This is a genomic window from Achromobacter sp. 1011811831 (genome assembly GCF_059760905.1).
Map to the genome: position 1 here is coordinate 1 of NZ_JCBANG010000012.1, position 104,326 is coordinate 104,326.

At 68.3% G+C, this 104,326-nt stretch carries 92 protein-coding genes and 1 pseudogene; 43 read left to right on the top strand and 50 right to left on the bottom strand.

Annotated elements, in window-relative coordinates; genetic code table 11:
* From AC6LJ9_RS06885 to AC6LJ9_RS06895, 3 genes are all read right to left on the bottom strand, one after another.
* Positions 1 to 957, bottom strand: a 957-nt coding sequence (locus AC6LJ9_RS06885) for a histidine kinase dimerization/phospho-acceptor domain-containing protein (protein WP_498146962.1), incomplete at its 3' end; no start/stop codon positions are given.
* An 86-nt stretch (positions 958 to 1,043) separates the two neighbouring features.
* Positions 1,044 to 2,186, bottom strand: a complete 1,143-nt coding sequence (locus tag AC6LJ9_RS06890; RefSeq protein WP_212321781.1) for an HPP family protein — start codon at positions 2,184 to 2,186, stop codon at positions 1,044 to 1,046.
* Between the two features lie 78 nt (positions 2,187 to 2,264).
* Positions 2,265 to 3,161: a LysR family transcriptional regulator gene (locus AC6LJ9_RS06895; protein ID WP_498146963.1), complete on the bottom strand. Its 897-nt coding sequence runs from the start codon at positions 3,159 to 3,161 to the stop codon at positions 2,265 to 2,267.
* Between the two features lie 177 nt (positions 3,162 to 3,338).
* On the opposite strand from AC6LJ9_RS06895, the gene argC reads away from it, so the two are divergent.
* Together argC and AC6LJ9_RS06905 are read left to right on the top strand one after the other, a co-directional pair.
* Entirely contained in the window at positions 3,339 to 4,268 is a 930-nt protein-coding gene (gene argC / locus AC6LJ9_RS06900) for an N-acetyl-gamma-glutamyl-phosphate reductase (RefSeq protein ID WP_498146964.1), read from the top strand.
* Positions 4,269 to 4,401: 133 nt separating this feature from the next.
* Positions 4,402 to 4,746 carry a helix-turn-helix domain-containing transcriptional regulator gene (locus tag AC6LJ9_RS06905; protein WP_498146965.1) on the top strand — a complete coding sequence of 115 codons (345 nt, stop codon included), beginning with the start codon at positions 4,402 to 4,404 and terminating at the stop codon, positions 4,744 to 4,746.
* A gap of 180 nt (positions 4,747 to 4,926) precedes the next feature.
* Here AC6LJ9_RS06905 and AC6LJ9_RS06910 read toward each other — a convergent pair whose 3' ends face one another.
* Positions 4,927 to 5,829 carry an MBL fold metallo-hydrolase gene (locus AC6LJ9_RS06910; protein WP_498146966.1) on the bottom strand — a complete coding sequence of 301 codons (903 nt, stop codon included), beginning with the start codon at positions 5,827 to 5,829 and terminating at the stop codon, positions 4,927 to 4,929.
* Between the two features lie 101 nt (positions 5,830 to 5,930).
* On the bottom strand, positions 5,931 to 6,851 hold the full coding sequence (locus AC6LJ9_RS06915) for a LysR family transcriptional regulator (RefSeq protein ID WP_498146967.1): 921 nt from the start codon (positions 6,849 to 6,851) through the stop codon (positions 5,931 to 5,933).
* Between the two features lie 136 nt (positions 6,852 to 6,987).
* Here AC6LJ9_RS06915 and AC6LJ9_RS06920 point away from each other — a divergent pair, with 136 nt between their 5' ends.
* The 5 genes from AC6LJ9_RS06920 (at position 6,988) to AC6LJ9_RS06940 (ending at position 12,880) form a co-directional block, all read left to right on the top strand.
* Positions 6,988 to 8,562, top strand: coding sequence for an ATP-dependent acyl-CoA ligase (locus tag AC6LJ9_RS06920; RefSeq protein ID WP_498146968.1), 1,575 nt, complete (start codon positions 6,988 to 6,990; stop codon positions 8,560 to 8,562).
* 45 nt (positions 8,563 to 8,607) lie between these two features.
* Complete coding sequence (locus AC6LJ9_RS06925; protein WP_498146969.1) at positions 8,608 to 9,918, top strand: MFS transporter; 1,311 nt, start codon at positions 8,608 to 8,610, stop codon at positions 9,916 to 9,918.
* Between the two features lie 59 nt (positions 9,919 to 9,977).
* On the top strand, positions 9,978 to 11,078 hold the full coding sequence (locus tag AC6LJ9_RS06930) for a thiolase family protein (RefSeq protein WP_498147039.1): 1,101 nt from the start codon (positions 9,978 to 9,980) through the stop codon (positions 11,076 to 11,078).
* Positions 11,075 to 11,389: a PhlB family protein gene (locus AC6LJ9_RS06935; RefSeq protein WP_498146970.1), complete on the top strand. Its 315-nt coding sequence runs from the start codon at positions 11,075 to 11,077 to the stop codon at positions 11,387 to 11,389. The genes AC6LJ9_RS06930 and AC6LJ9_RS06935 overlap by 4 nt, the downstream gene beginning before the upstream one ends.
* 63 nt (positions 11,390 to 11,452) lie before the next feature.
* Complete coding sequence (locus AC6LJ9_RS06940; protein WP_498146971.1) at positions 11,453 to 12,880, top strand: DUF6138 family protein; 1,428 nt, start codon at positions 11,453 to 11,455, stop codon at positions 12,878 to 12,880.
* Between the two features lie 108 nt (positions 12,881 to 12,988).
* Here AC6LJ9_RS06940 and AC6LJ9_RS06945 read toward each other — a convergent pair whose 3' ends face one another.
* Positions 12,989 to 13,849, bottom strand: coding sequence for a TlpA family protein disulfide reductase (locus tag AC6LJ9_RS06945; RefSeq protein ID WP_498146972.1), 861 nt, complete (start codon positions 13,847 to 13,849; stop codon positions 12,989 to 12,991).
* A 122-nt stretch (positions 13,850 to 13,971) separates the two neighbouring features.
* On the opposite strand from AC6LJ9_RS06945, the gene AC6LJ9_RS06950 reads away from it, so the two are divergent.
* The gene (locus AC6LJ9_RS06950; RefSeq protein WP_498146973.1) at positions 13,972 to 14,502 is read left to right on the top strand and encodes a CbrC family protein; all 531 of its coding nucleotides are present in this window, start codon (positions 13,972 to 13,974) and stop codon (positions 14,500 to 14,502) included.
* A 27-nt stretch (positions 14,503 to 14,529) separates the two neighbouring features.
* Here the strand turns inward: AC6LJ9_RS06950 and AC6LJ9_RS06955 are convergent, their stop codons facing one another.
* Both AC6LJ9_RS06955 and AC6LJ9_RS06960 read right to left on the bottom strand, forming a co-directional pair.
* Positions 14,530 to 15,543: a hypothetical protein gene (locus AC6LJ9_RS06955; protein ID WP_498146974.1), complete on the bottom strand. Its 1,014-nt coding sequence runs from the start codon at positions 15,541 to 15,543 to the stop codon at positions 14,530 to 14,532.
* Positions 15,544 to 15,687: 144 nt separating this feature from the next.
* The gene (locus AC6LJ9_RS06960) at positions 15,688 to 16,542 is read right to left on the bottom strand and encodes a LysR family transcriptional regulator (RefSeq protein WP_498146975.1); all 855 of its coding nucleotides are present in this window, start codon (positions 16,540 to 16,542) and stop codon (positions 15,688 to 15,690) included.
* A gap of 114 nt (positions 16,543 to 16,656) precedes the next feature.
* Between AC6LJ9_RS06960 and AC6LJ9_RS06965 the strand changes: the two genes are divergently transcribed.
* The 12 genes from AC6LJ9_RS06965 (at position 16,657) to AC6LJ9_RS07020 (ending at position 29,435) form a co-directional block, all read left to right on the top strand.
* Positions 16,657 to 18,087 carry a KamA family radical SAM protein gene (locus AC6LJ9_RS06965; protein ID WP_498146976.1) on the top strand — a complete coding sequence of 477 codons (1,431 nt, stop codon included), beginning with the start codon at positions 16,657 to 16,659 and terminating at the stop codon, positions 18,085 to 18,087.
* Positions 18,084 to 18,977, top strand: a complete 894-nt coding sequence (locus AC6LJ9_RS06970; protein WP_498146977.1) for an N-acyl homoserine lactonase family protein — start codon at positions 18,084 to 18,086, stop codon at positions 18,975 to 18,977. The genes AC6LJ9_RS06965 and AC6LJ9_RS06970 overlap by 4 nt, the downstream gene beginning before the upstream one ends.
* Positions 18,977 to 20,872 carry an FAD/NAD(P)-binding protein gene (locus AC6LJ9_RS06975; RefSeq protein WP_498146978.1) on the top strand — a complete coding sequence of 632 codons (1,896 nt, stop codon included), beginning with the start codon at positions 18,977 to 18,979 and terminating at the stop codon, positions 20,870 to 20,872. Before AC6LJ9_RS06970 ends, AC6LJ9_RS06975 begins: the two co-directional genes overlap by 1 nt.
* Before the next feature lie 34 nt (positions 20,873 to 20,906).
* Positions 20,907 to 21,587: a maleylacetoacetate isomerase gene (maiA, locus tag AC6LJ9_RS06980; RefSeq protein ID WP_498147040.1), complete on the top strand. Its 681-nt coding sequence runs from the start codon at positions 20,907 to 20,909 to the stop codon at positions 21,585 to 21,587.
* A complete protein-coding gene (locus AC6LJ9_RS06985) occupies positions 21,568 to 22,104 on the top strand; it encodes a cupin domain-containing protein (RefSeq protein WP_498146979.1) in 537 nt (178 codons plus the stop codon). The genes maiA and AC6LJ9_RS06985 overlap by 20 nt, the downstream gene beginning before the upstream one ends.
* A gap of 10 nt (positions 22,105 to 22,114) precedes the next feature.
* Entirely contained in the window at positions 22,115 to 23,635 is a 1,521-nt protein-coding gene (locus AC6LJ9_RS06990; protein ID WP_498146980.1) for an MDR family MFS transporter, read from the top strand.
* Positions 23,636 to 23,808: 173 nt separating this feature from the next.
* Positions 23,809 to 24,417, top strand: a complete 609-nt coding sequence (locus AC6LJ9_RS06995; protein ID WP_498146981.1) for a TetR/AcrR family transcriptional regulator — start codon at positions 23,809 to 23,811, stop codon at positions 24,415 to 24,417.
* Positions 24,414 to 25,634: a multidrug effflux MFS transporter gene (locus AC6LJ9_RS07000; protein WP_498146982.1), complete on the top strand. Its 1,221-nt coding sequence runs from the start codon at positions 24,414 to 24,416 to the stop codon at positions 25,632 to 25,634. Before AC6LJ9_RS06995 ends, AC6LJ9_RS07000 begins: the two co-directional genes overlap by 4 nt.
* 208 nt (positions 25,635 to 25,842) lie before the next feature.
* Positions 25,843 to 26,910, top strand: coding sequence for an NAD(P)H-dependent flavin oxidoreductase (locus AC6LJ9_RS07005; RefSeq protein WP_498146983.1), 1,068 nt, complete (start codon positions 25,843 to 25,845; stop codon positions 26,908 to 26,910).
* A 195-nt stretch (positions 26,911 to 27,105) separates the two neighbouring features.
* The gene (locus AC6LJ9_RS07010; RefSeq protein ID WP_212315990.1) at positions 27,106 to 27,897 is read left to right on the top strand and encodes an amino acid ABC transporter substrate-binding protein; all 792 of its coding nucleotides are present in this window, start codon (positions 27,106 to 27,108) and stop codon (positions 27,895 to 27,897) included.
* 112 nt (positions 27,898 to 28,009) lie between these two features.
* On the top strand, positions 28,010 to 28,663 hold the full coding sequence (locus AC6LJ9_RS07015) for an amino acid ABC transporter permease (protein WP_103274346.1): 654 nt from the start codon (positions 28,010 to 28,012) through the stop codon (positions 28,661 to 28,663).
* A 19-nt stretch (positions 28,664 to 28,682) separates the two neighbouring features.
* The gene (locus AC6LJ9_RS07020) at positions 28,683 to 29,435 is read left to right on the top strand and encodes an amino acid ABC transporter ATP-binding protein (protein ID WP_498147041.1); all 753 of its coding nucleotides are present in this window, start codon (positions 28,683 to 28,685) and stop codon (positions 29,433 to 29,435) included.
* A 13-nt stretch (positions 29,436 to 29,448) separates the two neighbouring features.
* On the opposite strand, the gene AC6LJ9_RS07025 is transcribed toward AC6LJ9_RS07020, so the two are convergent.
* The 4 genes from AC6LJ9_RS07025 to AC6LJ9_RS07040 all read right to left on the bottom strand — a co-directional run bounded on the left by AC6LJ9_RS07025 (position 29,449) and on the right by AC6LJ9_RS07040 (position 32,333).
* A complete protein-coding gene (locus AC6LJ9_RS07025) occupies positions 29,449 to 29,985 on the bottom strand; it encodes a hypothetical protein (protein ID WP_498146984.1) in 537 nt (178 codons plus the stop codon).
* Between the two features lies 1 nt (position 29,986).
* The gene (locus AC6LJ9_RS07030; protein ID WP_498146985.1) at positions 29,987 to 30,469 is read right to left on the bottom strand and encodes a hypothetical protein; all 483 of its coding nucleotides are present in this window, start codon (positions 30,467 to 30,469) and stop codon (positions 29,987 to 29,989) included.
* Between the two features lie 72 nt (positions 30,470 to 30,541).
* Positions 30,542 to 31,603: a hypothetical protein gene (locus tag AC6LJ9_RS07035; RefSeq protein ID WP_498146986.1), complete on the bottom strand. Its 1,062-nt coding sequence runs from the start codon at positions 31,601 to 31,603 to the stop codon at positions 30,542 to 30,544.
* 82 nt (positions 31,604 to 31,685) lie between these two features.
* Positions 31,686 to 32,333: an IclR family transcriptional regulator gene (locus AC6LJ9_RS07040; protein ID WP_498146987.1), complete on the bottom strand. Its 648-nt coding sequence runs from the start codon at positions 32,331 to 32,333 to the stop codon at positions 31,686 to 31,688.
* Positions 32,334 to 32,553: 220 nt separating this feature from the next.
* On the opposite strand from AC6LJ9_RS07040, the pseudogene AC6LJ9_RS07045 reads away from it, so the two are divergent.
* The 4 genes and pseudogenes from AC6LJ9_RS07045 to AC6LJ9_RS07060 all read left to right on the top strand — a co-directional run.
* Positions 32,554 to 32,808 (top strand): annotated as a pseudogene (locus AC6LJ9_RS07045) (Bug family tripartite tricarboxylate transporter substrate binding protein); the annotation flags it as partial.
* A 94-nt stretch (positions 32,809 to 32,902) separates the two neighbouring features.
* Complete coding sequence (locus AC6LJ9_RS07050) at positions 32,903 to 33,385, top strand: tripartite tricarboxylate transporter substrate-binding protein (protein ID WP_498147042.1); 483 nt, start codon at positions 32,903 to 32,905, stop codon at positions 33,383 to 33,385.
* A gap of 17 nt (positions 33,386 to 33,402) precedes the next feature.
* Positions 33,403 to 34,287 (top strand): TauD/TfdA dioxygenase family protein, encoded by an 885-nt coding sequence (locus tag AC6LJ9_RS07055; RefSeq protein WP_498147043.1) that lies wholly within the window; start codon positions 33,403 to 33,405, stop codon positions 34,285 to 34,287.
* A gap of 196 nt (positions 34,288 to 34,483) precedes the next feature.
* The gene (locus AC6LJ9_RS07060) at positions 34,484 to 34,816 is read left to right on the top strand and encodes a hypothetical protein (RefSeq protein ID WP_498146988.1); all 333 of its coding nucleotides are present in this window, start codon (positions 34,484 to 34,486) and stop codon (positions 34,814 to 34,816) included.
* A 1-nt stretch (position 34,817) separates the two neighbouring features.
* Here AC6LJ9_RS07060 and AC6LJ9_RS07065 read toward each other — a convergent pair whose 3' ends face one another.
* The 14 genes from AC6LJ9_RS07065 to AC6LJ9_RS07130 form a co-directional block, all read right to left on the bottom strand.
* Entirely contained in the window at positions 34,818 to 35,672 is an 855-nt protein-coding gene (locus tag AC6LJ9_RS07065; protein WP_498146989.1) for an ABC transporter ATP-binding protein, read from the bottom strand.
* On the bottom strand, positions 35,669 to 36,748 hold the full coding sequence (locus tag AC6LJ9_RS07070; RefSeq protein WP_498146990.1) for a FecCD family ABC transporter permease: 1,080 nt from the start codon (positions 36,746 to 36,748) through the stop codon (positions 35,669 to 35,671). The genes AC6LJ9_RS07065 and AC6LJ9_RS07070 overlap by 4 nt, the downstream gene beginning before the upstream one ends.
* Positions 36,745 to 37,734: a FecCD family ABC transporter permease gene (locus tag AC6LJ9_RS07075; protein WP_498146991.1), complete on the bottom strand. Its 990-nt coding sequence runs from the start codon at positions 37,732 to 37,734 to the stop codon at positions 36,745 to 36,747. Before AC6LJ9_RS07075 ends, AC6LJ9_RS07070 begins: the two co-directional genes overlap by 4 nt.
* 79 nt (positions 37,735 to 37,813) lie before the next feature.
* Positions 37,814 to 38,917 (bottom strand): ABC transporter substrate-binding protein, encoded by a 1,104-nt coding sequence (locus AC6LJ9_RS07080; RefSeq protein WP_498146992.1) that lies wholly within the window; start codon positions 38,915 to 38,917, stop codon positions 37,814 to 37,816.
* Between the two features lie 21 nt (positions 38,918 to 38,938).
* A complete protein-coding gene (gene fauA / locus AC6LJ9_RS07085; RefSeq protein ID WP_498146993.1) occupies positions 38,939 to 41,161 on the bottom strand; it encodes a TonB-dependent alcaligin siderophore receptor FauA in 2,223 nt (740 codons plus the stop codon).
* 194 nt (positions 41,162 to 41,355) lie between these two features.
* On the bottom strand, positions 41,356 to 42,543 hold the full coding sequence (locus AC6LJ9_RS07090; protein ID WP_498147044.1) for a multidrug effflux MFS transporter: 1,188 nt from the start codon (positions 42,541 to 42,543) through the stop codon (positions 41,356 to 41,358).
* A gap of 219 nt (positions 42,544 to 42,762) precedes the next feature.
* The gene (locus tag AC6LJ9_RS07095; RefSeq protein ID WP_498146994.1) at positions 42,763 to 43,740 is read right to left on the bottom strand and encodes a helix-turn-helix transcriptional regulator; all 978 of its coding nucleotides are present in this window, start codon (positions 43,738 to 43,740) and stop codon (positions 42,763 to 42,765) included.
* Between the two features lie 207 nt (positions 43,741 to 43,947).
* On the bottom strand, positions 43,948 to 44,397 hold the full coding sequence (locus tag AC6LJ9_RS07100) for a lysozyme inhibitor LprI family protein (protein ID WP_498146995.1): 450 nt from the start codon (positions 44,395 to 44,397) through the stop codon (positions 43,948 to 43,950).
* 127 nt (positions 44,398 to 44,524) lie between these two features.
* Positions 44,525 to 45,655, bottom strand: a complete 1,131-nt coding sequence (locus AC6LJ9_RS07105; RefSeq protein WP_498146996.1) for a WD40 repeat domain-containing protein — start codon at positions 45,653 to 45,655, stop codon at positions 44,525 to 44,527.
* A gap of 161 nt (positions 45,656 to 45,816) precedes the next feature.
* Positions 45,817 to 46,980, bottom strand: coding sequence for an aromatic ring-hydroxylating oxygenase subunit alpha (locus tag AC6LJ9_RS07110; RefSeq protein ID WP_212312670.1), 1,164 nt, complete (start codon positions 46,978 to 46,980; stop codon positions 45,817 to 45,819).
* 32 nt (positions 46,981 to 47,012) lie between these two features.
* Positions 47,013 to 47,807, bottom strand: a complete 795-nt coding sequence (locus AC6LJ9_RS07115; RefSeq protein ID WP_498146997.1) for a siderophore ferric iron reductase — start codon at positions 47,805 to 47,807, stop codon at positions 47,013 to 47,015.
* A gap of 10 nt (positions 47,808 to 47,817) precedes the next feature.
* Positions 47,818 to 49,674 carry an IucA/IucC family protein gene (locus AC6LJ9_RS07120; protein WP_498146998.1) on the bottom strand — a complete coding sequence of 619 codons (1,857 nt, stop codon included), beginning with the start codon at positions 49,672 to 49,674 and terminating at the stop codon, positions 47,818 to 47,820.
* Positions 49,671 to 50,276, bottom strand: coding sequence for a GNAT family N-acetyltransferase (locus tag AC6LJ9_RS07125; RefSeq protein WP_498146999.1), 606 nt, complete (start codon positions 50,274 to 50,276; stop codon positions 49,671 to 49,673). Before AC6LJ9_RS07125 ends, AC6LJ9_RS07120 begins: the two co-directional genes overlap by 4 nt.
* A 17-nt stretch (positions 50,277 to 50,293) precedes the next feature.
* Positions 50,294 to 51,694 (bottom strand): lysine N(6)-hydroxylase/L-ornithine N(5)-oxygenase family protein, encoded by a 1,401-nt coding sequence (locus tag AC6LJ9_RS07130; protein ID WP_498147000.1) that lies wholly within the window; start codon positions 51,692 to 51,694, stop codon positions 50,294 to 50,296.
* Positions 51,695 to 52,167: 473 nt separating this feature from the next.
* On the opposite strand from AC6LJ9_RS07130, the gene AC6LJ9_RS07135 reads away from it, so the two are divergent.
* The 3 genes from AC6LJ9_RS07135 (at position 52,168) to AC6LJ9_RS07145 (ending at position 54,524) form a co-directional block, all read left to right on the top strand.
* Positions 52,168 to 52,782, top strand: a complete 615-nt coding sequence (locus AC6LJ9_RS07135; RefSeq protein WP_498147001.1) for an ABC transporter ATP-binding protein — start codon at positions 52,168 to 52,170, stop codon at positions 52,780 to 52,782.
* Positions 52,773 to 53,573 (top strand): ABC transporter permease, encoded by an 801-nt coding sequence (locus tag AC6LJ9_RS07140; protein ID WP_498147002.1) that lies wholly within the window; start codon positions 52,773 to 52,775, stop codon positions 53,571 to 53,573. The genes AC6LJ9_RS07135 and AC6LJ9_RS07140 overlap by 10 nt, the downstream gene beginning before the upstream one ends.
* A gap of 315 nt (positions 53,574 to 53,888) precedes the next feature.
* A complete protein-coding gene (locus tag AC6LJ9_RS07145; RefSeq protein ID WP_103274367.1) occupies positions 53,889 to 54,524 on the top strand; it encodes a VTT domain-containing protein in 636 nt (211 codons plus the stop codon).
* A gap of 29 nt (positions 54,525 to 54,553) precedes the next feature.
* On the opposite strand, the gene AC6LJ9_RS07150 is transcribed toward AC6LJ9_RS07145, so the two are convergent.
* Positions 54,554 to 55,927 carry an MATE family efflux transporter gene (locus AC6LJ9_RS07150; protein WP_498147003.1) on the bottom strand — a complete coding sequence of 458 codons (1,374 nt, stop codon included), beginning with the start codon at positions 55,925 to 55,927 and terminating at the stop codon, positions 54,554 to 54,556.
* 351 nt (positions 55,928 to 56,278) lie between these two features.
* Positions 56,279 to 58,507 carry an NADP-dependent isocitrate dehydrogenase gene (locus AC6LJ9_RS07155; protein ID WP_498147004.1) on the bottom strand — a complete coding sequence of 743 codons (2,229 nt, stop codon included), beginning with the start codon at positions 58,505 to 58,507 and terminating at the stop codon, positions 56,279 to 56,281.
* A gap of 406 nt (positions 58,508 to 58,913) precedes the next feature.
* On the opposite strand from AC6LJ9_RS07155, the gene ilvA reads away from it, so the two are divergent.
* Complete coding sequence (ilvA, locus tag AC6LJ9_RS07160) at positions 58,914 to 60,536, top strand: threonine ammonia-lyase, biosynthetic (protein ID WP_498147005.1); 1,623 nt, start codon at positions 58,914 to 58,916, stop codon at positions 60,534 to 60,536.
* Between the two features lie 56 nt (positions 60,537 to 60,592).
* On the opposite strand, the gene AC6LJ9_RS07165 is transcribed toward ilvA, so the two are convergent.
* Entirely contained in the window at positions 60,593 to 61,663 is a 1,071-nt protein-coding gene (locus tag AC6LJ9_RS07165) for an MBL fold metallo-hydrolase (RefSeq protein WP_498147006.1), read from the bottom strand.
* Positions 61,664 to 61,816: 153 nt separating this feature from the next.
* Here AC6LJ9_RS07165 and AC6LJ9_RS07170 point away from each other — a divergent pair, with 153 nt between their 5' ends.
* Positions 61,817 to 62,749, top strand: a complete 933-nt coding sequence (locus tag AC6LJ9_RS07170; RefSeq protein WP_498147007.1) for an AraC family transcriptional regulator — start codon at positions 61,817 to 61,819, stop codon at positions 62,747 to 62,749.
* A 239-nt stretch (positions 62,750 to 62,988) separates the two neighbouring features.
* Positions 62,989 to 64,020: a UDP-glucose 4-epimerase GalE gene (galE, locus tag AC6LJ9_RS07175; RefSeq protein ID WP_498147008.1), complete on the top strand. Its 1,032-nt coding sequence runs from the start codon at positions 62,989 to 62,991 to the stop codon at positions 64,018 to 64,020.
* A 30-nt stretch (positions 64,021 to 64,050) separates the two neighbouring features.
* On the opposite strand, the gene AC6LJ9_RS07180 is transcribed toward galE, so the two are convergent.
* Entirely contained in the window at positions 64,051 to 64,782 is a 732-nt protein-coding gene (locus AC6LJ9_RS07180) for a GntR family transcriptional regulator (RefSeq protein WP_498147009.1), read from the bottom strand.
* A gap of 210 nt (positions 64,783 to 64,992) precedes the next feature.
* Between AC6LJ9_RS07180 and AC6LJ9_RS07185 the strand changes: the two genes are divergently transcribed.
* From AC6LJ9_RS07185 to AC6LJ9_RS07230, 10 genes are all read left to right on the top strand, one after another.
* Positions 64,993 to 65,868: a fumarylacetoacetate hydrolase family protein gene (locus tag AC6LJ9_RS07185; protein ID WP_498147010.1), complete on the top strand. Its 876-nt coding sequence runs from the start codon at positions 64,993 to 64,995 to the stop codon at positions 65,866 to 65,868.
* Positions 65,861 to 66,859: an ornithine cyclodeaminase family protein gene (locus AC6LJ9_RS07190; protein WP_498147011.1), complete on the top strand. Its 999-nt coding sequence runs from the start codon at positions 65,861 to 65,863 to the stop codon at positions 66,857 to 66,859. The genes AC6LJ9_RS07185 and AC6LJ9_RS07190 overlap by 8 nt, the downstream gene beginning before the upstream one ends.
* 55 nt (positions 66,860 to 66,914) lie before the next feature.
* A complete protein-coding gene (locus tag AC6LJ9_RS07195) occupies positions 66,915 to 68,015 on the top strand; it encodes a cupin domain-containing protein (RefSeq protein ID WP_212319543.1) in 1,101 nt (366 codons plus the stop codon).
* Positions 68,016 to 68,055: 40 nt separating this feature from the next.
* Positions 68,056 to 68,547, top strand: coding sequence for an aromatic-ring-hydroxylating dioxygenase subunit beta (locus AC6LJ9_RS07200; RefSeq protein WP_103274376.1), 492 nt, complete (start codon positions 68,056 to 68,058; stop codon positions 68,545 to 68,547).
* Between the two features lie 22 nt (positions 68,548 to 68,569).
* Positions 68,570 to 69,841: an aromatic ring-hydroxylating dioxygenase subunit alpha gene (locus tag AC6LJ9_RS07205; protein ID WP_498147012.1), complete on the top strand. Its 1,272-nt coding sequence runs from the start codon at positions 68,570 to 68,572 to the stop codon at positions 69,839 to 69,841.
* Between the two features lie 2 nt (positions 69,842 to 69,843).
* The gene (locus AC6LJ9_RS07210) at positions 69,844 to 70,164 is read left to right on the top strand and encodes a non-heme iron oxygenase ferredoxin subunit (RefSeq protein WP_103274378.1); all 321 of its coding nucleotides are present in this window, start codon (positions 69,844 to 69,846) and stop codon (positions 70,162 to 70,164) included.
* The gene (locus AC6LJ9_RS07215) at positions 70,161 to 71,387 is read left to right on the top strand and encodes an NAD(P)/FAD-dependent oxidoreductase (RefSeq protein ID WP_498147013.1); all 1,227 of its coding nucleotides are present in this window, start codon (positions 70,161 to 70,163) and stop codon (positions 71,385 to 71,387) included. Before AC6LJ9_RS07210 ends, AC6LJ9_RS07215 begins: the two co-directional genes overlap by 4 nt.
* Positions 71,388 to 71,419: 32 nt before the next feature.
* Positions 71,420 to 71,833 carry a nuclear transport factor 2 family protein gene (locus AC6LJ9_RS07220; RefSeq protein WP_498147014.1) on the top strand — a complete coding sequence of 138 codons (414 nt, stop codon included), beginning with the start codon at positions 71,420 to 71,422 and terminating at the stop codon, positions 71,831 to 71,833.
* Positions 71,834 to 71,901: 68 nt separating this feature from the next.
* Entirely contained in the window at positions 71,902 to 72,702 is an 801-nt protein-coding gene (gene hpaH / locus AC6LJ9_RS07225; protein WP_392410315.1) for a 2-oxo-hept-4-ene-1,7-dioate hydratase, read from the top strand.
* Positions 72,703 to 72,791: 89 nt separating this feature from the next.
* Positions 72,792 to 73,772, top strand: a complete 981-nt coding sequence (locus AC6LJ9_RS07230; protein ID WP_498147015.1) for a Bug family tripartite tricarboxylate transporter substrate binding protein — start codon at positions 72,792 to 72,794, stop codon at positions 73,770 to 73,772.
* A 56-nt stretch (positions 73,773 to 73,828) separates the two neighbouring features.
* Here the strand turns inward: AC6LJ9_RS07230 and AC6LJ9_RS07235 are convergent, their stop codons facing one another.
* A complete protein-coding gene (locus AC6LJ9_RS07235; protein ID WP_498147016.1) occupies positions 73,829 to 74,866 on the bottom strand; it encodes a transketolase-like TK C-terminal-containing protein in 1,038 nt (345 codons plus the stop codon).
* Between the two features lie 105 nt (positions 74,867 to 74,971).
* Here AC6LJ9_RS07235 and AC6LJ9_RS07240 point away from each other — a divergent pair, with 105 nt between their 5' ends.
* Positions 74,972 to 75,607, top strand: coding sequence for a glutathione S-transferase family protein (locus tag AC6LJ9_RS07240; RefSeq protein ID WP_498147017.1), 636 nt, complete (start codon positions 74,972 to 74,974; stop codon positions 75,605 to 75,607).
* Positions 75,608 to 75,806: 199 nt separating this feature from the next.
* Here AC6LJ9_RS07240 and AC6LJ9_RS07245 read toward each other — a convergent pair whose 3' ends face one another.
* Positions 75,807 to 77,084, bottom strand: a complete 1,278-nt coding sequence (locus tag AC6LJ9_RS07245; RefSeq protein WP_498147018.1) for a PI-PLC domain-containing protein — start codon at positions 77,082 to 77,084, stop codon at positions 75,807 to 75,809.
* Between the two features lie 591 nt (positions 77,085 to 77,675).
* Between AC6LJ9_RS07245 and AC6LJ9_RS07250 the strand changes: the two genes are divergently transcribed.
* Complete coding sequence (locus tag AC6LJ9_RS07250; protein ID WP_498147019.1) at positions 77,676 to 78,035, top strand: antibiotic biosynthesis monooxygenase; 360 nt, start codon at positions 77,676 to 77,678, stop codon at positions 78,033 to 78,035.
* Between the two features lie 36 nt (positions 78,036 to 78,071).
* Here the strand turns inward: AC6LJ9_RS07250 and AC6LJ9_RS07255 are convergent, their stop codons facing one another.
* The 15 genes from AC6LJ9_RS07255 to AC6LJ9_RS07325 are packed head-to-tail and all read right to left on the bottom strand — an operon-like array spanning position 78,072 to position 99,538.
* Positions 78,072 to 78,581: a hypothetical protein gene (locus AC6LJ9_RS07255; RefSeq protein ID WP_498147020.1), complete on the bottom strand. Its 510-nt coding sequence runs from the start codon at positions 78,579 to 78,581 to the stop codon at positions 78,072 to 78,074.
* Positions 78,581 to 79,582: an ATP-grasp domain-containing protein gene (locus tag AC6LJ9_RS07260; protein ID WP_498147021.1), complete on the bottom strand. Its 1,002-nt coding sequence runs from the start codon at positions 79,580 to 79,582 to the stop codon at positions 78,581 to 78,583. The genes AC6LJ9_RS07255 and AC6LJ9_RS07260 overlap by 1 nt, the downstream gene beginning before the upstream one ends.
* A complete protein-coding gene (locus tag AC6LJ9_RS07265) occupies positions 79,579 to 80,787 on the bottom strand; it encodes a cytochrome P450 (protein WP_498147022.1) in 1,209 nt (402 codons plus the stop codon). The genes AC6LJ9_RS07260 and AC6LJ9_RS07265 overlap by 4 nt, the downstream gene beginning before the upstream one ends.
* Positions 80,784 to 81,308, bottom strand: coding sequence for a hypothetical protein (locus AC6LJ9_RS07270; protein WP_498147023.1), 525 nt, complete (start codon positions 81,306 to 81,308; stop codon positions 80,784 to 80,786). Before AC6LJ9_RS07270 ends, AC6LJ9_RS07265 begins: the two co-directional genes overlap by 4 nt.
* A complete protein-coding gene (locus AC6LJ9_RS07275; protein WP_498147024.1) occupies positions 81,305 to 81,982 on the bottom strand; it encodes a glycosyltransferase family 25 protein in 678 nt (225 codons plus the stop codon). The genes AC6LJ9_RS07270 and AC6LJ9_RS07275 overlap by 4 nt, the downstream gene beginning before the upstream one ends.
* A complete protein-coding gene (locus tag AC6LJ9_RS07280; protein ID WP_498147025.1) occupies positions 81,979 to 83,817 on the bottom strand; it encodes a carbamoyltransferase family protein in 1,839 nt (612 codons plus the stop codon). Before AC6LJ9_RS07280 ends, AC6LJ9_RS07275 begins: the two co-directional genes overlap by 4 nt.
* The gene (locus tag AC6LJ9_RS07285; protein ID WP_498147026.1) at positions 83,804 to 87,004 is read right to left on the bottom strand and encodes an outer membrane protein assembly factor BamB family protein; all 3,201 of its coding nucleotides are present in this window, start codon (positions 87,002 to 87,004) and stop codon (positions 83,804 to 83,806) included. The genes AC6LJ9_RS07280 and AC6LJ9_RS07285 overlap by 14 nt, the downstream gene beginning before the upstream one ends.
* A gap of 24 nt (positions 87,005 to 87,028) precedes the next feature.
* Positions 87,029 to 89,836 (bottom strand): phospholipase D-like domain-containing protein, encoded by a 2,808-nt coding sequence (locus AC6LJ9_RS07290; RefSeq protein WP_498147027.1) that lies wholly within the window; start codon positions 89,834 to 89,836, stop codon positions 87,029 to 87,031.
* Positions 89,833 to 91,863 carry an AMP-binding protein gene (locus AC6LJ9_RS07295; RefSeq protein WP_498147028.1) on the bottom strand — a complete coding sequence of 677 codons (2,031 nt, stop codon included), beginning with the start codon at positions 91,861 to 91,863 and terminating at the stop codon, positions 89,833 to 89,835. Before AC6LJ9_RS07295 ends, AC6LJ9_RS07290 begins: the two co-directional genes overlap by 4 nt.
* Complete coding sequence (locus AC6LJ9_RS07300; RefSeq protein WP_498147029.1) at positions 91,860 to 92,663, bottom strand: cupin-like domain-containing protein; 804 nt, start codon at positions 92,661 to 92,663, stop codon at positions 91,860 to 91,862. The genes AC6LJ9_RS07295 and AC6LJ9_RS07300 overlap by 4 nt, the downstream gene beginning before the upstream one ends.
* Positions 92,660 to 92,983 carry a hypothetical protein gene (locus tag AC6LJ9_RS07305; RefSeq protein WP_498147030.1) on the bottom strand — a complete coding sequence of 108 codons (324 nt, stop codon included), beginning with the start codon at positions 92,981 to 92,983 and terminating at the stop codon, positions 92,660 to 92,662. Before AC6LJ9_RS07305 ends, AC6LJ9_RS07300 begins: the two co-directional genes overlap by 4 nt.
* Positions 92,984 to 93,025: 42 nt before the next feature.
* Positions 93,026 to 96,175 carry an SAM-dependent methyltransferase gene (locus AC6LJ9_RS07310; protein WP_498147031.1) on the bottom strand — a complete coding sequence of 1,050 codons (3,150 nt, stop codon included), beginning with the start codon at positions 96,173 to 96,175 and terminating at the stop codon, positions 93,026 to 93,028.
* Positions 96,176 to 96,190: 15 nt separating this feature from the next.
* A complete protein-coding gene (locus AC6LJ9_RS07315; RefSeq protein WP_498147032.1) occupies positions 96,191 to 97,147 on the bottom strand; it encodes a class 1 isoprenoid biosynthesis enzyme in 957 nt (318 codons plus the stop codon).
* Positions 97,128 to 98,816, bottom strand: coding sequence for a hypothetical protein (locus tag AC6LJ9_RS07320; protein ID WP_498147033.1), 1,689 nt, complete (start codon positions 98,814 to 98,816; stop codon positions 97,128 to 97,130). The genes AC6LJ9_RS07315 and AC6LJ9_RS07320 overlap by 20 nt, the downstream gene beginning before the upstream one ends.
* Before the next feature lie 5 nt (positions 98,817 to 98,821).
* On the bottom strand, positions 98,822 to 99,538 hold the full coding sequence (locus AC6LJ9_RS07325; RefSeq protein ID WP_498147034.1) for a hypothetical protein: 717 nt from the start codon (positions 99,536 to 99,538) through the stop codon (positions 98,822 to 98,824).
* A 738-nt stretch (positions 99,539 to 100,276) separates the two neighbouring features.
* Here AC6LJ9_RS07325 and AC6LJ9_RS07330 point away from each other — a divergent pair.
* Positions 100,277 to 100,888, top strand: a complete 612-nt coding sequence (locus AC6LJ9_RS07330) for a glutathione S-transferase (protein ID WP_498147035.1) — start codon at positions 100,277 to 100,279, stop codon at positions 100,886 to 100,888.
* A 40-nt stretch (positions 100,889 to 100,928) separates the two neighbouring features.
* Here AC6LJ9_RS07330 and AC6LJ9_RS07335 read toward each other — a convergent pair whose 3' ends face one another.
* From AC6LJ9_RS07335 to AC6LJ9_RS07345, 3 genes are all read right to left on the bottom strand, one after another.
* On the bottom strand, positions 100,929 to 101,282 hold the full coding sequence (locus AC6LJ9_RS07335; protein WP_498147036.1) for a hypothetical protein: 354 nt from the start codon (positions 101,280 to 101,282) through the stop codon (positions 100,929 to 100,931).
* Positions 101,283 to 101,284: 2 nt separating this feature from the next.
* Entirely contained in the window at positions 101,285 to 101,593 is a 309-nt protein-coding gene (locus AC6LJ9_RS07340) for a helix-turn-helix domain-containing protein (RefSeq protein WP_498147037.1), read from the bottom strand.
* A partial coding sequence (locus AC6LJ9_RS07345) for a YadA family autotransporter adhesin (protein ID WP_498147038.1) occupies positions 101,515 to 104,326 on the bottom strand: 2,812 nt, incomplete at its 5' end. The genes AC6LJ9_RS07340 and AC6LJ9_RS07345, both read right to left, overlap by 79 nt.

Here is a 104,326-nt window from a genome sequence, read left to right on the forward strand (position 1 = left end):
GCGCACCAGCGCGCGCATGCGGGCGATGATGTCGGCGGCGCGGCGGGCCTGGCCGGCGCTGGCCCGCAAGGCCTCGCGCACGGCGGGCCGTTCGTCCTCGTCGTCCAGCATGCGTTCGGCGGCGCGGGTCTGCGCCAGGATGGCGGTCAATGGCTGGTTCAGCTCGTGGGCGATGCCGGCGGCCATCTCGCCCAGCGTGCCCAGCCGTTCCATGGCCGCCACGCGCGCCTGCTCGCGCTGGCGCAGGGCCTCGGCGCGGCTGCGACGCCAGGCGGCGGCGCCGGCGACCAGCAACGCGCTGGCGGCGGCCCAGGCCAGCCATTGCGCCCAGGGCCAGGAGGCGGGCGTCAGCACGCGCTCGCTGCGCAGGGCGAAGGGCTGGCTGGCGGCGCCCAGCGGCTTCTGCAGCGACAGCGTCCAGCCGTGCGCGGCGGCGTCCTGGCGCGCCAGCAGGCGCAGCGGCTCGGGGCCGATGGACAGGCTCAGGTTGGCCAGCGCGTCGGGGAAGTCGCCGTCCTGCAGCAGCTGGCGCGCGTCCAGCAGCAGGCTCCAGCTGGACGGAGCCACCAGCCAGTAGCGCGCCGCGTCCACCGGCAGCGTGACGGGGCGGCCCAGCGTGCGCGCCTGCGTCACGGCGGCATCCAGGCCGGTAGGCGGCGGCAGGCTGCCGGTCCAGGCCCCGTCGCGCAGCTGGCCCAGCCCCAGCAACTGCGGCAGCGACGGGCGCAGGCTGGGATACAGGCGCTCGGGCGCGGGCGGATGCGACAGGGCGGCCAGCGTGGCCAGCACGGCCTCGTGCTGCACGGTCTTCTGGCTGAGCATGCGCTGGGCGATGCTGGTGCCCTGGAAAAAGGCGTCGTACTGGCGCAGATAGTCCTGCCGCCCGATCCAGGCGGCGCCCAGGCCGAACAGCAGCAACCAGCAGAGCAATGCGCCGTAGCGCGCAGGGAATTTCACCGGGGCATTATGCCTCGCGGCGCGGGCGGGCCGGCATCCGTAGGGCTACGGAGGCGCCGTGCCCGCGCCGCTCGCCGGGCAGGCGCTCAGGCGGCCAGCCGCCCCGGCTGGATGGCGCCGGCCGGCGCCGTCACGGTCATCTGGTACAGCGCAGCGACCAGGTCGGACTGCGTCACCAGGCCGCGCAGCACGCCGTCCTCGTCCAGCACCGGCACGCAATGCAGGCCGTCCGCCATGGGACGGGCAAGCTCCACGGCCGGCAGTTCCGGCGTGGCGAAAGGCCCTTCCGAGCGCATGCAGTCCGAGACCAGCAGGTCCGGGCCCTCATGCGCCGGCGCGAGCCTGGCCTTGCGCGCCAGCACGTCGGCCTGGTCGATCATGCCGGCATAGCGTCCGGCGGAGTCGAGCACGGGCAGCGTCTGCAGCCGGTGCTTGCCGTACAGGCGGATGGCGTAGTCCAGCGGATCGTTCTGCTGCACCGAGACGAGGTCGCGCGACATGATGTCGGCGCAGCGCACATCGCCAAAGCGGCGCACGCTGGCGCGTAGCTCGGCTTCCATCACGATTTCTTCCAGGTCTTCCTTGCTGATGTCCAGCAGCTCGCCGCGCTGGCTCAGCGCCTGGTCCAGGTCGGCGCGGGAAAAACCCAGGCGCGCGCTGGGCGCGGGGTCGCGCGTCAGATGCGAGGCGGCCGGCTCGGCGTGGCGGCGCGGATAGTTGCGGCGCAGCGCGCCGTTGAAGGCGACGGCGATGGACAGCAGGATCACGGAGTTCAGCGCCACCGGCCACAGCACGAAGCCGTAGCCCAGGCTGGCCACGGCCGGGCCGCCCAGGACGGCGGTCAGCGCCACCGCGCCGCTGGGCGGATGCAGGCAGCGCAGCGTGAACATGGCGGCGATGGCCAGCGAGCCGGCCGCCGCCGCGGCCAGGCCCGGGTCCGCAATGGCATGGGCGCAGGCCACGCCGATCAGCGCGGACACCAGATTGCCGGCCATGATCGACCAGGGCTGGGCCAGCGGGCTGGCGGGCGCGGCGAACAGCAGCACGGCGGACGCGCCCATCGGCGCGATGAACCAGGGATTGGCCTCGCCCAGCGCGTGGCGGCCGACCCATTCGGTGCAAAACAGGCCGATCAGCGCGCCCAGCGCGCCATAGATCTTTTCGCGGGCGCTCGCGCCCACGGGCGCCGGGGCGAACGATGCCAGCCAGCGCTTGAATGCAACATCCAACTTTCTCTCCTCGCGGCCCGCAGGGCGGGGTCGCGGGGCAAAAATTTAGCACGGCCGCCATAACGGGCGGTCATGAGCTTATGCCGGAGTCGCGGCGGCGCGCAGCGCCCACAGCACGTCCAGCACGTGGCGGGTGGCCAGTTCGATATCGCCGGCGCGGTGGGCGATGCCCAGCGGACGCCACAGCGCGGGACGCAGCGGCCGCATGGCGATGCGCGGGTCGGGCTGCGGCGCGGTGGCTTCATGGGGCAGCAGCGTCGCGCCGTAGCCGGCGGCCACCAGGCTCTTGATGGCGTCGTTGTAATTGAGCTGGATGCGCGCGCGTGGGTTCAGGCCGGCGGCGGCGAACCATTCGGCGGTGAGGCGCGACAGCCGCGTGCTGGCGTCGTTCAGGATCAGCGGGCGCTCGGCCAGCCAGGCGGGCGTGAGCCGGGCCGGCGCCTGCCAGGACGCGGGCAGGAAGGCCAGCACCGGATCGCGCCGCCAGGGCCGCAGCACCAGGCCGTCCGTGGGCGACTGGGGCAGCGCCACCAGGCCCAGGTCCAGCGTGCCGTCGGCCAGCCGCAGCAAGGTTTCCTGCGAGGTCAGCACGGCCACCTGCACGTCGATGCGCGGGTGATCGCGCGCCAGCGTCTCCAGCGCCTGCGGCAGCAGGTGGGCGATGGCGCCCGTGGACGCGCCCAGCCGCACGCGGCCCTCCAGCCCCTGGACCTGGCGCTGCACGTCGTCCAGCGCCTGGCTGGCGTCGGCCAGCAGGCGGCGGGCGCGGGCCAGCAGGGTCTCGCCGATGGCGGTGGGGCGCACCTGCCCGCGCGTGCGCGTGAGCAGCGCCGCGCCCACCTGCGCCTCCAGGTCGGCCACGTGCAGGCTGATGGTGGGCGGCGCCAGGTGCAGGGCGCGCGCGGCATTGGCGAAGGAGCCCAGGTCGGCGATGGCGACCAGGGTGCGCAGCCGGTCCAGGCTGATTTCCCGCATGACGGATCCTTATTCAGAAAAACTGAATCAGGTAGTCATGATATTCGACTTTGATAATCGTGGGGCCTGGCCGAAGATGGATGCCATCACGCCGACCCAGGGATGACGGAGCGCAGCAAGCATCCGAGATCCGGGCGGCCCGTCCACCGCAATCCCATCACCAGGAAGCATCGCACCATGACGCAACCCCTCGTATTCATCGACGGCGACCAGGGCACCACCGGCCTGCAGATCCATGAACGGCTCCAGGGCCGCGACGACCTGCGCCTGCTGACGTTGCCGGCGGCCGAGCGCAAGGACGCCGCGCGCCGCGCCGAGGCCATCAACGCCTGCGACATCGCCATTCTGTGCCTGCCGGACGAGCCGGCGCGGCAGGCGGTGGCGTCCATCCGCAATCCCAAGGTGCAGGTGATCGACGCCAGTTCCGCGCATCGCACCACCGAGGGCTGGGTCTACGGCTTTCCAGAGATGGCGCCGGGCCAGGACGACCGCATCGCCGGCGCGCCACGGGTGAGCAACCCCGGCTGCTACCCGACCGGCGCCATCGCCTTGTTGCGCCCGCTGGTCGAGGCCGGCCTGCTGCCGGCGGACTACCCGCTGGCCGTGCAGGCGGTGTCGGGCTATTCGGGTGGCGGCCGCGCCAGCGTGGATGCCTACGAAGGGCCGGACGCGGCGGCGCAGCCGCCGTTCCAGGTCTACGGACTCGGCCTCGCGCACAAGCACACGCCGGAAATCCAGCGCTACGCGGGACTGACGCAGCGGCCCGTGTTCCTGCCTTCGTATGGGGCGTTCCGCCAGGGCATCGTGCTGACCGTGCCGCTGCAACTGCGGCTGCTGCCGGCCGGCGCGGATCTCGTCGCCCTGCAAGCCTGCCTGGCCGAGCGCTATGCCGGGTCGCGCCACGTGCAGGTCGCGTCGCTGGAGGAATCGGCGGCGCAGGCGCGGCTGGAGCCGCAGGCGCTGAACGGCACCAACGACCTGCGCCTGTCGGTGCATGGCAACGCCGCCGAGGGACAGGCGCTGCTCGCCGCCGTGTTCGACAACCTGGGCAAGGGCGCGTCGGGCGCGGCGGTGCAGAACCTGGATCTGATGCTGGCGCGGCACTGAAGACGTAAGACTCGTCCGATGTTGAGGGGCGGACGGCCCGGGCAGGGGGCGGGCGGGCTAAGCTCTGAACTTGCGCCCGCCGCGCCGCTGTGCGACGGGCTGTCCGGCAATCGACACGGAAGGACCTTGCATCATGTTTGGCCAGTCTCCCGATGAGTACATGTCCGAGCGTTACCGCCGCCAGCCCTCGCAGGCGCTGGCAGCCATCAACACCCATATCGCCTCTGGCGACCTTGCCAGCGCGCTGGAAATCCTGCGCCAGCTGGCCATGGCGCGTGGCGGCATGCAGATCGTGGCCGAGCGCGCCAAGCTCAACTCGACCCAGATCTATCGCATGCTGTCGCGCAAGGGCAATCCCACCCTGAGCGGTCTGACCGCCATCCTGCAGGCCCTGGACCTGGGCATATCCGTGCACGCGCTGCCCGCCGAAACGCCCGACGCCACCCCGCGTCAGCCGGAAGACCCGCCCATCACCTGACGCGCGCCGCGCACGGCAAGGCAAGCGGCGCGCAGCGCGCCCCCCAGCTCAGCCTCAAAACGAATCCCCCCAACCAGCACCAGCCTCCCCAGACCGGGGCCGCACGGAGCCGGCTTTGCCGGTCCGTAGCGGCGCCCCCCTGGGGGGGAAGCGCGCAGCGCTCGGGGGGGGGGCCAACCCTCACCATGCCATTTCGCCCTTGGCGACCTTGGCGCTCAGCTCCAAAGAGGCGGGCTCGCCGGCCTGCGGGTACTTCGCCTTCATGGCCGCGATCAGCGCCGCGCTGTCCCTGGCCTGGGCGGCGGCCGCGTCGAAGGCGCGGATGTAGCCGGCCGTGTAGCGCACCGATTCCACGGTCAGCGGCGCGCCTTGTGCGTAGTGGCCGGGGATCACGGCCTTGGGCTTGAGCGCCTCGATGCGGGCCAGCGTCGCCAGCCAGTCCTGGTGCGACTTGGGCGTCTGGGTGTCGGCCATCCACACATGCAGGTTGCCGAACACGACCACGCCGCCCGCCACGGTCTGCAGCGACGGGATCCAGACGAAGCTGCGGTCGGGCTGCGGACCGTCCAGGCCGGTGATCTCCAGCTTGCGGCCTTCCAGCGTCAGGCTGTTGCCGGCCAGCACCTCGGGAACCACAGTGCGGGCCGGGGCGTCGGCGCCCAGCTTCGGGCCCCAGTAGGCCAGCTTGCCGTCCACGGTTTCCTTGATGTGGCGCACGGTCGGCTCGGACGCGACCACCTTGGCGTCGGGGAAGGCGGCCAGCACGGTGTCCAGGCCGAAATAAAAGTCGGGGTCGCCGTGGCTGACGTAGATTGTGCTCAGCTTCTTGCCGCTGGCGCGGATCATGTCCACGACCTTGGCGGCCTGGGACTTGCCGAATTGGGCGTCGATCAGGATGGCTTCGTGTTCGCCGGTCACCAGGGTGGACGAGACCGGGAAGATGGCGGCGGCGCCGGGGTTGTAGTGGGTCACATGCAGCGCCTGCTCGGCGGCCTGGGCGGCGGGCAGGGCCAGCAGGACCAGGGCGGCGCCGACCAGCAGGCGGCGCAGCGGGGCGGGGCGGAGGGCGAGGGCGGACGTCATGGCGGGTTCCTTTGGGTTCGGTCAGTCGATGGATGACAGTCTAGGTGCGCGCCGCGTCCGGATAAACCGCAAGCCGGGCCAGAGTCTGTTGCACGGATCGATCAAATGCCGCCCGAATCGGGCGGCTCACGGTCGGCCAGCGTTTCCACCACCAGTTGGCGCAGCCAGGAACTGCCGGGATCGCTGTCGAAACGCGCGTGCCAGTGCACCGTGACCGTCAGTTCGGGCAGGGCCAGCGGCAGCGGGCGGACCTCGAAGTCGCGCGCGCGGTTGAACCACAGTGCCACGCGGCGCGGCACGGTGACGGTCAGGTCGGTGCGGCGCACGATCTCGGCGGCGGCGGTGAAATGGGGCAAGGTCAGATAGGGTTGGCGTAGCAGCCCGACCTCGGCCAGCACGTCGTCCAGCAACCGGTGGGCGCTGGCGCGCGAGGCCACCAGGATGTGGTCCAGCCGCTTGAACTGACCACGCGTGAGGCCGCGCGACAGCACTGGATGGCCGCGCCGCGCCATGCAGACATAGTGCTCGCTGAACAGCGCGGCGTGCCGGGTATGGCGGCCCAGTCCGGCCAGGTTGCCGATGGCCAGGTCGACCCCGCCGTCCTTGAGCGCCTGGGGCAGCGCCTCCATCGGCACCTCGACCACCTCGATCTGCAGGCGCGGCGCCAGCGCGTGCACCCGTTCCATCAGCAGTGGCAGGAACACCATTTCGCCGATGTCCGACATGGACAGCGTGAAGCGCCGCGCGCTGGTGGCGGGATCGAAGCGGTGCCGCAGGTTGAGCGCGTCGGCGAAGGCGTCCATGCCCAGGCCGATCGGCCCGGCCAGCGCGAAGGCGACCGGCGTGGGCTGCATGCCGGCGGCGGTGCGCAGGAACAGCGGATCGTCGAACTTCTCGCGCAGCCGCGCCAGCGCATAACTGACGGCCGGCTGCGTCAGATGCAGCCGCTCGGCCGCGCGGGTCACGCTGCGCTCCTGCATCACGGTCAGGAAAACCCGCATGAGGTTCAGGTCAAAGTCCACGCGTCGCCTCTCATATCAGCCTGGTTTATAAGAAAAATAATAACCATAAATTTGACGCATAAATAGTTGATGCCTAGACTAATTTCAACAGTCGGCGGGCAGTCGCGGACCGACGCAAACAAGGGGAAACATGGGCATGCACGCGCAGACATTGCCGGCGATGCTGCTGGACCAGGCCGCGCGCCAAGGCGCCCGAGCCTGGGTCCAGGCGCCGGGCGGAACACTGGAATATGGCGAGGCGCCGGCGCATGCCGCGCGCTGGGCCGCGCTGCTGGCCGCCAACGGCGTGCGCCGGGGCGACCGCGTGGCGCTGATGGCGGGCAACCGGATCGAGTTCCTGTCGGTGATGCTGGGCTGCGGCTGGCTGGGCGCGGTGGCGGTGCCCATCAATACCGCGTCGCGCGGCATGCAGCTGCGCCACATCCTGGAGAACAGCGCCTGCGTGCTGCTGGTGGCCGACGCGGCGTCCTGCGCCGGACTGGCGACGGTGGACGGCGCCGGCCTGGCCTTGCGCGAGATCTGGCTGCTGGACGGCGACGCGCCGCCGCCCGGACTGGCGCTGCCCGCGCCGGCCCGGCCCGCACCCGCCGCGCCGGCCGCAGGCATCGAGCCGGCCAGCGTGGGGCCGGGCGACATGCTCGCGATCCTGTACACCTCCGGCACGTCCGGCCTGTCCAAGGGCGTGTGCTGTCCGCACGCGCAATTCTGGTGGTGGGGCCTGATCGCCGCCCGCAACCTGGAGATCCGCGGCGAGGATGTGCTCTACACCAGCCTGCCGCTGTTCCACACCAATGCGCTGAACGCCTGTTTCCAGGCGCTGGTGACGGGCGCGTCCATCGTCTGCGACGAGCGCTTCTCGGTCAGCCGGTACTTCGACCGGCTGGAACAGACCGGCGCCACGGTGACCTACCTGCTAGGCGCGATGGTGCCCATGCTGCTGGCGCGCGAGCCCGCGCCGTCCGAACGCCGCCACCGCGCGCGCATCGCGCTGGCGCCGGGCGTGCCCGAGCGCTTCCATGGCGAATTCCTGCGCCGCACCGGCCTGGCGCTGCTGGAAGGCTATGGCTCCACCGAGACCAATTTCGCGCTGGGCGGCGTGCTGGCCGAGCAGCGCCCGGGCACCATGGGCCGGGTCGCGCCCGAGTTCGAGGCCTGCGTGGCCGACGAACACGACGCGCCGGTGCCGGACGGCCAGCCCGGCGAACTGCTGCTACGGGCGCGTCCGCCCTATGCCATCGCCACCGGCTACTTCGCCATGGCGGACAAGACGGTCGAGGCCTGGCGCAACCTGTGGTTCCACACCGGCGACCGGGTGGTGCGCGACGCCGACGGCTACTACCGCTTCCTGGACCGCATGAAGGACGCGATCCGCCGGCGCGGCGAGAACATCTCTTCCTACGAGGTGGAGCAGGTGCTGCTGGTGCATCCGGCCATCGCGGCCGTGGCGGTCTACGCCGTGCAATCCGAGCTGGCCGAGGACGAGGTCATGGCGGCGCTGGTCTACAAGCCGGGCGTCGCGGTGGCGCACGCGGAGCTGCTGGATTTCTGCCAGCCGCGCATGCCGTACTTCGCGGTGCCGCGCTACCTGCGCGCGCTGGACGAACTGCCGCGCACCGAGAACGGCAAGATCCGCAAGTTCAAGCTGCGCGACGAAGGCGTGACGGCCGACACCTGGGACCGCGACATGGCTGGCTACAAGGTGACGCGCTAGGACGGTGCAGGGACTACACAACATACACAAGGGGCGGCAATGACGATGGCAGACAATTTGGCGGAACAGGCCGCCAGCGAGGAAGCCGCGCGCAAGCGGCGCACGCGGCGCGTGGTGGTGGCCTCGGTGGCGGGCAACGCCATGGAGTGGTACGACTTCTTCATCTACGGCACGGCGGCGGCGCTGGTGTTCGGCGAGCTGTTCTTTCCCAAGGGCACCGATCCGCTGCTGGGCACCATGGGCGCCTTCGCCGGCTTCGCGGTGGGCTTCCTGGCGCGGCCGCTGGGCGGCGTGATCTTCGGCCACATCGGCGACCGCTACGGCCGCAAGCTGGCGCTGGAATGGACGCTGGGCCTGATGGGAGTGGCCACCTTCCTGATCGGGCTGCTGCCCACCTATGAGCAGGCCGGCCTGTGGGCGCCGGCGGCGATGGTGGCGCTGCGCGTGATGCAGGGCGCGGCCGCGGGCGGCGAGTGGGGCGGCGGCGTGCTGCTCATCAGCGAGGCCGTCGGCGGCCGGCGGCGCGGCTACTTCTCGTCGTTCAGCCAGCTGGGCGTGGCCGGCGGCTTCGTGCTGTCGTCCGGCGTCTTCATGCTGGCGCAGCAGCTGCCGCAGGACCAGTTCATGAGCTGGGGCTGGCGCCTGCCGTTCCTGCTGAGCGTGCTGATTTTCGGCGTGGGCCTGTACATCCGCCGCCACATCCCGGAAAGCGAGGAATTCGTGCAGGCCTCGCGCAGCGCCAAGCGCGGCATGCCGGCGGTGGAGGTGTTCCGCCGCTATCCGCGCCAGGTGTTCACGGCGATGGGGCTGCGCGTGGCCGAGAACGGCGGCTCGTACATCTTCCTGGCCTTCGCGCTGGCCTACGGCAAGTTCCTGGGGATCCCCAACGACCTGATGCTGGGCGGCGTGCTGGCGTCCATGTTCGTGGAACTGGGCACGCTGGTCTGGTTCGGCCACCTGTCGGACCGCATCGGGCGACGCGCGGTCTACCTGATCGGCGCGGCCGGACTGATGCTGGTGGCGTTCCCGTTCTTCTGGCTGGTGCAGACGCGCGAGCCGGTCTGGATCTTCCTGGCCTTCTTCCTGGGCAACACCCTGTGCCACGCGGCCATGATCGGCACGCAGCCGGCGTACTTCGCCGAGCTGTTCCCGCCCGAGGTGCGCTACACCGGCCTGGCGCTGGGCCATGAGCTGGCCTCGGTGTTCGCCGGCGGCCTGTCGCCCCTGATCGCCATGGCGCTGCTGCGCAAGTACGAATCGGCCACGCCGGTCGCGTGGTTCCTGGTCGGCATGGCGGCCGTCACCGTGATCACGCTGCTGCTGACGCGCGAACCGGAAGGCAAGGAGCGCGCGTGAGCGCCGGCGCGATCAAGCCCAGACCCGGGCCTGGCATCGTCGGCGTCGGCGAGACGCCGATGCTGCGCCATCCCGAGCCCGGTTGCAGCACGGCCGGCCTGCTGGCCCGGGCCATCGCCCTGGCGCTGGCCGACGCCGGCGTTGCGCCAGGCGAGGTGGACGGCCTGGGCGTGGCCTCGTTCAGCCTGCGCCCGGACCGCGCCATCGACCTGGGCTGGCGGCTGGGCTTGAAACTGAACTGGTGCATGCAGGACGAGATGGGCGGCGCCAGCGCCATCAACCTGCTGCGGCAGGCCTGGCTGGCGCTGGAAGCCGGGCAGGCCGGCACCATCGTGCTGGCGGCCGGCGATCATTTCGCCGGCGCGGATTTCCAGGGCCTGGTCAGCGACTACAACCGCAGCGCGCGCGAGTACCTGAGCCCGCTCGGCTGCGTGGGACCGAACCCGCTGTTCGCCATGCTGACGCAGCGCCAGATGATGCGGACCGGCCTGCGGCGCGAGGACTACGGCGCGCTGTGCGTGGCGCAGCGCCAGTGGGCGGCCGGGAATCCGAACGCCGCCTATCGCCAGCCCTTGAGCCTGCAACAGTACCTGGATGCGCCCCTGGTCGCGCCGCCGCTGGGCCGGCTGGACTGCGTGCCCGTGGTCAGCGGCGCCTGCGCGCTGGTGCTGTCGGCGCGGCCCGCGGGCGTGCATGTGACGCTGCGGGCCAGCGGCGCGCGCTACAACGGCGACCAGCAGGAAGGCGACGGGCTGGTCACCGGCATTGCCGAATTCGCGCCTGTCATGTGGGCCGAGGCCGGGATCGGGCCTGAAGACATGGACGTGGTCGGCGTCTACGACGACTATCCGGCGATGGCGCTGGCCCAGCTCTGCGACCTGGGTTTCGCCGACGCCGGCGACCTGCCGGGTTTTGTCGCGCGGCGGCTGGCGGACCGCAGCCTGCCGGTCAACACCGCCGGCGGCCAACTGTCGGCGGGGCAGGCCGGCACGGCGGGCGGCATGCATGGCCTGGCGGAAGTGGCGCGACAGCTGCTGGGCCGGGCGGGCGAACGCCAGATCGCCGACGCGCGGCGGGGCGTGGCCACCGGCTACGGCATGGTGCAGCTGCGCTACGGCATGTGCGCCAATGCGGCGGTACTGGAGAGGGAGGGCGCATGAGCCTGCATGTATTTGCCTGCGCGGCCTGCGGCCACAAGGTCTATCCCGCGCGGCTGTGGTGCCCGGCCTGCGGCCATGCGATGGCGGAACCCGTGGCGGTCGAGTCGGGCGAGCTGTTGGCCTGGACCTCGATACCGGACGGCGAGGGCGGACTGCGCCTGCTGGCGACGGTGCGCGCGCTGCCGCAAGGGCCGGACCTGATCATCAGGCTGCCGCCCGAGTTGGCGGAGAGCTTGCGCGCCGGCCAGCGGCTGGCGCTGTCGACGCGGCGTCAGGACGGCTTCGATGCGCCTTGGGGCGGGCCGGCCTGATCTGTCCGGCAGGCCCGCCTCGCGTGCTATTGTCCAGCGCTTCACGCAGCAGATGCTCTCCTCATGAACAAACGGAACTGGTTGATTTTTGAAGACGCGCGGCAGACGCCTGATGCGCGCGCCGCATTCGATCGCGCGGTCGCGCAGGTCAACGACGGCACGGCGCAGGTGCGCAAGCTCTCGGGCGAAAGCATCAAGGGCTTTGTCGTGGATGGGCAGAAGATCCTGGGCAAGGCGGTGCTGGAGTACGTGCTGGAAGGACTGTCCGTCGCCGTCGCGCGGGGCCCATCGGAAAGCGCCGCGCCTGCCGCGCCGTTCGACGCCGAGTCTGCCCGGACGATCGCCGAGCGGATGCGGCTGCTGCTGGGCTGGCATGACATCGACTACCTGCTGCATTGCTGGGTCGACCGCCGTCTGCGCGATCCGCATTTCGTGAACAAGGGCAGCGGCTGGCAGGAACAATGGGTGCTCAAACCTGGAGCCGAGCCCGCCGCGGTGCCGGACGGATTCTTCCAATTCGCCTGCTACGTCGCGATCTGCGATCTGAAGTACGGCCCCAGCTACGCCTCGGTCAGCGCCGAGCGCATCTTCAACCAGGTGACCCAGCTGGGCAGCGACCTGCCGGCGCGGCTCAAGCGCGACGGCACGGGCGAGCTGCCCAGGGAACTGGCGGCGTTTCGCGGCGCGGGCATGAGCGCCAAGGCCAATGACGCGCTGGCCGTGATCCGCATCACCGTCCAGGAAGAAAGCGAGGCCGCCTATGCGCAGGCGCTCGGCTACCTGGACCGCCTGCTGTCGACCACGGACTTTCCGCGCTCCTATGCCATCGAGTTCCGTGGGCCCACCAAGACTTACCTGCCCATCAAGGGCCTGCCGAAGAAGGGCGTGCACCAGCTGTTCGCCTGCGCGGCGGCCTATCCGGGGCTGCATCCCGCCATCGAGGCCTATGCGCGCCAGGCCATGCGCGAGTACGAGTGGTACACGAACCTCGATGCCGAGGACTGCGCCATGCCGGGCAGCTTCGCGGTGTTCGCGCTGGGCTGCGCCAGTCCGGCGCACGCGTCGCTGGTGCTGGAATATCTGGCCCTGGCGGACGGCGAGCATCAATCCATGCATGGCCGCTACGTCGAGGGCTATCTCGACGCCCATGGCTTCACCCAGGAAGCGATCGCGTACCTGCTGGCCTGCGCCGGCAACATCCAGCATCTGCGATACCGCAAGACCTACGCGGCGCAGATCGCCAACGCGGACAGCCTGGGCTGGCTGCTGGCCGCCCGCAGGCGCGTCGCGGGCGATGCGCCTTCCTCGATCGCGGTGTTGCGCGCGAATCTTTCGGGCGAGCGCGTCGACGAGGCGGCCTTCCAGGCCGCGCGCCATGCGATCTGGGGCGAGCAGGCGGACAAGGACCGCGGCGGCCAGGTGATCCGCAAGGCGCCCGAGGCGCTGCGCGTCTTGTACACGGAGGTATTCGCCGATGAGCCGGGGCGGTAGGAAGACATTGGAGTTCGCCGACCCGGCCAGACGCGATAACGGTCTGCCCTGTATCGGCCGCTTCGTTTCGAAAGAGAAACGCCGCAAACGCTGACGTCCCGGCTTGCCTCAGGGTTCGGAACCGTCGACCGCCCTGAGCGCGTCCAGCCGTTCGCGCAGCGTGGCGCGGGACAGCTCGCCGACGCGCAGGCCCGTCAGCCGGCCGTCGGCGTCCAGGAACAGCGTGGCGGGCAGCCCGCTGTTGCTGAGCGCGCGCGAGGCCTGGCTCTGGCCGTCCCGCAGCACGTTGCGCAGGCCGGGGGCGTGGTCGCGCAGGTAGTCGGCGATGGCCCGCGGCGACTCGCCCTGGTTCAGGAACACGAAATGCACGTCGGGATGCTCGGCCTGCGCCTGCTCGAACACTGGCATCTCGCGCCGGCACGGCGGGCACCAGCTGGCCCACAGGTTCACCACGGCGGGCTTGCCGCGAAAGGCCGCCAGCGAAGCCGGCGCGCCTTGCAGGTCGCTCAGGACCAGCTCGGCGAGCGCGGGATGCGATTGCGGCGCCGGCGGCGCGGTCAGCGCGCGTCCGCCCAGCCAGCCCAGGCTGGCCACGGCCAGCGCCGCCAGCGTGAGACGCCACGGCGCGCGCCGACGCAGGATCGTCGTCACGGCATGGATCCAGGCGGCCGCCAGCCCGACCAGGCCGTTCCAGCCGCCGTCGCGCAGGTCCAGCATGGACAGCGGTTCCGGCAAATAGGCGTCGCGGTATTGCCAGAGATAGCCCAGCCGCGCGGCGAGCAAGCCCCAGAACAGCGCATTCCACAAGGTATTGCGGGCGGTGGCGGCATCGGCGGCGGATGTGCCGCCCCGGATGCGCCGCAAGCGCGCCAGCAGCGCGCAGGCCAGCAGGCCGAGCGCGGCCGACAGCAGCAGCACGCCGAGTTCAATCGGAAAGACCAGGGGGCCGAGACGGATCGCGGGCGTCATGAGGTTTGCGGCGGGGAGGGCGGGAATCCGGCAGGCAAGCCTAGCATGATCATCCATCGCGGGCGGCGACGCGACATGCGCTATGCTGCCAGGCTGTCGCCCATACCGCTGAAGTCCGCAACATGCAAGGTCCGCGTCCCAGGCACGAGCTGCCGAATTTCCGCTATCACCCTGATCCCGTCGCCACCGGCGCCATCGAGGCCATCGCCGACCTGGAGTGCCCGTGTTGCGGCCTGTGCACCGGCTGGGCCTATGCGACCGAGCCCTATGGATTGGGCGATCAGCCGGCGAACCTGTGTCCCTGGTGCATCGCGGACGGCAGCGCGGCGCGGAAATTCGGGTCCGAGTTCGTGGGCGACATAGAAGGCGAGGTGCCGGCGTCGGTCGAGGAAGAACTCAATCTGCGCACGCCCGGCTACCTGTCCTGGCATTGCGAGCGCTGGCAGATCTGCTGCGGCGACGCCTGCGCCTACCTGGGGCCGGTGGGCTGGGACCGGCTCAAGGACATGCCGGACGCCCAGGCCGCGATCCTGGACGACGGCTGGCCCGAGGACGTGCTGCCCGACATCACCGAGAACGGCGCCGTGATCGGCGGACATCTGTTCCGCTGCCTGCACTGCGGCGCGCATCGCGCGCACGCCGACGCGGCGTAGCGGACGCTTACCGCGCCGGCTGGCGGATCATGCCGGCGTGGGAACGTCCACACCGTCCAGCACTGCCATCAGCGCGGCGACCGCCAGGGCATCGCGTCGATAGCGGCGCAGCGAGGCAAAGCCCGTGTGCGTCTCGCGGATGCCGCCGCGCCAGGCCAGCGATACCGCCGCCAGCGAGCTGTCCACGGCCAGGCGGTGAAGCCGGGTCGAACTGGCCTGGGGGGAAGGTCGCTCGCGCGCCAGGTCGCTGGCGATGCCGCGCATGACGATGTCGCTGGTCAGCAGCAGCGCGTCGATCTTGCCTAGCTGCTGGCCCGACCGCGCCTGCCGCGCCGCGGGAACGGCGCCGCGTGCCGTGGCCGGAATCGCCGGCGCCGACAGAACGCTGCGGGTGGCGCGTCCCAGTCCGCAGCAGAGCGCGGCGGCCATGGCGCGATAGACGGACACCAGGCGCATGAAGGTTTCGCTGGGCGCCTGCGCGGGACCCAGGTCCCAGGCGTCGCCGTCCGCGACGCGCACGTTGTCCAATGACAGGAGGTGCGCGTTGAACGGTGTGCTGCGCGCGGCCGGCGGGGCAGGGTGCAAACGCAGCCCGGCCGCGTTGGCGTCGATGCGAAAGGCCCGCCTGCCGCCTTGTTCGCCTGGCGTGAGTACATACCACTCGCCCATCTCGCCGGGATTGGCGGAAATACCCAGGAGGTCGGTCGCGTTCAAGGCCCAGCCCGATTCCAGGCGCGCGATGGCAACGTCGGCGAAGCAATCCATGCTGCTGCCGGCGCGCCGGTGCAGCAGTCCGGCCCGACCCGGCCCATGCATGGGGCCAGGAGCACATGCAGGGGCGCCGCTGGCCGCCGCGCTTTGCGCGAGCTGGCTGGTAACGGCATGCATGGCGGTCTCGAAGGCATGGGCAGGGTTGTCGCCGGCGATGGCCGCGACGTGTTCCATGGCCTTCTGAAGATCCGTGCCGCGCACCGCCAGGCTGTGGTCGGCGTCGGCGGCGGACGATCGGGGGTGGGGTTGCAGACTGCGTTGTCGCTTCATCTTCACGAACTCCGTTCGGGGATCTCGTTCATCGCGAAGGAAAATTCCGCCGACGGACTATAGGCCGGCGTGGCCTGGCGCCGAAATACGCAAATCTGCTTAGTTTATCTATCGCCGCGACCAGACGGATGGCGGCGCGGTGACTCAGGGCTGGGCGGCCGCGCTGCGAAAGGCCGCGGCCAACACGCGCAGCGTCGCCGTGGTCTGGGCATCGAATCGCCTGGCGTGCATCATGACCTGCGCGCCGGGCAAGGGTGGAAGCGCCAGCGCGCCGCCCACATCGATCAGCCCGGCTGTCGCCAGCCGCCGGGGCAGGGGCAGCACGCCGATGCCCGAACGGGCCGCGGCGATCGCGGTGGCGACGCCGCCGCCAAGAAATGCGTCAATCCAGGGGGTCTTGGCCGCGGCCAGGAGCCGGATCGCGGTTTCGCCCACGCCGCATTCGTCGGTGACGGTGATCAAGGGCAGCAGCTTGCCGTCCAGCCTGGCGCCGACGCTGGCGAACCATCCGTACTGGTCCTCGAACAGCAGCTCGCCATCGCGACGTTTGCCTTGGCGCCTGACCACGGCCACGTCGGCCAGGCCGTCGTCGAACTGCGCGATGACGTTGCGCGAATAGTTGACCCGCACTTTCAGCATCAGCGCGGGATCGCAGGCGTGCACCCTGGCCAGGATCTCGGGCAGCTCGGGACCGGCCACATGGTCGCTGATCGCGATGGTCAGCTCGCGTTCGGGTTCGGGCGGGGTCATCAGCGCCAGCTCTTGCGCGGCGAGCAGGGTGCGGGCGTGCGGCAGGAAGGCCTCGCCATCCGTGGACAGGCGCACCTGCCTGGGCGTCCGGTCCAGCAGGCGCCGTCCAACCGCGCCTTCGAGCCGCCGCAGCTTGAGGCTGACGCCGGCCTGGGTCAGTCCAAGGGCTTCGGCCGCGTGCGTGAAGCTGCGCAAGTCGGCCACCAGGACGAAGGCCTCCACCGCGGAAAGATCCAGATGTGGACGCATGGTATCTATTAATTATAGAAATGGTTGATATATCGGATCATAACTGTTTATGTGGGATGAGACTTGCTAGATTGCGGACGTGGGTGACAGGCGAACGGCCCACCGGAAAGCGCGATGCCCACGTTCGCCCACATGAACGCAGCGAGGTTGATGATGCCGGGCGAGCAAGCATGGAAGTTCAAGCCGTACACCAGGCAAACCATAAGGCAGGCGCCGCAGTGGAATCTGCTGGGCGCCGATCTGCGCGAAGCGGTCGAGGTGGTTTCCCGGGTCCTTCCGTTTCGCGTCAATGCTTATGTGCTGGAGGAACTGATCGATTGGGACAATGTGCCGGACGATCCCATCTACCGGCTGACCTTTCCTCATCGGGACATGCTGCGCGAGCCGGAGTACGCCGCGATACGCGACCTGCTGTCGGCGGGCGCGTCCGAGGCCGAGATACAGCAGCGCGTGCATGCCATTCGCATGCGCATGAACCCGCATCCGGCCGGCCAGATGACGCACAACGTGCCGCAACTGGACGGGGTGCCGCTGGCCGGGGTGCAGCACAAGTACAAGGAAACGGTGCTGTTCTTTCCCAGCGCCGGGCAGACCTGCCACGCCTATTGCACATTTTGCTTCCGCTGGCCGCAGTTCGTGGGCATGGAAGAGCTGAAGTTCGACGCCCGGGCGTCCGCCGATCTGGCCACCTACCTGCGGCGTCATGCCGAAGTGACGGACGTGCTGATCACGGGCGGGGATCCGCTGGTCATGAACGCCCGGTCACTGACCGACTACATCGAGCCCTTGCTGGCGCCTGACCTGGCGCATATCCAGAACATCCGAATCGGCACCAAGGCGGTGGCCTACTGGCCGCAGCGGTTCGTGACGGACAAGGATGCCGACGATCTGCTGCGGCTGTTCGAAACCGTCGTGCGCAGCGGCAGGAACCTGGCCCTGATGGGCCACTACAACCATCCTGCCGAGCTACGGCATCCGATCGCGCAGCAGGCGCTGCGCCGCATCATCGCCACCGGCGCCACCGTGCGGATCCAGGCGCCGTTGATACGCCACATCAATGAGAATCCGGCGGACTGGGCGGAACTCTGGACCACCGGCGTGCGGCTGGGCGCGGTTCCGTACTACATGTTCGTGGAGCGCGACACGGGGCCCAGCGACTACTTCAAGCTGCCGTTGGCGCGCGCCTACGATATTTTCCAGCAGGCCTACCGCTCGGTGTCCGGACTGGCGCGCACGGTGCGCGGGCCGTCCATGAGCGCCTTTCCCGGGAAGGTGCTGGTCGACGGCATTGTCGATCTGGCCGGCGAAAAGGTCTTCGCCCTGCAGTTCCTGCAGGCACGCAATCCGGATTGGGTACGCCGCCCGTTCTACGCCCGGTTCGATCCGCTGGCAACCTGGCTGGACGAGTTGCAGCCGGCGTTCGGGGAGAAGCGCTTTTTCTTCCAGCAGGACGGCGTCGCCCCGTCGCCGACGATTCCTATTGTACCGGCGGGCGCGTCGCGCTCGGGCTGGCACGCGCCCAGCGACCTGGAGGTGATCGAATGAGCGGCCGGACGGCGGGCGCGGTGTATGAGGTCTACGCGCTGCGGTACGCCACGCACGCGGAGCGGCGCAGCGCGGCGAACTATCTGGGCGAGGACCCGCATGACAATGCCCCGATGCCGCTGGACTTCTATGTGTGGGTGATCCGCAATCCGGCCAGGACCCTGTTGGTGGATACCGGGTTTTCGGCGGACATGGCTGTCAGGAGAGGGCGTCGCTATCTGGCCTCGCCAGTGGATCTGCTCAAGCAGATCGGCATCGCCGCCGACAGCGTCGAGGACATCGTCGTGACCCACATGCACTATGACCACGCGGGCAATATCGCCGCGTTTCCCAAGGCGCGCCTGCACCTGCAGGAAAAGGAAATGTCGTATTGCACGGGTCGCTGCATGTGTCACGCGGCGATGCGCAGCCCCTTCGAGGCTCGGGACGTGGCCCAGGCCGTCGAGCGGCTGCATGCCGGCCAGCTGGTGTTCCACGACGGCGATGCCGAGATCGCGCCCGGCGTCAGCCTGCACCTGATCGGCGGGCACACGGCAGGCCTGCAGGTGGTGCGCGTCGCGACCGAGAGAGGCTGGCTGGTGCTGGCCAGCGATGCCGCGCATTACTGGGACAACCTGCGCGCCCGCCGGCCGTTTCCCATCGTGCTCGACGTGGGCCGGATGCTGGACGGTCATCGCCGCATCGAGGAACTGGCGGACGGGCCGGAGCACATCATTCCCGGGCATGACCCGGCGGTGCTGGCGCGCTTTCCGCCCGTGCGCGGCGCGGACGGGATCGTGGCGTTGCACCGGCATCCCCTCGACACCTACGCGGAGCGCGCGCAAGTCGCCACGGGCGGCGGCCGGCCTTTCGCGGTTCCGTTGGCGCATGGACTTGGGAGCGAACTCTGATGAAAACAATAGCCGTGGCGATCGTGGGCATGGGCCCCAGGGGCCTGACGGTGCTGGAGCGCATCCTGGAACATGCGCATTCACTGCCGGAAGCAAGCCGCCTGGACATCGAGGTGTTCGAACCGGGCGACTGCGGCCAGGGCGTCCATCCCGCCGGCCAGTCCGACCATCTGCTCATCAATACCGTGGCTTCGCAGGTAACCATGTTCGCCCCAGGCAGCGTCGCCGGTGGCGAGGAAGGGCTGTCCCTGGTGCAATGGGCGCACCTGAGCGGCTACCGGCGGCATGGCGATCGATACCTGCGCACCTTCGAGGATTCGGGTCGGGCCATCACCGACGCCGACCATCTGCCGCGCAGCCTGCTGGGCGAATACCTGTCCTGGGTCTATCGGCGCGTGGTCGGCCTGCTGCCGGCGCATGTCGGCGTGTATCACCACAAGACCCGCGTCGTGGACATCGCCCGGCACGACGGTGGCTTCGAGCTGGCGCTGGAAAACGGTGCCAGGCGGGCCGCCGACTATGTCTTTCTGACCACGGGCCACGGCTACCGCAAGCCCAGTGCCGAAGACCGCCAATTCCTCTCGTTCGTCGAGCGGTGCAAGCGGGTCAATCCGAGCCTGGAGTACTACCCGTCGCCGTATCCGATACACGCGCTGGCGCAGATTCCCGCCACGGCCACGGTCGCCATACAGGGATTCGGACTGACCGCGCATGACGTCATCGCGGCCTTGACCACCGGACGCGGCGGTCGCTACGTCGAGGACGCGGCCGGCGACCTGCGCTACCAGCGCTCAGGCAAGGAGCCGGGCCTGCTGCTGTTCTCGCGCAACTGCCTGCCTTTCGCCGCGCGCGGCATCAACCAGAAAGGGCTGACCGGCCGGCACCAGGCGCGCTATTTCACGCCGCAGGCCGTGCAGTCCCGTCGGCAGGCACGGATCGCGGCCAGCGGCGACGGCCGGCTGGATTTCCAGGAGGACGTGCTGCCCCTGATCATCCAGGAAATGGCCTACGCGCACCGCGTCGCCGCCACTGGTCGCGACGTGGATGCCGCCACGTTCGTGCCCAGCCAGGCCGAGCGCGACGCCATCGAGGACATCCTGTGGCCGCTGCGCAAGCGTCAGTTCGGGTCGCTGGCCGAGTTCCGGGCTTTTTTCGATGCACTGGTGCGCGCCGACCTGCGCGAGGCCGAGGCGGGCAATCTGGGCAGTCCGGTGAAGGCGGCCACGGACGTGCTGCGCGATACGCGCGAGGCGCTGCGCAGCGCCGTGGAGTACGGCGGATTGACGCCCGCGTCGCACCGCTACTTCGTGGAAGAGTTCAACGCCGTCACCAACCGCATTTCCTTTGGTCCGCCCAGGCGTCGCAATCTCGAATACCTGGCGCTGCACGCGGCCGGGATCATCGACATCGCAGGCGGACCGGGGGCCCGGCTGCGAGCGGACGAGGCCGGCGCGCGGTTCCGCATCGAAGCGCGCTATGGCGAGCGCGTGGAAACCAGCCAGGCGGACGTGCTCATCGTGGCCAGGCTGGATGCCTATTCTCCGTTGACCGATGCGTCGCCGCTGTCCGACAGCCTGCTGGGCCGGGGACTGGTCCGGCCTTACCTGAATGGCGGGTATCACCCGGGCGGCGTAGAGATCGATCAGCAGCTGCATCCCGTCGGCGCGGACGGCGTGTCGGAGGCGCGCATCTGGATCGTCGGCTTCCCGGTCGAGGGCCCGCATTTCTATACGCACGCGCTGCCGCGTCCGCGCATCGCCTCGCGCCAGACACGCGACGCCGATCAGTGCGTGCGCGAGCTGATCGCCACGATCGGCATCGCCGCGACGCAGCCGGCCCGGCCGGCGCCGGACCTGTACGCCGCGAGCTTGCTGGCGTCGCGGGTCGCGGCATGAGGCCGCGTCCCATTCTGATCGGGAGATATTCTTGATAACACTGCACGGATTTCAACGGTCGTCGGCGTCGTTCCGGGTGCGGATCGCGCTGAATCTGAAGCGTGTCGAGTACCGGACCGTCACTCACGACCTGAGTCAGGCGGAGCATCGAGCGCCAGCCTATCTGACGATCAATCCGCAGGGCCTGCTGCCGGCCCTGGAGGATGGGGACCGGATCCTGACGCAATCGCTGGCCATCATCGAGTATCTGGAGGCGCGATTCCCCCAGCCTCCCTTGCTGCCGCCGGATCCGGCCGGCGCGGCCCGGGTGCGCGCGCTGTTCCAGGTGATCGCCGCGGATACGCATGCGCTGGGCTCGATGCGAGTCGGCGCCTATCTCAAGCAGCGACTGGGGCATGACGATGCGCAGGTCCGGGCCTGGCAGCACCACTGGATAGGGCAGAGTTTCGATGCCCTGGAAACCTTGTTGTCCCGCGATCCGTCGACCGGCGAATTCAGCCATGGCGACCGCCCGTCGCTGGCGGATATCGCGCTGGTGCCGCAGGCGCACACCGCCGGCCGCAACGGCCTGGAGCTCGGGGCATGGCCGACGATCTCCCGCATTTCCGACGCCTGCCTGCGCCTGCCGGCCTTCGCGCAGGCCCACCCCGATCATGTGTTGAACCCGACAGTCCAGGATACCCAGGAGCAAGAACATGCGCCCCATTCACGGTGAAATCATTGCCTACTCTGACTATCTCGCGCAGACGGCGCAGGCGCGCGTCGATCCCGTTGCCTGGAAATGGGCCGAGATCGAAACGGCCTTGAGCGCCTGGCCGGGCAATTCCCAAGGCACGCTGGCGCTGGGCGGCGCGTCCGAGCGCGGCGCCGTCGCGCCGGGGCTGTCGCTGGTGATCCAGGCGCTGGCGCCCGGCGAGACCACGGCCTCGCACCGGCACTCGTTCTGGCATCTGTACATCGTCCGGTCGGGCCGGGCGGCGTTCAGCCTGGGAGCCTCGTCCGAGCAGCGGCCGGCCAGCGAGGGCGACGTGGTATTCGTGCCGGCATGGTGTCCGCATGCGATCGGCAATCCGGATGCCGGGACCGGCCTGATCCTGCTCAGGTTGCAGAATCTGCCCCAGCATGCGGCGCTGGGCTCACTGGTGCGGGAAGACGGCGGCGTCACGCGCCACATCTACGCCGAGCCGTCCAGCGCCGGGCAGCCGCAAGCCCTCGCCGCGACGCCGGCATGAGGTCCGCATCGTGACCCACGCCACCCCCGACGCGCCGGAGCGCTACAGCCCCAGGCAGGTGCACATCATCTTTTCCGGCCTGATCCTCGTCATGTTGCTGGGCACCATCGACCAGGCCATCGTGGCGCCGGCGCTGGTGCCCATCGCCGCCGAGTTCGGCGGCTTCGGCAACGTGTCGTGGGTCGTGACCGCCTATCTGCTGACCTCGATCGCCAGCACGCCGCTGGCAGGAAGGCTGAGTGACATCCATGGACGGCGCAGCGTGGTCGTGGCCGCGCTCGGCCTGTTCCTGGCCGGCACGCTGCTGTGCGGCCTGGCCGTGAATCTGGACATGCTGATTTGCGGCCGGGCGATTCAGGGCCTGGGCGGCGGCGCCCTGATGGCGCTGCCAAACACCATCGTCGCGGATATCCTGTCGCCCCGCGAGCGGGGTCGCTACCAGCTCTACATCTCGGGCACCTATGCCGTCTCCAGCCTGGCCGGGCCGGTGCTGGGCGGGCTGTTGTCGGAATACTATTCCTGGCGCTGGATATTCTGGTTCAAATTGCCGCTCATCCTGCTGGCCATCGTACTCAGCTGGTTCACGCTGGCCGATCTGTCCGCGCGGCGGCGCCAGCATCGCATCGACTATCCGGGAGCGCTGCTGATGGTCGGGGCGACCGTGTTCGTGCTGCTGGCGCTGGCCTGGGGCGGCCGCCAGCATGCCTGGGACTCACCGGTGATCCTGGGGCTGTTCAGCGCCAGCGTCGTGCTTGGCGCCTTGTTCCTGGCCTGGCAGAAACGCGCGAGCGAGCCGCTGCTGCCGATTTCCATCCTGCGCAACCGGATCATCGTCGTCACCTCGATCGGCGCCATTCTCATCACGATGGTGAACATGGCCTTGAGCATTTATCTGCCGCTCTACTTGCAGTTGTGTCGCGCCAAGACGGTGGGCCAGGCCGGCGTTCTGCTGACGGCGCCGCTGTTCGGCGTGGTGTTGGGGTCGTACCTGTCGGGGCAATACATGCGTTTCACCGGCAGGTACAAGCTGTCGCCGCTGGTGGGCCTGGCCGTGGCGACGGCCGCGTTCCTGGTGCTTGCGGTGGCGGCGGGCACGCTTGCCCTGGCTGCCGTCGTTGGCCTTTCCTTCCTGCTGGGCGTGGGCATCGGCGCGAGCCTGCCACCCATGATGGTGGCATCGCAGAACTCGGTGCCGGCGGGCGATATCGGCATCGCCACTGCCGTGCACACCTTTTTCCGCGCGGTGGGCGGGGCTATCGGCGTGGCCGTTTTCAGCGCGGTGGTGCTGCACCTGCTGGGGCCGTTGGGCAGCCAGCTCGAGACGGCGCATGCGGCGCAGGGCACGGTGGCGGGCGACGCGGCGGCGCAGGAAGCCGTGCACGCCTTCAGCGTATTCTTCGGCGCGTGCGCCCTGACGCTGGCCTTGGCCTGGGCGGCGCTGACGCGCTTGCCGGTCATTCCATTCCGCAAAACCGCCGCGCGCTTTGAAAGAACGGAGCCGGAGTCCGGCGTCCAGGCGGACGCGGGCTAGTGGGGCGGGCTAGCGGGGCGGGCGTCCGCCGACCAGGGCGCGGCTGTCGATCGGGTATGTCATCCAATTAGACTACCGATCGGTAGTTAGTATATAGTCTGTCGCATCCAGGGGCCGCGCCTGCCGTGCGCAGCGCGTCCGGCCCGCCACGGACAGACCCAGGAATTCCCGCCATGACACGCACTCCCGCCGTCCAGCGCATCCTCGACGCCGCGCTCGGCCATTTCGCCCGCCACGGCTACGAAGGGGCATCGCTCGCCGATATCGCCGACACCGTCGGCATCCGCAAGGCCTCGCTCTACACGCACTTCGCCAGCAAGGACGCCTTGTACATGGAGATCTTCGGCGACGCGCTGGCGCAGGAAATGGCGGTGGCCCGGCAATGCTTCGAGGACGAGCCACAGGACGCCTTGCCCGGCTCCGAATACTGCGCCCACCTGATCGGACGTCACGGCCAATCCGATCCGCTGCGCTTCCTGCTGCGCGCCAGCTACGTCACGCCGGACGCGCTGGAAGCCGCCATCACCGCCGGCTATGAAACCTATCTGGCGCAGTTGCGCGCCGATTTCGACGCCCGGCTGCGCGCCTGGGCCGGCAAGCGCGGCAAGCTGGCCAAGGCGGAAGCGGCGCGTTATGGCGAGGCCTACCTGGGCTTGGTCGACGCCGTGCAGGTCAAGCTGGTCTACACCAACGCCGGGCAGGCGGGCGCGCGGCTGCACGCCATGCAGCGCGTGCTGTCCGATGCGCTGGAGCACGCTCTCGGGCCGGAGCGCAAGGCATGAACGGCGCGACCACCACCACGCGCCACGGCGATCTCATCGGCGCCGGCCTGATCCTGCTGCTGGCCCTGCTGACCGCGCTGGATGCGATGGCGATCGACATGTACCTGCCGGGCATGCCCGCCATCGCCGACGATTTCGGCGTGTCGGCGGGCCGCATCCAGCAGACCCTGTCCGTGTTCCTGGCCGGGCTGGCCATCGGCCAGGCCCTGTACGGCCCCTTGCTGGACCGCTATGGCCGCCGCCTGCCGCTGCTGGCCGGCGTGGCGGTGTTCGTCGTGGGCTCGGTGATTGCCGCGCTGGCGCCGACGGTGGAATGGCTGCTGGCCGCGCGCTTCGTGCAGGCGCTGGGCGCGGCGGCCGGGCTGGTGACGCCGCGCGCCATCGTGGCGGACTTGTGCGGCGTGGCGGAATCGGCGCGCATCTTCTCGCTGCTGATGCAGGTGATGATGATCGCCCCCATCGCCGCGCCCATCCTGGGCGGCTATCTGCTGGGCCATGGCGGCTGGCGCACGGTGTTCTGGGTGCTGGCGGGCCTGGGCGCGGCCGGACTGCTGTGGGGCTGGCGCGCACTGCCGGATTCCTTGCCGCCGGAACGCCGCGCGCCGCTCAAGGCCGGCGCCATCCTGCGCGCCTATGGCCGGCAGCTGCGGCATCCGGCCTTCATGGCCTACACGCTGGCAGGCGGCTTCGTGCTGGGTTCGCTGTTCAACTACATCAGCGCCTCGGCCTTTGTGTTCACCGGGCATTTCGGCTTGAGCGCGCCGCAGTTCAGCTACCTGTTCGCGGGCAATTCGGTGGCGCTGGTGCTGGGCGGCGCGATCAGCAACCGGTTGCTCGGCCAGGGGCGGCAGGCCGAAGGCATCATGCTGGCCGGCATCGGCGCGCATGCGCTGGCGGGGCTGGCGCTGTTCGGCGCGCTGCGGGCCGGACTGGCGCCGTTCGCCGTGTACGCGGGCCTGCTGGCCGTCGCCGTCGGCGCGCTGGGCATGATCTTCGGCAATCTCACCGCCTTGACCATGAGCCATGCCGGCAAGCAGGCGGGCGTGGCCTCGGCGCTGATGGGCACGCTGCACTACCTGATGTCCGCCGCCATCGGCTACACCGTCAGCCTGGCGCCGCAGGGACCGGCCGCGCTGCCCTTGGCGATCTTCGCCTGCGGCGCGCTGGCGGCGGGCCTGAGCGTTGCGGCGGGGCGCAAGGCGCGGGCGGGGCGCTAGTGCGCCGTCCCGCAGATACGCACGCACGAAATCCACCCCTGGGCGGGGCTGCCAGGGCAGGCGGCGCGGCGACAAGATGGGCGCCAGAGTCCACAAGCCGGACGATCCCAAGTCTGGCATGCTTACGGCTGCGCATTTCGCCGAGTACGCTGAGCGGCTGATGCATTCCCGCCCTCTAAGGGCGCGCCCCTGATTCCCGGACCCGACCATGAAGAAATCCCTGCCGTCGAAACTGCCCCTGATCCAAGCGCCGATGGTCGGCTCCTTCAGCCCGCTGGCCGCTGCCGTCTGCCAGGCGGGCGGCCTGGGCTCGCTGGCCTGTGCGGCGCTGGGCGCCGACGCGCTGCGCGCGCAGATCGCCGATATCCGCGCGCATACCGGCGCGCCGTTCAACGTCAATTTCTTCAGCCATGTCGCCCCCGCGCCCGACGCGGCCGCGCAGGCGCGCTGGCGCGAGGCCCTGGCGCCGTACTACGCCGAGGCCGGGCTGGACCTGTCGGCCGCAGGCAGCGGACCGGGCCGCGCGCCGTTCGACGAGGCCATGTGCGAGGTCGTCGAGGACACCCGTCCGGCCGTGGTCAGCTTCCATTTCGGCCTGCCGCCCGAGGACCTGCTGGAGCGCGTGCGCCGCAGCGGCGCCATGATCCTGTCCTCGGCCACCACGGTCGAGGAAGCGCGCTGGCTGGACGCGCGCGGCGTGGACGCCATCATCGCCCAGGGGGCCGAAGCCGGCGGCCATCGCGGCATGTTCCTGACCGACGACATCCATGCCCAGCCGGGCCTGTATGCCTTGCTGCCGCAGGTGGTGGACGCGGTGCGGGTGCCGGTGATCGCCGCCGGCGCCATCGCCGATGGGCGCGGCATCGCGGCGGCCTTCGCGCTGGGCGCCAGCGCGGTGCAGATCGGCACGGCCTATCTGCTGACGCCGCAAGCCGGCCGTTCCGAGATCCACCGCCAGGCCGTGCGCGAGGCGCGCGACGACACCACCCGCCTGACCAATCTGTACACCGGCCGGCCCGCGCGCGGGCTGCTGACCCGCTTCATGCGCGAGCAGGGGCCGATGAGCGACGCGGCGCCGGTGTTCCCGCTGGCGACCGGCGCGGTCGATCCGCTGAAGGCCGCGTTCGAAAAGGCCGGCAAGGGCGATTTCTCGCTGCTGTGGGCCGGCGAGGCCGGCGCGCTGGCGCGCGAGGAAGACGCGGGCGCGCTGACGCGCCGGCTGTGGGACGAGGCGCTGGCCTGCGCCGGGCGCCTGGGCCAGGCCATGGGCGCTTGAGTGCCGTTGCGAGCCGTTGAGCGCGGTTCAATGCGGCTTGTCGCCATGGCGCGCGCGGCACGGCCCGGGGCGTGGTTTTCCCTGTTGCGGCCCCAAATCGGCCGCAGCCCGATCAATGAGGGCTAAAATACCGCCTCGCTGCACCTACCCAGCCACCGGCTTCTTCATTCTCGCGCCCCGCGCGCTTCCAAAACCATGAAAAAACTGACTGCTGTTCTTCTCGTGACCGCAAGCTCGCTGCTGGCCGCCTGCGGCCCGAGCGACAACGCGCCCAAGGCCGCCGCCAACGCCCCGGCGCAGGCCCGCAAGGTCGTCGTCGGCCTGGACGACAACTTCCCGCCCATGGGTTTCCGCGACGCGAACAACCAGATCGTCGGCTTCGACATCGACATGGCCAAGGAAGCCAGCAAGCGCCTGGGCATGGAAGTCGAGTTCAAGCCCATCGACTGGAGCGCCAAGGAAGCCGAGCTGAACGGCAAGCGCGTCGACGTGCTGTGGAACGGCCTGACCATCACCGAAGAGCGCAAGAAGAACATCAGCTTCACCGCGCCCTACATGGCCAACCACCAGATCATCGTGGTCGGCACCGCCTCGCCCGTGAAGGTCAAGGCCGACCTGGCCGGCAAGGTCGTCGGCGCGCAGGACGGCAGCAGCGCCACCGACGCCATCGCCAAGGATCCGGTCGCCGGCAGCATCAAGGAAGTCAAGAAGTTCGGCGACAACGTCACGGCCCTGATGGACCTGGCCGCCGGCCGCCTGGACGCCATCGTCGTGGACGAAGTGGTGGGCCGCTACCTGATCAGCAAGCGCGCCGGTGAATACCGCGTGCTGGACGAGAACTTCGGCACCGAGGACTACGGCGTCGGCGTGCGCAAGGACGACGCCGACCTGCTGGCCAAGCTGGACAAGACCCTGGGCGAGATGAAGCAGGACGGCGCCGCCGGCCGCATCGCCACCCAGTGGTTCGGCGCCAACATCATCAAGTAAACGGCACGGACGCGCCCACCGGCCTCGTGGCCGCGGGCGCGGCGCCCGCGCGCCCGGCGCGCGCCCGTCCACGACTCTGCGTCCGCCCCGCGCGGCGCGAACCTTCCTCTGCATGGACTACGTACTCTCCCTCCTGGGGCCCCTGGCGCAAGGCGCGAAAGTCACCTTGACGCTGTTCTTCATCACGCTGGCCCTGGCCGTGCCGCTCGGGCTGGCGCTGGCGCTGGCGCGCATCTCGCGGTGGCGCGCATTGAGCCAGCTGGTCAACGGCTATATCTGGCTGATGCGGGGCACTCCGCTGATGCTGCAGATGCTGTTCATCTATTTCGCCTTGCCCTTCGTGCCGGTGATCGGCGTGCGCCTGCCGGACTTCCCGGCCGCCGTGGTGGCCTTCGCGCTGAACTACGCCGCGTACTTCGCCGAGATCTTCCGCGCCGGCATCCAGTCGGTGGACCGTGGCCAGTACGAGGGCAGCAAGGTGCTGGGCATGAGCTATCTGCAGACCATGCGCCGCATCGTGCTGCCGCAGATGGTGCAGCGCGTGCTGCCGCCCATGAGCAACGAGACCATCACGCTGGTCAAGGACACCTCCCTGATCTACGTGCTGGCCCTGAACGACATCCTGCGCACGGCGCGGGGCATTGTGCAGCGGGACTTCACCACCACGCCCTTCCTGGTGGCCGCCGCCTTCTACCTGATCATGACGCTGGTGTTGACGTGGTTCTTCCAGCATCTGGAAAAGCGCTATGCCAAGTACGACCAGTAATCCCATGGATCGTCCCGTCATGATCCAGGCCGACGGCATCGTCAAGTCCTTCGGCGCCAACCGCGTGCTGGACGGCGTGTCGCTGACCCTGTCCAAGGGCGAGGTGGTGGCGGTGATCGGGCCGTCCGGCTCGGGCAAGAGCACCTTCCTGCGCTGCCTGAACCACCTTGAGACCATCGACCAGGGCAGCATCGCCGTGGAGGGCGAGTTCCTGGCCCAGGCCGCCGCCGGCGGCCGCAGCCAGTACGCGTCCGACGCGGACGTGCGCCGCATCTGCCGCAAGATGGGCATGGTGTTCCAGTCGTTCAACCTGTTCCCGCACATGACGGTGCTGCAGAACGTCATCGAGGCGCCGCTGACCGTCAAGCGCATGCCGCGCGACGCCATCGTGCCCAAGGCCGAGGAACTGCTGCGCAAGGTCGGCCTGCTGAACAAGCGCGACAACTATCCGGGCCGCCTGTCCGGCGGACAGAAGCAGCGCGTGGCCATCGCGCGGGCGCTGGCCATGGAACCGGACATCATGCTGTTCGACGAACCGACCTCGGCGCTGGATCCCGAGCTGACCGGCGAGGTGCTGCGCACCATGAAGCAGCTGGCCGACGAGCACATGACCATGCTGGTCGTCACCCACGAAATGGGCTTCGCCCGCGAAGTCGCGCACCGCGTGGTCTTCATGGACGACGGCCGCATCGTCGAGCAGGCCGATTCCCAGGAATTCTTCCGCGCCCCGCGCGAGGCGCGCACGCGCGAGTTCCTGGCGCACATGCTGTAGGTCGGATCTCGGATCAGGAAGCGATATCGAGCTTTGCCATCGCCGCTGCGCTCAAGGGCAGGGCGATGGTCGCTTCCTGCTCAAGGTAATGCCGCGACGGGTCGGTCTTGACCGCCAGGCCGGACAAGCCCCGATTGCACAGCCCGAACTGATGTTCCCTGGCCGGCGCGTTCAGCGCGATCCGAGTCTCCACGGACGGCGCTGCCGCCATCCGCAGCCCCATGCTGCGCTTCAGCGAGCGATAGGATGCCAGGCCCTTGGCGTCGAGCTCGTCCACCGTGTATTCCAGCATCAGGCCCATCGTGCCGTCGTCGAGCGGCGCCACCGGCGCGGCCAATTCCAGCATGGTCCAGTACCAGTGCTGACCGCCTTGTTCAAGGAACAGGCGCGTGATCTCCAGCTCGACCCGCGTCCTGGCGGGCAGGTCGGTGCGCAGCGTCAGGCGCAGGCTGGGCGGCGCGTAGCTGACCGACAGTTCAAACCGATCGCAAACGGCCTGGACGGCGCGATCCTTGGGGCGGCTCAGGGCGCGGGCCTGCTTGTTGCCCATGTCAGGAGGCCTGCTTGAACAGCGCCGGCAACACGCGGCCCGCGATGACGGCTTCGCAGAAGCCCGCCCAGCTGTCGGCCACGACCGTCACCACTTCAAACTCGGGTTCGATGCCGTGCACGACGGCGCCGGTGGTCTGGTCGATCGCCAGGAACTCGTAGTCGCCGGCCACGCTCATCAACACGGGCAGGTGGCGGTCCCAGAAGGTACTTATGGCTTGGCGGTCCTCGTCATCCAGCGCGGCTTCCAGGCTCAGGCGCTTGAACTCATCCCAGGCAAAGGCGCTGTCGGCCGTGCCGGCGTAGTCGGCGGCCGACAGGAACCAGGCGGTTTCGTCGGCGCGGCACAGCAGCGAGTAGCGGTCGAGGAAATCCCGATGCGCGGCCGGCAGGGCTGGCGCTGGCGCGCCGGCCGGGGCGGTACGCTCCACGGTCCAGCCAAGGGCGGCCAGGCGCGCGAGTAGACGTTCGTGGATGTGCTGCATGCGGGCTCCGCGTGTGTCCCGAAACCGGAACGGAAGGGGCCCGCCATGCTATCAAGTCCGGTGGCTCAAGTCCTAATCCTTGCTCAGCCTGGCCCGTAGAAAGCAGTATTGCATCTCTGCACTGGAGAGGTCTCTTTTTGGCTGGCGAGCCATGTATTCGCTGGAAGATGCGGCGTATCGCACACGATCGTGGTAGTCCCACATGTTCTTGTCGAAGCGAGTCAGCAACTCAAGCACTTTCCCTTTATCAAACGTATTGATGTCCTCGATGTAGTTGTTCACCAGGCGCTGAACGCTTTTTCGCGCCGGCTCCTGGACGAGCTTGTCATAGCCTGTCGCAATGAAAACGCTCTCAAGCGCCTTCTGCTCTTTCATGCAGTCGGTCGCATTCACCTGTCGCCATCCGTTCGGGGTGTTCCGTTGCGGCTGACGGTTTGGCGGCTGGGTTGGGGTAGACACGGCCGTGTTGCGAGCATTGCGGGCAGCGTCGTCGCGCTGCTGTTGTTCGGCCCGCGTTGTTTCATCATGCTTGCGCTGCGCCGCCCGGACTTCGGCGGTCTTGCGTTCGGTGTAGGCGCGCGCGGCGACGTCCAAGGCGCTGGCCGAGCGAGCGGACTTGCACATCAGCTTCTTGGTGGCGGGGTCCAGCGTGCGCAAGACCTCAGGCTGGTCCGGAATCCAGTTATTGCACTCGAACGCCTCGCCCCATACCTCGGGCTCTCGGGCTTGCAGGGCGCCAGGGGCGGCGCGGGCATTGGCGTCCGACGCGTTCTGCGTGCAGTGCCCCCGGTAGCCAGAACCCTTGACATAGCCCCATTTGCCGCCGCCGCGATACTTGGTGGCGCAGGCGAACCAATGCACCGTGCCGTTGAGAATATTGCCTTCCTTCTTGCCCGGGCCCAGCGTGCTGAGCCCGCCGTTGGGGCAGCGGAAAGCCTCGGAGCTGTCGTAGAAATTCCTGGTCTGCCGTGGGTTCTCGACGCAGAAGCCCACATCCACGGCGTAATTGCATTGATTGAACAGCGTGCCGTCCTTGGCGACGATGCAATCGCTGTCGGTGCCGTCGCTGGCGGCGCGGACGGGCAGGGCGAGGGCCAGAAGCAAACCTGCCATCAGGATCGATTTGATCATCATGTGCGCCTCGAAGGGGTCGGCAGCCTTCAATCTACCGCTACCGCCGCGTTCGTCCAGGGAGAACAAACCCTGAGTGGCGGCCTTACACCGGCGCCAGCCGGATCAGCCGGCTGACGCGTTCGGCGGCGTCCTGCAGCGCGGGCACGATCTCATCACGAATGCGTTCCCCGGGCGCTTCCTGCACGCCGGTGGAGATGCCGATGGACAGCACGCGCGCGCCGGTCCCCGGCACCGGCACGGCCACCGAGACCTGATTGCTGTCCGGATAGTCCAGCGTGCAACATTCGCCGGGCGGCAGGCGCAGCGCGCCGGCCAGCGCGCTCGCGGTCGGCAGCACGCTGCCCACGCGCAGGTTCATCACCACCAACCGGCGTCGTTCCGCCGGCGCCATGGCGCGGCCGATGATGATCACGCCGTCGGCATGCGCTTCGCCCAGGTTCGAGGTGCCCGAGTAGGCCTCGGCCAGTTGCTGCAAGGTTTCCTCGACGGCGCCGGACACGCCCAGGCTGTCCAGCGCGGCGAAGCCCAGCTCGAACACTTGCGGCGTCAGGCGCCAGCGGCTGTCCTCGCGCGCCGTGTATCCCTCTTCCTCCAGCGTCAGCAGGAAGCGCAGCACCGTGGGGTGGGGCAGGTCCACCGCGCGCGCCAGGTCCGCCAGCGTGGGCCGGCCGTTGCCGCCGAAGGCGCGCAGGATCGCTAGACACCTCTGGATCGATCTATTATTCTTCATTCGTTCATTAAGTGATCTACATGTTCACCTGGTGAACTATATCCATAAACGATGCCGACGGCAAGACCCGCGGCCAGGGAAGGAGACAAATATGAAACGCATCGCGCTTGCGCTGATGGCGGGGATGGCGGTGGCCGCCTGTCCCGTCGGCGCGCAGACGGCCTGGCCCGCCCAGCCCGTCAAATGGATCGTGCCGTACCCGCCGGGCGGCTCGACCGACATGCTGGCCCGGCTGGTCAGCCACAAACTCGGAGAGCGTCTGAAGCAGACCGTGATCGTCGAGAACAAGGCCGGCGCCGGCGGCAACCTGGGCACCGACTACGCGGTCAAGCAGCCAGCCGACGGCTACACCATCGTGATGGGCAATATCGGCCCCATTTCGATCAACCCTGCGCTGTATCCCGACCTGCCGTACAAGCCCCAGCGCGATCTGGCGCCGGTCACCATGCTGATGAGCGTGCCGAACCTGCTGGTGGTCAACCCGGCGCTGCCGGTGAAATCCGTCAAGGAGCTGATCGACTACGCCAGGCGCGCCGCTGGGCTATGCCACGCCGGGCACCGGCACCTCGTTGCACCTGGCCGGCGAACTGTTCGCCAGCAGCGCCGGCATCCGCCTGACCCATGTGCCGTACCGGGGCAGCGCGCCGGGGCTGAACGACACCGTGGCAGGCCATGTGCCGATGATGTTCGACAACATGCCCTCGGCGCTGCAGCTGGTGAAGGCCGGCAAGCTGCGCGCGCTGGCCATCACCAGCGCCACGCGCTCGCCGCAATTGCCGGACGTGCCCACCATGGCCGAGGCCGGCCTGCCGGGCTACGAGATCTCGGGCTGGTTCGGCGTGCTGGTGCCGGCCGCCACGCCCAAGCCCATCGTCGAACGGCTGAACCAGGAACTGCTGGCGGTGCTGGCCATGCCCGACGTGCGCGAGCAGATCGCGGCCATGGGCGGCATCGTCGTCGCCGACGGGCCGGCCGGCTTTGGCCGCTATATCGCCAGCGAAACCGACAAGTGGGGCGCGCTGGTGCGCAGCGCCCAGATCAAAGTCCAATGAACCTGCAGGAGACTGTCATGAGCAATCCGTATCGCCATCTGCAAACCCGGCCCATCGCCGGCGCGCTGGGCGCCGAGATCGACGGCGTGGACCTGTCGCGCGAACTGCCCGGCGAGGTATTCGAGGAAATCCGCCGCGCGCTGCACGAGAACCTGGTGATCTTTTTCCGTGGCCAGCGCTTGACGCCGCAACAGCACATCGACTTCAGCGCCCGCTTCGGCGAACTGCTGGAAGTGCCCTTCGTGCGCGCGCTGGACGGCTATCCGGCCATCCTGCCGGTGATGAAGGGCAAGGCCGAAACCAAGCGCCGCCTGTTCGGCGGCCTCTGGCACAGCGACATGAGCTACGCGCAGGAACCGCCGCTGGGCTCGGCGCTGTACGGCCGCGTGATTCCGCCCTACGGCGGCGACACCATGTGGGCCAATATGTACCGCGCCTATGACACGCTGTCCGACCGCTTGAAGCAGATGCTGGACGGCCTGAACGCCGTGCACAGCGCCGTGCGCTCTTATGGCTCGGGCGGGGCGGTGGTGAACAACGGCGATCCGGCGCACAAGATGGACGTGCGCACCGACGACCGCGCGGTCCAGGAGGTCATCCACCCCGTGGTGCGCGTGCACCCGGCCACGGGGCGCAAGGCGCTGTATGTGAACAGCACCTACACGCTGCGCTTCGACGGCATGACGCAGGAGGAAAGCGAACCGCTGCTGCAATTCCTGTACGAGCACGCCGCCCGTCCGGAATTCACCTGCCGCTTTCGCTGGAGCGAGGGCGCGCTGGCGTTGTGGGACAACCGCTGCACCCAGCACCTGGCGATGAATGACTACGACGGGTTTGACCGCGAGATGCACCGGACGACGATATCGGGGGATCGGCCGGTGGGGGTGGCGTTGAGGGTGTAGCGGATTTGTCCGCCTTCGGACATTGCGCTGCATGGCCAGCCCTATACTTCGGGCATCGCCGCGACAACGGCGATCCCGGAGTGGAAGCTGGGAAAGCTATGGCGGACAGCCGCCCAGGCGGCTTTTTCCTTGTGTCCGCTTGCCTCATCCGTTAGTTGAGGGAGCGGGCTCTTTCGCCGCTACAGGAGGCTGCGCCATGACGCAACATCCCCTCATTCAAGACCCTTGGTCCACCGACGCTTCATCGGCGCACGGCTTGGTTCCACTTTCTCATCTACACCTCATCGACCGCACCCGTTACGCGATAGAGACCATCGCCCGCATGGTCGGTAACAGTGCGTCCGAGCCGGATGCGACAGGCGCGCAACCGCTGGATGCCTGGACGGTGGCTGCATTGATGGGCGGCGTGGAAAGTCTGTGCGACCAATTGGCCAACCTGACCGACACGATGTTGGAACGGGCGCAGGCTTGCGAAGCCAAGGCAGCCCAGGAAGACGTGACGCAGGCCGGGGCGACGTCGATCCAGTAGTCTAGGCCTGGCCGCGTCGCGGTTCGGGACGGCCCCGGCGCGGCACAATCATCGGACTGCCGGTCTCCGGATCGGGCATCACCCGGCAGTCCAGGTCGAACACCTGGCGCAACGCCTCCTCGGTCACCACCTCATCGGCCGCGCCCTGGGCCGCGATGCGGCCTTCGCGCATCATGACGACGCGGCTGGCGTAGCGGAACGCCAGGTTCAGGTCGTGCAGCACGACGACCAGGGTCCGGCCGGCCGCGTGCAGGCGGGCGCAAAGGTCCAGCAGGTCCAGCTGGTGGCGGATGTCCAGGAAGGTGGTGGGCTCGTCCAGCAGCAGGATGCCGGTGTCCTGGGCCAGCACCAGCGCCAGCCAGACGCGCTGGCGCTGGCCGCCGGACAGCGTCTGCACCGGGCGTTGCGCCAGCTCGGTCAGCTCGGCATCGGCCAGCGCGGCGTCGACGGCTTGCGCGTCGGCCTCGCTCCATAGTCGCAGCAGCGATTGATGCGGATAGCGGCCGCGCGCGACCAGGTCGCGCACGGTGATCAGTTCGGGCGCCTGCGGATCCTGCGGCAGGTAGGCCAGCCGCCGCGCGACCGCCTTGGGTCGCAGGCCGGCGAGATCGGCGCCGTCGAGCAGGGCGCGGCCCCGGGTGGGCGCGAGCGCGCCGCCCAGCACGCGCAGCAGCGTGGACTTGCCGCAGCCGTTGGGGCCGACGACGGCGGTGAAGGCGCCGGCGGGGACGGTCAGCGACAGGCCGTCCAGCACCTTGCGGGCGCCGTAGGCCAGCGTCACGTCGCGCAGCGCCAGCGCGGGCGCGGCTTGCGGGGCGGCGTGGGAGCCGGCGGGCGGGAGCGGGGCGGGGGTCATGCGTTTTTCTTCCATTCCATGAGCAGCAGGAAGGCCAGGTAGACGCCGCCGATGCCGGCCGTCAGCACGCCCACCGGCAGGCCGGACGCGCCGGCATGGCGGGCCAGCAGGTCGGCGCCGGCCAGCAGCGCCGCGCCGGTCAGCGCGGAGGCCAGCGGCAAGGGACCGCTGGCGCGCACGCAGCGCCGGGCGATCTGCGGCGCGGCCAGGGCGACGAAGGCCACCGGGCCGGCGACGCTGACGGCGGCGGCGGCGGCCAGCACCGCGATCAGCGTGGCCGCGCCGCGCGTGCGCCTGGGCCGCGCGCCCAGCGCGCGGGCCAGTTCGTCGCCCATCTCCAGCAGCCGCAGGCGCGCGGCCAGGGCCATCGCCAGCGGCAGCAGCACGGCGCAGGCCAGCGCGATCAGCAGCGCGTCGTTCCAGGTCTTGCCGGCCAGGTTGCCGTTCAGCCAGGTGGCGGCCAGGTGGGCCTGCTCGCGGCGCAGGTTGGACAGCGCGTATTGCACGAAGGCCAGCGCCAGCGTGCCCACGGCGATGCCGGCCACGACCATGCGTTGCGGCGCGGCGAAGCCGGCGCCCGAGCCGAACCAGACGGCGGCCATGGCCAGCAGCGCGCCGGCGGCCGCGCCCCAAGCCACCGGCAGCAGGCCCGGCCAGACCATGGCCGCGGCCACGGCGCCGGCCGAGGCGCCGGCGGTCAGGCCGATCACGTCCGGGCTGCCGAGCGGATTGCGGGTCACGCTCTGGAACAGCGCGCCCGACAGGCCCAGCGCCGCGCCCGCGCCCAGCGCGGCCAGCGCGCGCGGCAGCCGCAGGGTGTAGGCCAGCCACTGCTGCACCGGCGTGCCGCCGCCGGCCAGCACCGTGGGCAGCTCGCGCCAGGACAGGCCCTGCGCACCCAGGGTCAGCGCCAGCGTCACCGACAGCAGCATCAACAGGATCAGCGCCGCGCCGTAGGCCAGCGCGCGCGGCGGCAGCGGCACGGCCAGCCAGCGGCCGGCGCGCAGCATCGGCGCGGCGTGGACGGGACGCGCGCGCATTTCGCCGTATACATCGTGGGCGGGAGGCGCGCTCATCGAGCTTCCTCCTGGTCGCGGCGCAGCGCGGCCAGCAGGAAGGGCGCGCCGATGAAGGCCACGACCACGCCGGTCAGCAGCTCGGCCGGCGCGCGCAGCAGCCGCGCCAGGATGTCGGCGGCCAGCATCAGGACCGGGCCGAGCAGCAGGCAGAACGCCAGCTGCCAGCGCAGGTCGGGGCCGGCGAGCCGGCGCGCCAGGTGCGGCACGGCCAGCCCGACGAAGGCGATCGGGCCGCAGGCCGCGGTGGCGGCGGCGGCCAGCACCGCCATGCACAGCAGGCCGGCCAGCCGATGACGGCCGGCCGACAGGCCCAGGGCGCGCGCCATGCCGCCGCCCAGCGCCAGCACGTTCAGCGGCCGCGCCAGCGCCAGGGCCAGCAACAGGCCTGCGGCGACATAGGGCGCGGCGCGGCCGGCGGCGGCCAGGGAATGGCCGGCCAGCGAGCCCACGGCCCAGAAGCGGTAGACGTCGAAGATGTCGCTGCGCAGCAGGGCGATGGCCTGCACATAGGCGTACAGCACGGCGTTGATGGCGGCGCCGGCCAGGATCAGGCGCACCGGCATCAGCCCGCGTCCGCCCGCGCCCAGCCAGTACACGGCGGCCGAGGCCGCCAGCGCGCCGGGCAGCGCGGCCCAGAACGGATGGGCCGGCAGGCCGCCCGTGGCCAGCGCCAGCGTGACGATGGACGCGGCCGCGCCGGCGTTCACGCCCAGCAGGCCGGGGTCGGCCAGCGGGTTGCGGGTCAGCGTCTGGATCAGCGCGCCGGCCACGGCCAGAGCCGAGCCGGTCAGGAAGGCGAGCAATGTGCGCGGCACGCGCGAGGCGACCACCAGCGCCGCGTAGCTGTCGTCGGGCCGGGTCAGCGCGCGCCATACGTCGGCGGGCGCGAGGTCCTTGGATCCCAACCAGAGGCTGCCCAGCGTACAGGCGGCCAGCAGCAGGGCGCACAGGCCCAGCGCGCCCCAGCGCGCGCGTGCCGTCATGGGGCGGCCTTGCGCGAGATGCCGGCCTGCCGCGAGCCAGCCCGGTGCATCACGAACGTGAGCTGCGCATGCTGGTGCATCAAGGACTCGCGTGCGTGCCGGGGCGGGCGCGCAATGCAGCGGCGGCCAGTTGCGGCGCGAGCCGGTCCAGCATCCAGTCCACCGCCAGCGGCGCGCCGGACGAGGATGCCATGACCAGCGACGGATCGCTCAGGGCCACGTAGGCTCCGCGCTGTACGGCCGGGATGGCGGCAAAGAGCGGCATGGCCGCCGTCTTTTCGCGTTCGGCGTCGTTGTAGAACCAGGACACCAGGATGTCGACGTCGGCCAGCCGGTCGGCATGCTCGAAGCCCAGGTAGTGCGCGAAGTGGCCGGCGCTGGCGCGCAGCTGGCGCACCGACGGGGCCAGCGTCAGGCCCATGGCGCTGATCGTGTCCACGCGCGGATCGCCCGCCACATAGGTGGCGAAGTTGCCGGACCCCAGGTCGGCGCGCACGTAGGCGTAGGTCTTGCCGGCCAGTTGCGGGTTGTCGCGCGCGGCGCGCTGCAAGGCATGGGCGATGCGGGCCTTGAGCGCGTCCGCCTCGGCGCGCTTGCCCAGCGCGGCGGCGATCAGGTCGATCTGCGTGTCCATCGGCGTCAGGAAGGGATGTTCCGGATAGGCCACCACGGGAACGAAGCGCGACAGCTGTGCGTAGGCCTGGGCGCTCATGCCGGAGAACGGCGCCAGCACCACGTCGGGCTGCAAGGCGATGATCTGTTCCACGTCCAGTTCCGGGTATTCCGTGATGAGGGCCGGCAGCGGGGCGCCGCGAGCTTCGATGGCGGCGCGCACCCAGGGCCAGTAGTGCCGGGCGTCGCCGCCCCAGTCGGCGCGGCTGACGCCCACCGGCACCACGCCCAGCGACACGGCAAGGTCGTCGGCGCCCAGGCCGATCGTGACGACGCGCCTGGGCGGTGCCGTGATGATGGCCGTGCCGAGCGCGCCTTGCAGCGTCACCGGGAAAGCAGCGGCGGAGCCGGTGGCCGGAGTGACGGATGTGGCGGATGTGGCGGATGTGGCCGCCGGCGCTTGAGGCGCGCCGCCGGCCGGCCGGTCGCAACCGGCCAGCGCGAGCGCGCACAGGCAGGCCGCCGCGCCTCGGCGCAGCGCCCGCATCCATGCTTGGAAAGAAAAACGCATCCTGCCTTGCCGCTCCCTCGATCAATACTGCGCGCGCAGCGTCAGCATGACGTTGCGCGGCGCGCCCCACCAACCCTGGCTGTAGAAGCCGATCTGGTCGTAGTACTTGCGGTCGAACAGGTTGTTCACGTTCAGGGTGGCGGACACCTGCTTGCTGAAATCGAACCTGGCCATCAGGTTGACCAGCGCGTAGCTGCCTTGTTCCACGTCCACGTTGCCGCGCGGGCTGGCGGCCGATTGGTACATGCGGCTCTGCCAGTCCACGCCGCCGCCCACGGTGAGCCGGTGCAGGTCGCCCGGCAGGCGGTAGGTGGTGTAGAGCTTGAACAGGCTGCGCGGATGGCTGGTGTTGATGGGTTTGCCGTCGGCGTCCTTGGCGGTGAAGTGGGTGTAGCTGGCGCTGAGGTTCCAGCCCGGCGCGAGCTGGCCGCTGGCCTCCAGGTCGATGCCCTCGACCTTGGCGCCGGACACGGCGCGCGAGGCCTGCATATTGGGGAAGCCGGGCACGCTGGAGCCGGGGATCGCCTGGGCCAGGTTGTTCTGCCGGGTCTGGAACAGCGCGGCGGACGCGTTCAGCCTGCCTTCCAGATAGGCGGCTTTCAGGCCGACCTCGTAGCTCTTGCCGTCGATGGGCGGCAGGATGGAACCGGACGTGTCGCGCGCGTTCTGCGGCTGGAAGATCTCGGTGTAGCTGGCGTAGGCCGTGTAGGTCTTGTTGATGTCGTAGATCAGGCCGGCATAGGGCGTGAACTGGTTGTCGACCTTGTATTCGCGGCGCGAGCCGAAGTAGTTCTGGGTGGTCTTCCAGTCGCTCCATCGGCCGCCCGCGATCAGGTGCAGCGGCTCGGCCAGGGCGAAGCGGCCCACGATGTAGGTGCCGGTCTGCTTGGTGCGCATGTCGTCGGCCGTCGTTTTCCTGTCCGACCACGTCGGTTCCGCGATATGGTCCTGGCGCCAGTTGAAATAGCTGCCGATGGCGGGCTTGGGGCCGACCATGGCGTATTGCTGGATGTCGCTGTGGTCGTCGATGCTCATCCAGCCGACGCCGATTTCGTGGCGCAGGCCGAACAGCGTGAACGGGGCGTTCAGCGACAGGTGGATGTCGTCGCGGTCGCGCCGGCCGTCGTAGTTGGCGAAGTTGCTGGTCATGCCCAGGCCGGTCGCGCGGTCCGGGTAGCCGCCCCGGAACAGCTGTTTCATCCGGTACTTGCCGTCGCTGTGGCTATAGGCCGCGCGCAGCTTCCAGTCATTGGCGAAGCGGTGGGTCAGGTCGACGAAATAGGTGGTGGATTCCGTGTCCTGTCGCGCCCAGGGCGTATTGTTGGCGACCGAGCGGTTGAAGTCGGTGCGCGAGCCGTCGCTGTAGAACAGCGGGAAGCCGCTGCCGAAGCCGTTGCTGATGTTGCGCTGGTATTCCACGCTGGCGGTCAGCACGGTGTCGGGCGTCAGGTCGGCGCTGACCACGCCATAGAACGTGCGGCTGCGCGCATCCAGGAAGGTCACGTTGCTGTTGCCCTGGCTGTACGCGGCCACCACGCGCGAGCGGATCTTGCCGTTCTCGGTCAGGGGCACTGACAGGTCGGCCTCGCCACGGATCTTGTCCCAGCTGCCGGCGCCGACGCTGGCCGAGGCAGCGAAGTCGCGCAGCGGACGCTTGCGCACGAAGTTGACGGCGGCGGATGGATTGCCGGAGCCGTTCATCAGGCCGGTCGCGCCGCGCACGACTTCCACGCGGTCGTAGATCGCCGCGTCGATGTCGGTGGTGCCGTAGTTCCACAGGCTCAGGATGGGCGTGGACAGGCCGTCGAACTGGAAGTTGTCGATGGGAAAGCCGCGCGCCGAGAACGAATAGCGGTTGCTGTCGCTGCGCGTCATCGAGATGCCGGGCGCCGACGACAGGATGGCCGCGGTGTCGCGCAGGCCCCGGTCCTCGATCTGCTGGCGCGTGACCACGCTGACCGATTGCGGCGTCTCGCGCGGCGCCAGGGTCAGGCCGGTGGCGGTGCTCATGGCCTCGGTGGTGTAGGAATTCGTGCCTTCGGTGGCGCCGCCCAGGTTGGCGCCGGTCACCGTCACCGCCGGCATCTGGACCACGTCGCCCGGCGCGGACGGGGTCTCGGCGGCGACCTGGGCGGTGGCATTCTGGTGGGCAAGGGCAGAGCAGAGCAGGGCCGTCTGGATTGCGTGGGTCAAGGGGCGCACCCGGCGTGGCAGCGCGGCGGGCGAGGGCAAAGCGGACGGCATGGCAACGAACTCCGGCGAAATAGGCAACGAGCTGAACGGAAAAATCTGGTAATGAGAATTATTGATTTTTACGTATGGGCTGATGTATGCCTGATGACGCGATCCATATGCCAAATGCCGTCGCGCCCCGGCGGCAAGAAAGGGCCGGATGGGCGATCCGGGTCCGGTCCGGGGGCCCGTCGCTCGTCGGCCGGTCAACCCGGCTCGGCGTTGGCCAGCGTCTGCGGCTTGCGGTGCAGCCAGGCCCAGCCCAGGGCGCTGGCCGCCACGCAGGCCAGCATGGCCAGCGCCAGCCGCAGCGGCTGGCCATAGACCAGCGGCACGCACCAGCCGCTGACCAGCGAGAAGGTGAGCATCTGCATGAAGCCCAGCACCGAGGCGGCGGTGCCGGACAGCTCCGGCACCCGCGCCAGGATGCGCAAGGTCATGGCGGGCACCGACATGGCCAGCCCGCAAGTGAAGACGCCGGGCAGGATCACGGCCCAGGGCAGCGCGGGCCGGCCCGCCGCCGCCACATAGGCCAGGTTGGCCAGGCAGCTGCCGCCCATCAGCAGATAGGCCAGCGTGGTGACGCGCGCGTCGGTCCAGCTGCCGGCCTTGCGCGCGGCGAACAGCGTGCCCAGCATGGCGCCGGCCACCAGCGGCACGAACAGGTAGGCGAAGTCGGTTTCCTGCAAGCCCAGCACGTTCGTGATGAAGTCGGGCGCGGCGCCGATCAGGAAGCCCTGGGCGGCGAAGACCAGGCTGAAGGCCAGCCCCAGCGACACGAAGCGCGCGTCGCCCAGCACCCGGCCGTAGTTCCGGGCCAGGCCGCGCCAGGACAAGGGCTGGCGCTGTTCCGGAGCAAGGGTTTCGGGCAGGCGCAGCGCGCACAACGCCAGCGCGGCCATGGCCAGCACCGCCAGAAGCAGGAACACAGAGCGCCAGCCCTGGTGCGCGGCCAGGTAGCCGCCGATGATGGGCGCCAGCGCCGGCGACAGGTTGAACACCAGGATCAGGTAGGACATGGCGCGGCGCGCCACCGCGCCCTCGTAGCAGTCGCGCACGATGGCCTGGCCCACCACGATGCCGGCGCCGGCCGACAGGCCCTGCAGCGCGCGCGCCGCCAGCAGCCAGCCGAAGTCCGGGGCGGCGGCGGCCAGCAGCGCGCCGGCCACGTAGCAGACCAGGGCCGTCAGCACCACGCGGCGCCGGCCCAGCGAGTCGGACAGCGTGCCATGCAGCAGCAGCATGGCCGCATAGCAGAACATATAGACCCCGAGCGTCAGCTGCACGGTGTCCTGCGGCACGCCGAACTCCCGGCCCAGCGCGCCGAACGCAGGCAGGTAGGCGTCGATGGTCGCGGGCGCGACGCAGGACAGCAGGCCCAGCATGAGCACCATGACCGGAAAGGCAGGCAGGGGAACGGGGCGGGACACGGGCGCTTCCATGGCAAGGGCCGCCCGGATTGGGCGGCATTGCGTCATGGTGGCCCAGCCAGGCCGGCGTCGGGAATGCGCAATGCCGGCGGAGCAATGGCTGCCGCCGGAAGCAGGCGGCAACGCGCGGGAATACGGGCGGCGGGGATGGGGAAGAGGCCGCCATCGCGTCCGCGCGCCGATTCAGTTCAGTTCGCTGGGGGCCACGCCGTAGCGCTCGCGGAAGGCCGTGGCGAAGTTGGTGGCGTGGCGATAGCCGACGAAATGCGCGGCCTGCTGCACGCTCCAGCCCTGGGCCAGATGCTGGCGGGCCACTTCCAGCCGCCGCTCGCGCAGCCAGCTGAACACCGATTGCCGGTAGGCGGCCTGGAACTTGGCGCGCAGCGTGCTGGGGCTCATGCAGGCCAGTTTGGCCAGCGCCTCCAGCGTGTGGTCCTCGCCTGGCGCGTCGTGCAGCCGTTCGCGCACGCGTTCCAGCAGTTGCCGGTCGCGCTGCGACAGGCTCTGATCGGCGGGCGGCGCCTGGTCCAGCGAGGCCAGCGCATGCGCCAGCAGCTGGGCGCCCACGCCCTCGCGCAGCAGGTTGCGTAGCGGGTGGTCCCAGCCGCAGTCCAGCAGGTGCTCGATGGCCAGCAGCAGATGGTTCTGCACCTGCCAGCGCCGCAGTCGCAGGCCGGCCGGCGAACGCAGCGCCTTCCAGATCATCTCGCTGGCGCGCTCGTCGCCGGCGGCTTCCGGCTCGGACAAGGACAGGTTGACGCTGCGCAGGCGCTGGCCGGCCGGATGGATGCCGGTCATGGCGGCATTCTCGCCGTACAGGGCGCTGATGCCGCTATGGGCGACCAGCGGCACGTCGTTCTGGCGGTCGAGCTGCGCGCGCGCCTGGCCCTGCAGCATGATGATGGCGGAGAAGCGCGGCGTCATGAAGGACGTGGCTTCGTAGTGATGGTGCACCTGCAGGTCGGACACGACCAGCGTGACGCCGGGCCGGATCTGGTGTTCCTCGACGCGGCCCTCGGCGATGCAGAGGGCGTCATGGTCGGCGCGCGGCGTGCCCAGCTTGGGCAGGCGGTAGCTGAAGCCGGCCGGGCCGCCCATGCGGTTGAAATCCGCGACGGTGAACCTGGCCGTGGGAGGATTGGGTGGGGTCAAGGTCGTCATCCGCGCTGCTGGTTGAAGCCGACGGCCATGGGCGGCGCCGTGGCTGGGGAGACCCGAGACAGGGTGCAAATGAGAATAGCACGGATTTCTATTTATTTATTTGCATGCCGGATCGACCGTTGACCGTTGTCGAACTGTGCCAAACATGAAACCCGGGCGGTAGCGAATGCAACGGGTTGGTTCGGCGACCCCGGAGGGCTTCGCGTATTACTTGCCCGTGGGGCCCAGCGCTTCTGCCCAGTTCTTTTTCATGGCAGCGATGCGGTCAGTGTAGGCGGATTTCAGGCAGGCGGTGTCGGGGCAACGGTCGCGCACGGTGGTGCGCCACTGCGTCTGCTCTTTCGCCACAGGATCGCGCCATTCACCGGTTTCGCCATCACGGCCAGCGGTTTCGGCCTGAATCTTGTCGTAGAGTTCCTTCACCTGATCGTCCAGCTTGGACAGCGATGGTTCGGCGCAGATTAGATGTTCGACATGGGTTTTCGCGGCCTTGCAGTCGAAGCCGGTGGCATGGGCGGTTTCGATACGCAGGAAAGGAGTGCTGGCGAGGACCGCGCAGATGACAGCATGCAGAATCGCGTGTCTGCCTGGAGCGCTTTGCCGGCGCCGGCCTTCCATGATGTCGGTCGGTATTGCCGCGAGAACGGGGTTGCGCACGTCCTTCACTCCTGAATGGCCAGCGGCCACCGATATGGTGAACCAAGCGGTCGATTCTCCCGTTTGTCGAGAGCTTGTGCAACTTTTGGCCCTTGTATGCCTGGAACCCGTGGCAGGCGCTCACGCGCTACGTCGATACCGCATAGAGACCGACGCAGCCCAGATCCGTACGCGCGCCCAGCCGGCCATCGGCCGTCCAGGTGAGGGCGACGCGCTTGACGATCTGGTCGATTGCGATCTTGTTCAGCGGGCGCATCGTGGCCAGCTCATGCACGTGGACGTGGCCCCGCATGTGAAAAGCGATGCGGCCGCGCGCCGCGTCCAGGGCGAAGTTGCTGCTGCCGGGGTCGGCCGCCTCGGGCCAGCCGGCCAGGGGCGCGGCGCTGGCCAGATCGAAGGCCAGCAGCCGCCATCCTCCATAGTTCTCTTTGACGATCAGCGCACGCCGGTCGGGCGTGAAAGCCAGCTGTCCGACCATCTTGAAGTCGCCTTCGATGATGGCTTGCCGGGTGCCGCCGGCGATATCCAGAACCTGGATGCGGCCCGGTTGCACGCAGTACGCCAGCAGGGAGCCGTCCGCCGACAGCGCGCCCTCCAGCTGGGGCGTGTGGCCGCCGTACAGCTCCGGCTCGATGGCCAGGCGCAGCAGATCCTTGCCGGCGGCCAGGTCGCGCACCACGAGTTCAGGCTGTTCGTGCCAGGCCGCCACGGCGCCCTGGCAATCCAGGAAGCTCGCCGGCTTGCCGTTGGCCCGCGTCAGCGGTTCGATCAGGCCGGTGGCCGGCGTCCAGGCGCGGATCTGGTGGTCGGCCAGCAGCAGGACTCGCTCCAGGCCCGCCACGGGCAGCATGCGCCACAACAAGGTATTCGGCCCGGCAAAGGCAAGGCGCTCGGCGCTGCCGTCCGGAGCGAGGCGCCAGATTTCGTCGCCCTGCCGGGTATCGTCGTAGCGGTTGAGCAGCAGGCCGCCGTCCAGTTCCGCGATGGCCAGGGCGCCGGTGTAGCCGCCGCCCAGATGCCTGAGCATGACGGGCTCGCCTGACGCGGCTGCGGGCGCGGCCAGCACCATGCCCTTGCGCAGGCGCGCGCCTTCTTCCTTGTCCAGGTAGCGACGGGCGCAAGCCGCATCCGCTTGCGGTTTGTCCGTTTCCTTGAGTTTGCCCGGCATGCCGGAAAAGATGGTCACGTTGATCCCGTCGGTTCGCGTGCCCCAGACTTTGCCGGTGGCGGGATCGTGGAAGCTGCGGATACGGGTCATGCGGGCCTCTTGCGCGTATGCCGCGTGGCGGCAGAGGGCGGGCGCATGGCGCCGCCGGGTCGCCGGCGGGCTGCGTGGTCCGCTGGCGGTCCCGTCGATTGTAGGGCGGCGCGCCGCCATGGCTTCCCGGGAACGGCGGCCACTGGCATGCGGGGGCAGGATCAGGCCGCGCAATTGCCGATGCGGTCTCCCATGACGCGCCGGTACCACTCATGGAAATGCAGCATGCCATCCTCCATCGGCGACTGGTACGGGCCGCTTTCGGACACGCCCCGGCGCAGCAGGGCGAGCCGGCCGGCGTCCATGCGCTCGCCGATCTCGTCGTCCTCGACGGCGGTTTCCATATAGGCGGCGCGCTGGGCCTCGACGAACTCGCGCTCGAACAGCGCGATTTCCTCGGGGTAGTAGAACTCGGCGATGTTGATGGTTTCCTGCGGGCTCTTGGGATAGAGCGTGGACAGCACCAGCACGTGCGGATACAGCTCGATCATGTGGGTGGGGAAGTAGGTCACCCAGATCGCGCCATAGTCCGGCGCCGAGCCGCCGCGATAGCGCATCAGCGTGTCGTGCCAGTCGCGGTACACGTCGGATCCGGGCTTCTCCAGCGAATCGTGCACGCCGACGCGCTGCAGGCTGTACTGCTCGGCGAATTCCCAGGACAGGTCCTCGCAGGTCACGAAGCGACCCAGGCCCGGATGGAACGGGCCGACGTGGTAGTCCTCCAGGTAGACCTCGATGAAGGTCTTCCAGTTGTAGTTGCATTGATGGACTTCCACATGGTCCAGCACGTAGTCGCTGAAGTCGAACTCCGGCCGGTTGAAGAGCCGGCCCAGGTCGGCCAGCGGATCGCGCGGTCCCTCGAACAGCAGGCCGTGGCAGGATTTCAGCGGGAAGCGCGGCAGGTTCAGGCAGGGCGTGCTGGGGAACTGCGGCGCGCCCAGGATCTGGCCTCGGTTGTCGTAAGTCCAGCGGTGCAGCGGGCAGACAATGTTGCCGCCGGTGGCGGTCAGGTTGCCGGCGGGATTGCCCGGCCCGGTCACGGCGCCGGTCTGGCCGCCCAGGATCAGGGCCTGGCGGTGGCGGCAGACGTTGGAGATCAGCTCGACGCCGCCGGCGTTGCGCACCAGCACGCGGCCGCCTTCCTCGTGCGGCAGGCGGCGCCAGTCGCCGGGCTCGGGCACGCCTTTCTCGTGGCCGACATAGATGGCGGATTGCTTGAATATGGTTTCCTGCTCGCGGGCGAACAGCTCTTCGTCGAAATAGGCGCGCACGTGCAGCGGGCTGAGCGCTTGCTGCACATGCGCCAGGCTGGCGATGTCCGTCATGATCCGACTCCTAGGGCCTGGGCGCGGCGGGCTCAGGCGGGCACGGCGCTTTCGGCGTCCAACCGCGCGATGCGCTCGGCGGTATCCAGTTTGGGGCAGGTGCTGCAATATTCGCCGTCGCGCCTGCGGAAGTGATGGCAGCAGACCTGGCGGTCCACGGCGATGACCGGCAGGCCCTCGCGCTGATAGGCCAGGTAGCCGCTGCGGCCGGCGATGCCCAGCCGCGCCAGCCAGTCGGCCGCGGTCTCGCGGGCCCAGGCATTGGCGGCGGCGGGCTCGCCGCTGCGCGCGGCCAGCAGGGCCGACAGCACGCAATCGGCCTGCATGCAGGCGGCGGCGCGGGGATTCAGGCTCAAGACCTGGGTCAGCTCGCGGTAGAACGCGGCGCAGATCTGCCGCAGCTGGGCGGCGATGGCGTCCATGCGCTGCCGCAGGCAGCCGCGCAGCGGGTCGTGGCGGCCGATGCTGTAGCCGCAGATGAAGCCGTTGACGACCGGCTGGTCGAGCAGGCCCAGGTCGGGCGCGATGGCGCTGCGGTGCGCGGCGATCATGCCCAGGTAGACGGGCTGCCAGATCAGCAGGCCCCAGCAGCGTAGCGCCAGATAGTGCGGGCCGGCCTCGGGATGGCGCTCCAGCCACCAGTCGCGCAGGTCGCGGATGGCGGCGGCGTTGTCGGCGCCGGGACGGATGCCGGACGCGGGCGGAGCGCCGTCCGGGGCATCCGCCCGGCGGTCCGCCGTGCTCTCGTATTCGCCCTCGACCCGGCCTTCCAGGCCGGGCACGAGGGTGGCGGTCAGCGCCAGCAGTTCATCCAGCTCGCGGCTCACCGGGGCATCCTCACGCGGCGGCGCGGACGGCGTCCGCCTCGGTCTGGTCCAGCCAGCGCGGGCGGAAGCGCGCGATCGGGTTGACCAGGTTGGGGGCCATCTGGAAGCTGCCGATGGGATCGGCCAGGTTGACCATCTGCAGGTTGTTGGCCAGCTGCAGGCGGTTCAGGCACGAATGGATCATGTCCGGCGCGTACAGGTCGTACTGGCGGTACTTGGCCAGCCGCTGCGGATGCGCTTCCTGGTAGGCCGCGACGCGGCCGGCCACCAGTTCCCAGAACGCGTCCTCCTGCATCAGGCCGGTCTCGGCCAGGATGTGGCTCAGGTGGCGGAAGTAGCCTTCGAACACATCCACGAAGATGGTCAGCAGCTTGTATTCCTCGGGCACGTCGGCGGCCAGCCGGCGCGCGTTCTCGGGCAGCGCGGCGTCCGGGTTCAGGATCGACGATTCCTCGGCGATGTCCTTCATGAAGGCGCGCACCGGCACGTGGTCCTGCACCACCAGGATGACGTTCTCGCCATGCGGCATGAACACCAGATCGTGGGCGTAGAAGCAATGCACCAGCGGCGTCAGGTAGGCGTCGACGTAGCGGCGCAGCCAGGCGTCCACGGGCAGGCCGGAGGCGCGCACCAGCTCGGGCAGCAGCGCGCGGCCCTGCGGATCCACGTGCAGCAGCGCGGCCATGGTCATCAGGCGCTGGCCCGGCGCGATCTGCTTCAGCGGATTGTCGCGCCACAGCGCCGAGAACATCTTCTTGTACGGCGTGTCCACCGGGATGGCGGCTTCGTAGTAGTAGTTGCGAAAGCCCAGCGATGCCGCCTCGCGCAGGATGGTGAAGCCGTTCGCGCGCAGCCACGGATCGGAGGCGATCAGGCCGTGGATGTATTCGTTGATGGCCGGCGTGCCGGACATGTAGTACGGCGACAGGCCGCGCATGAAGCCCATGTTCAGGATCGACAGCGAGGTCTTCACATAGCGCTTGGCGGGCTGGCTGATGTTGAAGAAGGTGCGGATCGACTGCTGCGCCAGGTACTGGTCCGCGCCTTCGCCCAGGCACACGATCTTGCGGTTGGCGACATAGGGGGCGAAGGCCAGCGACAGCTTGTTGAACCACTGCCAGGGATGCGAGGGCATGAAGTAGTAATCGGCCGGGTCCAGTCCCTGGCCGCGCAGTCGCTCGGTGAAGGCGGCCACGGCCTGCTCGCCCAGTTCCTCGCGCAGCAGGCTGTCGTAGTCCATGTCGGACAGGCAGGCGAAGTGCGCGTTGTCCTTGTGCACCGCCAGCCACATCACGCGGATCGGCGCGGCGGCCTCGGGGGCGTAGGCGTGATAGTCCTCGGCATCGAAGCCCAGGCGGCCGTTGTTGGCGACGAAGCTGGGGTGGCCCTCGATCATCGAGGTCTCGATGGTCTGGTAGTCGGCCAGCGCCAGCTCGGCGGCGCCTGGAGCGGCGCGGCCATGCTTGTAGGCGCTGCCGTGCAGCGTGCTGGTGATCTCGTCCAGGTAGATGGGCAGGCGGTCGGCGGGCAGGGCCAGGCGGTCGCGCACCTCGATCACGAATTGCAGCGCGTCCAGCGGCGCGGGCGCGCCGGCGACGGTCTTGGCGATGGATTCGGGCGGGATGCGCCAGTGGCGCATGGCCATGATCTGCGCGTCGAAGCGATACTCGGCGCCTTCGGCCAGCGCCAGCCGGTAGCGGTCGAAGCCGGGCCTGTCGGACGGGCCCAGGCGCTCGGGCTCCAGCAGCCATTCATGCGCGTATTCCGAGATGGCCTTGCGCACCAGCAGCCGGTTGACCTTGGCCCAGACCTCGGGTTCAAGGTGGCTGGCGACCTGGGACGGATGTTGCGTGGCGGGGTGGCTCATAGGGTGGACTCCTGAAGTTGGGCCTGCTCGAACTGGGCGCGGGTGCAGAAGGCAAGGCTGGCGGTTTTCTCGCGGAACCGGGCCTGCCCGGCGTAGACGAAACCCATGGCCAGGTTCAGCGCATGGATCTTGGCGTTGTTGGCGTCCGGCTCGACCACCACGCGGGCGGCGTTGAGCCGGTCGAACAGGAAGCGCATGACCAGGGCGAAGACCTCGCGGCTGAAGCCCGGGATGCGTTGCGTGGGCGGACCGATGAAGATGTGCATGCCGATGTCGCCCGGACGCACGGGGTAGTGCTCGCCAATTTGGTCGTGGACGGGGTCGTAGCACTCGACCAGGAAGGCGGGGCGGCCCTGGTGCGAGCCGAGCCAGGCCTGGGCATGGCCGCCGCCGCACAGCGCGGCGTAGAAGTCGCGCACCTGCGCCACGCTGTGGTCCTGCATGGACCAGAAGCGCGCGTAATCCATCGCGAACCAGCGCTGCAGCAGCGGCGCGTCGGCCTCGGGATCCAGCGGACGCAGCGCCAGCCCGGCGCCCTCGTCATAGCATTCGCGGGCGTGGCGGTCGATCTCGCCCAGGAAGGTGGCCATCATGGTCATCATCGTGGTTTCCTCGCGATTCATACGGTGGCGGCGCGATGGCCGTCCATCATGGGCATCAGCTCGGTCGCGGTGGCATGCAGGCGCTTGCCGGCGGCGCGCCGGTCCTGGCGATGCGCCAGCACGCCGCTTGCGGGCGGGCGGAACTCCTGCAGCGCGGTGTGGGCCTCGACCGGGTAGTGTTCCGCGCCGGTCAGCTCGCGCAGGATCAGCGAATTGCGATGGCAGCAGAAGCCCAGGTCGGGATTGGTGACGCCGTGGCTGAGCAGGCCGATGTTCTGCACGTAGATCTCGCCGCCGTCGTGGTCGATGGCGTAGTTGCGGCCGATCCGGTAGCTGCCGTCCTCGTTCCAGGCGATGCGGTCGTGGATGGGGTTGATGCACGCGGGGATGCTGTGCGAGTAGCCGGTGGCCAGCACCAGGCCGTCGGTGGCGTGGCTGAACGGCTGGGCGTAGTCGACGTGGTGGAATTCCAGGTGATAGCGCGCTTGCGCGCGGTCGTAGCGGCAGGCGCGCAGTTCGGAATTGGTGAGCAGCGTGTAGCGCCGGTCGCCGTCGTGGATCTTCTCGTCCAGCAGGTCGTAGATCTGGTTGATGAGCGAGGCGTTGATGCCCTTGTACAGGCTGCTCTGCTGCGCCAGGATCTGGCGGCGGCGCGCTTCGGGCAGATCGTAGAAATACTCGGTGTAGTCGGGCGAGATCAGTTCCAGCGTGAGCTTGGTGTTCTCCATCTGGAAAAAGCGCGGCGAGCGCGTGATCCAGGCCAGGCTGTAGTCGTGTCCGGCGCTGTCTCGCAGCAGGTCGTGGAAGACCTCGGCCGCGCTCTGGCCGCTGCCCACGATGGTGATGGAGTCGCGCTGCTGCAGCTGCGCCTTGTTGCGCAGGTAGTCGGCGCTATGGATATAGGGCGCGGCGCGGCGGTCGCAGCAGGCGGGCAGGGACGGCTGCGACCCCATGCCCAGCACCAGCTTGCGGCAGCGGACCATGAAGCGCTCGCCGGTGGCGGCGTGCTGGCCGGTGACCAGGTAGGTGTTGCTGTCCGGATCGTGCAGCACGCCCTGCACGTCGCTGTTGAAGCGCAGATTGGGCAGGCGGGCCACGACCCACTGGCAATAGCGGTTGTACTCGGCGCGGCTCAGATAGTGGTTCTCGCGCATGTAATACGAATAGATGCGGCCGGTCTGCTTGCAGTAGTTCAGGTAGCTGTATTCGCTGCGCGGATCGGCCAGGCTGACCAGGTCGGCCAGGAAGGGGTTCTGCAGCGTGGAGGCCTCGATCAGCATGCCCGGATGCCAGTCGAAGCCGGGTTTTTTCTCCAGGAACAGCGCGCGTACGCCGGGCAGCGGCGCGGACAGGCAGGCCAGGCTGAGGTTGAAGGGGCCTAGGCCGATAGCCACGAAGTCATAGATTTCTCGATTCATGATTGGAGTCGCCTTTGCTGAGTCTGCGTTGCGCGTGCGCTGCGGTCGGCACGGGGAAGGGAAGCGCCCGGGACTGGCGTCAATCGGGCGGGATGGGCCGGCACAGGTAGACCTGCCGGAGGGCGCGCGCGATCAGCGGGGAACTGCCTTTGCCGGAATTGCAATACCTTGTAATGCACATGGGTGTGATTTTCATTTGCAATGCAGCAACTCTAGCAAATACGGGTTTGTGCTGACACGCGCCGCGCCGGCTTGCGAGCGGTCGGCATATGCAGGGTGGCGGTCGGCATAGGGACGCGTCCTGCGCTCCGGAGCGTGTGGGACAATGCCCGCGAACTGTTCCGTGGCGCGCCTGTGCGCCGGCGGCACAACGGCAGGACGTAAGGGAATCAGGATGGAATCCAGGCATATCAAGCCGCGCGCGGCGCGCATCTACTCAATGGCCAACGCGGCGCGGGACGAGGGCCGCGCGCATGGCTGACACGCGGCCGCGACTGGCGCTCAAGGCGGTGCGCAGCGCAAGGCTGGCCGCCGTCGATCTGTCGCTGGCATCCGGCGAATGCGCGGCGGTGATGGGGCCGTCGGGCTCGGGCAAGTCCCTGCTGCTGCGCCAGGTCGCCGACCTGGATCCGGGCGAGGGCGAAGTCGAACTCGACGGCGCGCCGCGCTCGGGCATGGCGGGCTACGAATGGCGCCGCCAGGTCATCTATTGCCAGGCCGAGGCCGGCTGGTGGGAAGAGCGCGTGGCCGCGCACTTCGATGATGCGGCCGCCGCCGCCGGGCTGGTGGAGCGGCTGGGGCTGGCGCCCGAAAAACTGCAGGCGCTGGTGCGCGAGCTGTCCACCGGCGAACGCCAGCGCCTGGGCCTGGCGCGCGCCTTGGTGAAACGGCCGCGCGCGCTACTGCTGGACGAACCCACGGCGGCCCTGGATCCGGACGCGACGGTCCGTGTCGAAGGCGAGGTCCGCCGCTACCTGGACGAAGGCGGCGCGGTGCTGCTGGTCACGCACAGCGAGGAACAGGCGCGGCGCCTGTGCCGGCGCGCCTGGCGGATGCGGCTGGGCAAGCTGGAGACGCTATGGACGTGATACGGCTGCAAGCCACGGACCTGCTGGTCGCCTCCTGCCTGGTGCTGCTGTGCGCGGCGATTTCCTTCGCGCTGCGCCTGGGCATGCAGCGCCAGACGCTGTGGGCGGCGGCGCGTACTGTGGTCCAGCTGCTGCTGGTGGGCCACATCCTGAAGCTGGTGTTCGCGCATGCCGCACCCTGGCTCACCGCGCTGGTGGCGGCGGCGATGATGGGCCTGGCCGCGCGCGAGGTCGCGGCGCGGCCCAAGGCGCGGCTGGCCGGGCACGGCAACGGCTGGGTCGGGGCAGCGGCGGTCGGCGCCACCACGCTGGTGACGGCGCTCTTCATCCTAAACACGGCGCTGCGGCCGGATCCCTGGTACGACCCGCGCTATGTGATCGCGCTGGTCGGCATCGTGCTGGGCAGCGTGCTCAATGCCGCCAGCCTGGCGCTGGACGGCATGCTGGCCGGCGCGGCGCGCGAGAAGCTGGCGATCGAGGCGCGCATCTCGCTGGGCGCGCCGCCCCGGCTGGCCTTCGCCACCGTGCTGCGCGAGTCGGTGCGGCGCGGCATCCTGCCCAGCATCAATCAGATGTCGGCGGCGGGCATCATCACGCTGCCCGGCATCATGACGGGCCAGATCATCGCCGGCATGGATCCGGTCGAGGCGGCCAAGTACCAGATCCTGCTGATGTTCCTGCTGTGCGGGGCCAGCGGCATGGCGGCGATGGGCGCGGCCTACGGGGCCATGCGGCGGTTGAGCGACGGGCGCGGTCGGTTGCGGCTGGACCGGTTGCACATGCCCGATTGAGTGCATGCGGCGACGGGCGGGGCGGGCTTCGCCCGCTGCCTCTCGCCGGCCACTCCGGCGGCTACGGTCGGTCACCAATTCAATGAAAACTCGACGCGCGCCGGGTGATAATGCGCCGGCGCGGAAATGCCTCCGCGCCGCGTTCGCTCATGCGGGCGCGCCGCGCCGTGATGCGCCTTCCTTCAGCGGAGACGGAAGTGCGCCAGGGGGCGCGGGATCGCCTGGGCCTGCCGTTCCCACGGGAGTCGTTCAGCCCCAGGCGGATTTGGCAAATAACGCCGGCCAGACCGGCACGAAAACGGGATCGTTACATTGATGAGCATTACCGAAATGTTTGCGTGGCTGACCAGCGAAAACGGCCTGATGGCCCTGCTGGCGCAGAACTGGGTGCTGGGCACCCTGATCATCGCCCTCATCATCTTCGTCGAGACGGGACTGGTGATCATGCCCTTCCTGCCGGGCGATTCACTGCTGTTCGCGGCGGGCGCCTTCCTCGGGCTGGCGGGCATCGATCCGCTGACCTCCATCGCCATCATCACGGCCGCCGCCATCGCCGGCGACGCGCTCAACTACACGATCGGTTCTTCCCGCTGGGGCCAGAAGCTGGCGCACAGCCGATGGATCAAGCCCGCGCACATGGAGCGCGCGCGGGAATACTTCGCGCGCTTCGGCGCCATGACGATCACCGTCGCGCGCTTCGTGCCCATCGTGCGCACGCTGGCGCCTTTCGTGGCCGGCCTGTCGCAGATGCCGCGCGGCCGCTTCTACGCCTACAACGTGGTCGGCGGCGTCGTCTGGTGCAGCTCGATGATGCTGGCCGGCTATTGGCTGGGCTCCATCCCCTGGGTCCGGGCCAACCTGCATTGGGTCTCGGTCATCATCATCGGCCTGTCGCTGATCCCCGTCGCGCTGCAATGGCTGCAGGTGCGACGCCTGGCGCAGCAGCGCTGACGCCAGGCGCTGGGCTGGCACGCTACTGACTAGACCAGGCGCTGCGGCGTCCGGCCGCGCCAGCCCAGCATGAAGTAGCCCGACTGCAGGACCAGCATCGCCATGAAGGCCAGGGCGTAGGCCCACCAGATGCCTGACAGGCCGATGCGCGCGTCCAGCCACCAGGCGGCGGGCAGTTCCACCGCCACGATCGCCAGCACGCCCAGCGTGGCGGGCACGAGCACGGTGCCGCTGGCGCGCATCACGCCCGACAGCACGGACGCGCAGCCCAGCGCCACCACGCTCCACGCCACGATGCGCAGCAATTCGCCGGCCTGCGCGGCGGCGGCGCCGTCCTTAAGGAACAGGCCAATGGCGTAGGGCGCCAGTGCATAGGCGGCGCAGACGAACAGGCCCGTCACTGTCACGTTCATCATCAACCCGGTGCGGGCGATGGCGCCCAGCCGGTGGCCGCGTCCGGCGCCGATGGCGTGGGCGGCCAGGATGGTGGCGCTGACGCCCAGCGACATCGCGGGCAGTTGCAGCCAGCTCATCAGCTGCGTCACCGCGCCATAGGCCGCCGTGGCCTGCGCGCCGTGGCGGTTCACCAGCCCCAGCAACGCGATTTCGGCCGCCGCCATGGTCAGCATCTGCAGGGCGGCCGGCACGCCGATCTTCAGGATGGCGCGCGTCAGCGCCGGATCGAAGCGCAGTTCGCGCAACAGGGCCGCATTGGGCGCCAGTGGATGGCCCCGGCGGCGCCAGCGCCACGCCAGCCAGCCCAGCGCCAGCGTGAAGCCGAGCAGCGTCGACACGGCCGGGCTGAGCACGCCCAGCCTGGGCAGTCCGGCCCAGCCGGCGATCAGCGCGGGCGTGCACAGCATCGCCACGCCGGTCGCCAGGACCAGCGCCCACATGGGCGAGACGGCATCGCCCACGCCTCGGCTGATGGATGTGGCCAGCCACAGCAGGAAAATCAGCGGCGCGCCGATCAGCATCGCGCGGGCGTAGCGCACGGCGTCATCGAGGATCTCGGGCGGCGTGTCCAGGGCCTTGAGCAGCATGGGGGCGGTCAGGCCGCCGATCACGCTGACGATCAGGCCCATCGCCAGCACCAGCGCCAGGGCGGTGCCGGCGACGGCGCGCGCCCGGGCGGGATCGCGGGCGCCCCAGGCGTGGCCGGCCAGCACGGTGGCGCCGACGCTCAGGCCGATGATGATGGCCAGCAGGAAAAAGAACACGGGAAAGAAGGCCGATACGGCGGCGATGGCGTCCAGGCCGATCATCTGGCCGAGATAGATGCCGTCGATGGTGCCGGCGGCGGCCTGCAGCGTGTTGGTCAGCATCATGGGCGCCAGAATCGCCAGATAGGTTTTCCATAAGGGCGGGGCTTGCAAAGGAGGCAAGGGGGGGGCCTGGGTCATCGCGTTTCCTTGGGCGATACGGGGCCTGTCCGCGACGGAAAGGGTTCCGGCGGAAGGTCATGGGTCCGTGGGGAAGAGGTTGGTCTGCCTGTCCGCGAGGCGGCGCGTCAGTGGCGCGCAATCGGGCCGGGCAGGCAGGTGCAAATATTACCCGGACAAAATAATCAAATCAATATGTCCGGGTAAAAATATTTGAGGCAGACCCAGGCAGGCGTGGCGGCGGCAAGGGGCGCCGGGATCGGAGGCAGCGGGGCGGTATAGCGGGACAAAAAAAACGGCGCCCCCTCGCGGGACCGCCGTTCTTTTTCCTGGCGCATCCGCGCGCAACGCGGATCGCCGGGCGACAGACGCTTAGCCGATGGAGGCCAGGATCTGGTTCAGCGTGGCGCTGGGGCGCATGGCCGCGACAGCCTTGGCCTCGTCCAGCTGGTAGTAGCCGCCGAGGTCCACGGGCTTGCCCTGGGCCGACTTCAGCTCGTCCAGGATGCGCGTCTCGCGCTCGCCGAATTCCATCGCGGCGTTGGCGAATTGCTTGGCCAGCGCGGCGTCCTCGGTCTGGGCGGCCACGGCCTGGGCCCAGTACATGGCCAGGTAGTAGTGGCTGCCGCGATTGTCCAGGCCGCCGACCTTGCGGGCGGGCGACTTGTTCTCGTCCAGGAACTTGGCGGTGGCCTGGTCTAGGGTCTTGGCCAGCACCTGGGCCTTGGCGTTCTTGTAGGTACGGCCAAGGTGATCCAGCGATTCGGCCAGGGCCATGAACTCGCCCAGCGAATCCCAGCGCAGGAAGCCTTCCTGGACGAACTGCTGGACGTGCTTGGGCGCGGAGCCGCCGGCGCCGGTCTCGAACAGCTCGCCGCCGGCCATCAGCGGCACGATCGACAGCATCTTGGCGCTGGTGCCCAGCTCCATGATGGGGAACAGGTCGGTCAGGTAGTCGCGCAGCACGTTGCCGGTCACCGAGATGGTGTCCTGGCCGGCGCGGATGCGCTTGAGCGAGAACTTGGTGGCTTCGACCGGATCCAGGATGCGCAGGTCCAGGCCGCTGGTGTCGTGGTCGTTCAGGTACTGCTTGACCTTGGCGATGACCTGCGCGTCGTGGGCGCGGTTCTCGTCCAGCCAGAACACGGCCGGGGTCTTGGTGGCGCGGGCACGGGTGACGGCCAGCTTGACCCAGTCCTGCACGGCGGCGTCCTTGGTCTGGCACATGCGCCACAGGTCGCCGGCCTCGACGGCCTGCTCCAGCAGCACCTTGCCCGAGGCGTCGGTGACGCGCACGGTGCCGGCGGCCGGGATGACGAAGGTCTTGTTGTGCGAGCCGTATTCCTCGGCGGCCTGGGCCATCAGGCCGACGTTGGGCACGCTGCCCATCGTCACCGGATTGAAGGCGCCGTTGGCCTTGCAGTCCTCGATCACGGCCTGGTAGACGCCGGCGTAGCAGCGGTCCGGGATCACGGCCTTGGCGTCCTGCAGTTCGCCGGCGGCGTTCCACATCTTGCCCGAGTCGCGGATCATGGCCGGCATCGAGGCGTCGACGATCACGTCGCTGGGCACGTGCAGGTTGGTGATGCCGCGGTCGGAGTTGACCATGGCCAGCGCCGGCAGCGTCTTGTAGGCCGCGTCGATGTCGGCGGTGATTGCGGCCTGCTGGTCGGCGGGCAGGCACTGGATCTTGGCGTACAGGTCGCCGATGCCGTTGTTCGGGTCGAAGCCCGCCAGCTTGAGCGCGTCGGCGTGCTTGGCCAGCACGTCCTTGTAGAACACGGACACCACGTGGCCGAAGATGACGGGGTCGGAGACCTTCATCATGGTGGCCTTCAGGTGCACCGAGAACAGCACGCCCTGGGCGCGGGCCTCGTCCACCTGCGCCTGCAGGAAGGACTTCAGCTTGGCGGCGGACATGACGGCGGCGTCGATGATCTCGCCGGCCTTGACCGGGGTCTTGTCCTTGAGCACGGTGACGGCGCCGTCGGCGGCGGCCAGTTCGATCTTCAGGTCGCCGGCTTCGGCGATCAGGGTCGACTTCTCGGTGCCGTAGAAGTCGCCTTCGTTCATGTGGGAGACGTGCGACTTGGAGTCGGCGGCCCAGGCGCCCATCTTGTGCGGGTGCTTGCGGGCGTAGTTCTTGACCGACAGCGGCGCGCGGCGGTCGGAGTTGCCTTCGCGCAGCACGGGGTTGACGGCGCTGCCCTTGACCTTGTCGTAGCGCGCCTTGACGTCGCGCTCGGCGTCGTTGGCGGGCGAATCCGGGTAGTCGGGCAGCTTGTAGCCCTGGGCCTGCAGTTCCTTGATGGCGGCCTTCAGCTGCGGCATCGAGGCGCTGATGTTCGGCAGCTTGATGATGTTGGCTTCCGGCTTGACGGCCAGCGCGCCCAGTTCGGCCAGGGCGTCGCCCAGCTTCTGGCTTGCTTCAAGATAGTCGGGGAAGACGGAGATGATGCGGCCGGCCAGCGAGATGTCGCGCGTTTCGACGGTGATGCCGGCGGACTTGGCGAAGGCCTGGACGATGGGCAGCAGCGAACGGGTCGCCAGCGCCGGAGCTTCATCGGTAAAGGTATAGATAATCTTCGGAGTAAGAGACATGATCCTTGAATCTGCCCGGCGCCTCGCGCTGGGCGCGGACCTGGGCATGCTGTGCGGCGCTAGCCGGTAGTGTTGTCGAGAGTGGCCAAACATGGCTGCCGCCCGGCCTTTGTCACGGTCCAGTTGCTCGACCGTCCAGGTGGGTGCCGCAGTCACTAATCGAACATTGTAATACCGTGGCTGGCTCGGAGGACAGCGGCGCGGGCGCCGGGCGTCCATTTGACAAACGGTCGGGCTTGGCGGAAAGTACGTCCCATGAATGCACGCGTCGCCAGCATCTCGCTGATTATTATTTCCATCATTCCCGAAATGGTGGGTTAGCCAGCGACCGCATTCAGTCACAGCCACCCGCCCAGACAGGCGGGTTTTTTGTGTCCGCCGTTCCGGGCAAACACAGAGAATCCGCATGCCAGACACGCCGACCGCCACCGTTTCCTCCGCTTTTTCCTCCGCTTGCGCCGACCTCGCCGCTCCGTCCGGCGCGGGCGGATTCGCCCAGGGCCAGCCCTCGCAGCTGGACTATCTGCGCCAGATCCTGTCCGCCCGCGTCTATGACATCGCCCGCGAAACCGAGCTGGAACCGGCGCGCGGCCTGTCGGCCCGGCTGGGCAACTCGGTGTACCTCAAGCGCGAGGACAACCAGCCGGTGTTCTCGTTCAAGGTGCGCGGCGCCTACAACAAGATGCGCAACACGTCGCAGGCCGCGCTGGACCGGGGCGTGATCACGGCCTCGGCCGGCAACCACGCCCAGGGCGTGGCGATATCCGCCGCCCGGCTGGGCGTGCGCGCCACCATCGTGGTGCCGCAGACCGCGCCGCAGGTGAAGGTGGACGCGGTGCGCGCCCATGGCGGGCCGACGGTGGAGGTGGTGCTGGCCGGCGATTCCTACAGCGACGCCTATGCCCACGCGCAGACGCTGGCCCGGCAGCAGGCGCTGACCTTCATCCCTGCCTTCGACGATCCCTATGTGATTGCCGGCCAGGGCACGGTGGGCATGGAGATCCTGCGCCAGATGCCGTCGGCGCCCGACGTGGTGTTCGTGCCCATCGGCGGCGGCAGCCTGGCGGCGGGCGTGTCCACCTACGTCAAGGCCGTCAATCCGGCGGTGCGCGTGGTCGGCGTGCAGACCGAGGACTCCTGCGCCATGGCGCAGTCGCTGCGGGCGGGCGAACGCGTGAACCTGGCCGAGGTCGGCTTGTTCTCGGACGGCACCGCCGTCAAGCTGGTGGGCGAGGAAACCTTCCGCCTGTGCCGCGAGTACCTGGACGAAGTGATCCTGGTGGACACCGACGCGGTCTGCGCCGCCATCAAGGACGTATTCCTGGAAACGCGCAGCGTGCTGGAGCCGGCCGGCGCGCTGGCGCTGGCGGGCTTGAAGCGCTATGTCGAACGGGAAGGGGTGAGCGGTCGGTCGCTGGTGGCCATTACCTCGGGCGCCAACATGAACTTCGACCGGATGCGCTTCGTGGCCGACCGCGCCGATGTGGGCGAGGCGCGCGAGGCGGCTTTCGCCGTCACGCTGCCGGAAGAGCGCGGCAGCTTCCGCCGCTTCTGCACCGTGATCGGGCAACGCAACGTCACCGAGTTCAACTACCGCATCGCCGACGAGCGCCGCGCCCATATCTTTGTCGGCGTGCAGATCGCGCGCCGGGGCGAGGCCACCGACATCACGCGGTCCTTGCAGGACGAGGGCTTCAACGTGCGCGACCTGAGCCACGACGAGTTGTCCAAGCAGCACATCCGCTACATGGTCGGCGGCCGCTCGCCGCTGGCGGCGGGTGAACGCCTGTTCCGTTTCGAGTTCCCGGAGCGTCCGGGCGCGCTGATGAAATTCCTGTCGGCCATGGCGCCGAACTGGAACATCAGCCTGTTCCACTATCGCAACCAGGGCGTGGATTTCAGCTCGGCCCTGGTCGGCATCCAGGCGCCGCCGGCGGACGCGACGGCGCTGGACGCGTTCCTGGCGCAGCTGGGCTACGCCCATTCCGAGGAAACCGACAACCCGGCTTACCGGCAATTCCTGGCCTGAAAACGGGCGGACCGCCATGGCGTGGCGGTCCGGGTCGCGCGGGGGAGAGGGGGGCGCTAGGCGCGCGAATCGCCCATGCGCGGTTGCTGGCCGGCGCCCGCGGCATGCGGCTGCCGCCACCAGCGCTGGCCCGCGTGCGGCGCGGCGATGTCGATGCGTTCGCCCATCATCGGCGTGGTGACCTGGATGCCGCGCGGCGCGGCCAGCGCCACCACCTGCTGGAACGGGTCGTCCCAGGCGTGCATGGCCAGGTCGAAGGTGCCGTTGTGGATCGGCAGCAGCCAGCGGCCGCGCAGGTCCTGGTGGGCCTGCACGGTTTCGGTCGGCTGCATGTGCACGTAGGGCCATTGCGGATCGTAGGCGCCGGTTTCCATCAGGGTCAGGTCGAACGGGCCGAAGCGCCGGCCGATCTCGGCGAAGCCGTCGAAATAGCCGCTGTCGCCGCTGAAGAAGATGCGCAGCTCGTCGTCCTCGATCACCCAGGACGACCACAACGTGCGATTGCTGTCGGCGAGGCTGCGTCCGGAAAAATGCTGGGCCGGCGTGGCCGTCAGGCGCAGGCCGTCGATTTCGACGTCTTGCCACCAATCGAACTGGCGGATCCGGTCCGCCTGCACGCCCCAGGCGGCCAGGCGGTCGCCCACACCCAGCGGCGACAGGAAGACCTCGGTCTTGCTCGCCAGCGCCTTGATGGCGCGACGGTCGAGATGGTCGTAGTGGTCGTGCGACAGGATCACGCCGCGCAGCGGCGGCAGCTCGGCCAGGGAAATCGGCGGGGCATGGAAGCGCTTGGGACCCAGGAACTGCACTGGCGAGGCGCGCTCGCTGAACACCGGATCGGTCAGCCACCAGCCGCCGCGCAGCCTCAGCAGCACCGTCGAATGGCCCAGCCGGTACAGGCTGCGGTCCGGCGCCAGGCGCAGCGCCTCGCGCGTCAGCGGGTGCACGGGCACCGGCGCGGGCGGCGTGGTGTTGGCGGGCTTGTTGAAGAAGAAATCCCACATGATGCGGGCGCTGGACGCCGGCGCCTTGGTGGGCTTGGGCGTGGCGTTGCGGAAGCGGCCGCCGCTGGCTTGTGGCGAGCTGGCGTAGTCGCCGGTGGCGGCACAGGAAAAGGGATTGCGCATCTAGACCATCAACTCCGTATACAGGGCGGGGCGGCGGGCCGGCGGCCTGGGCGGCCGGCGAATCGCCCCGGATTGCCCAGAGCTTAAGGGCTGGATCGGGAACGATCCATGCTTTAAAGTCGTTATTTCTTTGTTGATCGTACGGAATCTGTCTTGGATCCTTTGTCAGACGTGCTTTCTCTGCTCAAACCGCAAAGCCAGCTTTACGCGGGTTTCGACGTGGCGGGCGAGTGGTCGTTCGCTTTTCCTGCGCACGACGGCATCAAGTTCGCCGCCGCCCTGCGCGGATCGTGCTGGGGCAGGGTGGCGGGGCAGGACGCGCCGATCCGTTTCGACGAGGGCGACTGCTTCCTGGTGAACCGGGGATGCCGCTTCGTGATGGCGTCGGACCTGGCGCTCGCGCCGGACGACCCCTCCCATCTCTTGGAAGCCGTGGTGCGCGACGGCATCGCCGTCCACAACGGCGGCGGCGAGCAGTTCCTGGTCAGCGGCAAGGTGAACTTCGACAGCCATCACGCGGCGCTGCTGTTCGACGCCTTGCCGCCCCTGATCAAAGTGCCGGGCGCTTCGCCGCAGGCCGCCGTGCTGCGCTGGGCGCTGGAGCAGTTGGCCTCGGAGTTGCGTAGTCCGGGTCCCGGCGGCGCGCTGGTATCGACCCATCTGGTCCATCTGATGCTGGTGCAGATCCTGCGCATCCACCTGGGCGCGCTGTCTTGCGGCGCACCGGCGGGCTGGCTGTCGGCGCTGGCGGATCCCAGGATCGGCGCGGCGCTGGGCGCCATCCACGCCGAACCGGGACGCGGCTGGACGCTGGAGGCGCTGGCCCGCGTCGCCGGCGTGTCGCGCACGGTCTTCGCGCAGCGCTTCAAGGCGCTGGCGGGAACCACGGTGATGAACTACCTGACGCGCTGGCGCATGCACACGGCGGCCGAACGGCTGCGCAGCGGCGACGAGAGCATTTCCGCCATCGCGTTCTCGCTGGGCTATGAATCCGAAAGCGCCTTCAGCACGGCGTTCAAGCGCGCCATGCTGTGCGCGCCGTCGCAGTACCGGCGCAGGGGCGGGGCGCTGCCGCTGACGGTCTGAGGGTGCGCACGTAGCGGCTTGCCGGCGTCCGATGGCGTCATCGCATGTCAGCCGGACGGCCTAGCGCGAAGGATCCAGGCATCGTCCATCAGGCCTAGGGCGTGGGTCGGGAACCGCTACTTTTGGCGGCTTTGCGGCGTCCTGGTCCGGCGCCAATAATCGCTTCATCTGGCTTGACCGGGTTGCCGGCCAAGAAAGGGCGATGCCCTGCATGGGGCATCCACTCATGGAGCAGACTCATGGTTGGGACCGAGACGATTCTTGTCACCGGCGGCGCTGGCTTCATCGGTTCGCATACCTGCGTGGAACTGCTGGCGCAAGGCTACCGGGTCGTGGCGTTGGACAGCCTGATCAACAGCCATCCGGAAGCGATCGCGCGCATACGCCGCATCGCGGACGGCGAGTTGGCCTTCGTGCGCGGCGACGCCTGTTCCCTTGAAACGCTGGAGCAGCTGTTCGACGCGCACCGCATAGACGGCGTCATCCATTTCGCGGCGCACAAGGCCGTGGGCGATTCCGTCCGCACGCCGCTGGCCTACTATCGCAACAATCTGATCAGCCTGCTGAATCTGCTTGAGGTCATGCGGACGCGGCAGGTCAAGACCTTGGTGTTCAGTTCGTCCGCGACGGTGTATGGCGATCCGGCCACGGTGCCGCTGGACGAGACCGCGCCGCTTTCGGCAACCAACCCCTATGCGCAGACCAAGCTTGCCGGCGAACGCATCCTGGCGGATCTGGCCGCGTCCGACCCGGCCTGGCGGATTGCTACGCTGCGGTACTTCAACCCGGTGGGCGCGCACGAGAGCGGCCTGATCGGCGAAGACCCATCGGGCATTCCCAACAACCTGATGCCCTTCGTCGCCCGCGTGGCATCGGGACGCCTGCCGCTGCTGCGTGTGTTCGGGCACGATTGGCCGACGCCGGACGGCACCGGCGTGCGCGATTACGTCCATGTGGTTGATCTGGCGCGCGGCCATATCGTGGCGCTGGCGGAGCTGGGGCGCAAGCAGGGCGGCGGCTTTACCGTCAACCTGGGCACGGGGCGCGGGTACAGCGTGCTGGAGGTCATCGCCGCGTTCGAGCGCGCCAGCGGCCGGCAGGTGCCCTATGAATTCACGGAACGGCGCTCCGGCGACGTGGCGGTCTACTATGCCGCGACCGGAATGGCCCGGGCCTTGCTGGGCTGGGAGGCCCGCCTGGATCTCGACCGCATGTGCGAGGATGCCTGGCGTTGGCAACGCCGCAATCCGTCGGGCTATCGATCCGCGTAGCCCGGCCGGGTCGCGAAGCGTGCGCTCATCTCAAGCGCTGGCGTCCGCCAGCAGCGGCCGCGCGGCCAGCGCGCCGCGAAACGATTCCAGCAGCACGCGCTTGTTCTCGCGGCTGCGGTAGGCGTGCTCGCGCATCAGGTTCTCGGCGCGCACCGCCTCGCGCCGCGTGATGGCGCGCAGCAGGTCTTCGTGATCGGCCTGCGCGCGCAGCACGAAGGGCGTTTCCAGCAATGAGGGCGTGGACGGCAGCGTCAGCGCGGCCGGGCCGGCCAGCGGCGTCTTGTTGTTGTGTTCCAGCGCCGACAGCAGCGCGCGATTGCCGGCGGCTTCGCACAGGATCTCGTGAAAGCGCCGGTTGATCTGGCCCCAGGCGCGCGCGTCCACCGTGGTGTGGGGATCCAGCCGCGCCGGCGCCAGCAGCTGGCGGCCTTCTTCCACCGCCTGCTCCAGCCGCGCCAGCACCTCGGGCGGGGCGCCGCGCTCGGCCAGCAGCCGCGCGGCCATGCCTTCCAGCACGCCGCGCACGTCCACCGCGTCGCCGATCTCGTCCACCGTGAAGGCCCGCACGCGAAAGCCGCGCGACGGCAGCCGTTCCAGCAGGCCTTCCTTTTCCAGCTCGGTCAGCGCGATGCGCAGCGGCGTGCGCGACACGCCCAGCCGCGCCGAGAACTGCAGCTCCACCACGCGCTCGCCCGGCTGCAGGGCGCCGGACAGCACCATGTCGCGGAGTTCGGAAATGACTTTGTCGATCTGTGCGGCCATGCGGCAAGGTCCTGGGGTGGTCGGGGAAGAATCCAGTGTACCCGCGAAATTGCATGCAATCGGTCGATAAATATCTGATCTGCCCTTGCGATTTCTCAAAATTGCATGCAATAATTTATAAAAACAACGGACGGGAATCAAAAAACGCCCGGATTGCATGCAAAACCGGGTGCGGATGCATGCCTTCAGTCCGAACCGACAGGAGACAAGATGAAGCTGATGAGCTTCGAGCAGGGCGGCCGCCAGGCCTGGGGCGTGGTGCGCGGCGAGGAGGTCGTGGACCTGTCCGGCGTATGGCCCGACATGCGGACCGCGCTGGAAGACGGCGTCGGGCGCATCGCCCAGGAGGCCGGTCGCGCCGGCATGCCCTGTACGCCCTTGGCGGGCCTGCAATGGCTGCCGCCCGTGCCCAACCCGCGCAAGATCCTGTGCGTGGGCCTGAACTACGGACGCCACGTGCTGGAGGCCGGCCGCGAGCTGCCGGCGCATCCCTCGCTGTTCATCCGCTATGCCGACAGCTTCGTCGGCCACGGCCAGGACATGTGGAAGCCGCGCGCCTCCGACCGCTACGACTATGAAGGCGAGCTGGCCGTGGTCATCGGCCGGGCAGGGCGCCACATCGCGGCGCGCGACGCGTTGTCTCATGTGGCTGGCTACACCTGCATGGCCGAGAACTCGTTGCGTGACTTCCAGAAGCACAACGCCCAGGTCACGCCCGGCAAGAACTTCGAGCGCAGCGGCGCGCTGGGCCCCTGGCTGGTCACCGCCGACGAGATCGGCGACCCGGCGCGGCTGCGCGTGATGACGCGGCTGAACGGCGAGACCCTGCAACAGGGCGAGGTCTCGGACCTGATCTTTCCCGTCGCCGAGCTGATCGCCTACATCAGCGCCTTCACCCCCTTGTCGCCGGGCGACGTGATCGCCACCGGCACGCCGGAGGGCGTGGGCTCCAGCCGCAAGCCGCCGCGCTTCATGGCCGTGGGCGACAGGCTGGAAGTGGACATTCCCGGCGTGGGCACGCTGGTCAACCGGGTGGCGGACGAGCCCGCCCCGGCACATCAAGAACAAGGAGACGCGCATGGCTGATGCGCTGCTGTACCTGACGGAACGCGACGTGGTCTCGGTGCTGGACATGCGCCGCGCCATCGACGCGCTGCACGGCATGCTGGTGGCCCAGGGCCGTGACGAGGCCCGCAACCTGCCCAAGGCGCTGGCGACCTGGGGCGATGGCAGTTCCATGCACGCGCTGGGTTCGGTGCAGACGGGCGAGGGCGGCTACGCCGGCTTCAAGACCTGGGTCCATACCAAGGCCGGCGGCGGCTCGGTGTTCAGCCTGTTCGACGCCCGCACCGGATTCCTGCGCGCGGTGATCGAGGCGCGCGCGCTGGGCATGCTGCGCACCGCCGCGATCAGCGGCGTGGCCACGCGCGCCCTGGCGCCGCAAGACGCCAGCCGCGCCGCGCTGATCGGCACCGGACCGCAGGCCGTGACGCAGCTGGCGGCGCTGGCCGAAGTGCGCGAACTGCGGCGGGTGCGCGTGTACAGCCCCACGGCGGAAAAGCGCCGCGCCTTCGTCGCGGCGGCCTCGGCCCGATACGCCTTCGAGATCGAGGAATCCCCCACGCTGGCGCACGCGCTGGCCGATGCCGAGATCGTGACCCTGATCACGCGCGCCGTCGAACCTTTCGTGGACGCGGCCCAGCTGGCCGACTGCCGCCACCTGAACGCGGTGGGCGCGATCCTGCCGGCCAAGGCCGAGTTCGCGCAGGACGTGTTCGAACGCGCCGACCGGGTGGTGGTCGACGACCTGGAGAACGCCAGGCGCGGTTCGCGCGAGCTGCGCGAGCGCTACGGCGTCGACGCATCGTCCTGGCCGGGCGTGTCGCGGCTGAGCGACGTGCTGGCGGCCGGTGAAACGCGCGCCCCGGATGCGCGGCTGACGCTGTTCAAGGGCATGGGCATGGGCCTGTCCGACCTGGCGATGGCCACGGTGGTGTACGAGCAGGCGCTGGCGCGCGGCCTGGGCGTGGCGCTGCCGCCGCAGACCCGCGAGAACCTGCTGCTGGCGCAGGGCTGACACCAACAATCAATGAGACAGCCGGCGCGAGCGCCGGCGGCAACAGGAGACAAGCATGTTCATCGACGTCAGCGGGGCCGCACCCCGCGAACAGGACAAGTGGCCGTCCATCGTGGTTCCCAAGGAAGCGATCGACCTGGAAATCGCCCGCCTGATCGACGCGCCCAAGCCGGACAACGGCCGCCGCGCCTCCCTCATCGTGCATCCGAACGCGCGCGCGCCCGGCCTGGGCCTGGCGCCGGGAACCGACGTGACCATCAACGTGGTCAACCCGGGCGAGCGCACCTGGAACCTGCGCAAGAACTCCAACATGCTGGAGATCTGTATCAGCGGCGAGGGCGTGGCCACCGTGGCGGGCCGCGATATCCGCGCCGGCCGGTGGGACGTCTGGAACACGCCCGCCATGCAGGTGCATTCCTATCGCAACGAAGGCAAGGAACCGTGGGTGCGCCTGTCGTACTCCAACGCGCCGCTGCTGGAAAAGCTGGAGATCCATTACGTCGAGGAATTCGAGGGCGACGTGCCGCCGGCCGACGCCAACACCAAGCCGGTGCCGGCCCGCGCCCCGGGCGCCGCGCGCTCGCGCGACCTGGCGCTGCGCGAGCAGATCACGCCGGAAGGCGCCTGGCTGATGGGCTATGAGTGGCTGATCGATATCGACGTGCTGGAATCCAAGGCGCTGCACTGGCCCTGGGCCGAGGTCTCGCGTCACCTGCCGACGGTGGAGGACATCGCGCGCGGCTACAACGGCCGCCGCCTGTTCGTGCTCTACAACCCGGCCACTGAGCGGCGCATCGGCACCACGCACAGCTTCTTCGCCACCATCTCGTCCTCGCCGCCGGACAACCATCACGTGCCGCATCGCCACAGCTCGTCGGCCATCAACTACTACCTGCGCGGCAACGGCTACAGCAAGGTCAGCGGCGAACGGCTGGACTGGAAGGCCGGCGACCTGATCCTGTCGGCGCCGGGCTGGGCCATGCACTCGCACCATTCCGGCACCGAGACCACGTCCGCGCTGACCGTGCAGGACCATCCGCTGCAGATCGCCATGGAATCGCTGATCTGGCAGGAGCGCATGCAGGAGCCCATCCTGGCGCTGGGCAGCCAGAGCGGCTTCGAGAGCAACCGCGCGCAGCTGGCCGCCGCGTCCTGAGCGCCGCCGCGCCGACACCGACATGAACCCTGGATCCGACATGACCCTGACCGAGCTTTCCGACGCCCCGGCGCTGCGCGCGCGCCTGCGGGATTTCTATGAAGACTACGCCCACTGCCTGGACGAGGACCGGCTGGAGCAATGGCCCGACTTCTTCACCGAGGACTGCCATTACCGCGTGCTCTCGCGCGAGAACCACGACGCCGGCCTGCCGCTGGGGCTGATCTATTGCATGAACAAGAACATGGTGCGCGACCGCGTCACCGCGCTGCGCGAGACCACCATGTTCGAGCCGCGCGCGCTGCGCCACTTCATCAGCGGCGTGCGCGTGACCGAGGTCGATGGAGACCGCATCGTCGCGCAGGCCAATTTCGCGGTGATGGAGTCGCTGTCCGACCGCGAGCCCACGCTGAACATGGTCGGCCGCTACCTGGACGAGCTGCGCGTGACGCCGCAGGGGCTGGCGTTCAGCCGCCGCGACTGCGTCTACGACAACTACCGCGTGCGCACCTCGCTCATCGTCCCCATCTGAATCCGCCGCAAGGAAATCCGTCATGACCTGTCCCGACGCCGCCACGCGGCAAGAAGCGCCCGCCGCGGCCCCCGTCCATATCGAGCGCCGCTGGCCCAAGGAGGGCTATACGCGCATTCCCAACTGGGTCTACACCGATCCGGCCATTTTCCAGAAGGAGATGGACGTGTTCTTCGGCGGCAAGACCTGGAACTACGTGGGCCTGGAATGCGAAGTGCCCGAGACCGGCTGCTTCAAGCGCAACTGGATCGGCAACCGTCCCGTCATCATGGTGCGCGGTGAAAACGGCGATATCCACGTGCTGGAGAACCGCTGCGCCCATCGCGGCGCGCAGATCTGCTGGCAGAACACCGGCAAGGTGGCCGACTTCACCTGCCCGTACCACCAATGGAACTATGACCTGGAAGGCAATCTGCAGGGCGTGCCGTTCCGGCGCGGCGCGCTGGGCAAGGGCGGCATGCCGCGCGACTTCGATCCCAAGCAGAACGGCATCCGCAAGCTGCGCAGCGTCAATCGCGGCGGCTCGGTCTGGGCCACCTTCGCCGAGGACGGGCCCGGCTTTGAGGACTACTGCGGTCCGGAAGTGCTGGCCGAGATCGACCACATGCTGCCGGGCAAGCCGCTCAAGCTGCTGGGCTACAGCCGCCAGCTGATCCCCAGCAACTGGAAGATGTACCTGGAGAATCTGAAGGATCCGTACCACGCGACCCTGCTGCACACCTTCTACATCACCTTCGGCCTGTGGCGCGCTGATTCCAAGTCCGAGTGCATTCCGACCGGCGGCGGCGCGCACAGCGTGATGGTGTCGCACAACGAAGGCAAGAAGAAGACCGAGGCCACCACCGAGATGAGCCGCTTCCGCGAGGACCTGGAGCTGCTGGACCTGGAGACGGTCACGCCGCGCGCCGAGTTCAATCGCGGCCGCGTCGGCGGCGCCTGGGTGTTCCCGGCGGCGCAGTTCGGCATCCAGGCCAATTCGCTCAAGACCCGCCACGTCATCCCGCGCAGCCCCACCGAGCACGAGCTGGTGTTCACCTACTACGGCTACGAGGACGACGACGAGGAAATGACGCGCCTGCGCCTGAAGCACGCCAACCTGCTGGGTCCGGCCGGCTTCGTGTCCATGGACGACAGCGAGATGCTGAACCAGGTGCAGATCGGCGTCACCGGCTACCCGGAAGCGCGCGGCATCGTCGAAATGGGCGGCCGCGACACCGAGCCGGCCGACTACATGGTGACCGAGGTGCTGATCCGCTCGTTCTACGACTACTACCGCAAGGCGATGGGGCTGTGAGCATGGAAACCTGGAAACGCGTGGCCCAAGTGGGCGATATCTCGCCCGACACCAATACCCTGCGCGTCGTGCTGGACGGCGAGGGCGTCTGTCTGTACGACTTGCAAGGCGAGATCTGCGCCACGCAGGACCGCTGCCCGCACGGCAACGCCAGCCTGGCCGACGGCTACCTGGAGGACGGCACCATCGAATGCCCGCTGCACCAGGGCGTGTTCGACATTCGCAGCGGCAAGCCGAAATGCCCGCCCGTCACGACCGACCTGCGCCGCTACGAGGTGAAGGTGGACGGCGACGTCATCTACCTGAAGGCGGAAGCCGCGTGAACGCCGGCGCGATCGTCATCGTCGGCGCCGGCCAGGCGGGCGGCTGGGCCGCCACCACGCTGCGCGACCGCGGCTACGACGGCCGCATCGTGCTGCTGGGCGACGAGCCGCACGCGCCCTACGAACGGCCGCCGCTGAGCAAGGCGGTGCTGTCCGGCCAGGCCCTGGCGGAAAGCACCGAGCTGTTCGCCGCGCCCAAGCTGGAGTCGATGGGCATCGAATTCGAGCCCGGCGTCTCGGCGCTGCGGCTGCGCGTCGCGGACAAGCGGGTGGACACGTCCGCCGGCCAGGCGCTGGCCTACGACAAGCTGATTCTCTGCACCGGCGGCCGGCCCACGGTGCCGGCGCTGCCGGGCGTGGACCATGACGGCGTGCACGTGCTGCGCACGCGGGCCGACGCCGAACGGCTGCGCGCCCGGCTGGGCCCCAACCGGCATGTGCTGATCGTGGGCGGCGGCTGGATCGGGCTGGAGGTTGCCGCCACGGCGCGCCAGTCCGGCAGCAAGGTCACGGTGCTGGAGCGCGAGGCGCGGCTGTGCGCGCGCAGCGTGCAGCCGGGCGTGTCTGCGCATCTGGCGGCGCTGCACGCGGCCAACGGCGTGGCGCTGCGGCTGAACGCCGGCCTGCGCGCCGTGGGCGGATCGGCCGACGGCCGGCCCGTGGCGGAACTGGCGGACGGCTCCTCGATCGTCGCCGACGCGATCGTGCTGGGCGTGGGCCTCACGCCCAACGATGCGCTGGCGCGCGACGCCGGCATTGCCTGCGATCGCGGCGTGCTGGTGGACGAGCGTTGCCGCACTTCGGTGCCGGACGTGTACGCGGCCGGCGATGTGGCCGTGTCCGCGCAGCCCGGCGGCGGCCGCCTGCGGCTGGAGTCCTGGCAGAACGCGCAGGACCAGGGCACGGCGGCGGCGCTGTCGGCGCTGGGCCTGGGCGAAGCGTATCGGCCGACCGGCGCGGTCTGGTCGGAGCAATACGACGCCATGGTGCAGATCGTCGGCTTTCCGGCGCTGGCGGCCAGCGAGGTGCTGCGGCCGCAAGCCGATGCCCGCGCGCTGCTGTCGGTGGCGCTGGATGCGGAAGGCCGCGCCGTGGCGGGCGTGACGGTGAACGCGGCGCGCGAACTGCGCCAGCTGCGCAAATGGATCGCGCAGGGCGCGATGCTGGATCCGGCGCTGCTGCGCCGGTCGGATGCGCCGCTGGCCAGCGCCCAGATCGGATGATGGCGACCCCGGAACCTGGCAAGGAGCATGCAATGGAACTTGAACACCTGCTTACCAAGGCCGCCTGCGAAGAAACCGTGCTGGCGTTTTTCCATGCGCTGGACACGCGCCGGCACGAAGCCGCCGCCGCGCTGATGACCGAAGACGGCTGCTGGGAACGGCAAGGACGGCTGCTGTCCGGCCGCGAACAGATCCTGGACGCGCTCAACGGCCGCGCGCCGGATCGCGCCACCTGCCATGTCGTGACCAATCTGCGGCTGGCCACGCAGGACGGATCGCGGGCCACGGTCGCCTATTTCCTGACCGCCTACGAGAGCCGGCCCACGGAGCAGGGCGGGGCGCCCCGGCTGGTCGCGATCCGCGAATGCCAGGACACGCTGGTGGCCACCGCGCAGGGCTGGCGGTTGCAGGACAAGCGCAGCCGCCGCCATCTGCCGCCGGAATGAGCGCCGGATGTCGAGTCTCAGCCACTGAATCACAGCCACCGAATCCCAATCATCCCGGAGAACCTTCCATGGATTCCGCCACCATCAAGGCGCTGGCGCAGCGCCTGGACCAGGCCGAGCGCGGCCGCAGCCAGGTGCGCCAGCTGTCGCTGGACCATCCCGACATCACCATCGCCGACGCCTACGCCATCCAGCGTGAATGGGTGGCCTCCAAGATCGCGGCGGGCCGGCGGCTGGTCGGCCACAAGATCGGCCTGACCTCGCGCGCCATGCAGCTGTCGTCGCAGATCGACGAGCCGGACTACGGCGCGCTGCTGGACGACATGCTGTACGGCGACGGCGCCGAGATCCCGCGCGACCGTTACATCGTGCCGCGCGTCGAGGTGGAGCTGGCCTTCATCCTGGAGCGCCGCCTGCAAGGGCCGGACGTGACGCTGTTCGACGTGCTGGACGCCGTGCGCTACGTGATTCCCGCGCTGGAGATCATCGACGCGCGTTCGCACCAGATCGATCCCGACACCAAGCGCCCGCGCAAGGTCTTCGACACCATCGCCGACAACGCGGCCAACGCCGGCGTGGTCATGGGCGGCCGCCCGGTCCGGGTCGGCGACACCGACCTGCGCTGGGTCGGCGCCATGATGTCGCGCAACGCCGTGATCGAAGAGACCGGCCTGGCGGCCGGCGTGCTGAACCATCCGGCCAACGGCGTGGTCTGGCTGGCCAACAAGCTGGCCGAACACGATGTGGCGCTGGAGGCCGGGCAGATCATCCTGAGCGGCTCCTTCACGCGGCCGGTCTACGCCGAGCGCGGCGACACCTTCCACGTCGACTACGGCGCGCTGGGGGCCGTCAGCTGCCGCTTCGTCTGAGGAAACCCGGTTTCAGGAATACCCGCAGCAACCCGCGCGCCACATATCCACTACACAGGGCGCGCGCTACCATTGAACAGGAGACAAACTTGAAACCCTGCAAGACCTTGATCGGAACGGTCGCCGCCGCCTGCGCGTCGCTGGCGTTCTGTACGGCCCAGGCCGAACCGGCCTGGCCCACCCATGCCATCACCCTGGTGGTGCCTTTCGCGGCCGGCGGCGGCGGCGACACGCTGGCGCGGCTGATGGCCGAACCGCTGGGACGCGAGCTGGGCCAGACCATCATCGTGGAAAACCGGCCGGGCGCCGGCGGCAATATCGGCACGTCCATCGCCTCGCGCGCCAATCCCGACGGCTACACGCTGGCCTACGGCACCAACGGCACCCAGGCCACCAACCACTGGCTGTACAAGAACCCCGGCTATGCCCCGGGCGACTTCGAGCCGGTGTCGCGCTTCACCGTCATCGCCGCGGCCCTGGTCGTGAACAGCGCCGACGAGCGCTTCAAGACGCTGGGCCAGCTGGTCGCCTTCGCCAAGTCGCACCCGGGCGAGCTGACCTGCGGCTCGGCCGGCAACGGCACCTCGTCGCACCTGGCCTGTGAACTGCTCAACCAGATGGCCGGCATCAAGGTCATGCACATCCCGTACAAGGGCGGCGGCGCGGCCATGACCGACCTGCTGGGCGGCCGCATCTCGTTCATGATCGACGTGATGCCCAACGTCTCGGGCCAGATCGCCGCGGGCAAGCTGCGCGCGCTGGGCGTGACCACGCCGGAACGGGTAGCGTCCAACCCGGACATTCCCACCGTCAGCGAGGCGGGCGTGAAGGGCTACGAGTTCTACGCCTGGGACGGCCTGTACGCGCCCAAGGGCACGCCGGCCGCCGTGCTGGACAAGCTCAACGCCGCCCTCAACCAGGTGCTGCAGAAGCCCGAGGTGCGCAAGACGCTGGAATCGCGCGGCGCCATTCCGTCGCCGACCACGCGGGCCGGCCTGAAGGACTTCGGCGCCGAGGAATACGAGCGGCTGGGCAAGGTGGTGAAGGCCGCCGGCGCGTCGATCGACTGAGCGGGGCCAGGGCAGGCGGTGCGCAAGCGGACCGCCTTGCCCGCCGTGCGACCGGATCAGCCCAGCATCCGCAGCGCCATGGCGACGAGCCACTGGGCGTCGGCGGGCCTGGCATGCTCGCGGGCCTGCGAGTCGGCGCCCACCGCCACGAACGGCGCCCGCACGTGGGCGCCGATCTGGCCGGCGATGGGCTGGTGGTAGTCCGTGACCGCCAGCACGGGACGCGCATCGCCGTTCAGGCAGGCGTCCAGATGCGAGGTCCGGGGCGTCATCAGGGGATTGAGCCCGTTCCAGCGGTCCGTCGCGCCGGCGTCGCGCGCCAGGCGCGTATAGCTGGGGCAGCTCCAGATCTCGCTGTCCATGCCCCAGTCCCGGCGCAGCCACTCGGCCGCCTGGATCACGCGCGACAAGGCCTTGCCCGCGCCGCACAGCCGGATCCGCGCGTCGGCCGACGCCGGGCCGATCCGGTACATGCCGCGCCACGCGGCTTGCGCGTCCGGCTCGCTGAACGGATCCGCGCCGGCATCATCGCCGTGCAGCGTCAGATAGCAGCAGCCGGCGTCTCCGTCCACATACAGGGCTTGCAGCGCGCCGCGCAGGATCGCGCGGGCCTCGCCGGCCGATGCCGGGTCATACGGCGTGCAGGGCAGGTAGGCATTGAGCCAGACCGGCACATCGGGCATCACGCCCTTGGTCCAGCGCGACGGCGTGGTTTCCGCCAGGTTCAGGATGATGCCGCGATCCTGCGTTTCCCAGCAGGCCGCGCGCAGCGCGCTGGCGGCGCTGGCGCGCAAAAAATACAGCAGTGGTATTTCATGGTCAGGGGCCTGGCCGCCGAAGCGCAGCGGCCAGGCCGCCGCAAGGCCGGCGTCGGGCACATCGTCCGCGCCCGGGCCCTTGATCAGCGACAGGTGGCTGGCATCCCGGGCATCCGCGAGCAGCGTGCGCGCCAGTCCCCGAGCCATCGCGGCCGGCGACTCCCGTGCTTGATGCGCCGCGCCGGAACGGCGGGCGGCCATGCGCGACAGGCAGGCCTGTGCGGCGGCGCGGGTACTGGCCGAAGGTCGCGGCCCATTGTGCGTGCGGATGGACATGAGTGTTTGCTCGGCGGAGGCACGCGGCGGCGCGTGCTTTGATTAGAATTGCATTTACAATTATTGTAGCGGCAAGTATTCAACGCAATCAAACCGGAGCGCTCCATGGCAGCCGAAAACCGAAATCCCATCACGTTCTACACCGCCGACACGCCCAACGGCCTGAAGGTCGGCATCTACCTGCATGAGGCGGGCCTGGCACACCGGCGTCATCCCGTGGACCTGGGCGCGGGCGAGCAAAAGCGGCCCGAATACCTGAAGATCAACCCGAACGGCAAGATTCCCGCCATCGTCGACCACGAGGCCGGGCTGACGGTGTTCGAATCGGGCGCGATTCTTTCGTACCTGAGCAACAAGACCGGCCATCTGCAGCCGGACACGTTGGCCGGACAGCTGGCGGTGCAGCAATGGCTGCATTTCCAGATCGGCGGCATCGGTCCCATGCTGGGGCAGCTGTGGTGGTTCCTGCATGGGTCCAAAAGCGGCAACGAGGAGGCGATCGAGCGCTACCGCAAGGAGTCGCTGCGCCTGCTGGGCGTGGTGGACCGGCGGCTGGCCGAATCGCGCCATCTGGCCACGCAGGACTACTCGATCGCGGACATCGCCGCCTTTTCGTGGCTGCGCACGAGCGAGGAATTGCAGCTGGATATCGCGCCGTTCGAGCATGTGGGCCGCTGGTTGGAAGCCATCGAGGCCAGGCCGGCGGTCAAGGCTGCGGTGAGGGATAACGCGGGACTGTGATCGGCCGCGTTGCAAACTTGACGAAGGCATAGCAGCCAGCGCGATGGCCTTATGTAGCCTTGAGCGGGTCCGTCGCGACCTCGATCAGACTCGGTCGCCTCACGATTCTTCAAAAAATGACCTTGAGCGGTCCTTCAGTTGACCCACAGAATGATGGGCTACTTCTCAAGGTCATCATTTTTCTGCTCGATTTGTCTTGTTACTTGTGGGAGATGAATGGATTGTCTTCTCTGCGCGCGAACCTCAGAGACCGCTCTCCGTAGATGACATGCAATTCTCTTCCAGAGCCGTTGAATAATCCTACAGGGTTCGCAAAGACGCCATTTACTTTATAGTCGATAAAATACTCTCTTATGGAGGATTCCTTGTTTAATGTCCAAACATAGACTCCTTTTATAAGGCCGTTCTTATCACGCAATTCCGCTCCGCGCTTGATCGACGGTGCGACAGATTTAACGCCTGCCACGAAGATGCCGTTCCCGTACCAGGCATTTCTGCATTTTTTCTCTTTGAAAAATGCCTCCACGTCGTCCGGCTCACTGCTTTCGTCGATAGCGATGCCTTCGTTGCCGCGGAGGTCCGCAAAAATATCGTCAAACGCAGATCTGTTCTTGTAGTCCGATACTGAAAAGATGTAGTTTATCGGAGAGGCACCGCGCGCGAGCTTGCCTCTGACGATTTCTCGGGTCTGTGCGAGAACTTTCTTACTTTTATCGCCTCCCAAGTCGGCGACGAACTTGCAATCAAAAAATATAAGAGCGAAGTCCGTCGGATGAGAATCCATGACTTCTTTGGTGTCATCCAACCATTTCTCGAGGCTCATGCCCGACGCATTGTCGTGGTTCACATACATGATCTCGCTCTTCTTGTCGTATTTCAGATCACACTCAATTGCATTGAATCCACGATGGATTGCTTGGACTACGTCGTATTGGTCGTTGCACTTGTGGGCGATCGCATAGACAGGACGGGCGTTCCTTTCTGGTAAGCGATATTCATGCAATGAGACGGTACTGTAGGAACTGCTTGGAGGGATGATTTTCATCTGCGGGCTTCCGTCGTCTTTTTCTATGCGGCAAATGACGGCCCCTCCATGCTCATAGTCCAGGGCGGATAAGTCAGCGGAAAAATTGACCTTGCACGTCCAGATTTTCTCATCGAAATTGAACTTAAGTATCCAGTAATCGAGGGCATGGCTAGTGCCATAGATCATGAATCTGGCTTTAAATGCTGCTGTCCTTGCCCCTTGAGCCAATTCTGGCAAGGTGATTCGATCAACAAACTTGCGGGCAGATGAGTGTGACAGGGACAGGTCTTTAAGCGGTGCTCCCCAGTGATTTTCAATTTCCACTTGAAGCGAGACTTCTATTGGATCCTTTGTCAGGTTTGCAACTTTTTCAGGGATGGCAGCTATATCTTTTGCGGTATTTTTGATAACTTTCACCGCTTTCTTGAATAAATCGCCTAGTCCAAGCATTTGACCTCCCAAGCAAAGTATTGACGATGGTCACGGTTGTTCGGGAAAAATGCTAGCACGGCAAATCTGTTTGGGGTGGGTATTAATTTAATAATTTTATTAAATAAGCTGCTCTGAATTTTTGGGTATATGTGTAAATCTGTTGTGCTAATATTTTTGGCTTGCCTCGATTTCACCTGCAGCAGAGCGTTGATCGCCTGGCATTGAAAAGCGGGTTGCCCTCGCGGTAATACTCCCTGAGATTAAGGGTCGCGGCCACGAAGGGGGCAGCGGCTGGGTACTCAGTGATTACGCTGGGCAACTGATCGAGGCGCGCGGTGCGCGATCTCGAGTGCTCAGATCGGAGCATGTTCCGCGATTATTAGGGCGAGTGCTGCGTCAGCTTTTTGGATCGCTTTCACGTGTTGCCTCCCGCTCTGGATTCAATTGAGCAATGACCTACATTGCGGGAAGGAGGAATAGAGGCGGGCAACGGGCTGTGCAATCGGATTGCGGACGCACATGTCCGCAATGTTGCGCCCGCCGGCCGCTTTTTCCTTTGAGTGACACAGCGCACACTGCCTGCCGTCGTCAACCCTAAGGAATCCGATCATGGCATCCGCACACGCCGCCGCCTTCGTTGCCGGCCCCCAGCCCACCGTCTTCATCGTCAACGTCATCCATGCCCATCCCGGCAAGCAGGAAGAAGCATTTAGCGCCATCCAGGACGTGGTGCACTACGTCGCCCGCACCAAGCAGGGCTTCCTGTGGAGCAATCTGTCCAAGAGCACCGACGGCAAGACGGTGGTCAACATCGAGGCCATTTCCGGCGAGAACAAGGTGGACGAGTTCTTTTCCGATCCGGTATTCCTGGAGAAATTCCGGCGGCTCGACGCGGTGTCCAGCAGCGAGTTCCATACCTATCGCGTGGATGACCTGGTGCTGCCCGGGGCATTACCGCGTGCGGCTTGAGCGCTGCTGGCCGGTGGGCGCGGGGCGGGCCGAGCATCATGCGTCCGCCCGCCAGCGCCACGGGCAGCCGGCCACGATGCCCTGGGAGGCCAGGGCATCGCCATCGCTGGCCGACGCGTCGGCGTAGTCGATGGGGGCTTCGGCATTCGGCCGGTTGTGCCAAAGGGCGTGCTCGGGCGGACAGACCGCATGCAGGCTGGTCACCAGCCATAGGGCGCCGCTGCGGGCCAGCGACAGGGTGGCGTCGCAAATGATGCCGTCGCGGCTGGCTTGCTTTCCGCGTTGCCCGATCAGGGCGTAGCGGCCGGTCAGGACCAGTGCGTCGTCCCGCGCCCGCAGGTCCAGCACGCGTTCCAGCACCAGATCCGTCAGCATGAACTGGCGGACATGCAGGAAGCGCTGGAACGATTCGACCGTGGTCGCGCTGCCCTTGATGCTGAACTGCGCATGCGCGAACGTGGCGCGCAAGGCCGTCCAGTCTCCCTGGATGAAGGCGCTGCGCAGTTCACGCAACAAGGCCAGCGCCTCCGGCGGCGGCGTGTCCATCAGCGCAGGAAGCTGGCGGCGGCCGGTTGTACGAACGGCACGGCTGGCCTGGCCGCATCGGCTTGGCGGGAACGGCGCCGGATGAGGCGGGCGACTGAGGTGCCGTAGCGCATGTCGGTGTCGCGGATGCCCAGCCAGGCCACGTGCGAGTCGCCGGCGGTCGCGCGCACCCGATTGCCTTCCCAGAAGACATAGCGCCCGTCGGGCAGCCGGCTGTAGTCCAGCGCGATGATGTCCAGGCCCACCGCCCGGGCCGCCGCCAACACGCGTTCCGGATGCGGCTCGCCCTCCAGGCGGAACACCTCGTCCATCGAGCAGGTCTGCGCCCACAGGGCCGCATCCTTGTAGTTGACGAAGGCGGATATCGAGCGCATGAAGTGAGCGGGAATCACCTCATCGTCCACGACATAGCTGCGGAATTTGTGGAAGTAGAGCCCGGAGCGCTCGGTCTCGACGAACTCGATGGCGAGATTCAGGGGCAGCATGCCCTTCGCGTCCGGATAGGTCTGCAGGGCGAGCCGGCGCTGGGTCTCGATGGTGCGCTGCGCGTCCTCGGGCGTGCGCGCCAGATACATGCCCGACCCTCGATGCATGCCGTCGCGCCGCAGCACCAGCGGATACTTCAGGTCGGTGATGTCCTCGAAGGCTGAGAAATGCTGGTACTTCGCGCATTCGATGCCGGCATCGGCCCAGCGGCTCAGGTAGAAGGAATGCAGGCTGTGCGCGTTCTCGACAGTGCCTATGACGGGAAAGCCGCGGGCCAGCAGTTCCGCTTCCCGGCGCGCGCCGTAGTAGACATAGTTGCGGTTGTAGTAGCGGTAGACCGAGACGTACATCGCGTCATAGCGGTCGAGCCGGGGCAGCGGGTTCCAGGGGTTGTACAGGTGCCATTCGATATTCTGCTCGTCCAGCCCCCAGACGATGGAGCGGTGTTCCATGGGCAGCATGAAGCCCGTCAGGGTTTCGAAGCCGGTCATGATGAGCACGCGCAAGCGCTTCATTGCTGTCCTCCGTTGGGGAAGGCGGGAGCCTGCGTCACCGGCAGATGCCGCAGACCGTGGAAGCTGACCGTGGGATGCCAGAGCGGCGCGCCCGCCAGGGACAGGCGGGGAAAGCGCGCGACGATGGCCTGCAGCGCGCGCTGGCCCTGCATGCGGGCAAACCAGCCGCCCAGGCAGGCATGGCGTCCCAGGCCGAAGGCCACGTGCCTGTTGTTCGTCCGGGTGATGTCGAAGCGCTCGGGATCCTCGAAGACCTCGGGATCCCGGTTGGCCGCGCCCAGCACCAGCATGAGCTGGTCGCCGGCGGCAATCCGCTTGCCCGCCAGTTCGTGGTCCTGCGTCGCCACCCGCCAGGCGATCTGTTGGGGCGATTCGACGCGCAGCATTTCCTCGATGGCCTTGGGCCAGAGATCGGGCTGCTCCCGCAGCAGGCGTCGCTGCTCGGGATGGCGCAGCAGCAACAGCAGGCCGTTGCCGATGAGATTGACGGTGGTCTCATGTCCGGCGGGGAACATCAACACCAGATTGGCCAGCGCGTCCTCGAGCCCGACGGGATGCTCCTGCATGGAGCGCATCAGATCGCCCGCCAGTCCGGCATCCTCGGGGCATTCCATTTTCTCGCGCAGATAATCCTTGAACGCGGCGATGCCGGCCGCGGCATCACCGAGCACCGGCGCCGCGGGCAGCGGTTCGATCAAGGAAGCCACCTGGTTGGACCAGGCCTTGACCCGGGCCTGGTCGGCGGCGGCGACATCGAACACTCGGCAGACCGTGCTGACGGGCACCGGCAGCGCGAAGTCGCCGACGGCATCGAAATCCCGGCCGCCGTCCAGCGCGTTCAGCCGCTGGTCCAGGATGTCATCGATCATCAGCGCCAGGCGTCCTTCGCTGGCCGGGCTGAACGCCTGGATGATGGCCCGCCGCAGCGGCTTGTGATCCGGCTCGTCGCGGTTCAGCACGGAGTGCGTGAGCAGCCACGCCACGCCGGGGCGCGAGCGGTAGCGCTGGGCAAAACCGGGCCAGCGCGAGACTTCCGAGCTGTATGAGGGATCGCGCAAGACCTGGCTGACTTCCGCATAGCGGGTCAGCACCCAGATGCCCATGGCGCTTCTGTGCACGGGATCCTGCTCGCGCAATTCCCGGTAGTGGGCATAGGGCGCGGCCGAGAAATCCTTGGCAAAGGGATTGAAGCGCATGTCATTCATGATCCGTTCTCCAGCCAGTCGAGCAGGGCGCCATCGTCGCGCGGCCGTTCGCCGTGCGCTCGCAGCAGGATCTCCGCCGCCAGTCCGAACGGCAGTGTGACGATCAGCCCGCGGGGCTTGAAGCTGGCCAGGTAGATCGCCGCTTCCGCCACGCTGTCGATGCGCGCGAGCATGGCGCGCAGGTCTTCCGAGGATTGGATGCGCCAGCGCCGGCTGTAGGTACGCGTGCGTTCTCGGGCGTGCGGGTCCAGCGCCAGCATGGCCCTGGCGAGGTCGACCAGGGCCAGCGCCGTGGCGCGGGCCTGTCCGCGCGCCAGGGCGCCGATATCACGCCACAGTTGCGGTTCCAGCCGGCAGCGGAAGGCCCGCGCGGCGGGCACCGGCGCCTGCGCGCGCAGGGAGCGGACCACGTCGGTCATGTCGGTGGGCGCGGCGCCCACCAGGCGGGCGGCGAGCGCGCGCAATTGTGGCGACAGCGCATCGCTGCCCGCGTGGGCCACCGGGGCGTCCAGGGTCGTCATCGGATGGTTGACTCGAAGGGGTGGATGGCTACCGGCCGTGGCCAGAGCGCGTAGGCGCGCAGCTGGCCGCTGGCGGTCAGCCTGGCCAGCAAGCCGTCGCTGGGATAGCGCATGCCGCGCAGATGCTCCAGCAGCTTGCGGGCGCCGCGCTGGGTCACCAGATAGCAGCTGGCGCCGCCGCAGGACCAGGCCTCGTAGACCGACAGGGCGCCGGCCCGGCGAACGGGCGTGTCCCGCTCGGGATCGAAGGCGGGCCGGATCGAGGTCAGCGTCTCGTCGTTGAGATAATGCAGGTAGACCAGGTCGCCGTCGCCAGGAAGCCCGCGCAGCAGTGTCCACAGATCCAGCGAAGGCGGCAGCACGAGGTCGTCTTCGCACACGAGTCCATAGCGCCGGTCTGACTGGCACAGCATGCGCCAGACGTGGGCATGGGATAGCGCGCAGCCCACTTCCGCGTGCGACATGGGGCCGGACAGCCCTTCGTTCTGCGGATGCAGCTCGCCGGCGCCTCGCATGGCGTCGAGGTCGAGATCCGCGCCTTCCACCGCGTCGACGAAGGTCGCCGGCCAGCCCAGGCGGCCGAATTGCCTTTCCATATGCCGGCGGCGCGCGCCACTGCGCGGCAGGCTGATGCAATAGACGCCGCAGGGCAGCCCCAAATGGCCCGCCATCATGCGGCTCTCAGATGCGACACCAGCCGCTGCAGCTCGTCGAATTCCTCGGACGCCTGCGGATCCGGGTGGGCCGTGGCTTGCGGCTTGAGCGTCAGCCGCTGCCCGAGCAGCAGGCCGTCCATGCCGCAGGACTGATAGCATTCGATCGCGTCGGCGGCGGTCTCCACGATGGGCTTGCCCGCCAGGTTGAACGACGTGTTCAGCAGCACCGGCACGCCGGTGAGCGCGCCGAACGCCTCGATGATCTCGTATAGCCACGGATTGTGTTCGCGGCGCAGCGTCTGCACGCGCGCGGTGCCGTCGACGTGCGTGATGGCGCCGAGCTGGTCCCGCAGCGCTTCCCTGACGGGAAACACGCGCAGCATGAACGGGCTTTCGTCGTCGCCGGCCTCGCCCAGGTCAAACCATTGCCGCGCCTGCTCGTAGAGGACCACCGGGGCGAACGGCCGGAACAGTTCGCGATGCTTGATGCGGGCGTTCACGATATGGGTCATGGCCGGGCTGCGCGGGTCGGCCAGGATGCTGCGATTGCCCAGGGCGCGCGGCCCGTGCTCCGAACCCTGCTGGAACAGGCCCAGGATGCGGCCTTCGGCCAGCAGGGCCGCGATGTCTTGCGCGCTGGCCTGGCGCGTCGAGATGCCGTGGTCGGCCAGCGTGCGTTCCAGCGCCTGCGAGGTCTCGGCGGGCGGGCCAAGGTAGTCGGTGGCCACCGGCGCGCGCGGATGTCCGGCCAGGATCTGGGCGCCATACAGCGCGCAGGCCAGCGCATGGCCGTTGTCGCCGGGGTTGGGCACGATGTAGAGGTGGCGAAAACCCGCCTCGTCGGCGATGCGCTGATTCGCGCAGCTATTCAGCGCCACGCCGCCGGCCAGGCAGATGGCGTCCACGTCCGGCAGGCGGCGGCGCAGCGCGCCGGCCGCGTTGAGCATGATCTCCTCGATCATGCGCTGGATCGCGAAAGCGATGTCGGCATGGCCGGGCAGTAGCGCGCCATCCTCGCGGCGTGGCGCGTAGCGCGCCACCTGGGGCAGGTACTCGGCCGCCGGCGGGAAGGCGAATGAACCGTCCTCGTGCAGCTCGAGCGCCGGCCGCAGCTTGCGGTAGAGCGTGTCGCGGCCATAGGAAGCCAGTCCCATGGTCTTGCCTTCGTCGCCCGCGTAGAACCCCAGATGGCGCGAGAATTCGGCGTACAGCAGCCCGGGGCTGCTGCCGGGATGCAGGTGTTCCAGCAAGACCTCCATGCTCAGGCCTTGCGCATGACTCAGGGTCATGGCGATCCGCGATTCGTCCATGCGCCCCAGATCCTCGCCGCTCTCGTCGGCGGTCAGCACGGCGGCGCGCTCGAATGGACTGGGCAGGTAGGCCTGCCATTGATGGATCTGGTGGTGTTCCAGGCCGCGCACGACCTCGGCATTGGGGAACAGGCATTCCAGCAGCGTGCCGACGCGTCCCCAGTTGAAGGCGAAGTGGCAGTCGGCGGTGACGATCATGTCGATGTCTTCCGGTCCCAGTGGCAGGCCGCCGATCAGGTGGCGCACGAACGGCAGCAGCGCGTCTTCGGAGATGAACGACGGCGGAAAACCGTTGAATGAATAGTCGAGCGCGTCGCGGATGGCGTGGTCCACATTGGACTCGCCACTGTGGATGTCGGCCAGCTCGCGCCGGCTGAACAGCAGCGAATGCTTGCAGCCGGTGTAGCGGTCCAGCGTCAGGGCGCGCACCCCGTGGCGGGCGGATACCAGGGCCGCGGCGGCGCCATGGCCGGTGGAGCAGAGGCCCAGCACGTTTGCTGCGCTGTGCCGGGGCGTATCGGGCGTGGTTTCAGGACCAGTCATCGGGACCCTCGTAGATGCGTGGATGGCTGCGGGCGACTTCGCCGGCGGTGACGCTCTGGGCCACCAGCGAATCGATGTAGGCCTGCAGGCCGGCATTGGCCTGCAGCATGGAGTTGAAGACCGAATTGACCCAGGTCAGGCAATCAAGCTGGCACTTGTCGATCAAGGCGTCGAAATTGGAAGGCAGCGGATTGGCGGCCAGCGCCGTGATGATGGCCTGCAGGTCCGTCGCCACTTGTTGCCTGGAGGTGGCGTCCAGGCCCTGCTGCGCCTGCAACGCGGTCAGCAGCGCCTGGGTCTGGGCGCTGATCTGCGCCACCGGAATGGAGGTTTCGGTGGCGGCCTCGCCCACGCCCTTGATGCGGCTCCATATCTGGTAGACCAGCGCGATCGGCGCCGAGAACAGGCTTTGCAGATACACGGCGTCCAGCAGCCGTCCGGACATGCGGGTCAGGTTGTAGAGGCGCTTGGCGACCTTGCCCAGGTTGTACTTGGCCTTGCCCGGCGTGCCGAACTTCTTCACTTCCAGCGCCAGCTGCGCCAGGTAGTACGCGCGCAGGTCGGCGCCGATCGCGGCGTACAGGCTCGCCACCAGCGATTCCTGGCTGGTGTCCAGATAGATCTCCTGGAGAAAGGCGTCCTGGGCGCCGTCCATGGTGGTGATGTTGCCCACCGGATCCTGCCAGGTTGGGTCGAGCACGTTGCTGGTGTTCATCACGATCTGCTGAGACGGGTTCGAGAAGATCCAGTCGAACTTGATCCAGCCCGGATTGCTGCTGGCGTCGGCCCAGGCGATGGTGGCGGACTGCCCGGTGTCCGTGCGCGTGCCCGTGATCTGGCCGGCCGTGATCTGGGCCGGAGTCCAGGCGATGGGCGCGCCCTTGGGGCCGACATCGCTGCTGCCCGAGGCCTGGAATGGATAGGGGTAGATGCCGAATTTCAGCTCGACCAGCTGCGCCAGAATGCCGGGGACATTGGGCGTCGTCATCCCCCGGCTGCGCACGATCGTGCCCAGCGTGGCCTGGGCCTGGGCCAGCGTGGCGGCGTTGATGTTGATCCGTTCAGTGAAGTCCAGATCGCCTGGATAGAGCTGGAAAGTGTCCTGGGCGGTGGAACCGGACATGGCCAGGGCGGTCTGCACGCCGGCGGGCACCGGCGAGCCATTGCCGCCGACGGCCACCACCGCCGTCACGCTGGAGGCCAGCGGCAGCGAGCTGCCGTTGAAGTCGATCATCGCCACGTTGGGACCGAACACGGCGTTGGCGCTGTCGCGCACGAACCAGGTGCCCAGGCAGTTGATTGTCGCGGCCCTGACCCAGGCTCGCGTGGTCACGCCGTTGTAGGGCAGGCTTTGCTGGGTCAGCAGGGCGCCGACCTGGTCCGGTCCCCAGCCGGCGATCGCGGTCGGCGCCGGGGACAAGGCCAGCGCGGCGCTGGGCAGGTAGATTTCGCCGCCGGTCGTGCCCGAGACGCTGGGCAGCGCGTAGGAGCCGGACGGCCCGGGCATGGCGCTGGCGATGGCGGGCAGGGGCGAGGGCAGGGCGCTGACCAGCGCGGGCGTGCCGGCAAAATTGCCCTGGGGATAGAGCGCCGCGTCGGCTTCGTTCACCATCGCGCTGGCGCCCAGGGCTGCGCTGGCGCCCGCGGTGCCGGTCTGCTGCCAGCGCCGCGCGCCCGTGTACAGGTCGAAGGCCGACAGGTTGCCCGCGCCATCCTGCACCATCAGCGTCGTGCCCCATAGCGTTGGCGTGGCCGAGAGCGGCTGCGCCAAGGTCACGGACCAGCACTGCCACCAGGTGCCGGGCAGGTCGATGAAGGTCCAGGCGTACACCGCCAGCTGGCCCGAGCGCGCTGGCACGACGAGCCGGTCGCCCACCAGCAGCACTTTGGAGAAATCGATGCCGGTGATGCCGGGGGGCACCACATTGGCGGCGACGGCCTTGGTGGCGGTATCCACCACGTCGAAGCTGTCGCCCTGGCCATTGAGCAGCGCCTGTCCGGATCCGGGGCTGACCAGCAGGGTGACGGCGGCGGGCCGCGCGAGCGTCCAGCTGGAGCCGTCGGCCTTGAAGCCGTAGAGCGTGCTCCCGGCCGCGGCCAAGGGCAGGCCGGCGGCCAGCGTGGCGCCGCACGCGGAGAAGTCGGTGCTGGTGCGCGCGCTCCACTTGATGGTGGGTTGCGAACCCAGCGTCAGCGCATAGACGCCCATGCTGGATACCGCGTACAGCGTCGCGCCATCGCCTCCCAGCAGGGTGGCGGTCACCTTCGATTGCGAGGCGGCATTCATGAAGGTGAGCGCGGACTGGACCCCGGGCATGGCGGGGTTGGTCATGTCCACCGAGACCAGGTTTCCCTGGCCGGTGCAGAACCATACCGTGGTGCCGGTGGCGACCGGCGTCGCATCCACCGGGCCGCTGACGATGGGCGCGCTGTAGGGCCACAGGTCCTGGCCCTGGTAGGTATCGTAGGCATGCAGCGCGGACATCTGCGCGCCGCTTTCGCCGAACATCGCCAGCCGGCCGTATCCCAGCGGTGGCGCCGTCACCGGAGATTGCACCAGCGGAGCCATGCCCGGAAGCACGCTACCGTCGACCGTCTGATAGAAGTTCAGCAGCGTGCCGACGGTCGGGATCGCGATGCCGCCGGGGGCTGGCGGTGGCGGCGGCAGTTCCAGCAGCGGGTACAGCGCCTGCACGTAGTTCATCGCGCTGACCGAGGCGGATGCCGGATCGCTGGCCGCCAGGGCCTGGGCGCCCGACAGGCTGGAGGACCCCTCGAAATCGAGCAGTCCGGCGTATGTCACGCCCAGCTCATGCATCAGCGATGCCGCCAGCGCGATGGTGCCGGACCGGGAATCCAGGTACACCTGCTGCCAGCAGGCGTCCAGCACCTGGGCGGTGGCGGTCGTGGTGGAGGAATTGATGATCTGCATCCAGACGCCGTCCATCATTTGCACCGACAGCGGCTTGGTCAGGTCAAAAGTGATGGTCAACGCGCCGATCCGGGCGAGCACGGCGGCGTAGTTGCCATTGACGGTGGCCGGCGACGTGCCGGCGCCGAACAGGGCCTGCAAGGCGGGCGAGGCGGGCAAGGTCGTGGCCGAGCCCAGCGCGTTGGTCAGCAAGGCCGCCGCGGCATTCAGCACGGCTTGCTGCTGCGGGGTCCCACCGATGAATGCGATTGGCACGGGCGCTCCTTCAAGCGGCGGGGCTCATAGGAATTGGGAGGGGTCGACAAAGGTCGTCAGGAACGACCAGGTGTAGCTGACCGGCTTCTGGGGCAGCGCGTTGTAGCGCAGCGGCAGCACGCCAACGCTGTTCGTCGTGGTTGTCGCATAGCTGTTGGCGTCGTTCCACCAGGCCGAGGGCGTCGTCATGCCCCAGTGCTGGAACAGGCGCTGGCGGATGCCCAGGGCGGTCGCGGAATCGTTGATGAAGATGCTCATTTCGCCGTCCATGCGCAGGCTGCGGGGCGAGAAATTGGCGCTGCCCACCACCGCGACGCGGTCATCGAACAGGGCGAGCTTGGAATGGACGTAGATGCCGCGGTAGTTGGCCGGCTGGCCCTGGAGCGCCTTGCCCGTGTCGGACGGTGGCGTGGCGAAGTAGCGCGCCGGGGAGCAGAAACAGACCTGCGGTTGCGTCGCGCTGTCGTGGATGTTCCAGACCTCGTGTATCCATACCCGGCGCGTTGTCCCGCCCTTGGTGAAGGTCACGGTGGTGTATTCGATGCCGCGCGGATCGAAGTTCAGCGACGTGGCGTCCTGATTCGTGATGATGTCGCCGGCCTGCAGCGCGTAGTAGTCCCAGTCCTGCGAAGCCAGCTTCAGCGCGGCATAGGCATAGCGGATCAGTTTCAACTGTCCCTGTTCGATTGTGAAGTCGTCGCGGTACTCGCTCACGGTCGGGTGAGGCACCATGACGATGACGCGGAAGCTGGCTGGCTGGGAGCGTAGCCTGGCCGCCAGCGCCGCCACGATCTCGGAGGACGTGAAGGTGAAGTTCTCGAAGTAGATGTAGGACGTGGCCTTGTTGATGTTGGCGACCAGCTGGTCCAGGATTTGGTGCACGTCCGTCAGCAGCGCCCGGAGCTTGGAGGCCGAACCGCTCAGGTCCATGCGTTCGTTGCAGGTGATGGCCACTTGCGTGGGCACCTGCGGGGTCGAGGGCAGCGGCGAGACATACGCCGGCGGGGTGCCGGCCGGGCCAATGATGGAGTTGCGCGCGATCATCCAGTTGGCCACCTTCACATAGGTATTGCCGGACGGCGCGGGCTTGCTGTTGGCCTTGGACCAGCGGCGGTCGAATTCGGCTTCGATCAGATCGACGGCGGGGCCGGTCAGGGCCAGGCCGGTATCGTGCCAGCTGGCGCCGTCGTAGTTGCCGCCCTGGTCCAGCATGGTGTGGGCCTTGCTGTCGTAGTACGAGGGCGTGATCGTATTGAAGCCGGATACCAGGGCGATGCGCGTGCCGTTGACGCTGGCGATCACGATCTTCTGGTGGTTCGAGCCGAGTTCGGCAGGCAAGGGATACCAGTTCGGCCATTGCGCCTGGTAGTTTTCCAGATAGACGGACACATTCGATGCCCCCTTGAGACCCAGCGCGGTCTGGGCGTTCAGGCGATGGTCGCCCTTGAATGCGCCGTTGGTATCGAACAGCTTCTGGAAGAGCACCGCGCCCAGCGTCGTGGCGATCTGTGTGTTGGCCCAGTTGCCGATGTCGGTCATCGCATACGCGATGGATGTGTTCCACATCATGACGTAGGCGTTGTTGCCGGCGCTGCCGATGGCCTTGATCAGGCCCTCGAACGAGACATCAGCGGGCAGGCTGGCGGGCGTGGCGAATGACCCGTTGAGCACCGCGATCAAGACGTTGCGCATCGTCGGGAAGTACTCTTCGCCGTCGAGCAGGAAGGTCACGCTGGCGTTGTTCGGGCGCTGGATGACCTCCATGGCGGTCATCGCGGCCGAGGAAGCGCCGCTGGCCAGCACGGCCGCGCCGGACAGCACGGTGTTTTGCGCCTGCAGATCGTAGGTGTAGAGCTTGCCGTCCGTCCCTATGCCGGCGACCAGCCCGCCAATCCGCACGGGTGGCGATATGAAGCTGGAGAGACTGGTCATATGCCACGCCAGGGTCGGGTCCAGCGTGCCGTCGGGATCGACACTGACCGTATTGAGCGTGAGCGTGCCATTGGTCGCGAACGACAGCAGGCTGTGGCCGAGTTCTCGCGTCCACGGCACCGCGCCCGCGCTACTGGACAGGGTGAAGCGGCCCAGGCTCTGTTCATTTACGGTATCAAGCAGCACGTAGGCGCCATTCACGCTACCCATCAGCAGGCGGTTCTGGTCCAACGGGATCAGCACGCCGATGGCGGCTTCGGCTTCGATGGCCTTGGGCGCTTGTATGCCGCCGGGCGCCAGTGTCACTTCATACAGCGTCGATCCCGATGCCACGAACAGCTGGTTGCCAAGCAGCGCGGGAGCCACGACCGTCAGGTCCACCCCGCCCAGGGTGGACCACAGCACTGTTGCCGTCGTGCCGGACACGGCCGCGCCGAACAGACCCTTGGCGGTGACCAGCACCAGCGTGCGATGGTCTCCCGTCGACAGCAGGGCCGATACCTTGCCCGGCGCCGTGCTGCCGCAGACATAGACAGGCGTGCCCAGCACGGGCGACGCGCTTTGCGGGTTGCTGACGCTGACCAGGTTGCCCTGGCTGGTGGCGAACCACAGGACGCCGTCCATGACCACCGGCGTGGCATCCACGCTGCCGCTCACCGATACGGTGTTGGCCCAGCCGTCGGCGACCGGCGACACGGCGGGGTCGTAAGCGTGCAGCAGCGTCGTCGACTGGGTGGTGCTTTCCCCGGCGTAGAGTATGCCGTTCCAGGCCAGTCCGGGCGCGGACAGGTAGCCGCGCGATAGGGTGACCGTGCCCAGGACGGCGCCGGTGGCGCTGTCGGCGAACGCCAGGTTGCCCCGGTTGTCGCCGATGGCCAGAACATTGGTGGGGGCCGTCATGCCTCGGCTCCCGTCGCCAGGGCGGCGTCGGCCAGCTCGGCGGCCCCCAACCGCGCCGGGTCCACCAGGAACTCGGACAGCATCGTGCAATTGGGATAGTCCCAGAACAAGGTGGCCTCCAGATCGACGCGGGCTTGGTCGCCGATGTGCATGGCGAGGTTGACGGCGGCGAACGAGTCCAGTCCGTACACGCCGAAATGGGTGTCCGGATTGATGTCCGCCTTCTGCATGTTCAGTTCCGCGGCCAGCAGCGCGGCCAGCCAGTCGCGGATCTGCTCCAGGGCCGTCTCGCGCGGCAGGCTGGCGAGGGCCGGCATGGCAGGCAGGGGCGGGCGGGTGCGCGACGTTTCCTGGCAGTGCGCGCGCCAGGACGACAGCGGGCTCAGGCGTCCGGCCCGGTGCGCGGCCGCCACGGCGCTGCGCCGGATCTTGCCGCTGGGCGTGCGCGCCAGGCTGCGTTCGCGCACCAGCACGACCTCGTCGACGGCGATGCCGTGCTGCTCGGCCAGCGCGCCGCGAACCCGCTCCAGCAGGCCCGGCATGTCGGGATGCCGGCGAGGGACTTCCAGCACCACCGCGATGCCGGCCTCGTCGTCGCCGAAAGCGGCCGCGCCCATCTGCGCCAGGGCTGGTTCCAGCGCCCGGCAGCTGGCTTCCATGTCCTCGGCGTGATGATTGCGGCCGCGGACGATGACGATGGCCTTGCTGCGGCCCACCACGTAGAGTTCGCCCTTGTAGACGAAGCCCAGGTCGCCCGTTCTGACGTACTGGGCCGGATCGTCCGGCAACTGTGCGTGGAAGGCGGAATCCTCGTCGCCCACGGGTTCGGCGACGCTGTCCCCGGCCACCCATATCTCGCCCACGTCATAGGGCGATGCCTCGCTGCCGTCCTGCTTGATGACGCGCACCGCCTGCAAGGGCGTGCCCAGTCCGACCAGTCTGCGGTGTTCGCTGTCGGTTTTGGTCGTCAGCCGGATCTGGCCGGCGGCCAGCGCGTTGCGGTCCACGTCCAGCAGGGACGGCTTGTGCAGATGGCTGCTGGCCGAAACGATCAGGGTCGCCTCCGCCAGGCCATAGCAGCTGGTGAAGGACGCCATGCGGAAGCCGAAGCGGCGGAACCGGGTGGCGAACTGCCGCAGCGTGGCCGGGTTGACGGTTTCCGCGCCATTGAAGGCGACCAGCCAGCGGCTCAGGTCCAGGTTCGCGCGCTCGATCTCGTCGTCGGAGGCCGCCAGGCAGGATTCGTAGGCGAAGTTGGGGCCGCCCGAGGTGGTCGCGCCGGTCATCGTGATCGCGCGCAGCCAGTTCAGCGGCGAGCGCAGGAAAGTGCGTGGCGCCATCAGCGTCGTGCGAAAGCCGGCGTACAGCGGCTGCACGATGCCGCCGATCAGGCCCATGTCGTGATAGGGCGGCAGCCAGACCAGTCCGCGCTGCTTGGAGGTATGCACGAACGCGCGGCGGATCAGCTCGCTGTTGTGCAGCAGGTTGTGATGGGAAATCCGCACGCCATGCGGCACGCCGACCGTGCCGGAACTGTATTGATGGATCGCGATGGCATCCGGCCGGTTGCCGGACGGGCCTGTATCGGGCGGGCCGGCCAGGCAATCCTCTACCGCCAGCCAGCGCAGCGATGCCGGCTGCAATGCCGGATCCAGTGTAGCCAGCGTCGCCCGGGTGGCGATGCCCCAGGTGGCCGCGCTGCCGGCGGCCACGTGCTCTAGCCTGACGATGGCGTTCTTTTCGGTAGGCGGCTGCGTGGGCAGCGCCACCGCGCCGGCGCGCAGGATGCCATAGAACGCGCGGACGAAATCCAGGCCCGGCGCGCAGGCCAGGATCACCGGCGCGCCGGGCGCCACGCCAGCGGTGCGCAAGGCGGCGGCGACCCGGCGGGCCGCGAGGGCCAGGGTGGCGTAACTGTCGGTGTCGACGATGTCGAGCCTGCTGTCCATGAAGCCGAAGGCGGGCAGATCGGGCTGGTTCTCGGCGCGCCAGTCCAGCAGGGCGTCCAGCGACTGTGTTGGGTTCATTGCCGCGTCCCGGTGCTGGCTCGCTCGAAGAACGGCGTTTCGCGCGGGTCGAGCCAGTAGTTGTAGGTAAAGGCAGGCGCCAGGCATTCGACGAAGTGGGCCCAGCCCATGGGCAAGAGCAGTAGATCGCCGGGGTACAGATCCAGGGCCACGGTGGGCACCGGATGGTCGGCCTCTCGGGGATCAAGCGGACTGCGCAGGAACGCGCTGCCCATCACCGATTCGGCCTGGATGTCCGGCAGCGCGCTGGGCGGATGCAGCCAGAAGCGCTTGTGGCCGATGACGCACAGCACGAAATTGTCCTGCGGGTCGGTGTGCAGGTTGGAGCACGAGCCCGCCGCGCCCATCCAGATGCAGGGCAGGTGCACCTCGTGCGGACGCAGGAAGGCCGGCCGCAGCAGGCCCAGCGCGTTGCGGAACTCCAGCGGCACCCGCAGGTTCCGGAATCGGACGTAGAGATCCTGGCGCACCGTCTCGCCCAGGACAGCGGCGGCGAGATAGTCGTCCAGGCTGATCCGCGCGTCATTGGCGCTGCTGTCGATGGTGTTGTAGATGTGCGAGGGCTTCCAGCGCGGGTCGAGCATGAGCGCGCCCGCCCTGGCCCGCACGTCCTCGAAGGTGATGCCGGCCAGCGGGGTGCCGGCCAGGTAGCCGCGCACCACGACGGGCCGGGCCGCGCCGTTGAAGTGCGCGAGAATCTCCTCGTCCGGCGTATGCGCGCGCTCCAGGATCTCGACGCTGTCGAAGGGGCCCCGCCAGGTCCGCATCAACCGCTGGATCTTGGCCGGATAGGCGCTCATGGACGTTCGTCCCCGTCCAGTCCATCCGCGCCGGTCACGAAGTCGATGCCGGGTTCGGTGTGTTCCAGATCCTCCTCCAGAAACATCTCGAGCGTGACATCGACGTCGACCTCGGTCTCGATGTCCGCCTCGACATCGGCGTCCACGTCGACGTCCACGTTGGGATCGTCCGGAATCTCGACATCGTCGCCGATATCCAGCTCTTCTGGATTGTTCAGGCTGGCATCGTCCGATGCATTGTCGAATTCTTCGGATTGTTCGTCGAAATCGTCTTCCAGGTCCTGGCAGGTACCGCCTTCCAACAGTCGAGTGTTCGCCATGTCAGTGTCCGGGCTATGAGTCAGATTAGGGGCGTGCGGGCGTCATTGACATTTCTTTTCCCACATTTCGATGCTGTCCTCGGTCGCGAGCCGCTGGTAGCCACTCGCCCGGGCGCGCCACAGCAACAGTCCGCCCACGCCCAGGGCGGCGATGCCCAGGCCGATCAGCAGGTAGCCCCACCACGGAAAGCCGGGCGAGGGCGGGTTGGGGTTATTGCCCGCAGGCGTGCCATACCAGTTGATCGCGGTCGGCGCGGGCTTGTTGGCGTAGAAGATTCCCTTGAAGGCGCGCTGCTGCTTGCGCGGATCGAGGTAGAACGAGATGGCGCCGTTGTTGTAGCTGCTGTCGCCGCTGACGTTCTCCCCCGACCAGTACAGCGTGTTGCCGGTGATCTGGTACTTCGGATTCTGCAGCGTCGTGGTGGACCCGTTCGCGGTGATCTGCACGGTGAAGGCGCTGGCGGTCCCCGAGAGCTTCAGCGTCGGCCCGCCGGCGGTCAGACTGCCGTTGCCGGGGTCGACCAGGAACGTGCTGTACGTACCGAGCCATTGCTGGGCGTCGTTGCTGAGCTGGCTGGAGTCCCATTGGTGCTGGGCGCTGTTGATGGTCTGCGTGCCGGTGAAGGCCGTGACGTACTGCGGCGGGGTGTGCGATCCCTGGGTCACGTACTTGAATACGGCGTTCAGCTTCAAGCCGCTGGGCGTGGTGCCGCTCAGCTGACCCGTGAAGAAGCTGTAGGTCACTTTCTCCGAGCCGTAGGTCACCTGGATGCAATTGGGATCGCCGCCGATGCTCAGGACCTGTGCAGGCTGCTGGTCCAGCGTGGTGTTGTAGTTGCCGACGAAGTTGGCCGGGGAGTTGGCCGAGGCGATGCCCTGGAAGTTCGGCGACGTTGGCTTGGTGGCGCCGTTGGCCCAGGTAACCCCGACAAAGCAGGCGGCATTGGTCAGCGCGTTCACCGATAGCGACAGCTGGCCGTTCGGGATCTGCGAGGGGCCGTTGCTCCAGGTCAGCTGGCGGTTGGAGAACTGGGCGGTGAAGGACTGCGCGCCGAGCCAGGCCGTGCAGGTCGTGGAGCCGCTGGCCGGCGCCGTGAAACCCAGCTGATAGAACGGCTGCCATACGTTCGCGCCCTTGACGGACACCACGAGCTGGGTCGCGTACTGGCCCGCGAAGCCCGTCGCGCTGCTGGCCACGGTGTTGCCGGTGATGGCGCGTCCGGCAATGTTGCCGCTTACGGTCAGGGCGCCGGTGGTGCTGGCGTTCAGCGCGAAGCTGAGCTGTCCTCCCGACCACGTGATGGTCGGGTTGACGAAGGTGGTGCCGCTGATCTCCTGGCCGTCGATGTAGAGTGCCGGAGACGGATTGGCCGTGGACGGCAGAAAGACCGCGACCCCAGGCCCCGCCTGTTGATTGTCCGTGTACACGGTGGTGTACTCGCCGGTCCAGACCGACAGCGGATTGCTGGGCAGCGGTTGCAGCGTGGCCGTGAAGTTGTTCGACGCGGGCTTGCCCTGGCTGTCCTGCCAGAGCATGCCGGACACCGATTGCGGCGTGGAGGCGCCCGGATTGGCGAAGGTCAGCGAGCCATTGCAGGGATTGCCGTCCTTCTGGCTGAAGGTCAGTTGGCCGCCGGAGAACGACACCTTGAACAGCGGCGAGGCATTGAGATAGACCGTGCCGCTGGTCACGGTGCTGGTGTCCACGCCGTCTCCCGGCGCGCCGGCCATCACGAACAAGGCCTGCGGCTGGTTGCCGCTGGTCGCGTAAACGCCGTTCCACATCAGCAGCAGCCAGGCCTGGGTGCTGGCGACCGCGTCGGACACATCGGCCAGGGCCAGGCCCTGGTAATTCTGCGACAGCCAGTCCTCGACCGGCTGCCAGTTCTTGGGACTGGCCTTGACGGCCGTGTTCAGCAGTTGCATCCATTGGTTGGCGACGGCGGGCTTGGTCTCCAGGTCGACCACGAACTGCTCGCCGGGGGAGATGCTGACGGCGGCGCCGCGCGCGGCCCGCTGGGTGCGCGCGGTGCGGCGGCTGGCCAACTGCTTGCATTCTTCCGCGCTGAGACCGGGAAACGAGGTCAGGGCGTGCTCGGGATTGGCCTCGAAACGCCGGCGCAGTTCGGGCTGTTCGGACAGGGCCAGCAAGAAGCGGGCAGCTGCCGTGTCGGTCTGGAAGTGGTAGTCGGCCGGCGGGCGGAAGTCCTTGAGCGCCGCGATGGCGCGCATTTCGCGCGGGCCGTAGCGGTCCAGCGGGCGCGACAGGCGCGGCTTGCCGACATGCTGGCCTGGCTGGATCAGGCCGACTTCGCGGGCAAAGTCCACGTCCACGGCGCGCGCCTGCGCAGGCGGAACATAGAACGTGGAGATGCCGGTGATCAGGGCGTGAACCTCCGGATTCAGGAGCTCGTCCAGTGTGTAGCGCTCGATTACCGGCGGCAGGGTCGGATAGCGGGACGCGATGTAGTGCACGATCTTGTGATCGGGCTTGTAGTAGCCGCGCAGATACTCGACCAGATAGTCGAAGCGGCGATTGTGAAAGCCGCGGCGGCGAAATCCCATCTCGGCGATCAGGCCGACCTGCCACAGGACCACGTGCGAGCCCGGGTCGATGGCGCGCCGGCGCAACAGCATGTCGGTGGCCTCGAAGGTCTGCATGCCGGGGTAGGCGGGGTCGATCCCCAGGTCGGCGCAAAGCCAGTCCAGCGCCGAGACGCCGGGCCGCAGCTGCGCGCGATGCCCTTCGCGGCGCGCGATCGCCACGGCGCGGTGTGTCGACAGCACGAAGATGCCCGGGTGGCCATAGAACACCGCGGCCACGCGCTTGCCCCGCCGCACGTGGTACAGCATGGCCTCGGTCATCTGCATGTAGGTGTGGTAACGCGGCTTGCGGTCGTCGTAGAGCGCGAATAGATCAATGGCGTCGGGGCGTCGGTCGCGCAGCCAGACCTGTGTCGCGGGATCCGCCACGCAGAAGACCACGTGATCGGCGTCGTCGATGTATTGCTCGGCGTCGCGGGTGAAGCCCATGACGCCGATGCCGGATCCGATGATGGTGAGCTCGCCGGTTGCCGTCGCCGGTTCGCGGGCGGCGGTGTCGCTCAATGACGGAATGTCGGCATAGATCTGATGGGCCAGTTCCATCCACGCGGAATCGGCTTCGCTGCGGGTAGGATATCCAAGGGACATGCTCGGCTCCCGAGACTAGGGTTGGGTTTCGTTCAGGCGTAGCGCGGCGCGGTGGGTATCGTTCAACGAGGCGGCCAATGCGTCGCCAACCTCCTCGGGCAGGTCTTCCATCAGCGCCAGAATGGCCGACACTTCCTGCGCGCAGATATCCAGGATGTCGTCGGGCGTGCAGACCCAGGTGCACAGGTTCGGCTGGCCGGCGGACGCGTCGGCGTCATGGTCGACGATGTCGTTCAGGTACTGGGCCAGCCGGGACAGGTGCGCGGTGGCCTGAAGCACGGTCGTTCGCAGCGGCGTCGGGCAGGGGTCCAGGAGGTTGCGGTACAGGATCTCGTCGTACCAGATCGATTTCATCTGCAGGATTTCCTGGTATTCGGCCAGATTGGCCTGGCCCGAGCCCATTCCCTCCAGCAGGATGCCGGGCGGAATCCGCTCGCAGATCCTGAGCGTGGTCAACGCGGCCGCTTCCCCAGCATGGCGATGCAGGCGCTCGATGCCCGCCAGCATGATCCAGGTGCCGGCCAGCATGGCATAGGCGCGGCGCTGGCCGTCGTCGAGCTGAGGGTGGCTCTGGGCCAGCGCGCCGACCAGGGTGGTGCGCTTGCCCTTATAGGTATGGTGGTTGTCCAGCGCGTCGTCCATGACCCGTGGGCCGGCATAGACCAGCATGGCAGCCGCGAGGCGGCGCGTGTCGGCGTCGCCGCTCAGTCCCAGCGGCATGGCCAGATGGCTGGCGCACCAGCTCGACCATCCGAGCCAGCCGACGTACCCGCCCAGATGCTGGACGAAGGCGGCGGCGCCGGCGCGCGTGGCGTCGGCCGAGAACGCCTGCCGCGTGCGCGCCACTTCCACCTGGAACTGGGCCTCGACGCGAAGGCGGAAATCCCGCAGTCCCGCGCCGTGGCGCTCGGCATGCGCGGCCGCGCGCGCGCGCACCGTCGCGTCCAGCAGATCAATGGGCAGCGTGATCATCGTTGCTCCACAGAGAGGGGGCCGCCAGGCCGAGCAGCCTGAGGAAATTGGAACGCGACAGCAGGTCCCGCTCGTGCGGCGAGTTGTGATCCTGCAAGTGCGGCCGCCGCAGCGGCCACGAATAGCGGTCGTCCAGCCGTTCGAGCGCGCGTTGCACGCCTTGCGGCAGGGCCTGCCAAGCCTGGTCCAGCAATGCCACCGTGTTGGCGGCGCCGAGGCCACCGGATTGCGCCAGCCTGGACGCGGCGTGAGCCAGTCCGGCGAAGGGCAGGCCGGCGCGGGCTTCGGGATCCAGCAACCGAGTGACGGCGCGGGCGGCTTGCATTACGCTTTGTGGCCCGGTCTGGAGGTTGAACCAGAACGTCCAGGGGGAGGGCGCCCAGAAACGTGGGTTGTGTTCCAGGCACAGGGCGATGGACGGCGTGCCCGTCTCGGCCGCCAAGTGGGCGGTATACGTGTCAATACCGAGCAGCAGGTCGGACCTGGCCAGTTCGCCGGCGACGTAGCCCATGGCGTTGTCCGCGGTCAGCAACAGGCCGCCGGGATGGGCAAGCTCGGCGTGGCCGCGGCCGTTCAGGCGATAGCTGACCAGGCGGGCAATGTCCTGCGCATGCGAGCGGCACTGCGCCGTCAGGCCGGGCAGCACCGTGCAGCGCACCGGACGCCGTCCGGGCAGTGCGCGCGCCATGGCGGCAACGCATTCGGCCCAGTCGTGGGCGGTGTGCGGCGAGCGCTTGGACGTGAACGGACTGATCAACATCCGGAAGGGCGCGCCGCGCGTCCAAGGCCGGCGGGCCGGCGAGGGCGCGGCCGTGGACAGCGGCGCATCGCCGCGCGGCAGGATGTGGCGGCCCATCCGATGCAGCGCACGGCTCAGGCAAGGATGATCCAGGTCCATGCCGCACCAGTGCATCTCCGATCGCTGTCCGTGACGGTGGATGGAGATCTCGCCCGAGCCGACCGAGATGTCCAGCACGTCGTGCCAGTCCTCGTAGGGCAGCATGGTGCGCAGTCCGTTGCGGCGTAGGAAGTTGCAGAAGACCATCAGCACCTGGCCGGCCACGGGATGGGCGCCGCGCAATGCAGTCAGGCGATCGAACGCCGCCATGGGCTGGCTGCCGAGATCGCCTGTCCGCCAGTCGCCCTGCAGGGTGCGCCAGATGGCCGGGCAGTACGAAAAGACGTGCATCGCATCCGCCGGAACGGCGAAGTGCCGCTCCAGCCGCTGCAAGAGCGGCCTCAGCTTGATCTCGTCGCCGATGCCCAGGCCCGGGCCGATGGCCACGACGATCGCGCGCGGGCGCATGCCGCGCAGCGGATCGGCAGGGGCATCGGTGCGGGGTCGGTCCACGCGCATCAGTCCGGCATACAGGCCAAAGGACTCGCGTATGTAGTGCCCGCAGGCGTGGATCGCGTCCTGCCCCGGAGCGAGCGCCACCGCCCGCAGTTGTCGCGCCAGATCAGCGGCCTGCGCCCCATGCGGCGCGGCCAGCGAACCCCGTAAGCCATCCAGCCGGTCCGCCAGCATGCCGAGATTGCGCAGGCAGGCGTCGACGAACGGGGTGTTGGCGTGGCTGAGCGGGCGGCCGACCAGTGTCTCGACGGTCACGCGCGCGATATGCGCCGCATGGATGGCATCGCAATGCGGCGCGGCCGTGGCGGTGCGCATGGAGGTCAGGATCCGAGGATGGCCTGCAGTGTTTCGCCGTCGATGATGACGGGCATGTACACGACGTGACGTGATTTGCCCGCTGGTGGCGGATGCGAGGGCGCGGCGACCGCGGCCTGGCGAGTGTCCGGGTTGACGAAGTAGAGCGCTTTCGCGTCCACGGCGGCCTCCAGCGCGGGGCCGCCATGCCCCAGGGGTTGCGCCTGTCCGGCCTGAGGGCTGATAGGTTCCGGGATGTCTCCGGGCGCGGTGGCGCGCGCGACCGGCGCATTCCCGTCGACATCCAGGTTGCGGTCGATGACGAGCTGCTCGGCTACCCAGGTGGCGCGGCTGGCGCGCAGGACGGCATGCACGACGATGTGCTCCTGGCGTTCCTGCCAGTCCGGCAGCGCGGTCCAGTACAGGTCCAGGGCGAAGGACATGCGACGGCTGCCGTCGCGCAGGATCTTGTTGCCGATCTGGCGCTGGTTGATTTCGATGTCGCAGGCGTTCTTGAACTGGTTCTGCAGCGTCTGTACGGCATCTTCCAGCGGCGTCGGCTGGCCGAAATAGTAGATTTCGTCCAGGTTCAGCATCTGTTTGAACCCGTTCCAGTCGCGCAACTCAATGGCGCGCGTCCACCCGCGCATCAAGCCGGACAGCCAGCGATCATCCTGTTCCGAGGCGGCATCGACATTCAAGAGGCCCACTGTCGATTGCGAATTTGTATCGTTCATCGGCATGCTCTTTTGAAGGCGGGAGACTTCTGGAATCGTTGCAGGCACGTCGGGCGCAATAATGGACAGCGTTCGATTTTATATACCGAAGCAATCGAATAATGGCCTGGTTTTGCGACGAGGCACCGATAATGCTCGCAAGAAAAATATTTAGCAAGAGAAAATAATCGACGGCTAGGGAATGCCCTGAATCGCGGCAAGGCGACTGTAGACATTTATATGTGTTTTGTATTTCGAATTTATTGCGGATTTATATCGGTCAGACTTTGCCATGAATGCAGCGCCGGGATGGCCCAATATTTGAGCCGTGCTTCCTTGCCGCCATGTGGCGGAAAAGCAGAGTGCGCTTTGGTGCGTTGACATTTCCATGCAATGTCCCGCAGCAATGGGAAATGCATGTCCCACGACCGCCGGCGGGCAGGCGCAATTATTGGCATATACATGCTTTTAAAATGCAGGCCAGCCCGGCGATTTGCCATCTGGCGAGTATATGCACGTACCGATGTGTTGGCCGCACTGAGCCGTGAGGATGTGACCTTAGGAATTTTTCGATTTATGGATTTTCAATGAATTGGAATGAAATCGGATATGCGGGCGCACGCCGAGATAATCGGATTTCCGCATTCAGGCAGGCAACAGGAGGTGGGAGTAAGCTGCGACTTGGCGCGTCGCGACGTTGACATGCGATGATGCCGTCCGCCCATTCACAGGGGCGCCCCAGGCTGTCAACCACTCGGAGTAGACGTGAAGCTCATCGGCATGTTGGATTCCCCCTATGTACGGCGCACCGCCATATCGCTGCGCCTGCTCGGCATCGATTTCGATCACCTGCCGCTGTCCGTATTCAGCACTTTCGACGAATTCAAGGCCATCAATCCGGTCGTCAAGGCACCCACGCTGGTGCTGGACGACGGCACGGTACTGATGGATTCCACGCTCATCATCGACTACGCCGAACATGCCAGCGGACGCACGCTCATGCCGGATTCCCTGGAGCAGCGGCGCCAGGCCACGGCCGTCATCGGGCTGGCGTTGGCGGCTTGCGAGAAGACGGTGCAGATCGTCTATGAACGCAATCTGCGTCCGGCGGAGAAGCAGCACGAACCCTGGGTGGCCCGCGTGCAGGGCCAATTGGACGCGGCCTACGCGACGCTTGAGACCGCCTTGCACAAGACATGGACGCCGACGCTGCCCTTGAAGAAGGTCGGCCAGTTCGCCGTGACGGCGGCGGTCGCGTGGAGGTTCACGCAGGCCTTGTTGCCGGGATCGGTCGACGCGCAGCGCCATCCCGGGCTGGCGCGGCTCTCCGATCAGGCGGAAGCGTTGCCGGCATTCCAGGCGTTTCCGCACGATTGAAGCAAGCCTGTCCAGAGGCTGCCCGGCGCTTTCCGGATGTTCAAGGCAGCAGACCGTCTGGAATCCCTGCGCGCAGTCTCCATGCGGAGAGCCCCGCGCGTCTCGCATCCAGGGGAGGGGCCAGACTGGCCAATCTGCAGGCGATCTCCGACTCGGTCCATTCGCACAGCGAGATTGTCCCTAGCTCGAGTTGAGCGTAGGTGGCGGGCGCCATTCCGAGACGGATCGCCATGACGTCCTGCGAGTAGGAGAGCCAGCTGCGCCAGGCGCGCAGCAGCGTCCAGTTGTATGTGCGCATCAACGCCTGGATGGGCTCGGGCCTCTCCAGGCGATAGCCGCGCCTGCGCAGCCTGATGTTGTTGGCAGCGGATTCTGTCAGCAGTCCCGTGTCCATTTCTATTGCTGCCTTCTGTACGTTGCAGGGGGGGCGCCGAAGTGACGCTTGAATATCTTGCGGAAGGGGCCGGGATCTGAATAACCGCAGCGCCTGGCGAGTTGCCTGACCGGCACACGATATGCACCTGTCTCAGCGACGCCTGGAAGGCTTGGGCAAGATGGAGCCAGGGCCGGGCGCCAGCGGCAGTCGCGCCGCCCGCGCCCGGCAGGCCCGGGATATCCGGCGGGACTTACCAGTGAAAGCCCGCGCCGACGGTGCCGCCGAGCTTGCCGCGCGTCGTGGTGGAGCCCGAGGCCTTGTAGACCCACACCCCGTTGCCCGACACGCCGGAAACGCCGATCGCCATGGCGGAGCGTCCCTCGTAGGTGGACGCGGCCATCGAGAGCATGTTCTTGCCCGGAATCGCGGCGCTGGGCAGTCCGGCCATGGCCATGGCGGAAGCCACGCCGGCGTTGACCTCTGAACGCAGCTGGCCGATCTTGCTGTCCGTGTAGGCATTGGCCCGTTGCACCGCCTGACCGCCGGACTGGCGGGAAAGATCGAGCGCCTGGCCCAGGTTCACCGCGTCGGTGGCCGAGGAGGCCGCCGCCACATTGGTGATCTGGCGTTCCTGTCCGGCGCTGCCGACCGACACGCTGTTGGCGCGGTCCGCCACCGAATCCGAGCCCAGCGCCACGCTGCCCGCCGCGCTGGCGCTGGCGCCGTTGCCCAGGGCCACGCCGCCCTGGCCGGTGACGCTGGCGCCCGAGCCGACGGCGTTGCCCTGGCTGCCCTGGGCCACGGTCGCACGGCTGACAGGGCTGGCATTGTCAGTGGTGATCGCCGCGGTATGGCGCGCCAACTCTTGGCCGGCCCCGCGGATCTGCGTCATTTGCTGGTCCAGCGCGGCGATGCGTACGCTCTGTTGGGACGCCACGGCCGTGACGGCATCGACCGCCGTTGCATTGGCGGCCACGTTCGCATTGGTCCGGGCCAGTTGCGAGCCATTGACCGCATCCGAGCTGGTCGCGTTGACGGCGCCGGCCGCGACGCCGGACACGGTGCGCGAGCCGGCGGTGCCGGCCATGCTGACCGAGGAGCCGGCGGTGGCGCCGGCCACGGTCACCGCGCCGGTGGTGGCGTCCTGGCGGACCAGGCCGGTCGTGCCGTTGATGATCTGCGTCTGCAGGTTGGTCAGGTTGGTCGTGGTCTGGCTGATCTGTCCGCCCAGGGTGGACAGGTTGCCCTCGACGGTCGTCACGCGGTCGCCCACGCTGGCGATGGCCGTGCCGTTGTTGGCGATGTCGGTCCGGTTCTGCGCGATGGCGGCGGTGTTGGCCGCGACGTTCGCATTGGTTTGGGACAGCTGCGCGCCGTTGACGGCGTCCGAACTCGCTGCGTTGAGCGCGCCAGCCGTCACGCCGGTCACCGTGCGGGAACCGGCGGTGCCGGCCATGTTGACGGACGTGCCGGCGGTGGCGCCGGCCACGGTCACGGCGCCGGTGGCGGCATCCTGGCGCACCAGGCCCGTCGTGCCGTTGGTGATCTGCGTTTGCAGGTTGGTCAGATTGCCTGCGACCGTCGTCACCCGGTTATCAACGTTGTTGATGGCCGTCGTGTTGCCGGCGATATCGGTCCGGTTCTGGGCGATGGCGGCGGTGTTGGCCGCGACGTTCGCATTGGTCTGGGACAGCTGTGCGCCGTTGACCGCGTCCGTGCTGGTCGCGCTCAGGCCGCCGGCCGTGACACCGGTCACGGTGCGCGAGCCGGCCGTTCCGGCCATGCTGACCGAGGTGCCGCCGGTGGCGCCGGCCACGGTCACGGCGCCGGTGGCGGCGTCCTGGCGCACCAGGCCGGTCGTGCCATTGACGATCTGCTGTTGCAGATTGGTGATGTTGGTGTTGGCCTGGTTGATCTGTCCGCCCAGGTTGGTGATATTGCCTTCGGCCATGGTCACGCGGCCGCCCACGCTGGTGATGGCCGCGCTGTTGTTGGCGATGTCGGTCCGGTTCTGCGCGATGGCGGCGGTGTTGGCGGCGACGTTCGCATTGGTCTGGGACAGTTGTGCGCCGTTGACCGCATCCGTGCTGGTCGCGTTCAGCGCGCCGGCCGTCACGCCGGTCACCGTGCGGGAACCGGCGGTGCCGGCCATGCTGACGGACGTGCCGGCGGTGGCGCCGGCCACGGTCACCGCGCCGGTGGCGGCATCCTGGCGCACCAGGCCGGTCGTGCCATTGGTGATCTGCGTTTGCAGGCTGGACAGATTGCCTTCGACGGTGGTGACGCGATTGGTGACGTTGTTGATGGCCGTCGTGTTGCCGGCGATATCGGTCCGGTTCTGGGCGATGGCGGCAGTGTTGGCCGCGACGTTCGCATTGGTCTGGAACAGCTGTCCGCCGTTGACGGCATCCCTGCTGGTCGCGCTCAGGCCGCCGGCCGTGACACCGGTCACGGTGCGCGAGCCGGCCGTTCCGGCCATGCTGACCGAGGTGCCGCCGGTGGCACCGGCCACAGTCACGGCGCCGGTGGTGGCGTCCTGGCGCACCAGGCCCGTCGTGCCGTTGGTGATCTGCTGCTGCAGATTGGTGATGTTGGTGGTGGCCTGGTTGATTTGTCCGCCCAGGGTGGACAGACCGCCCTCGACGGTCGTGACGCGGTTACCCAGGCTGGAGATGGCCGTGCTGTTGTTGGCGATATCGGTCCGGTTCTGCGCGATGGCGGCAGTGTTGGCGGTGACATTGGCGTTGGTCTGGAACAGTTGCGAGCCGTTGACCGCGTTCGTGCTGGTCGCGTTCAGCGCGCCGGCCGTCACCCCCGTCACGGTCCGCGATCCGGCGGTGCCCGCCATGTTGACGGAGGTGCCGCCGGTGGCGCCGGCCACGGTCACGGCGCCGGTGGTGGCGTCCTGGCGCACCAGGCCCGCCGTGCCGTTGACGATCTGCGTTTGCAGGCTGGACAGGCTGCCCTCGACGGTGGTCACGCGATTGGTGACGTTGTTGATGGCCGTCGTGTTGCCGGCGATATCGGTCCGGTTCTGCGCGATGGCGGCAGTGTTGGCGGTG

Coding starts and splice junctions, on each gene's coding strand:
- AC6LJ9_RS07155 (WP_498147004.1), bottom strand. CDS start 58,507: ATGTCTCTTACTCCGAAGATTATCTATACCTTTACCGATGAAGCTCCG.
- AC6LJ9_RS07180 (WP_498147009.1), bottom strand. CDS start 64,782: ATGGCCGCACAGATCGACAAAGTCATTTCCGAACTCCGCGACATGGTG.
- AC6LJ9_RS07210 (WP_103274378.1), top strand. CDS start 69,844: ATGGAAACCTGGAAACGCGTGGCCCAAGTGGGCGATATCTCGCCCGAC.
- AC6LJ9_RS07250 (WP_498147019.1), top strand. CDS start 77,676: ATGGCATCCGCACACGCCGCCGCCTTCGTTGCCGGCCCCCAGCCCACC.
- AC6LJ9_RS07000 (WP_498146982.1), top strand. CDS start 24,414: ATGAACGGCGCGACCACCACCACGCGCCACGGCGATCTCATCGGCGCC.
- AC6LJ9_RS07005 (WP_498146983.1), top strand. CDS start 25,843: ATGAAGAAATCCCTGCCGTCGAAACTGCCCCTGATCCAAGCGCCGATG.
- AC6LJ9_RS06975 (WP_498146978.1), top strand. CDS start 18,977: ATGAAAACAATAGCCGTGGCGATCGTGGGCATGGGCCCCAGGGGCCTG.
- AC6LJ9_RS06930 (WP_498147039.1), top strand. CDS start 9,978: ATGCTGCGCCATCCCGAGCCCGGTTGCAGCACGGCCGGCCTGCTGGCC.
- AC6LJ9_RS07075 (WP_498146991.1), bottom strand. CDS start 37,734: ATGACGGCACGCGCGCGCTGGGGCGCGCTGGGCCTGTGCGCCCTGCTG.
- AC6LJ9_RS07125 (WP_498146999.1), bottom strand. CDS start 50,276: ATGATGACCATGATGGCCACCTTCCTGGGCGAGATCGACCGCCACGCC.
- AC6LJ9_RS07275 (WP_498147024.1), bottom strand. CDS start 81,982: ATGATGGCGGGCCATTTGGGGCTGCCCTGCGGCGTCTATTGCATCAGC.
- AC6LJ9_RS07020 (WP_498147041.1), top strand. CDS start 28,683: ATGATCCAGGCCGACGGCATCGTCAAGTCCTTCGGCGCCAACCGCGTG.
- AC6LJ9_RS07185 (WP_498147010.1), top strand. CDS start 64,993: ATGAAGCTGATGAGCTTCGAGCAGGGCGGCCGCCAGGCCTGGGGCGTG.
- AC6LJ9_RS07065 (WP_498146989.1), bottom strand. CDS start 35,672: ATGACCCCCGCCCCGCTCCCGCCCGCCGGCTCCCACGCCGCCCCGCAA.
- AC6LJ9_RS06985 (WP_498146979.1), top strand. CDS start 21,568: ATGCGCCCCATTCACGGTGAAATCATTGCCTACTCTGACTATCTCGCG.
- AC6LJ9_RS07095 (WP_498146994.1), bottom strand. CDS start 43,740: ATGACGACCTTGACCCCACCCAATCCTCCCACGGCCAGGTTCACCGTC.
- AC6LJ9_RS07110 (WP_212312670.1), bottom strand. CDS start 46,980: ATGACGGACATCGCCAGCCTGGCGCATGTGCAGCAAGCGCTCAGCCCG.
- ilvA (WP_498147005.1), top strand. CDS start 58,914: ATGCCAGACACGCCGACCGCCACCGTTTCCTCCGCTTTTTCCTCCGCT.
- AC6LJ9_RS06965 (WP_498146976.1), top strand. CDS start 16,657: ATGCCCACGTTCGCCCACATGAACGCAGCGAGGTTGATGATGCCGGGC.
- AC6LJ9_RS07220 (WP_498147014.1), top strand. CDS start 71,420: ATGGAACTTGAACACCTGCTTACCAAGGCCGCCTGCGAAGAAACCGTG.
- AC6LJ9_RS06920 (WP_498146968.1), top strand. CDS start 6,988: ATGCACGCGCAGACATTGCCGGCGATGCTGCTGGACCAGGCCGCGCGC.
- AC6LJ9_RS07150 (WP_498147003.1), bottom strand. CDS start 55,927: ATGACCCAGGCCCCCCCCTTGCCTCCTTTGCAAGCCCCGCCCTTATGG.
- AC6LJ9_RS06945 (WP_498146972.1), bottom strand. CDS start 13,849: ATGACGCCCGCGATCCGTCTCGGCCCCCTGGTCTTTCCGATTGAACTC.
- AC6LJ9_RS06895 (WP_498146963.1), bottom strand. CDS start 3,161: ATGCGGGAAATCAGCCTGGACCGGCTGCGCACCCTGGTCGCCATCGCC.
- AC6LJ9_RS07320 (WP_498147033.1), bottom strand. CDS start 98,816: ATGCGCACCGCCACGGCCGCGCCGCATTGCGATGCCATCCATGCGGCG.
- AC6LJ9_RS06950 (WP_498146973.1), top strand. CDS start 13,972: ATGCAAGGTCCGCGTCCCAGGCACGAGCTGCCGAATTTCCGCTATCAC.
- AC6LJ9_RS07310 (WP_498147031.1), bottom strand. CDS start 96,175: ATGTCCCTTGGATATCCTACCCGCAGCGAAGCCGATTCCGCGTGGATG.
- AC6LJ9_RS06955 (WP_498146974.1), bottom strand. CDS start 15,543: ATGAAGCGACAACGCAGTCTGCAACCCCACCCCCGATCGTCCGCCGCC.
- AC6LJ9_RS07245 (WP_498147018.1), bottom strand. CDS start 77,084: ATGCTTGGACTAGGCGATTTATTCAAGAAAGCGGTGAAAGTTATCAAA.
- AC6LJ9_RS06940 (WP_498146971.1), top strand. CDS start 11,453: ATGAACAAACGGAACTGGTTGATTTTTGAAGACGCGCGGCAGACGCCT.
- AC6LJ9_RS07165 (WP_498147006.1), bottom strand. CDS start 61,663: ATGCGCAATCCCTTTTCCTGTGCCGCCACCGGCGACTACGCCAGCTCG.
- AC6LJ9_RS07025 (WP_498146984.1), bottom strand. CDS start 29,985: ATGGGCAACAAGCAGGCCCGCGCCCTGAGCCGCCCCAAGGATCGCGCC.
- AC6LJ9_RS07260 (WP_498147021.1), bottom strand. CDS start 79,582: ATGAAGCGCTTGCGCGTGCTCATCATGACCGGCTTCGAAACCCTGACG.
- galE (WP_498147008.1), top strand. CDS start 62,989: ATGGTTGGGACCGAGACGATTCTTGTCACCGGCGGCGCTGGCTTCATC.
- AC6LJ9_RS07035 (WP_498146986.1), bottom strand. CDS start 31,603: ATGATGATCAAATCGATCCTGATGGCAGGTTTGCTTCTGGCCCTCGCC.
- AC6LJ9_RS06925 (WP_498146969.1), top strand. CDS start 8,608: ATGGCAGACAATTTGGCGGAACAGGCCGCCAGCGAGGAAGCCGCGCGC.
- AC6LJ9_RS07270 (WP_498147023.1), bottom strand. CDS start 81,308: ATGACGACCCTGGACGCCCCGGTGGCCCACGCGGGCAGCGATGCGCTG.
- AC6LJ9_RS07300 (WP_498147029.1), bottom strand. CDS start 92,663: ATGAGCGCCTATCCGGCCAAGATCCAGCGGTTGATGCGGACCTGGCGG.
- AC6LJ9_RS06970 (WP_498146977.1), top strand. CDS start 18,084: ATGAGCGGCCGGACGGCGGGCGCGGTGTATGAGGTCTACGCGCTGCGG.
- AC6LJ9_RS07200 (WP_103274376.1), top strand. CDS start 68,056: ATGACCCTGACCGAGCTTTCCGACGCCCCGGCGCTGCGCGCGCGCCTG.
- AC6LJ9_RS06995 (WP_498146981.1), top strand. CDS start 23,809: ATGACACGCACTCCCGCCGTCCAGCGCATCCTCGACGCCGCGCTCGGC.
- fauA (WP_498146993.1), bottom strand. CDS start 41,161: ATGCCGTCCGCTTTGCCCTCGCCCGCCGCGCTGCCACGCCGGGTGCGC.
- AC6LJ9_RS07105 (WP_498146996.1), bottom strand. CDS start 45,655: ATGACCCGTATCCGCAGCTTCCACGATCCCGCCACCGGCAAAGTCTGG.
- AC6LJ9_RS07145 (WP_103274367.1), top strand. CDS start 53,889: ATGAGCATTACCGAAATGTTTGCGTGGCTGACCAGCGAAAACGGCCTG.
- AC6LJ9_RS07140 (WP_498147002.1), top strand. CDS start 52,773: ATGGACGTGATACGGCTGCAAGCCACGGACCTGCTGGTCGCCTCCTGC.
- AC6LJ9_RS07130 (WP_498147000.1), bottom strand. CDS start 51,694: ATGAATCGAGAAATCTATGACTTCGTGGCTATCGGCCTAGGCCCCTTC.
- AC6LJ9_RS07120 (WP_498146998.1), bottom strand. CDS start 49,674: ATGAGCCACCCCGCCACGCAACATCCGTCCCAGGTCGCCAGCCACCTT.
- AC6LJ9_RS06910 (WP_498146966.1), bottom strand. CDS start 5,829: ATGACGTCCGCCCTCGCCCTCCGCCCCGCCCCGCTGCGCCGCCTGCTG.
- AC6LJ9_RS07055 (WP_498147043.1), top strand. CDS start 33,403: ATGAGCAATCCGTATCGCCATCTGCAAACCCGGCCCATCGCCGGCGCG.
- AC6LJ9_RS07295 (WP_498147028.1), bottom strand. CDS start 91,863: ATGAACCCAACACAGTCGCTGGACGCCCTGCTGGACTGGCGCGCCGAG.
- AC6LJ9_RS07325 (WP_498147034.1), bottom strand. CDS start 99,538: ATGCCGATGAACGATACAAATTCGCAATCGACAGTGGGCCTCTTGAAT.
- AC6LJ9_RS07205 (WP_498147012.1), top strand. CDS start 68,570: ATGACCTGTCCCGACGCCGCCACGCGGCAAGAAGCGCCCGCCGCGGCC.
- AC6LJ9_RS07010 (WP_212315990.1), top strand. CDS start 27,106: ATGAAAAAACTGACTGCTGTTCTTCTCGTGACCGCAAGCTCGCTGCTG.
- AC6LJ9_RS07015 (WP_103274346.1), top strand. CDS start 28,010: ATGGACTACGTACTCTCCCTCCTGGGGCCCCTGGCGCAAGGCGCGAAA.
- AC6LJ9_RS06905 (WP_498146965.1), top strand. CDS start 4,402: ATGTTTGGCCAGTCTCCCGATGAGTACATGTCCGAGCGTTACCGCCGC.
- AC6LJ9_RS06960 (WP_498146975.1), bottom strand. CDS start 16,542: ATGCGTCCACATCTGGATCTTTCCGCGGTGGAGGCCTTCGTCCTGGTG.
- AC6LJ9_RS07080 (WP_498146992.1), bottom strand. CDS start 38,917: ATGCGTTTTTCTTTCCAAGCATGGATGCGGGCGCTGCGCCGAGGCGCG.
- AC6LJ9_RS07195 (WP_212319543.1), top strand. CDS start 66,915: ATGTTCATCGACGTCAGCGGGGCCGCACCCCGCGAACAGGACAAGTGG.
- AC6LJ9_RS07040 (WP_498146987.1), bottom strand. CDS start 32,333: ATGAAGAATAATAGATCGATCCAGAGGTGTCTAGCGATCCTGCGCGCC.
- AC6LJ9_RS07315 (WP_498147032.1), bottom strand. CDS start 97,147: ATGATCACGCTGCCCATTGATCTGCTGGACGCGACGGTGCGCGCGCGC.
- AC6LJ9_RS07030 (WP_498146985.1), bottom strand. CDS start 30,469: ATGCAGCACATCCACGAACGTCTACTCGCGCGCCTGGCCGCCCTTGGC.
- AC6LJ9_RS07135 (WP_498147001.1), top strand. CDS start 52,168: ATGGCTGACACGCGGCCGCGACTGGCGCTCAAGGCGGTGCGCAGCGCA.
- AC6LJ9_RS07190 (WP_498147011.1), top strand. CDS start 65,861: ATGGCTGATGCGCTGCTGTACCTGACGGAACGCGACGTGGTCTCGGTG.
- argC (WP_498146964.1), top strand. CDS start 3,339: ATGACGCAACCCCTCGTATTCATCGACGGCGACCAGGGCACCACCGGC.
- AC6LJ9_RS07305 (WP_498147030.1), bottom strand. CDS start 92,983: ATGGCGAACACTCGACTGTTGGAAGGCGGTACCTGCCAGGACCTGGAA.
- AC6LJ9_RS07335 (WP_498147036.1), bottom strand. CDS start 101,282: ATGGACACGGGACTGCTGACAGAATCCGCTGCCAACAACATCAGGCTG.
- AC6LJ9_RS07280 (WP_498147025.1), bottom strand. CDS start 83,817: ATGACTGGTCCTGAAACCACGCCCGATACGCCCCGGCACAGCGCAGCA.
- AC6LJ9_RS07235 (WP_498147016.1), bottom strand. CDS start 74,866: ATGTCCATCCGCACGCACAATGGGCCGCGACCTTCGGCCAGTACCCGC.
- AC6LJ9_RS06935 (WP_498146970.1), top strand. CDS start 11,075: ATGAGCCTGCATGTATTTGCCTGCGCGGCCTGCGGCCACAAGGTCTAT.
- AC6LJ9_RS07070 (WP_498146990.1), bottom strand. CDS start 36,748: ATGAGCGCGCCTCCCGCCCACGATGTATACGGCGAAATGCGCGCGCGT.
- AC6LJ9_RS07290 (WP_498147027.1), bottom strand. CDS start 89,836: ATGACGGCCCCCACCAATGTTCTGGCCATCGGCGACAACCGGGGCAAC.
- AC6LJ9_RS07090 (WP_498147044.1), bottom strand. CDS start 42,543: ATGGTGCTCATGCTGGGCCTGCTGTCCTGCGTCGCGCCCGCGACCATC.
- hpaH (WP_392410315.1), top strand. CDS start 71,902: ATGGATTCCGCCACCATCAAGGCGCTGGCGCAGCGCCTGGACCAGGCC.
- AC6LJ9_RS07255 (WP_498147020.1), bottom strand. CDS start 78,581: ATGGACACGCCGCCGCCGGAGGCGCTGGCCTTGTTGCGTGAACTGCGC.
- AC6LJ9_RS07060 (WP_498146988.1), top strand. CDS start 34,484: ATGACGCAACATCCCCTCATTCAAGACCCTTGGTCCACCGACGCTTCA.
- AC6LJ9_RS07240 (WP_498147017.1), top strand. CDS start 74,972: ATGGCAGCCGAAAACCGAAATCCCATCACGTTCTACACCGCCGACACG.
- AC6LJ9_RS07265 (WP_498147022.1), bottom strand. CDS start 80,787: ATGAATGACATGCGCTTCAATCCCTTTGCCAAGGATTTCTCGGCCGCG.